Consider the following 112,663-nt stretch of genomic DNA (forward strand, 5'->3'; position numbering starts at 1 on the left):
CGATATTCAGCAGATGGCGGATAATACGGCTGAACTGCTCCGTCGCGGCTTCAGCGGCTACCTGCCGGCGGCTGACCTGCTCACGCAGCGCCGGGAGCTGCGCCAGATCGCCTACCGCCCGGGCGATGCGCCAGCACAGCGCGCTGCCGGCGACCGCGCGCGCCCGTTCGAGGGCGGCATAGAACAAGGCCAGCCGCTCATCAACCAGCGCCCCACCCGCCCGACACTCCGCCGCGTACAGCTGGCCGCCCGAGCAAAGAAAAATATTCGACGCCCCGCGCTCGCACTGCAGCATATGCACCAGCGCGCTGAGCTGACTTGCCAGCTCGCCTAGCCGGGCTAGTTGCTGAAGCTGTTGTTTTTGCAGGCGGCGCGCCAGCTGCAGCCAGGCCGTCGCCTCGTCCGCGTGACCAGTCGTATTATTCATACCCCTCCTCCGGGTTAACGCTTTATACTGCGGTAAAGCAATAACCGTGCCTTTAAGAAGGAGTTTGTATGCAACGTATTGTGATTATCGCCAACGGCGCCGCCTACGGCAGTGAATCCCTGTTCAACAGCCTGCGCCTGGCCATTGCCCTGCGCGAACAGCAGTCCGACCTCGATCTCAAGCTGTTTCTGATGTCCGACGCGGTCACCGCCGGGCTGCGCGGGCAGAAGCCGGCCGAAGGGTATAATGTGCAGCAGATGCTGGAGATCCTCACCGCCCAGCAGGTTCCCGTGAAGCTGTGCAAAACCTGCGCGGACGGCCGCGGGGTCAGCGCACTGCCGTTGGTTGACGGGGTGGAGGTTGGCACTCTCGTTGAGCTGGCCCAGTGGACCCTGGCGGCAGATAAAGTGCTGACCTTCTGAATCTGGGGTGCCGAACGGCAGGAAATATCAGGTTTCGCCACCTGAAGAGGCGAAAAAAACGTTAGCTGAATGCTTTCAGGAACAACGTCATTTTTGTTTAATCTTTATCCCTTTTTTTGATCAAAATCAGCATCCCGACCCGCGCCGTTTGGTGTGATGCACAGAGCAAAGTGTGAACAATATCACGCGAGGACTGGGTGGGCAGGATGCTGTAGCAGGACAGAAACGGGGTACAAAAATGGCGATGGTAAAAGCAAGTTTGACGTTGTTTGGCGGTGACACGCTGGTGGTGCGGTGCTCAGAGCGCTGCCATATTCATCTGATGAGCGCGAAGGTCCCTGGCGACAGCCATGCGGATATTCTGAGCGTGCAGGATCGGGACAGCGCCTATCTGACGGTGCCCTACAGCGGCACCTGGAACGTGCTTATCGACAGTCACAGCCAGTCACTGGAGCACTCCATCAGCTACGTGCCAGCCTGACCGTCACTGACAGAACACCCGCCCGGCCATGCCGGGCGTTTTTCTTTTCCGCGCGCTCAGGCCAGGCCTGGCGTCGGGCTCTCGCCCAACAGCGCGCGGACGCTGGCCACCAGATCATCAAGACTGGCGTCGTGCATCCCGAGCTTACTTAACGCCTGTTCCAGCGAAAACAGGTACTGGGCGTTGGTCCCGAGCGGCCCGCTGGCCCGGGCGATCAGCGGAGCGATGACCTGGGCGCTGGTATCCGGCTCAAACAGCGGATGACGCGGATCCATAATAAACACCAAAGCATTTACCGTTCGCCCGTCGTCCAGCTCCAGCTTGCACCAGGTGGGCAGATAGCAGCCGGTGATCATCTCTCGTTTCCACAGCAGAGTCAGCTCTTCTTCCAGCGTGTCGTCCGGCAGACGATAAGCGACGCCGGTAGTCCGGCCGCCCTCTTTCAGAGCCAGCATGCGTCCCGGCTGGCAGGCGCTTCCGCGCCCGGCGGTCAACCGCAGGCAAAACGCGCGGTGCCAGCCCGGCAGCGTGCCGGTGCAGGACTCGCGATAATTGAGCGCCGGGTTCCAGATAAGCGAACCGTAGCCAAAGATCCATACTGAGCCATCATCCGGGCGGCAGGCCAGCGTCGCCGCCAGCGAGGCTGCGCGTTGTTCTGCCGACCAGAGTAGCGATTCCTCAATAGCGCCAAACGCTGTCTTACAATCCGCATTCATCAAGAAATCACGAGTTAACACTGTTTACTACCTCCGCCACTGCCCGCTTCCCGGCGTTCGTCTCATGCATCCGTCAATATTGCTGAAATATTATCCAGCTTTATCTTTCAATAAGCAATCAGCGGGGCGCTGGCAAGCGTAAAAGCGGCGTCAGCAATTATTTTTTCTTATGCCACTTATCGTCATCGCCTTTCTCGTAGCTGTTCTTCACCGCCGCCCAGGCGACTTTGTGTGCCGTCTCTTCGCGGCTGGCGTCATCGCGCCGGTCGTCTTTATCCTTATATTGATCCCAGGCGCTGTTAAACGCTTCTTTATAAATTTCCTGCGCATGGGCAGGCAGAACATGCTTAACGCTGTCGGGTAGCTCTTGTTTACTGTGATAGGGCATTATGGCCTCCTGTTTGAGCATAAAGTTTAAGTCTGGAACGCAGGCGGCAGGCTATCAAGCCGATGATGAGTTAAAAATGAATTTTAGTAATTATCTGAATATTAATAATAAAAATAGAGTAATCGCAAATTATAATAAACTAATCAAGATATCTCTCGACACCCGTAAATTTAAGTAAAAATCCAGCGGCAATTTAGCAAAATCTGTTACTTTATCGCCCTGCGTTTTTATAATTATAACACCTGCATAAATGGAGATGGTTCATGACCCATGCACATGAGGCGGTAAAAACCCGCCATAAGGAGTCCTCCCTCGTCTTTCCGGTGCTAGCGCTGGCGGTGCTGTTTTTCTGGGGCAGCAGCCAGTCACTGCCAGTGGTTATCGCGATTAATATCCTCGCGCTGGTCGGTATTTTAAGCAGCGCCTTCAGCGTGGTCCGCCACGCCGACGTCCTCGCCCACCGCCTGGGCGAACCCTATGGCTCCCTGATCCTGAGCCTGTCGGTGGTTATCCTTGAGGTCAGTCTGATCTCGGCGTTAATGGCCACCGGCGACGCCGCGCCGACCCTGATGCGTGACACGCTCTACTCCATCATTATGATCGTCACCGGCGGTCTGGTCGGTTTTTCCCTGCTGCTGGGCGGGCGTAAATTCGCCACCCAATATATGAATCTGTTCGGCATTAAGCAGTATCTTATCGCCCTGTTTCCGCTGGCGATTATCGTGCTGGTGTTTCCCATGGCGCTGCCGGGCGCGAACTTTAGCACCGGGCAATCGCTGCTGGTGGCGGTGATTTCGGCGGCCATGTACGGTGTTTTCCTGCTTATTCAGACCAAAACCCATCAGAGTCTGTTTGTTTATGAGCATGAAGACGACGGCGACGATGACGACCCGCACCACGGTAAACCCTCCGCCCACAGCAGCGGGTGGCATACCGCCTGGCTGCTGGTGCACCTGGTGGCGGTTATCGCCGTCACGAAAATGAACGCCAACCCGCTGGAAACGCTGTTGACCAGCATGAACGCCCCGGTGGCCTTTACCGGCTTCCTGGTAGCCCTGCTGATCCTGTCGCCGGAAGGCCTTGGCGCGCTCAAAGCGGTGCTCAACAATCAGGTACAGCGGGCGATGAACCTGTTCTTCGGCTCCGTGCTGGCCACCATCTCACTGACGGTCCCGGTAGTCACCCTCATCGCCTTCCTGACCGGCAATGAGCTGCGCTTTGGCCTTGGCGCGCCGGAGATGGTGGTGATGGTCGCCTCGCTGGTGCTGTGCCATATCTCCTTCTCCACCGGACGCACCAATGTGCTGAACGGCGCGGCCCATCTGGCGCTTTTCGCCGCCTACCTGATGACCATTTTCGCCTGACCTCGCTTCCCCGCCCGGCGGAGTCCGGGCGAAAAAAAAGCCTGCCGGTTTTGACGCCGGCAGGCTTTTTAACTGATGAGGTCAGGCTTACTTGCTGGTATCCAGCTCGTCGAAGCTTTTCACCAGATCGTCAATCGCTTTCATCTGCTTGAGGAACGGCTCCAGTTTATCCAGCGGCAGCGCGGACGGACCGTCGCATTTCGCGTGGTCCGGATCCGGATGCGCTTCGATAAACAGACCGGCGATACCTACCGCCATACCGGCGCGGGCCAGCTCGCTCACCTGCGCACGGCGACCGCCGGAGGCAGCGCCAAACGGGTCGCGGCACTGCAGCGCGTGGGTGACGTCGAAGATAACCGGTGAGTTGTTGGAGGCTTTCTTCATCACGCCGAAGCCAAGCATATCCACAACCAGGTTGTCGTAACCGAAGTTTGCGCCGCGGTCGCAGAGGATCACTTTGTCGTTACCACCCTCGATGAACTTATCGACGATGTTGCCCATCTGGCCCGGGCTGACGAACTGCGGTTTCTTGACGTTGATCACCGCCCCGGTTTTGGCCATCGCTTCCACCAGGTCCGTCTGGCGCGCGAGGAAGGCGGGAAGCTGGATCACGTCCACGACGTCAGCCACCGGCTGCGCCTGGCTGGCTTCATGAACGTCGGTGATGATTTTCACGCCAAAGGTCTGCTTTAGCTCCTGGAAAATCTTCATCCCTTCTTCCAGACCCGGCCCACGATAGGAGTGGATGGAGGAACGGTTGGCTTTATCAAAGGAGGCTTTGAAGACGTAGGGGATGCCGAGCTTCTGCGTAACGGTGACGTAATGTTCGCAGATACGCATCGCCAGGTCGCGTGACTCCAGCACGTTCATCCCGCCGAACAGCACGAACGGCAGGTCGTTCGCTACGTTGATATCACCAATGCTAACCACTTTTTGTTTCATAAGTTCGCCTTATCAGGGTGTAACCGGAATGGTTCCAGACTAATGCAATGTAATTTGTTTGTGCGAAATCGTGTTGATTTGTGCGCGGATCATCTCGCTAATCGGATCCTCCGGACATTGCTCGACAAAATAGCTCAGGTCCAGCAGCGCCACGTGATCGCAATCCAGCTGGGCATATATCAGCCCGCGGTCGCGGATCTCATACGGGTCTTCCGGGTTAAACTGCAGCAGCGCTTCGCTGGCGCGCAGGGCCAGCTCCATCTGCCGCTCTTCCATCAGCGCCGACTTCAGGGTGTCCAGCAGCTTGCGGATCACCTCGGCGTTATCCGCTTCGTCGAGATCTTCATTAAACAGTTCCGCCACCGGCCCGATGTTGCCCTTCAGCCATACATCCAGAGTATGTTCGTCGAGGGTTTCGCCATTGAACGGATTAATCAGCCACATCTCTTCGCTGGTTTCCGGGTCCGCGCGCAGCAGCATCTGGGTCGGGAAGATCACCGGTACCACCGGCAGCCCCAGACGCTGGGCGATCCACAGCAGGATCGCGCCTAACGACACCGCGCTCCCCTGACGGTTGACCAGCACTTTATCCAGCCAAAGCGCGTCGGAAAGACGATAAACGCCCTGCGAGGCGCCAAAGCCCCACTCCTCGTAAAACAGCGCCAGCAGGCGTTCTATCTGGCGTTCCTGGTCCCACGAAGGCGCAATCTCCTCCTGCGCGAGGCGCAGCAGCCGCTGCAGCTCTTCCTCGACAAAACGCGTCGGAAAATCGTCGCGAACCTGTTCAGAAATGAGGACCATGCCATCACACAATGGCGCTTTGTTAAATTCGAAATCCGCTAATGACCCCATGACCTACCCCAGTATCGGTATTCTTGTGATGGCGAGTTGAATGATGATAAACAACACCACCAGCGCCAGCAGGAACGCGATAAAGCGGCTCTGCTGGCTGCGCGGACGACGACGGCCCAGCGCGATAAAACCTAATGCGATATAAATGATAACGCCAAACAGCTTTTCAGTCAGCCATGCGCCGTCTTCTGTGAACGGCAGGTAGTGCGTTATCGCCATTAATCCCGCACCGCTGAGAAACAGCAGCGTATCGCTGCAGTGCGGCGCAATTCGCACCCACCGCTGGTTCAGCAGCGGGCTCTGGTGATACATCCACCAGTAACGTAAAACGAACAATCCTACCGACACCACCACGCTGGCGATGTGCAGATAGAGGACAGCCGTGAATAAGTTCATCAGCCAACGTTCTCCATGTCGGGTAAACGTCCGAGGGTCAGACGCTCATTGTCGCCATAGTCGCGACAGGTCGCGACGTCCAGATAGCCCGCTTCGCGGAACAGCGCGCGCACCGCTTCGCCCTGGGTCCAGCCATGCTCCAGCAGCATCCAGCCGCCGGGCTGCAGATACTGCCGCCCCTCGCGGATAATCTGCGCCAGATCGGCCAGCCCCTCATCGCCCGCCACCAGCGCCGTTAGCGGCTCAAAGCGCACATCGCCCTCGGCGAGATGCGGGTCTGCAGCGTCGATATAGGGGGGATTGCTGACGATCATGGCGAAACGCTGCCCGGCCAGCGCGGCAAACCAGTCGCTTTGCCGTATCGTCACGTTAGCGATGCCCAGATGGGCGGCATTACGCAACGCCAGCGCCACGGCGTCCGGCATGACGTCCACCGCGGTGATCTCACAGTCCGGACGCTCGCTGGCCAGCGCCAGGGCAATGGCGCCGGTCCCGGTGCCGAGGTCGAGAATACGGCACGGCGCGACGGGCAGACGCGCCAGCGCCTGCTCTACCAGACATTCGGTATCCGGGCGGGGGATCAGCGTCGCCGGGGAGACAAACAGCGGCAGCGACCAGAACTCCCGCTGCCCGACCAGATGGGCGATGGGCTCTCCGCGCTGGCGTCGCTGCAGGAGCGCCTCCAGCGTCGTCGCCTCGTCAGCGGAGAGCGTCGTTTCGCCGAAGGCCAGGATCCAGGTGCGCGCCCGGCCGGTGACGTGTCCCAGCAGGATCTCGGCGTCGCGTCGCGGACTGTCGCTCTCCGCCAGGCGGGCGATTGCCTGCTGCAGCCAGGCCTGAAAGGTCATCATTCCTGCTCGGACAGCGCCGCCAGCTGATCGGCCTGGTGTTCCTGGACAATCGGCTCAATCAGCATGTCGAGTTTGCCCTCCATCGCCTCATCCAGACGGTAAAGGGTCAGGTTGATGCGGTGGTCGGTCACGCGGCCCTGCGGGAAGTTGTAGGTACGGTTGCGATCGCTGCGGTCGCCGCTGCCCAGCAGGTTGCGGCGCGTGGAGGCTTCCGCCTGCTGACGCTTGGCTACTTCGGCGGCGCGGATCCGCGCCCCGAGCACCGACAGCGCCTTGGCTTTGTTTTTATGCTGAGAACGTTCGTCCTGACACTCCACCACGATGCCGGTGGGCAGGTGGGTAATACGGATCGCCGAGTCGGTGGTGTTAACGTGCTGCCCGCCCGCGCCGGAGGAGCGGAAGGTATCGATGCGCAGATCCGCCGGGTTGATATCCGGCATTTCCGCCTCCGGCAGCTCCGGCATCACCGCCACCGTACAGGCGGAGGTGTGGATACGCCCCTGCGACTCGGTGGCCGGCACGCGCTGCACGCGATGACCGCCGGATTCAAATTTGAGCCGGCCGTAGACGCCGTCGCCGCTGATCTTGGCGATCACCTCTTTAAAGCCGCCGTGTTCACCTTCGTTGGCGCTGAGGATCTCCACCTGCCAGCGGCGCGATTCCGCGTAACGGGTGTACATGCGGAACAGATCGCCGGCAAACAGCGCCGCTTCGTCGCCGCCGGTCCCGGCGCGTACTTCCACGAAGGCGTTACGCTCGTCATCGGGATCTTTCGGCAGGAGCAGGACCTGCAGCTGTTGCTCCAGCTGTTCGCCTTTATCTTTGGCGTCCCGCAGCTCTTCCTGCGCCATTTCGCGCATTTCCGGATCGTCGAGCATCATCTGTGCGGTTTCAATATCCTCCTGCACCTGACGCCAGTCGGTATAGCAGCGCGCCACATCGCTCAGTTGAGCATACTCCCGCGACAGCGCGCGGAATTTATCCTGATCGGCAATCGTCGCGGCATCGCCGAGCAGCGCCTGCACTTCTTCGTGGCGCTCGTACAACGCTTCCAGTTTGGCAACAATAGAAGACTTCATAGGCGTGAATTCACCCTGTCCTGAAAATAAGAGAAAGGTGCGCTATTCCAGCCCGAGGCTGTTGCGCAGAATATGCAGGCGTTCGTCGTCCCCGTCACGGGCGGCCTGCTGAAGAGATTTGGTTGGCGCATGGATCAGGCGGTTGGTGAGCTTACGCGCCAGATCCTGCATAATTTCCTGGGCATCGCCGCCCTGCTCCAGCGCGGCCAGCGCCTTCGCCGTCAGCTCCTCACGGACCTGCTCAGACTGCGAACGGTACTCACGAATGGTCTCGCTGGCGCTCTGCGCGCGCAGCCAGGCCATAAATTCGCTGGTCTCCTGCTCGACGATCGATTCCGCCTGCACCGCCGCGGCCTTACGCTGCGCCAGGTTATGCTGAATGATGTTTTGCAGATCGTCGACGCTGTAGAGGTAGGCGTTAGCCAGTTTACCGACCTCCGGTTCGACGTCGCGCGGGACGGCGATATCCACCAGCAGCATCGGCTGGTTACGCCGCGCCTTGAGCGCGCGCTCCACCATGCCTTTGCCGATGATCGGCAGCGGACTAGCGGTGGAGCTGATAATGATGTCGGCCTCTTTCAGCCGTTCGTCGATATCGCTAAGGGCAATCACCTCGGCGCCCACTTCTTCCGCTAGCGTCTGGGCGCGTTCACGAGTGCGGTTGGCGATCACCATTTTGCGCACGTGATGTTCGCGAAGATGACGCGCCACCAGTTCGATGGTTTCACCGGCGCCGACCAGCAGCACCGTCACGCTCGACAAGGATTCAAAGATTTGCCGCGCCAGGGTACAGGCGGCGAAGGCGACGGAAACGGCGCTGGCGCCGATATCGGTTTCGGTACGCACGCGCTTGGCCACCGAGAACGATTTCTGGAACATCCGCTCCAGTTCGCTCACGTTGAGGTGGCCGCGGCTGGAATCGGCGAAGGCTTTTTTCACCTGACCGAGGATCTGCGGTTCGCCCAGCACCAGCGAATCAAGGCCGCTGGCGACGCGCATCAGATGGCTGACGGCGTCGTTATCCTGGTGCCAGTAGAGGCTTTTACGCAGGTCTTCTTCATTGAGGCCGTGGTAATTGCACAGCCAGCGGATCAGCGCTTCCTGCAGGTTATCCTGCTCTTCGACGCTGAGATAGAGTTCCGTGCGGTTGCAGGTCGACAGCACCACTCCACCCTGCACCATCGGCTGAGCCAGCAAGCTCTCCAGCGCCTTATCGAGCGTTTCCGGCGAAAACGTGACGCGTTCTCGCAGGGCGACCGGAGCTGTTTTGTGATTGATGCCAAGAGCTAAAAGGGTCATTGTGAGGGAGTAGTACCAGCGTTGCTAAGGTTAGTCTGAGTGCATCATACAGGATGCGCGTAATCAATAAAAGAGAGGCTCCCCTTTTGGAGTAATAGCCAAAGCAAGACCGCCATTAAGGTTAATTTTTTGATTTCAGACAACTTGAACGTAGACGCTATCGCCCGGCGACGCTAGCATTAAGGGTTATAAATGTAACCTGCTACACAAATCGGCCCGCTGTTCCCCTGCCGCCGGATTTCACTGTAGACATCAAGGATTTGTCATCATTATGAATCGACTGTTCCGCCTGCTGCCGCTGGCCAGCCTCGTCCTGACCGCTTGTTCTGTTCATACCCCCCAGGGGCCTGGCAAAAGCCCGGATTCGCCGCAGTGGCGCCAGCACCAGCAGGCTGTTCGCAGCCTCAACCAGTTCCAGACCCGCGGGGCGTTTGCCTATCTCTCCGACGAGCAAAAAGTCTATGCCCGCTTCTTCTGGCAGCAAACCGGTCAGGACCGCTATCGCCTGCTGTTAACTAACCCGCTGGGCAGCACCGAGCTGTCGCTGACCGCCCAGCCGGGCAGCGTGCAGCTGATCGACAACAAAGGCCAGACCTATACCGCCACCGATGCCGAAGAGATGATTGGCCGCCTGACCGGGATGCCGATCCCGCTGAACAGCCTGCGCCAGTGGATCATCGGCCTGCCGGGTGACGCCACCGACTATTCGCTGGACGATCGGTACCGTCTGCGCGAACTGAACTACACGCAAAACGGCAAAACCTGGCACGTCACCTACGGCGGCTACACCACCGATACCCAGCCAGCCCTGCCGTCTAATGTCGAGCTAAACAATGGCGCCCAGCGCATCAAGCTGAAGATGGATAACTGGATCGTGAAATGATGAGCCGCTGGCCCTCACCTGCAAAACTGAATCTGTTCTTATATATCACCGGCCAGCGGGCCGATGGTTACCACACCCTGCAGACGCTGTTTCAGTTCCTCGACTATGGCGATACGCTGACCATCGAACCGCGCGCTGACGGCGAACTGCGTCTGCTGACGCCGGTGGCCGGTGTACCGGATGAAGAAAATCTGATTATTCGCGCCGCGCGTCTGTTGATGCGCGCAGCCGGTGAAAGCGGCCGCCTGCCGGCGGGCAGCGGCGCCGATATCAGTATCGATAAGCGCCTGCCGATGGGCGGCGGCCTGGGGGGCGGCTCGTCCAATGCCGCCACCGTGCTGGTGGCGCTTAACCATCTCTGGGGTTGCGGGCTTTCGGAAGATGAGCTGGCGACCCTTGGTCTGCAGCTGGGGGCCGATGTGCCGGTCTTCGTGCGCGGCCATGCCGCCTTTGCCGAGGGAGTAGGTGAAATTCTCACGCCGGTGGAGCCCGAGGAAAAATGGTACCTGGTGGCTCATCCAGGCGTCAGTATTCCGACGCCGATCATTTTTCGCGACCCGGAGCTACCACGAAATACCCCGCGCCGGTCAATTAATACGTTATTAAATTGTGAATTCAGCAACGATTGCGAGCTTATCGCAAGAAAACGTTTTCGCGAGGTTGATGCCGCGCTTTCCTGGCTGTTAGAATATGCGCCGTCACGCCTGACCGGCACAGGGGCCTGTGTGTTTGCTGAATTTAACACCGAATCCGCTGCCCGTCAGGTGCTGGACACTGCCCCGGCATGGCTAAATGGCTTTGTGGCGCGCGGAGTCAATCTTTCGCCGCTCAAGCAGGCCCTGCTCTGATTCCTGCGCTGTGATGGCGCAACGATCATGAGTCAGCCGGGGAAATTGAGTTACGGTGACAACGTCACCCTGTTCCAGACGTTGCATCGTGCTCTTTAAATACACCGACTGGATCGAATGGCGCCAGCCCGCACATTATTGGCCCATTCATCCACCACTGGACGCATGCCTGAGGTTCTTCTCGTGCCTGATATGAAGCTTTTTGCTGGTAACGCCACCCCGGAACTAGCACAACGTATTGCCAACCGCCTGTACACTTCTCTTGGCGACGCCGCTGTAGGTCGTTTTAGCGACGGCGAAGTCAGCGTACAAATCAATGAAAACGTACGCGGTGGTGATATTTTCATCATCCAGTCCACTTGTGCTCCCACCAATGACAACCTGATGGAACTGGTTGTTATGGTTGATGCTCTGCGTCGTGCTTCGGCAGGTCGTATCACCGCCGTTATCCCTTACTTCGGTTATGCTCGTCAGGACCGTCGTGTTCGTTCTGCTCGTGTGCCAATCACCGCGAAAGTGGTGGCGGATTTCCTGTCCAGCGTCGGCGTTGACCGCGTGCTGACCGTTGACCTGCACGCAGAACAGATCCAGGGCTTCTTCGATGTGCCAGTTGATAACGTGTTCGGCAGCCCAATCCTGCTGGAAGATATGCTGCAGCTGAACCTGGACAACCCGATCGTGGTTTCTCCAGACATCGGCGGCGTAGTTCGTGCTCGCGCTATCGCTAAACTGCTGAACGATACCGATATGGCCATCATCGACAAGCGTCGTCCGCGCGCCAACGTCTCCCAGGTGATGCATATCATCGGCGACGTCGCTGGTCGTGACTGCGTGATGGTCGACGATATGATCGACACCGGCGGCACCCTGTGTAAAGCGGCAGAAGCGCTGAAAGAGCGCGGCGCGAAACGCGTATTCGCTTACGCGACGCACCCAATCTTCTCCGGCAACGCAATCCAGAACATCAAAAACTCTGTGATCGATGAATTTGTCGTCTGCGATACCATTCCGCTGGCACCAGAAATTAAAGCGCTGGATAAAGTGCGTACTCTGACGCTCTCCGGTATGCTGGCTGAAGCTATTCGCCGTATCAGCAATGAAGAATCAATCTCTGCTATGTTCGAACATTAATCGAGCCGAGCACAAAAACCCGCTGCGGCGGGTTTTTTTGTCTCTGCATTTTTAATTCTTCCACAACATCATTCGGCATGCGTCAAGGCGGCAAGTGAATGAATCCCCGGGAGCGTACAGGCAGTACGTGACTGGGGTAAATGAACGCAGCCAACACAGAGGCATCCCGAAAGATGACGTGGAAATGATCAATGCCTCCTTCACCTGCCATTTAGTTGACAGATGATGCGCTCATGGATGAAACATTATTGTGAACAGATTATTTTCCTCACATGTGATGCCTTTCCGCGCCCTCATCGACGCTTGTTGGAAAGAACAGTACACCACGGCCCGCTTCACGCGTGACCTGATCGCCGGGATCACCGTCGGGATCATTGCGATTCCGCTGGCGATGGCGCTGGCGATTGGCAGCGGTGTGCCGCCGCAGTACGGCCTCTATACCTCAGCGGTGGCAGGGATTGTGATCGCCTTAACCGGCGGGTCGCGCTTTAGCGTTTCCGGCCCGACCGCCGCCTTTGTGGTGATCCTCTATCCGGTTTCCCAGCAGTTCGGCCTGGCGGGGCTGCTGGTGGCGACGCTGATGTCGGGGATCTTTTTAATTCTTTTCGGCCTGGCGCGCTTTGGCCGCCTGATCGAATATATCCCGCTGTCGGTCACCCTCGGCTTCACCTCCGGGATCGGTATCACTATCGGTACCATGCAGATTAAGGATTTTCTCGGCCTGCAGATGCCCCATGTGCCGGAGCATTATCTGCAGAAAGTGGCCGCGCTGGCGATGGCCCTGCCGACCATTAACGTCGGGGACGCCGCCATCGGCGTCGTCACCCTCGGCACCCTGATCTTCTGGCCGCGGCTGGGTATCCGTCTGCCGGGCCACCTCCCCGCGCTGCTGGCCGGCTGCGCGGTGATGCTGGTAGTCAACTTGCTCGGCGGCGATGTGGCGACGATCGGCTCGCAGTTTCACTATCAGCTGGCGGACGGCACTCAGGGCAACGGCATTCCGCAGCTGCTGCCGCAGCTGGTGCTGCCCTGGGATATGCCGGGCTCCAGCTTTACCCTGAGCTGGGCTTCGCTGCAGGCGCTGCTGCCTGCCGCCTTCTCCATGGCGATGCTCGGCGCGATTGAATCTCTGCTGTGCGCGGTGGTGCTCGACGGTATGACCGGTACCAAGCATAAAGCCAACAGCGAGCTGATTGGCCAGGGGCTAGGCAACATCGTTGCGCCGTTCTTCGGCGGAATCACCGCCACCGCGGCGATTGCCCGCTCGGCGGCGAACGTGCGCGCCGGCGCCACATCGCCGGTTGCCGCCGTGATCCACGCCCTGCTGGTGATCATGGCGCTGCTGATCCTCGCCCCGCTGCTCTCCTGGCTGCCGCTGTCGGCGATGGCCGCCCTGCTGCTGATGGTGGCATGGAACATGAGTGAGGCGCATAAAGTCATCAATCTGCTGCGCCACGCGCCGAAGGACGACATCGTGGTGATGCTGATGTGCATGTCGCTGACGGTGCTGTTTGATATGGTGATCGCCATCAGCGTCGGGATCGTGCTGGCTTCGCTGTTGTTTATGCGCCGTATCGCGCGCATGACGCATCTGGCGCCGGTCAACGTCGAAGTGCCAGACTATGTGCTGGTGCTGAGGGTGATCGGTCCGCTATTCTTTGCCGCCGCCGAAGGTTTATTCAACGATCTGGAGACCCGGATCGCCGGCAAGCGCATCGTGGTGCTGAAGTGGGACGCCGTGCCGGTTCTCGACGCCGGCGGTCTGGATGCCTTCCAGCGCTTTGTGAACAAGCTGCCGGAAGGCTGTGAATTGCGCGTATCTAACCTCGAGTTTCAGCCGCTACGCACGTTAGCGCGCGCCGGCGTCAAGCCGCTGCCAGGCCGCCTGAGCTTCTACCCCGATCGTCAGGCCGCGCTGGCTGACCTGTGATCACCCGGCGGCAGGCCCCTGCGCCTGCCGCATCAACGCCCCCGTCGCCTGTTGTAGCCAGCTCAGCACCGCCGGCGTCATCCAGGTGCCCTTCATCAAATGCGGCTCCTGCTCCATTGCCCGACGAAACTTCTGCAACGTCTGCGGCCGGGTACCGGCGTAGGACTGAAACAGCTCAAGCCACGCCCGGGCCAGCGCCTGACCCGACGCTGAATCCGGCGCTATACCCTCCCGACATGCCTGATGCAGCTTCGCCACCAGCGCTGGCCACTCCTGTAGCCGGTCGAAATAGTGCTGGCGGGTGAACGCCATCTCTTCATCGTCGAGATACCGCGCCCAGATGGCCAGTTTGCTTTCGGCAAAGGCTTCGGTGATAAAGGCGATGATGGCCGGCGTGACGCCGGTCTGTTCAACCATTTGCGGCTCGGCGGCATGCATCGCGTTCAGGCGGGTCAGAAACTCCGGGCGCCCTGCTGTATCCTGCTCCAGGCGCTCCATCCAGCGCGTCGCCAGACTCATCGCCTGCGGACTGTCCGTCGGGCAGCCGCTCGCCATCAGCGTCTGCACCTCCTCCGTTAGCTCGCGCCACGCTTGGGCGCGCTGTTCATCCTGTGCCGCAAACGGCAGCGCGGCTAACTCCTGTTGACTAAACCAACGATCGTACATTTTCATTAACTCCAGCGTCTGTAGCCAGGACTCCAGATCGGGTTCATTGCCGCTCGCCAGCGCCTCGCGCAGCGCCAACAGCCGGTCGCGCAGCCTGGCGACATCACGCAGTTGGTCATTCAGCGTCTCTATCTGCTGCGTCAGCAGCTCAGGCAGCGACAGCGTTTGCCGATCGAGATAGTCCTTGATGGTGGCGAGCGTCAGCCCGGTCTGCGCCAGCGCCTTTATCATATGCAGGCGCTGAACCGCTGACAGGTTATAGAGCCGATAGCCCGCCTCGCTTCTGGCCGAAGGCGTTAACAGCCCCGTCTGTTCATAATGATGCAGCGTACGCACCGTCAGTCCGGCGCGCTTCGCCAGCTCTCCCACCTGAATTAACATGACTGCTCCTCTCTGTGGCCAGGTCCGCTACTCTGCTGCCTGACGTAACGTCAGGGTCAAGCATAAAACGCGCTTAATATTCACTTTTGGCGGCAACCATAGCATCACGAAGCTCAGGTCGGAATGGGGGTCGTCATATGGCGGGAAAAAGAAGAAGCGATAACGAGAGTCAGAGAAAAACGCATCGGCCGCGGAAGGCCGATGCGGGAAATGCGGTTGCGGTTAGCTGTGACGATGCTGGTTACGACGGCAGCGTTTATCGTAGTGGCGCACCCACCAGTAGCGGTCGCTGACCTGCTCGTGGCCGCCAATACGGGCTCCGGCCAGCCAGAGCACAGCACCGACGAAGATGCTTAAGATAGCGCCATGCGCAAAGAATTGTGGCAGGTTAAGCTGCGGAAGCTGGTTCAGAATGGAGTAACCCACCCCCACAACCATCACCACCAACCCTAACCCCATGAGTACGTTACCGAGTAACGAAGCGTTTTTGCGTTTCATGTGTCACCTCCGGACTTTGGGTTGCCAGGGAATGTCCCCAAATCTTATAGGTGTAGTATAGACAAGGTCTCTTCTGCGGAGTGCGCCCACGATCACATTAGTGAACAGCGAATAGACAAAAATTTACAAATAAGTCTATGAACCATATCAAATTCTAATGATTTAGTGAGTAAATCATCAATGCCGGTATTGTCTTATAGCCAGAATTTTGTCAAGCGCGCCCGCAGACAGTACACTACGCGGCAGAGAATGCCCCATGCAGGATAGAAAACGTGACCATTAAACTGATTGTCGGCCTGGCCAACCCCGGTGCGGAATATGCCGCCACCCGGCACAACGCTGGCGCCTGGTATGTGGATTTACTGGCGGATCGCCATCGCGCGCCGCTGCGCGAAGAGAGCAAATTCTTCGGCTACACCTCGCGCATCAACCTGGCGGGCGAGGATGTTCGCCTGCTGGTGCCCACCACCTTTATGAACCTTAGCGGTAAAGCCGTGGCCGCGATGGCAACCTTTTATCGCATCAACCCGGACGAAATTCTGGTTGCCCATGATGAGCTGGATTTGCCGCCGGGCGTGGCGAAATTTAAGCTTGGCGGCGGCCATGGCGGCCACAACGGCCTGAAGGACATCATCAGCAAGCTCGGCAATAACCCGAACTTTCACCGCTTACGCGTCGGGATCGGCCATCCGGGCGATAAAAACAAGGTTGTCGGCTTTGTGCTCGGCAAACCGCCGGCCAGCGAGCAGAAACTGATTGATGATGCCGTCGACGAAGCGGCGCGCTGTACGGAAATCTGGTTAAAGGATGGTCTCACCAAAGCGACCAACCGTTTACACGCCTTTAAGGCGCAATAAGCCGTTGTCGTGCGGCATTTTTGCCGCGCACCGTGTATAATAGGCAAAGCTATTCAATTTTCTGCAATCTGTTCCTTGTAACAGATTGATTATCCAAAGATTAAGGTGATTTAAATCATGGGATTCAAATGCGGTATCGTCGGTTTGCCCAACGTCGGCAAATCCACCCTGTTCAATGCGCTCACCAAAGCGGGTATTGAAGCGGCCAACTTCCCCTTCTGTACCATTGAGCCGAACACCGGTGTCGTACCGATGCCCGATCCGCGTCTGGACAAGCTGGCTGAAATCGTCAAACCGCAGCGTATCCTGCCGACCACCATGGAGTTCGTTGATATCGCGGGCCTGGTTAAAGGCGCGTCCAAAGGCGAAGGTCTCGGCAACCAGTTTCTGACCAACATCCGCGAAACCGAAGCTATCGGTCACGTGGTTCGCTGCTTCGAAAACGACAATATCATTCACGTCGCGGGGAAAGTGAACCCGGCGGAAGATATCGACGTTATCAACACCGAACTGGCGCTGTCTGACCTTGATACCTGCGAACGCGCGATTCACCGCGTCTCCAAAAAAGCCAAAGGCGGCGATAAAGACGCGAAAGTTGAGCTGGCCGCGCTGGAGAAATGCCTGCCGCAGCTGGAAAACGCCGGTATGCTGCGCGCGCTGGATCTGACCAAAGAAGAGAAAGACGCCATCCGCTATCTGAGCTTCCTGACCCTGAAGCCGACCATGTACATCGCGAACGTCAATGAAGACGGTTTCGAGAACAACCCGTACCTCGATCAGGTTCGCGCCATCGCCGAGCAGGAAGGGTCTGTGGTGGTGCCGGTGTGCGCCGCGGTTGAAGCGGACATCGCCGAGCTGGACGATGAAGAACGTGACGAGTTTATGGCTGAGCTGGGCCTCGAAGAGCCGGGTCTGAACCGCGTGATCCGCGCTGGTTACGCCCTGCTGAACCTGCAGACCTACTTCACCGCTGGGGTGAAAGAAGTGCGCGCATGGACCATCCCGGTAGGGGCGACTGCGCCGCAGGCAGCCGGTAAGATCCACACCGACTTCGAGAAAGGCTTTATCCGCGCGCAGACCATCGCTTATGAAGACTTTATCGCCTACAAAGGCGAACAGGGCGCGAAAGAAGCCGGTAAAATGCGCGCTGAAGGTAAAGATTACATCGTCAAAGATGGCGATGTGATGAACTTCCTGTTCAACGTCTGATCCCGCTGGCTGGCATTTCTGCCGCCATCGAGTAATAAAAAATCCACGCTCCGGCGTGGATTTTTTTTCGTGCGCCAGACGGCGCGCTACTCCACGATATGGGTCTCTTCTGCCGCTTCGTAGCCATCAACGATCTGCACAATCTTTTTTAACTCGTCCTCAATAAAAGCCGGGGTGGCGCTTTCCCCTGAGGCCGGGTGATGAAGCTCCACCGAGATGCCGCTGGCAGCATTGGTCAGCGACAGGCTAATCTCCTGCGGATCCGCCGCAGACGAGGGTCGCCCGATATGCTGCGCGATGGTCGCCGCCGCCGCGCGCGTATCGACTTCCGCGAGATGCCCCCACCTCATTTCAACATGCCCCTGCTGCCCTGCCTTTATCACCTGCAGCGTATAACCGCTTTTTGCCATTGCCATGTCTTATCCTCCGGTTTCATTGCCCGGGCGACACATTCTCAGCCCGGTTTTATCAGCAAAGTTCGAACACTTCCGCCTTGCCGTTAATGACTCTTTTCCACATAGGTCTGCATATTTTCTTTGGTCACTAACTCAAACGGGATCCAGACATGGGACTCGACTTTTTCTCCTTTAATCAGCTTCAGCGCCACCGCTAAGGCCGTTTTGCCCTGACCAACGGCATCCTGGAAGACTGTTACCTGGATCTTATCGCTGGCCAACGCTTTTAGCCCATCCGGCGTGGCGTCGATCCCGCCGATCAGCAACTTCTTCTGGCTCTTCTCCAGCGCCATCGCCGCGCCAATCGCCATCTCATCGTTGTTCGCCGCCACAATATCAATCTCTTCCCCGTTACCTGCCCAGTTCTGCATCAGATCCATTCCCTCGCTGCGGGAATAGTTGGCCGGCTGTTTCTGCACCACTTTCATCGCCGGGTATTTGGCCACCACCTGCTCTACGTCTTTGGTGCGCTGCAGCGCGCCGGCATCGGTGAGATTGCCGATCATGATGGCGACGTTGCCTTTGTAGTTTGCCAGCTTCGCCAGCGCTTCCATCTGTAATGTACCGGACTCCCGCTCGTCCGATCCGACAAACACCACGCCAGGCGGTAACGTTTTATCCCCCGGCGTCCGGTTCACATACACCAGCGGCATTCTGGCCTGCTGCGCCATCTTCGTCAGCTGCGGGGTGCTGGCGGAGTCCACGGGGTCCACGATGATGGCGTCCACGCCGGAGGCGATGAAGCTCTGCACCTGATCGGCCTGGCGTCCGGTGTCGCCGCGGGCGTCTTCGAACTGCACATCGACGTGACGGGCTTGAGCTTCTTTCTCAATGGACTGACGGATAATGGTGAGAAAGTTTTGATCGAAGTAAGCCATCGAGACGCCGATCTTCTCCGCTAACGCCGAAGCGGAACTGGCCAGAAGGCCTACTAACAGGATGATTTTACAGTGCTTCATAGCATGCCCTCAGAGGTTGAAATAAAATTTTCAATATAAACACAAACGGTATATTTAAATCATTTTCAGACTACGAAGGGCGTTCGGTTCTTGCAATCATGATGTAAAGAAAATGTTGCCATGCGCACATTTTATTTCACCGCCTCACTCACCGAGGGCTCACCGGTTTCGGGGAGCGCAGCGGGCGGCGACGCCGGCTGATTTCGCTTCAGCAGGGCATACTCCACGATCAGCTGTTGCAGATGCAGTTCGGCGAGGCTGCCGCGGGCGGCAGGCCAGGGTTGACCCGCGGGGAGCGCGGCCAGCTCGCGCAATTGCTCCTCCAGCGGAACGGCACGGTTAAGCGACTGCATGATGGCAAACACCGCCGTTTTCAGTTCGCTCACCGTCAGGTACTTCCCCTTCTGCTCGTCGAGGGCATTGAGCTGGCCGGCGAGCCGTTGCAGCTGCCGCATGCCCTCCGCCCAGCCGGTGAGGTGTTCCGCGGGCAGTGCCGCAGCGCTTAGCTGCCGTTGCCACTGCTGCGCCAGCGGTTTTGCCTGTTCCGGCCAGCGGTTCAGTGCCAGCCGGACCAGCCGGTCGCCGTAGCTTATCGCCCAGTCCGGGTCCAGGCGGGCGAGAACGTCAAGCTGGCGCTGCGCCTGGCGCAGATCGACCGGCGCCAGGGGGGTTGCCCCCGGGAGGTCCGCTAGCGGCCCGGCCTGTTGCGTCATCGCAGTCGACGGCAAATCGGTCTGACGCAGCGCTAGCCATCCGCCGATGGCGATGCCCGACACCGCCAGCATGGTGACCATCCCGGCGATAAATGGCTTCCAGCGCGGCGCAGGTACCGGAGTCGATGCCTTCACCGGCACGGGCCGATTTGCCGGCGAAGGCGGCGCCAGCGGCTCAGCCTTTGGTCTACGTTTTAGTTCTGGCACTGGTTCAACCTTCGCCACATCCTCTTCGCTGACCAGAGGGCCGGAAAGTTGTACTGCAGACACCACCACCGGCGGCGCAGCGGGAAGCGCTGGCGCAGGGTCGAGGCTCTCGAAGCGAGTTGCCGTGCTGTGCAGCAGCGCCCGCAGGTCGCTCAGCTGGTTTTCAGGAGCGATCTCAAGGCGCTGGAGCACCGCGTCGAAGCTTTGCAGCGAACGTTCAGCCTGCTCAAGCGACTCAACATCCTCCGGGGTGAGATTCAGGGTACGGATCACCTGCCGCAGCCGCTTGCTCAGGGTGCGGAAGATCTCTGTGCGGACCGGGAGCGCCTGCGGCCACAAGTTTTTCCCCTGATGAACCAGCAGCGTTTCCATCAGCGTCAGCCCCTCGTTGATCCCTGCCAGCCCGCCCAGCCGGGCGCGGGCCAGCGTATACCAGGCGACAGTCTGCAGATCCGCGCCATGATGCTCCAGCAGCGAGCGGGCAAGCTGCTCGGCATACGGCCAGTTAATGTCCGGCCGCGCCGGGTGGCTGAGTTTGTTCATTTCCGCACGCAGGGCAATAAAATCGGCCAGCGTGCGCGGGTCGCCACCGGTTTGATAGCGGTGGTCTTTATGTGTTGTCATCATGATGTCTTTCAGCGCGAGGATTAGAGGGCGGAGCGGGGGTCAAGGTACTGCTGGCGTTTGAGGTGGCGGATTAACACCCGGCCTTCAGGCATAAACTCTGTGCCGTACCGCACCAGGCCGATATCTTTCAGCTCAGCATCAATGGCATAGCGCAGTTCGCCGGGCGCATCCTGGTCGAGCATCACCACCGCGATCCGCTGCAGGCGCGGTTCGTATTTCAGCAACACCGCCGACAGCGTGCTCATCAGCTGATGCGCCGACGCCGGCATGCCCTGGAGGATAGCGGTCATATCCGGCAGGCCGTAGTCCGGCAGATGCGCCAGCGCTCCGGCCCGACAGTTGAGGATACGCTGCATGTTATCGAGCACCGACAGGATGACCTGATCCGTTTCGCTGACGTTGTTCAGGTCCAGCCCGCCGGCGAAATTGCCGTACAGGATGTCATACAGGGAGGGACGAGGCATTTTCACTTCTCCTTAAGCGGGTGCAGCGTCAGTTGAGGTTGACTGGCTTCGATAATGCTCCGCCTCGCCGGGATAAGATCCTTCGGGGTCAGTAGCAGCCGCCAGCGGTTGTGCGTCAGATGAAAGCTTCAAGTTATTTTTTAATGGATGCTTATCATAAAGGGAAAAATTAGCGCCAGGTGCTGCCAGGGGGTAAATAATATCTGAATTCAAGGCTCGCTATCTTTCATCACCCAGGTGACGGCGACGAAAACGACAGGCATTGCATTCTCCTCTTTTAATTTGCCGTTAAAGGTTAATTAGTGAATTAATCCCTCTATCAGACTTATTTATATTCATCTTAAATATTATTAATAATAAAAATTTCACTTTAGTCGATATATCCTCGCTAGCGCCGAGGCCTGAGTCCCCCCGGTAGCAGAGAGATGCCTGGCCCCCACCCGGCCATTGCCAGGCGCTACATTACCCCGTATTTTGGGTTTCCGCTGTGGGCGGATGAAGTCACGATCGCGAGAGGAACAATGAAACCGTTATTTGTCTATGGGACGCTCTGTCCCGGTCGCAGCAATGCGCATATTCTGGAGACGATCGGGGGCGAGTGGCGTCCGGGCTACGTCACTGGCACCTTTTACGCGCGCGGCTGGGGCGCTGCCGCTGATTTTCCGGGGATCGTCCTCGACGCCAACGGCCCGCGGGTCAACGGCTATCTGTTCCTGTCCGACCGGCTGGCGGCGCACTGGCCCATGCTGGACGAGTTTGAGGAGGGGTACGATCGGGTGTCGGTTGAGGTGACCACCGACGATGGACAGCAGGTCAGCGCCTGGATTTATCAGCTCCAGCCCCGGGAGTAATCCCCCGCCAGTATCGCGCTACTGGCCACAGCGGCCCAGCACGTCCGCGGGTCTGGCGTCGTTTCCGCCAATGCAGGTATACTGGCCAGATGTTTCCTAAGCTTCAGATACGCAAATGACAAAACTTACCTTACAAGAGCAGATGCTCAAAGCCGGCCTGGTCAGCAGCAAAAAAATGGCCAAAGTCCAGAGAACGGCGAAAAAATCCCGCGTGCAGGCCCGTGAGGCCCGGGAAGCGGTGGAAGAGAATAAAAAAGCCCAGCTGGAGCGCGATAAACTGCTCAGCGAGCAGCAAAAGCAGGCGATGCTGGCGAAAGAGTATAAAGCCCAGGTCAAGCATCTGATTGAGATGAACCGCATTACGGTCGCCCGGGGCGATATCGGCTTTAACTTTACCGATAATAATCTGATCAAAAAAATCATGGTCGACAAGACCACCCAAACCCAGCTGATTAACGGCCGTCTGGCGATTGCCCGCCTGGCGGTGGATAACAAACCTGAAGGGGAGTATGCGATTATTCCGGCGGTCGTGGCAGAGAAAATTGCCCAGCGCGATGCCAGCAGCATCGTGTTGCACAGCGCCCTGAGTCAGGATGAACAGGATGAAGACGATCCGTACGCCGACTTTAAGGTGCCCGACGACCTGATGTGGTGATCGCGGGCTTCCGGCGGCAGGCGATCAGAACGAGCTTGCCTGCTGGATATGCATCGGCTCGCGGCTGACGGGATGGACAAAGCGCAGCTCGCTGGCGTGCAGCATCAGCCGCGGAGCCTGTTCCGTGCCCGGCAATTCCCGGCCGCCATACAGATCGCAGCCAAGGATCGGATAGCCCAGCAGCTGACAGTGGATCCGCAGCTGATGGGTGCGCCCGGTCTCCGGGGTAAGCGCCACCCTCGTCAGCGCCAGCGCCCTCTCCCCTTCCCGCGTCTGGTACAGGCGGTCAATGACCCGGTAGCGCGAACGCGCCGGTTTGCCGTGCCGGACACTGATCGACATGCGCGGGAAACGGGCCGGGTCTTTGGCGATCGCCGCCTCCACGACCCCCTCGTCTTCCGGCAGATGGCCGCACAGCAGCGCCGTATAGACCTTACCCACCGTGCGCTGGCTGAACTGTTGGCACAGCGCAGCGTTAATCCCCTTGTTGCGGGCGACCACCATCAGACCGGAAGTGCCGAAGTCAAGGCGGTGTACCAGGGTACAGCCCGGAAAGCGCTGGACCAGTCGATGATGGACAGAGTCGAGGTTGCGCGGATCTTTGCCTGACAGGCTCAGCAGCCCGGCCGGTTTATTGATTAGCAGCAGGTGTTCATCCTGATACAAGAGGGTGATCTGGTCGCGGCACGGCGGCGCGACAAAGGTATCGATAATGGTGGACATCAGGCGGCCCGAAGAAGGAGTGGCCGGCGATAGTACCCCATTTTGTCCGCCGGTACGACGCTGGCGCACGATCCGCCCTCGCGGCGGTGTCATTTATCACCCACACTTATCGTAAAGGCATGGTCTGCGCAGGCAATGTGCTTTACACTGCGCGCTGCAAAATTTGAGTTAACCAACGAGTAAGAACGGTAATGGCGATGAACGGAACAATCACAACGTGGTTTAAAGATAAAGGTTTTGGATTTATCAAAGATGAAAACGGCGAAAACCGGTATTTTCATGTGATTAAGGTCGCCAATCCCGATCTCATCAAGAAAGACGCGGCGGTGACTTTCGAACCAACCACCAACAATAAAGGGCTGTCGGCCTACGCGGTCAAGGTCATTCCGGAGAGCAAATATATCTATATCGCCGGCGAGCGGCTGAAGCTGACCTCCATCAAGTCCTATGTGGTTTACCGGGAAGAAGAGCCGGTCGAGACCCGCGTGGATAAAGAAAACGCGGTGCTGTCGGTCGGGCTGCTGATGAACAGCATCCGGCCAAAATCCACGGTGCAGCCGGGAGAGATGCGCTCGGTGAAAAAGCTGGCGATCACCACCTTTCAGGGGACAACCCTGATCTTCTCGGAAGACGAAATCGATATCGATGCCACGGTAAAACTGCTCAAGGTTTGACGACCCGGCGTGCGGTCAGCCGCGCGCCCAGTCACCTGCCGAGCCGATTTTCGTCGCCATCGCCCCTCACCGGACGGGGCGAGGCGTCAGACCGCCGATAAGGATGCCGCCGCCATGCCCGTAAATTTTGACTTCAACGATCTCTATGCCTTTCGCGCCCTGATGGAGTATGGCAGCTTTCGGCTGGCCGCAGAATCCATTTGCCTGTCGCAGTCGGCCCTCAGCCGGCGCATCGAAAAGCTGGAGACCGCCTTGGGCAACCGGCTGTTCGAGCGCACCACCCGCCGCGTGACCCTTACGCTGTATGGACAGAATTTTGCCGAACGTTCAGAGCAGCTGCTGGCCCACGTCGAGACGGTGCTGGCGGATATCAGCCAGGTCAGCAAGGCGCGCACCGGGCTGGTGACGGTGGCGACGGTACCCTCTGCCGCCTACTACTTTATGCCGGACATCATCCGCAGCTTTCAGGCGCGTTATCCCCAGGTGCGTATCCGGCTGATTGACAGCAGCGTCGGGAATGTGATCGAGGCGGTCAGCAGCGGACAGGCTGACTTTGGGCTCTGCTTTGCCAAAAACCTGCCGGCCAGCATCGAATTCACCCCGCTGGCCGACGACCGCTATGTCGCCGCCTGTCGGCATGACCATCCGCTGGCAGGCAGGACGCACCTCAGCTGGCAGGCATATTTTGAACAGGATTATATTGGCCTCGATCGGGTCTCCGGCAACCGGACGCTGCTCGACCGGGAGCTGGCGCATCTGACGCCGGCGCGGCCAAGCATTTGCGAAACCCGCCACGTCACCACGATGCTGGGGATGGTGGAAGCGGGCATCGGCATTGCCGCCGTGCCCGCGATGTCAATGCCCGCTGGGGAGCATTCCGTTCTCCGCGCCGTGCCGCTCACTGACCCGGTGGTCACCCGCACGGTAGGCCTGATCCGCCTCAGCGGCCGTATTCAGTCCTACGTAGCGGCAGAGCTGGAGAAGCTGATTATTGAACAGTATCCTTCTGGCTGACCGGCGCAGCGGCGGCCACGCTTCGCATACCGGTGGCGTGGATGGTCTCCTGCGCCGCCGGTGAGGCCAGATAGGTCAGCAGCGCCTTTCCTTCCTGCGGGTGGTCGGCGCTGACGGTCACCGCCCCGGCAAAGCGGGTGATGTACTGCAGGTTATCCGGCAGTTCGCCGACGAAGGTTACGCCGGGCACCGGCAGCAGTTCGCTCACCTGCTGAAAACCGATCGCATAACGTCCCTTCGCCACTTCCGAGGCCACCGGAATACGCTCCACCATCTGCGCTTTGCTCTGCATCGCCTCATCAATGCCCAGGCGGTGGAACAGCGTCGAGCTGACATAGCGTCCGCTGGCGCTGTCGGAGTACGCGACCGACGGGGCAGCCAGCAGCGCCGCCCGCAGCTGGTCTGCGCTGCGGATGGCCGGCAGCGGCGCTCCCGCTTTCACCACCACGCCGATGGGCGAGTCGGCCAGCTCCCGGCGCGAATCCGGCTGCGTTCGGCCCGCTTTCTCGAGGCTGGTCAGCGCGTCGCCGACCATAATCACCACGTCCGCGTGTTCGCCCCGCGCCAGGCGGTTAGGGATCGCCTGCGGCGTTTTCCCCATTGACGGGCCGGGGATCACCACGAGATGGTTGCCAGTTTGTTTTTCCCACGCCGGGGCCAGCTTTTCCAGCGCCGCTTTGAAGCCGCCGGAGATCATCACGGTGACCTCAGCGGACAGCGCGCTGCCGCCGGTGGCAGCCAGCAGCAGCGTGGCCAGCAGGGTTCCTGTCGTTTTACGCATCATCCTCTCCCTGATTAACGTGCCGTCTGCAGCGCGACGGCGCTGCGGCGATAGAGGTAGCAGGTGGCCAGCAGACCGCAGACGGCGGCAAAGCTCATCCAGTAGCCAGGGGAGGCTTTATCACCGGTATATTCGATCAGCGCCGTGGAGATCACCGGCGTGAAGCCGCCAAACACCGCGGTCGCCAGGCTATAGGCCAGCGAGAAGCCTGCCACGCGCACTTCGGCGGGCATAATTTCGGTCAGCGCCGGGATCATCGCCCCGTTGTACATGCCGTAGATAAACGACAGCCACAGCAGCACGCTCAGCATCATCAAAAAGCTCGGCGCGTTCGCCAGCATGGTCAGCGCAGGCCAGGCAGTAGCCAGCGCCAGCAGCGTCATGGCAATCAGCACCGGTCGGCGGCCAAAGCGGTCGGACAGCGCCCCACCCACCGGCAGCCAGAAGAAGTTGGAAATCGCCACCAGCAGCGTGACCAGCAGGCTGTCAGAGGCGCTGAGCATCAGCACTTTTTTGCCAAAGGTCGGCGCATAGACGGTGATCAGGTAGAACGCGGTGGTGGTCATCGCCACCATCATCATCCCCGCGATGACCACCTGCCAGTTCGCCAGCAGGGTGGCGAACACCTGGCGCATCGCCAGGTGATGGCGGCGGGCAGTAAACTCCTGGGTCTCCTCCAGCTTACGGCGCAGCACAAAAATGAACGGCACGATCAGGCAGCCAAAAAGGAACGGAATACGCCATCCCCAGTCGCTGATGGCGCTCTGCTCCAGTACGGCGTTGAGGGCAAAGCCCATCGCGGCCGCCACCATGATGGCGACCTGCTGGCTGCCCGACTGCCAGCTGGTGTAAAACCCTTTGCGGCCCGGGGTGGCGATCTCGGCCAGATAGACGGATACCCCGCCCAGTTCAGCGCCGGCGGAGAAGCCCTGCAGCAGACGGCCGATCAGCACCAGCAACGGCGCCCACAGGCCAATGGTCTGGTAAGAGGGGATCAGCACGATCAGGAAGGTGCCGGTGGCCATGATCGACAGGGTCACAATCAGCCCTTTGCGCCGCCCAACCTTGTCGATATAGGCGCCAAGCACGATGGCGCCGATGGGCCGCATCAGAAAGCCGGCGCCAAAGACCGCAAAGGTCATCATCAGCGAGGCGAATTCACTGCTGGCCGGAAAAAAGGTATGTGCGATGTAGGTGGCATAAAACCCGAACAGGAAAAAGTCGAACTGTTCGAGAAAGTTACCGGACGTGACGCGCAGAATGGCGCCGAGCCGATCACGGGTACTCATCAGTGAGGTTGTCGAATGCATGCAGGTCTCCAGTTTGTTATCCACGCGTTGTCGCGCGCCTGTTGCTGAAGACTGAAACAGAACCCGGTATGAAATAAGCGTAATAAACGCATCCATTGATGCAATTTACGCATAAATAACATTTAGCTAATTAACATTACTTTTATATACAATCATTTAACACTTTCTGTACCCTCAGCATCGGTGGTGGAGATGAAAATGTGAGTTTTCCGTTTTGTGACCGAGGCCAGGGTACGCGGTTGCGCCCCCGACGGTATAAGACATGCCTGGTCCGGGATGGTTAACGCGATGCGCAGCGGCGATAGGTTAATAACCCGGATGTGGCCTCAGGGCGCCGGCGCCGTGGCGACGTTCCCCAGCGTCTGCAGCAAGGAGATCAGCCAGCGGGTGGCCTCGCGTTTCCCACTGCGTTTATGGGCGTAAATCTTGACGTCAAACGGGGGAACCGGAAACGGCAGCGGGAAAATGGTCAGCCGGGCGGCGCGGGCCATCGTCTCCGCCGCCCGCCGGGGCAGCGCCATCAGCAGATCGCTCTGCTCAATAATAAAGGGGGCGCTCAGCATCGAGGGCGTTTTCACCGCCACCTGCCGCGAATAGCCCTGCCGCTCCAGCTCGCAGTCCAGCACCCCCTGCCGCTCATTCCACGGGGTTACCACCAGATGACGGGCCGCAAGATAGGCGTCCAGGGTCAGCGCCGTGCGGTCAGCCTGACTGATGACCACATATTCGTCCCGCAGCCAGTTGATCTCCTCAAGATCGGGATGGGCTGGCTCGTCAGGGGTGTTGAACCCGAGAGCCAGGTCGACCTCGCCCGCCAGCAGCTCGGTCAGCGCCGGGCTATGGGGCAGATAACGAAGCTCAAACCGCAGCCCGGGCGCCTCCCGCTGCAGGCGGTGCATCAGCGTCGGAAAGACGCAGAATGCGGTGAAATCGGTGATCGCAATCTGCATGCAGTCGGTGCTGGCGCTCGGCACAAACGCCGCCGGCGGCGTCAGCTCCTGATTGAGAAATTTCAGCGCCGAAGCGATAGAGGGCGCCAGCTGGCTGGCATAGACGCTGGGACACATCCGGTGGCCTTCGCGATAGAACAGCGGGTCGTTGAGGGCGCTGCGCAGCCGGGAGAGCGCATGGCTCAGCGCCGAGGTGCTCATCGCCAGCTCTTCCGCTGCCAGGCGCACCGAGCGGGAGCGATAGACCGCGTCAAACACCGGCAGCAGGTTGAGGTCAATCCGGCGCAGGACTGGATGCATAATATTCATCATTTGCTGATTTCATTGCACTTAATTCTTTTCACAATACCGCTTATGCTCTGGGTCAGCAATGTTGCTTTCCTTGATACCATTCAGACAGGACGACCCATGAGCATCACAATCCGCCAGGCCACCCCGGACGACGCCACCGCTATCTACGACATGATTTATGAACTCGCGGTCTACGAGAAAGCCCCCGAAGAGGTAGTGACGACGCCAGAGGAGATCAGAGAGACGCTGTTTGCCAGCGGCAGCAAAACCGAAGCGCTGATCTGCGAGGTGGCGGGCAAAGCGGTGGGCTACGCGGTGTTCTTCACCAGCTACTCCACCTGGCTTGGACGCAATGGTATCTATATGGAGGATCTGTACGTCACCCCCGACTATCGCGGGATCGGCGCCGGAAAAGCGCTGCTGAAAACCATCGCGCAATATGCTGTACAGCGTCAGTGCGGGCGTCTGGAGTGGAGCGTGCTCGACTGGAACCAGCCGGCGATTGATTTCTATCTGAGCATTGGCGCGCAGCCGCAGGATGAGTGGGTGCGTTATCGCCTCACTGGCGATGCGCTGCGGGCCTTTGCGGAGTAAAGCGGCTCGCCAGCAGGTCGGCGCCAGGCGTCGACCTGCTGGCCGCGGATCAGGCTTCGACCGCGCTCTTCTGCAGCTGCGGACCGGCCAGCGCCAGACGCGCACCCGCTTCGGTATCGCTGTACTGCTTGAAGTTATCCATAAACAGCTGAGCCAGGCTCTCGGCCTTCTCCTGCCATTTATCCGCTGAACTCCAGCCATTACGCGGATCCAGCACCGCGCTGTCTACCCCTGGAATGCTCTGCGGGATCGCAAGACCGAACACCGGGATGGTCTCCTCGCGCAGCGGGCCGGTAGTGCCGTTGAGGATCGCGCTAATGATGCTGCGGGTATCGCGCAGCGACAGGCGTTTACCCTCGCCGTTCCAGCCGGTGTTGACCAGCCAGGCTTCGGCGCCGGATTCCGCCATCTTCGCCGCCAGGACGCTGGCGTACTGGGTCGGGTGAAGCAGCAGGAACGCCGCGCCATAGCAGGCGGAGAAGGTCGGCGTCGGCTGGGTAATGCCGCGCTCGGTGCCCGCCAGCTTCGAGGTGAAACCCGACAGGAAATGGTACTGCATCTGCTCGGTGGTCAGACGGGAGACCGGCGGCAGAACGCCAAACGCATCGGCGGCAAGGAAAATCACCTTCGACGGATGGCCCGCGCGGGACACCGGCTTGACGATATTGTCGATATGCGACAGCGGATAGGAGACGCGGGTGTTTTCGGTTTTGCTGCCGTCGGCATAATCCACGCTGCCGTCAGCGCGCACCACCACGTTTTCCAGCAGCGCATTGCGGCGGATGGCGCCATAAATCTCCGGCTCCGCCTGCGGGTCGAGATTGATGGTCTTGGCGTAGCAGCCGCCTTCGAAGTTAAACACCCCGTCATCGTCCCAGCCGTGCTCATCATCGCCAATCAGCTGACGATGCGGATCGGTGGACAGCGTGGTTTTGCCGGTACCGGAGAGGCCGAAGAACAGCGCGACGTCCCCTGCTTCGCCACGGTTGGCCGAGCAGTGCATCGACGCGATGCCTTTCTGCGGCAGCAGGTAGTTCATGACCGAGAACAGCCCTTTTTTCATTTCGCCGCCGTACCAGGTGCCGCCGATGAGCTGAATACGCTCGCTCAGGTTAAAGGCGACGAAGTTCTCGGAGTTCATGCCCTGCGCCTGCCAGTTGGCATTGGTGCAGCCGGCGCCGTTGAGCACCACGAAGTCCGGGGTAAAGCTGGCCAGCTCGTCGGCGCTCGGCACGATAAACATGTTTTTGACAAAGTGGGCCTGCCATGCCACCTCGGTGACGAAGCGTACGCCAAGGCGGGTGTCCGGGCTGGCGCCGCACCAGGCATCGATGATGTACAGTTTTTTGCCGCTCAGCTGGCCTGCGACCAGGCTTTTCAGGCTGCGCCACACGTCTGGCGATAACGGCTTATTGTCATTGCGGCCAAGGCCGGAGTCAGCCCACCATACGGTGTCGCGCGTCTGCTCGTCTCTGACGATATATTTATCGCGCGGCGAGCGGCCGGTGAAGATACCGGTATCCACTGCCACAGCGCCAGAGTCGGTCATCACGCCGCGGGCCGCGCCGGTCAGCTCAGGGGAGGTTTCATGTGCAATAAGCAAATCGTAATCAGGGTTGTAAAACAATTCGCCGCTTGCATTAATCCCCAGCTCCTGCAGAGCCATTTTTACTGATTCAATTTGTTGTGACATGGAACTCCTGACAAACTATTTAAGGTAAGAGGCCTGGGTTATTCATTGCTTTCGTCTTCGTCGCCCGCTATTGAATAAGATAATTCCGGGGCAATGAAATAAAGCAATAAATAACCGTGAGTCGCGATTTCATATCGTGCTCATGTAGGGTTGCCGATACGCATTCATAAATCTCAACTTTCCAAAAAATGTTAACACCTGTCGATAATTATGTTAATTGCATAGTTTCTATGCGCTATGCTAAAATTGCATAGCCTTTATTGCGTTTTTGAGGACTGGATCGGTGTTGGCAAATCTGGAAGTTAAATGGCTGTATGATGTGATTGCTCTCGAGGAGTCACGCAGCTTTACCCTGGCGGCCAAAGCCCGCAATATCTCCCAGTCCTCGTTCAGCCGACGCATCCAGTCGCTCGAGGCTTCCCTCGGATTCAGCATCTTCGATCGCAGCGCCAACCCCCTGCAGTTGACCAATCGCGGGAAGATTTTTGTCGGCTATGCGCGAAATATGCTCGACGATATGGATTTTCAGATCAGCCGAATTAAAGGCTTAAATAACACCACGCAAAAAATAAGAATCGACGCCGCGCCTTCGCTGTCGGTGTTATTGCTGCCGGAAATTATCGCCGGTTACACCGACCGTAAAAATAAGACTTTTCATGTTGAATCGATTAACGTCAACGACGCCGTATTTAACCTGAAAGAGGGTAAAAGCGATTTTATCCTCTCCTTCTATAATGAAGAATTAATGAACTATCCGTTTATTAATCATAAAATTTTTGATTCCTACCTGCACCTGGTCTCCCCCTGCGACGAACATGGCCGGCCGCTGTTTCATTTACATCGCGGCGTGCTGCCGCTGATGAAATACGCCAACGACAGCTATATGGGGCGCCAGGTGAACCAGGTCATCGACCGCACGCCGGAGATCACCTTCTCCCTCACCTTTGTCTCTTCCATGAGCGAGCTGCTCAAGCGCATGATCCTCAATGGCGACGGCGTGGGCTGGCTGCCGCAGTACTCTATTCAGCGCGAGCTGGACGAAGGCCGTCTGACGATCCTCGATGAGAGCCTGTCGCTGCCGATCGGCGCCTGGCTCTACCGCTCCGGCTCGCGGCTTAACCAGGCCGCCGAACGTTTCTGGCAGCACATTAAAACCCGTAACGAAGCGCAGGATTAACTCTCTCAGCCGCTGATCCCCAGATACGCCTTACGCACCTCCGGGTCGTTGAGCAGCGCCTGGCCGCTACCGCTCAGGCGGATTTGACCGTTCACCATCACATAGGCGCGGTCCGACAGGTTGAGGGCATGGCGGGCGTTCTGCTCCACCAGAAACAGCGTCATTCCCTGGGCCGTCAGCTCGCGCAGGATCTGAAATATCTGCTTCACCACCAGCGGCGCCAGCCCCAGGCTCGGCTCATCCAGCAGCAGCAGGCGCGGCCGGCTCATCAGCGCCCTGGCGATGGCCAGCATCTGCTGCTCGCCGCCGGAGAGGGTCATCGCCCGCTGTCCCCGCCGCTCTTCCAGCCGGGGGAACAGCTGGTACATCCGGGCCTTGTCCTCGGCCTGATAGCGGTTGCCGATGGCAATGGTCCCCATCAGCAGATTCTCCTCGACGGTCATATCGGGAAAAATGCGCCGCCCTTCCGGGGCTTGGGCGATGCCGTTGCTGGCGATAAAGTGGGTCGATTTCCGGCTGATCGCCTCCCCGCGATAGAAAATCTCCCCGCCGGCAATGCGCGGCTGGCCGAAGACCGACATCAGCAGCGTTGATTTACCGGCGCCGTTGGCGCCGATCAGCGCCACCGTCTCCCCCTCGTTGACGGTGAGGGAGACCTGCTTCAGGGCGTGGATCGGCCCGTAGAAGACATCCACCTCATCAAAGGCAAGCAGTGGCTGGCTCATCGGCGGGTCTCCTCTTCCTCAGCGCCAAGATAGGCGGCAATCACGCTGGCGTTGGCCTGGATCGCCTGCGGCGCGCCGCGGGCGATGACGTCCCCGTGGTCGAGCACGATGATATGATCCGAAATCTCCATCACCATCCCCATATCATGTTCGATCAGTAGCACCGTGATGCCGTGCTGCTGACGCAGAAAGCGGATAATCCGGCTCAGCGCCTGGGTTTCCACCGGGTTGAGTCCGGCCGCCGGCTCGTCCAGACAGATCATCTCCGGGCGGGTGCACATGGCGCGGGCGATCTCCAGCCGCCGCTGCTGTCCGTAGGAAAGCGTTCCCGCCAGACGGTTGGCGCAGTCCACCATCTCCACCACCTCCAGCCAGTAAAAAGCGCGATCCAGCGCCTGACTCTCCGCCTGCCGATAGCCGCGGGTATTGAGGATCCCGGCCAGCAGATGGCGGTTAACCTGGGTATGCTGGGCCACCAGCAGGTTCTCAATCACCGACATCTCGCGGAACAGGCGAATATTCTGGAAGGTACGCGCCAGGCCGGCGCGGTTCACCAGATGGGTGCCGCCGAACATCTTGTAATAGATCCGCCGCCCCAGCTGCGCCGGGTGGAGAAAATCGTCCGGGTGAAGCTTTTGCCCCAGCACCTGAATGACATCGGTGACCTTTTCCCGCGCCCGCAGCACGATGCTCCCCCCCGTCGCCCGATAAAAGCCGGTCAGGCAGTTAAATACCGTGGTTTTGCCCGCGCCGTTGGGGCCGATCAGGGCGGTGATCGACCCCCGCTCCACCTCCAGATTGACGTCATTCAGCGCTTTGATGCCGCCGAAATGCATCATCAGATGCTCAACGCGTAAGATGCTGTCGGTCATGGCGCGACTCCTTTTCGCCACGCTACCCCGCTGCGGCTGGTGCGCACCAGGCCGCGCGGCCGCCAGATCATCATCATCACCATCAGTACGCCAAACAGCAGCACGCGATATTCGTCAAACCCGCGCAGCAGCTCCGGGGTGACCGTCAGGACAAACGCCGCCAGCACCACCCCCAGGGTGGAGCCCATTCCCCCCAGCACCACAATCGCCAGGATCAGCGCCGACTCAAAAAAGGTGAACGACGTCGGGTTAACAAATCCCTGATAGCTGGCGAAGAACACCCCGGCGATGCCGGCGGTCGACGCGCCGAGCATAAACGCCGAAAGCTTGACCAGCACGTGGTTGAGCCCCATCGCCCGACAGGCGATCTCATCCTCGCGCAGCGCCTCCCAGGCGCGGCCGATAGGCATCCGCGTCAGGCGATGCTTCACCAGCAGCACCAGCATCACCACCAGGCACAGCACGGCGTAGAGAAAGATGAATTTCAGGTTGGGGTTGTAGTTGACGTGGAAAAACTCATGGACGGGGATGCCGCCATCCTTAGCCCGGCGGGTAAATTCGAGGCCAAACAGCGTAGGGGACGGCACCGGTACGCCGTTGGGACCGCCGGTGAAGCTCACCCAGTTGTTGAGCACCAGGCGGATAATTTCGCCAAAGCCGAGGGTGACGATAGCCAGGTAGTCGCCATGCATACGCAACACCGGAAAACCGAGCAATGCCCCGGCGAGGGCCGCCATCACCGCCCCCAGCGGCAGCATCGCCCAGAAGCCGAGCCCGAGGTACTGGTAGCCCAGCGCCAGGCCGTAGGCGCCGATGGCATAGAACGCCACATAGCCCAGATCGAGCAGCCCCGCGAGCCCCACGACGATATTCAGCCCCAGGCCGAGCAGGACGTAGATCAGCCCAAGGATGGCCACGGTCAGCAGATATTTTGTGGCGAGAAACGGAAAGACAATGGCCAGGCCCACCAGCATCGGCATTATCCAGCGCAGCCGCGAACGGTAGCCCGGCGGCCGGACGTACACCCCGTCATCCGCCCCCTCAAAGCGGGCAATAAAGGCTTTTCCCCGGTGGCTCTGCAGCAGCAGGCTGAGCGCCAGCCTGCCGGCCATCACCACCGCCACCAGAATCGCCACCCGCGCGGGCGCGAGGGTAAAGCCATACCCTTTGAGCACCACGCCGACGATCGGGCCAAAGACAATTAATGCGCAAAGACCGGCCAGCACGCTGTCGATCAGCGCGCTTTTGATTTCCCGCGCAGGCTGGCGCGTCAGTTCACCCATAGAGCCCCCTCAGACCTTGGCCACCAGCGGACGACCCAGCAGCCCCTGCGGGCGAAAAATCAGGATCGCCACCAGCAGCGCAAAGGAAAAAACGTCTTTGTAATCTGAATTCACCATTCCGGCGAACTGGGCTTCGGCCACCCCAAGCAGCAGTCCGCCCAGCATCGCGCCCGGCAGCGAGCCAATCCCGCCCAACACCGCGGCGGTGAAGGCTTTGATGCCGATAATAAATCCGATGTAGAAGTCGAAGGTGCCGTAGTTCATGGTCACCAGCACCCCGGCCAGGCCGGCCATCGCCGCGCCGATGACAAACACCAGGGAGATCACCCGGTCGGTATTGATGCCAAGGATCGCCGCCATGCGCCGGTCCTGCTGGGTGGCACGGCAGATGCGCCCCAGCCGGGTGTACTGAATAATCCAGGTCAGGATCAGCATCCCCGCCAGCGCCGCGACGAGAATAAACACCTTGGTCCAGGTGATCTGCACCACCCCATCGCCCACCGTCATCCGCAGCGCGCCGCTGAGCAGCGTCGGGATCCCCTGCTGGTTCGGCCCCTGGCTCAGCTGGACATAGTTCTGCAGGATCAGCGACATCCCGATAGCCGAGATCAGCGGCGCCAGGCGCGTCGAGTTGCGCAGCGGCCGGTAGGCGATGCGCTCGATCGCCCAGCCGTACACGCCGGTGACCACGATGGTGAACACCAGGGTGGCGAAAATCAGCAGCGGAAAGGAGTGGATCCCGAAGAAAGAGAGCAGCGCCAGGCCGATGGCGCACAGGTAGGCGGAGACCATATACACCTCGCCGTGGGCGAAGTTGATCATGCCGATGATCCCATACACCATGGTGTAGCCGATGGCGATTAAGCCGTACACCGCCCCCAGCGTCAACCCATTGATCAGTTGTTGTAGAAAAAACGCCGTCATAGCCCCTCCAGCCGCCAGGCCGACGGCCGCCGGGATGGGTACCCGGTCGACCGCCGTCATGTGACGATTCGCAAGTCAAAAGGACAGAACGTCCTCAGGTCGTGGCCGATCAGAGCTGGTGATATTTGCCCTTGTCATCCCACTGATAGACCACGTAGTCGGACACCTTGAGGTCGCCTTTGCCATCCCAGGCTTTCTTGCCCATCACCGTCTCGACGTCGTGGTTCTTCAGCCAGTCGCTGGCTTTGGCGTTATCGGTGCCGACGGCGTTCCAGGCCGCGGCAATAGCCTGAATGGAGGCGTAGGCGTAGAGGGTATAGCCTTCTGGCTCAAAGCCGCTGGCGCGGAACTTCTCGATCACCGCTTTGCCTTCCGGGAGGGTGCGCGGGTCCTGACCAAAGGTCATCAGCACGCCGTTGGTGAACTGCGGCCCGCCGGCGGCCGTCACCAGCTCCTCGGTGACGATACAGTCGCCGGAGAAGAATTTAGCCTGCACTCCCTGCTCGCGCATCTGGCGCACCAGCGGGCCGGCCTCAGGGTGGCAGCCGCCAAAGTAGACCACGTCCGGCTTGAGGGCGCCGATCTTGGTCACCAGGGCGTTAAAGTCTTTTTCACCGCGGGAGAGGCCTTCGTACAACACTTCTTTGGTGCCCCGCTTCGCCAGCGCTGCGCGGGTGGCATCGGCCAGCCCCTGGCCATAGGTGTCTTTATCATGGATGACGGCAATTTTCTTCGCCTTCAGCACGTCCAGCATATAGTTGGCGGCAATCGCCCCCTGCTGATCGTCGCGACCACACATGCGGAAGAGATCCTTCATGCCGCGCTCGGTGATCTGTGGGTTGGTGGAGCCGGGGGTAATGGTCAGGATCCCGGCTTCGTCATACACCTCGGAGGCTGGCATCGTTGAGGAAGAGCAAAAGTGCCCCACCACGGCGGAGACTTTCGCTTCGTCCACCAGCCGGTTAGCCACCGCTACCGCCTGTTTCGGTTCGCACGCGTCATCCCCCTGCACCAGCACAATTTTTTCGCCTTTGATGCCGCCGGCGGCATTGATATCAGCCACCGCCTGCGAGGCCCCTTTCCAGTACTGGGCGCCGTAGGTAGCGTTGGGGCCGGTGAAGGGCCCGGCGACGCCGATCTTCACGTCAGCCTGGGCGTAAAAGGCCATGCTCATACAACCTGCTATCACAACATGAAGCGTCATTGTTTTCAGTTTCAAAGACATTCGGATATTCCTCAGCGATTTAGAGCCTGGCGTCATGGAATGACGCAGAAAATATCACTTACCGTGTGGTGCCGACGCAGGCGCAGCGCCAGGACGGCCAGGGTGGAAGAAGCAAAAATCCCGCCAGGTAGAGAGGGCGCGCCGGAGAGCGGACGCCCCGGTCGGTGCGCACGCGACGGCAACCCGTGCCGCATCCGGCAAGGGCGCATTCCCTTTCAGGTCAGGAGATTGGTTGCCATCACGTGGCGAGCCGGACAACGCGGTATCCGTACCGGCCCGTGAGCTAAACATAGATGCAGTTAGCGCTCGCTGCGCGCCAGCGTGGTGCAAAAATGCGAATATGATCAACAGTGGTGATTATTTTGTTGCGGTAATGTGAAGATGATAACAGGAGAGCCCGTTAAGGGCTCCCCTGTGGCCCGGCGGCCGCTCAGAGTTGGCTGGTGAACGTTCGGGAGATCACATCCTGCTGCTGCTCGCGGGTCAGCGCGTTAAAGCGGACCGCATAGCCAGAGACCCTGATCGTCAGATTCGGATACTGCTCCGGATGTTCTATCGCATCGAGCAGCTTTTCCCGGTTCAGCACATTGACGTTGAGATGCTGTCCCCCCTCCACCGTCTCCTCGTGATGGAAGTAGCCGTCCAGCAGCCCCACCAGGTTATTTTCCTGCGCCGACGGCGCTTTGCCGAGGGCCGCCGGCACGATGGAGAAGGTGTACGAGATGCCATCTTTGGCGTAGGTAAACGGCAGTTTCGCCACCGAGGTCAGCGACGCCACCGCCCCTTTGCGATCGCGGCCATGCATCGGATTGGCCCCCGGGGCGAACGGCGTCCCCGCCCGACGTCCGTCCGGCGTGTTGCCGGTTTTCTGCCCGTACACCACGTTGGAGGTGATGGTCAGGATCGACTGGGTCGGCACCGCCTGGCGCCAGGTGGGCAGCGCCTGAATTTTGCGCATAAAGCGCTCCACCAGGTCGCAGGCGATGGCATCGACGCGATCGTCGTTGTTGCCATACTGCGGATAATCCCCCTCAATGACAAAGTCCACCGCCAGCCCGTGATGGTCGCGTACCGGCTTCACCCGGGCGTACTTTATTGCCGACAGCGAATCCGCCGCCACCGACAGGCCGGCGATGCCACAGGCCATCGTGCGGTAAACGTCGCGGTCGTGGAGGGCCATCAGCGCCGCCTCGTAGCTGTATTTATCATGCATGCAGTGGATGATGTTCAGCGCGCTGATGTACTGCACCGCCAGCCAGTCCATAAAGTGGTCGAGGCTGGCCATCACGGTGTCGTAGTCCAGCACCTCATCGCGCAGCGGCGCGGTTTTCGGCCCCACCTGGATCTTCAGTTTCTCATCCATCCCGCCGTTAATTGCGTAGAGCAACGTTTTGGCCAAATTGGCGCGGGCGCCGAAGAACTGCATCTGCTTGCCGATGACCATCGGGCTGACGCAGCAGGCGATGGCGTAGTCGTCGCTGTGGAAATCGCTGCGCATCAGATCGTCGTTCTCATACTGCAGCGACGAGGTGGCGATAGAGACCCGGGCGGCGTATTTTTTAAACGCCACCGGCAGCGCCTGCGACCAGAGCACGGTCAGGTTGGGCTCCGGCGCCGGGCCCATGGTGTGCAGGGTATGCAGATAGCGGAAGGTGGTTTTGCTGACCAGGGTGCGACCATCCAGCCCCATGCCGCCCAGCACTTCCGTCGCCCAGATGGGATCCCCGGAGAACAGCGAATCAAATTCCGGGGTGCGCAGGAAACGCACCATGCGGATCTTCATGATGAAGTGGTCAATCAGCTCCTGGGCCTGCTCCTCATTCAGTAAGCCGGCGCGCAGATCGCGTTCAATATAGATGTCGAGGAAGGTGGCCGTGCGCCCCAGCGACATGGCGCCGCCGTTCTGCGACTTCACTGCCGCCAGGTAGGCGAAGTAGAGCCACTGTACCGCCTCACGGGCAGTGCGCGCCGGGTGGGAAATATCGCAGCCGTAGCGGGCCGCCATCTCCTCCATCTGCAGCAGCGCGCGCCGCTGTTCGGCCAGCTCTTCGCGCAGGCGCAGGGTGGCCCCCAGCGCCTCGCCGCGCTCCAGGGCTGGCTGCAGGTCGGCAAACTGCAGCTCACGTTCGCGGACCAGAAAGCGAATGCCGTACAGCGCCACGCGGCGGTAATCGCCGATGATCCGTCCGCGACCGTAGCCGTCCGGCAGCCCGGTCAGCACCCCGGATTTACGGCAGCGCAGCATATCCGGGGAATAGACGTCAAAAACGCCCTGATTGTGGGTCTTGCGCAGCGCCGTAAACTGATACTCAAAGTCAGGATCCATTTCGCGACCATAGGCCTCGAAGGCGCTTTTGATCATATTGATGCCGCCAAAGGGATGCAGAGCGCGCTTCAGCGGCTGGTCCGTTTGCAGGCCGACGATCTTTTCCAGCGGCTGGTTGATATAGCCCGCCGCGTGGGCGGTGATGGAGGTAGCGACATTGGTGTCGAAATCCACCGGCGCATGGGTGGCGTTCTCGACGCGGATCCCGGCCATCACCTGCTCCCAGAGGGCGGTGGTGGCCGGCGTCGCGTCGGCGAGGAAAGACTCATCGCCCTCGTAAGGGGTGTAGTTATGCTGAATAAAGTCGCGAACGTTAATCTGCGTTTGCCACGCCGTACCGCGAAAGCCCTGCCAGGCGTCGGCGTATTGTGCGTCGTGGGTGTCGATATCTACTTTCATGAACATCGTCTCTCTACAGAATAAAAAAATCAGGCCAGCGCCGCCGCGGTGTGGATCCGGCCTAAGCGGATCGCATCGAGGGCAATCATGCGCTCTTCATTGGTGGGGATAACCGCACAGCGCACCCGGCTGCCGTCGGCGGAGATCAGACGCTCACCGTCCGAATTGGGCTGCTGGTTGCGGGCGGCGTCCATCTCAAGGCCAAAGACCGCCAGCCGCTCGCTTACCAGCCGGCGGATTAGCACCGAGTTTTCGCCAATCCCGCCGGTAAAAATAATGCCGTCGAGACGCTGCAGCGCGGCGGCGTGGCCGGCGATATGGCGGGCGATGCGATGGACGAAGGTTTTGATCGCCAGGCGGGCGCGGGCATGGCCCTCATGCCAGGCCTGCTCCAGCACCCGCAGGTCGGAGGAAAGGCCGGAGATCCCCAGCAGGCCGGAGGCGGTGTTGGCCACCCGCTCTAGGTCACTGAGGGTCTGCCGGGTTTCCGCGGCAATCCACGCCATGGCGCCGAAGTCGACATCGCCGCTGCGGGTGCCCATCATCAGCCCCTCCAGCGGCGTCATCCCCATCGAGGTGTCTACGCTGCGGCCGTTGCGCACTGCGCAGACCGAGGCGCCATTGCCCAGGTGGGCGATCACCAGACCACTCTCCTGCTCCGGCAACCCGAGCAGCGCCAGGGCGCGCCGGGAGACATAGCGGTGCGAGGTGCCGTGGAAGCCATAGCGGCGCACCCCGAGGTTCTGGTAATACTCCCACGGCAGACCATAGAGAAAGGCTTCCGGGGCCAGGGTCTGGTGAAAGCTGGTATCAAAGACCGCCACCTGCATCACCTCCGGGAACAGCCGCTGCGCCGAGGCGATGCCGCTGAGGCTGGCGTAGTTATGCAGGGGGGCCAGGGACGACACCTGGCGAATATTGTCGATAACCTCCTCGCTGATAATGACCGACTCGGTGAAGAGGTCGCCGCCGTGGGCGACGCGGTGGCCAATCAGGGCCACGCTGCCGATGAGGTCGCGTTGGGCTAATGCCCCGGCAATCGCCTGCAGGGCGCCTTCGTAGCCGCGCGGCGCCAGCGCCACCGGTTTGCCGCCGTTAAGCGAGAGAGACGCCTGGTCTGCGTTGATGCCCTCGGCCACGCCGTTGAGCAGGCAGTCGCAGCTGGCGGCGTCCAGCACGGAAAATTTGATCGACGACGAGCCGCAGTTGATCACCAGAACTACCGGAAATTCAGTCATGTTGTACTCCGCGTGGCCTGAGCCGGATTAGAACAGTTTGTAAACGATGTTGAGGATGGTCAGCAGACCAATAGCGGTCACAAAGAGGTTGTCGAGACGGCCACGGTATTTGGCCAGCGAAGGCGCTTTACGAATGGCGTACATCGGCAGCAGACACAGCAACGAGGCGATAATCGGCGCGCCCATGGCCTCAATCAGGTCGAGGATATTGGGGTTGGCATACGCCACCACCCAGGTCGAGCCCATGATGAACACCATGCTCAGGGTATTGAGCTTGCCGCTGGAGACGCGGGTTTTATCCCCTTTATAGCCGAAGCGCAGGATCAGCCCGTTCAGCCCCTCGAGGGTGCCGAGATAGTGGCCGAAGAACGATTTGAAGATGGCCACCAGGGCGATAATCGACGCGCCATATTCCAGCAGGGTGGCAAAGGTGGATTTAGTGCCCGACATCGAGGCAAAGTGATTCGCCAGATAGGAGAGCACCGGGATATTCTGCGCCTTGGCGTCCGCCATGTTCTGCGGCGAGAGGGTAAACAGGCAGCTGAAGGCGAAGAACATCACCACCGCCACCATCAGCATGCTGGCCCGGGAGATAATCTGCGAACATTTTTGTTCGGTGTACTCCCGGCCAAAGTGCGCTTCATACTCTTCGCGTTTGGAGACCACAAACGAGGAGACGATCGGCGAGAAGTTGAAGGAGAACACCATAATGGAGATGCCCAGCCATACTGTCACCAGAATGCCGTCATGACCGGTTAAGGCGATATCGCTGAGGTTCACCTGGTCAATCACCGCGCTATTCCAGTAAGGGATCAGAGACAGGGAGATCACCACCAGGCTGGCGATAAACGGCCACACCAGATAGCTCATCACCTTGACCATCAGGTCTTTACCAAACCAGATGACAAACGCCATCAGCAGCAGCAGGAGCAGCGCCACCACCCCGCGGTTGAGGGCCGGCATCTGTAGCTGGTTCTCCCAGAAGGTCATGAAGGTATTGGTGATCGTGACGCCATAAATCCACAGCAGCGGGCAGATGGCGAAGAAGTACAGAAAGGTGATCACCACCCCGCCGGTTTTGCCAAAATGCTCTTCCACCGTTTCGGTGATATTGCCGGAGGGGTTAGCCCCCGACAGGCACAGCCGCGCCAGCGCCCGATGGCAATAGAAGGCAATGGGATAGGCCAGCACCAGCATCACCAGGATCGGGATCAGCCCGCCGAAGCCGGCGCGGATGGGGAAAAACAGTACCCCGGCGCCGATAGCGGTGCCAAACAGGCCCAGGGTCCAGGTGGTGTCAGATTTACGCCAGGACGAAAGGCTTGTCTGGCTGGATGCAATGCTCTCAGTCGTACTCATATCCTGTCCTCACTTCTGTATTGAATTAAGCGTCAACAAAACCCGTAATTTGCGAGACCCGCGAGAGATCGATATTGCCGCCGGAAATCAGGCTGACCGTTTTGCGGTTCTGGATATAGCTGTCTAATTTGCCGCTTAATAACGCGGCGCAGGCCAAGGCCCCGGCCCCTTCGGTGATCACTTTATTGCGCTGAATTAAGGCGACCATGCTCTGGCGAATGTCGTCCTCACTGACGAGGACGATGTCATCCACCAGCTGGCGGGCGATTTCATAGGTCAGTTTCCCCGGGCGGGCGACATCGCAGCCATCGGCTAAAGTGCCGGCGTGGCGATGGCTGGTGATCTCTCCGGCGTACCAGGAGGCGGCCATACCGTGAACATTCTCCGACTGCACGCCGATAATACGGATCGTCGGGTTAATGGATTTAATCGCAATCGCGATGCCGGCAATTAAGCCACCGCCGCCAATCGGCACGATGACATTATCCACGTCATACAGATCTTCTAATATTTCGAGACCGATGGTGCCCTGCCCGGCAATAACCTGCGGGTCGTCATAGGGGGGAATAAAAATACGGCCTTCAAGTTCAACAATATCGCTGGCTTTGGCGAGGGTATCGTTAAAATTATCGCCATGCAGCACCACCTCCGCCGAATAATCGCAGGTGGCGGCGACTTTCGATTTCGGCGCCCCTTTCGGCATCACCACTTTCCCGTCAATGCCGAGCATGGCGCAGGAGAGCGAGACGCCCTGGGCGTGGTTGCCCGCTGAGCAGGCCACCACCCCTTTGCGTTTTTCCGCCGCGGTTAACCCGCTGAGCTTATTAAAGGCGCCGCGAATTTTAAATGAGCCCGTGCGCTGCATATTTTCGAATTTAAGAAATATTTCCCCCTTGCAGCGTTCGCTAAAATAATTCGAGCGCGGCATACCCGTTTTATATATCTTTCCTGCCAGGCGTTGTTTCGCTTCGAGAATATCGTTAATCGATACCGGAAGATCGTAGGTAATATGCATGATGGCCTCTGTTTCTTAAGATAAAGTCAATAACCGGGCGTCATCCTGCTGATAACAGCGAGGATGGGTGTTGGGTTATTTAATAACTATCAGTCAGGCAATTTCTATTGGCTGCCAGTGGCGGTTGCCCTGCCCCGATGAATACTGTTTCGCCATCTCCACCAGCGACGCCGCCGCGGTTTTCAGCCGGTAATTTTTCGACCACACCGCCGCATAGCGCGCCACCGGCAAGGCCTCTTTAATGGGGATGGTGACAAACTGGCTCGAGCCGAACGGCGTGGTCATGTCGCAGGGAATGACCGTCAGAAAATCGGCATTGAGCACCAGGTTATAGATCGTCACCACCGAATCGGTATTGACGATATTTTCGCGGCGGATGCCGCTGCGCTGCAGGGTGGTCAGCAGTTCGCTGTAGTAACCCATATTGGTCTCCGGCAGCACCCACTGCTCGTGCTGGAGCGAGGCCAGGCGGACGGTGCCGTTGCCGATCCGCGCCCGGTTCGCCACCAACACAAACTCAGACTCAAACAGCGGCTCGACGTGCAGGTCCTGCAGCTTCATCTCATCGCTCAGCGTCCCGATGGCGAAGTCGAGGCGGCCGTCGCGGATTGCCGGCAAAAAGGCGGAGAGCTGCGCCTCATACATTGAGACCCGCGCCTTGGGGAAGGTCATTTTGAACTGATGCACCATCTCCGACATAAAGGTAAACCCCACCAGCGAGGGGAAACCAAAGGAGACATCCACTACCGTGCTGTTGGTCAGGGCATTCATTTCATTGACCATATTTTTCATTTCACGGGTGATTGTCTCTGACCAGTTAAGAAATACCTGCCCGGCCTCGGTGAGCGAGACGCCGGTATTTCGCCGAACGATTAACTCGCTGCCAAAATAGCTTTCCATGTCGCCAATGATTTTACTGACCGCCGGCTGAGTGAGTCCTAACGCTTTTGCTCCAGCCCCGATTGACCCGCTGCGGATCACTTCCTGGAAAACCACCAGATGCTGAGTTTTAGGCAGAGAAAAAGTATTCATCACGTCTCGCTTTCATTCCTTTGTTGACGGCGGAAAGTGTAACAAATCGCGATCACCGTGTTATGTGAGAGCTCTCACAAAGGCTCCGCCGCGGCGGATGAGCAAGAGTCACAAGTCAGAATAAATAAATTAAAATCAATACATTAAAAGCATCATGAACGCTATTTGCACGCCTTTTGTCGTGACCGAATGCGGGGATAAAAATAATTGATGGCAATAACATCGACGGCAGAATGGCGATAAAAAATACGCCTTTTGCACGCTATTTAACCAACGCTGTCAGGGTGAGAAGAGAGCCGAAAATTAAATTAATGCTGTAAAGAATAAAAAGCAGACGTAATCAACGCCCTTATTTAACGACAAGTCGGTTTGGCATCACATTTTATCTGCGGCGGGCGGGAAAAGGGCACAGGCATTATTTACATCAAAGAAACATTATATTCACAATTTAGTTTTTCTTGTGCGGCGGACGGTACGGCTTTTTCCGCCCTATCGCAGGCGGTCATACTTTGATTAAAATCAACCCTGGTAATTTATTTTTTACGGTGGCCGCTTGAGAGTCATTTGTGTTGCCGATCACAAATCCATAAAACAACCTTCCGGCTTTTCTTCCACCGCAACTGATTAACCAGCTTTTCACTATGCAAATGCAAATAACGTATTTGCCCTCCCCGCAGGCGCTCTGTAGTTTGAGCCAGGATCCCGGCGCTACTTTATCCGGGTCAGGACTTTATTATTCAGAGTGTTGAATTCCACCATGATTAAATTAACGCATCTTTGCAAAACCTACCCAGGCAGCGCCCAGCCGGCCATTCGCAACCTCAGTCTGGATATTGATCATGGCGAATTCTGCACCTTCGTCGGCCCGAGCGGCTGCGGAAAAACGACTATCCTGCGCATGATTAACCAGCTGGATATTCCCGACAGCGGCGACGTCTATATTCAGGGCGTCCGCCTCGCTGACGCTGATATTATCCAGGTCCGCCGCCAGATCGGCTTCGTGATGCAAAGCGCCGCGCTCTTTCCCCATCGTACCGTGGCGCAAAATATCGCCACCGTACCGCGGCTGGCGGGCTGGAGCAAAGCGCGGATCCGCGCGCGCATTGACGAACTGGTGGCGCTGATGTCGCTCGACAGCCATCTGCTGCACCGCTATCCGCATCAGCTCTCCGGCGGCCAGCAGGGACGCGTAGCCATCGCCCGCGCCATCGCCGCCGATCCGCCGATTTTACTGATGGATGAGCCCTTCGCCGCCATCGACCCGGTGGTCCGTGAACGCCTCCAGGACGAGCTGTTGCTGTTGCAGCAGCGGCTGCAGAAAACCATTGTACTGGTGACCCACGACATCAATGAAGCGATCCGTCTCGGCGATAAAATCGCCATTTTCCAGGAAGGCGGCGTGCTGGCGCAGTTTGATACCCCCGACCGTATTCTGGCCCACCCGGCAAGCGAGTTCGTGCGCCGCTTTATTGGTCCGGAACCCAATCTGAAGCGGCTGGGCATGATACAGGTCGGCCAGCTGCCGCGTCACGATGTCCCCCTGCTCGACGAAGCGCTAACGCCGATCGCCAGCGCCCATCCACCGCTGGCCAGCCCGCTGCGCCTGGTGCTTGACCGCCAGCGACGCCCGCTGCACTGGTTTGATCCGCTGCGAGGTCTCACCCTGCCGGTGGAGCGCCCGCTCGCCAGCAGCCACAGCCTGCGTTTTGCCTATAGCGCGCTGCTCGACGTGGCGACCGGCGTGCTGGTGCATGTGGATGGCGAAGGACAATACCAGGGGGCGGTGTCTCACGCCCTGCTGCAGCAAGTGCTCGACGGCGCGGTGGGAGTGAGACCTCATGATTGACTGGGGCTGGGTTATCGATAACCGCGCGATGATCGGCGATCTCCTCTGGCAGCATGCGCGGATGGTCCTGCTGGCGCTACTTTTCGGCTCCCTGCTCACCGGCGGCCTGTTAGCCATTACCTTGCGCTGGCCCGCGACGGCGCAGCCGCTCATCACCCTTTGCGGCGTGCTGTTTACCATTCCCTCGCTGGCGCTCTTTATTTTATTACTGCCGTTTACCGGGCTGTCGCTGACTACCTCGCTGATTGGCCTGACGCTGTACTCGTTGCTGATCCTGTTGCGCAACATGCTGGCCGGCATAGAAAAGCTGCCACAGGCGGCGCTGGAGTCGGCGCGGGCGCTCGGCTACACCCGGGGATTCCGCTTCTTCGATATCGAGCTGTGGCTGCTGCTGCCCTCCTTGTTTGCCGGGCTGCGCATTGCCTCGGTAACGCTGGTCGGCCTGGTCACCGTCACCGCGCTGATCGGCCAGGGCGGGCTGGGACAGCTGCTGCTGGCGGGTTTTAATCAGGACTTTCTGACGCCGATTATCGTCAGCCTGGTCCTGAGCCTGCTGCTGTCGCTGGTCTTTGACGGGCTGATCGCCCGTCTCGGCGACTGGCTAACGCCGTGGACGAAATGATGACACTGCTTCTCGCCACCTTTCACTGGTTGACCCAGCCGGAGCACTGGCTGGGCGACGAGGGCATCCTGCTGCGCCTGGGCCAACACCTTTATTACGTGCTGGTCAGCATGGCCGTGGCCTGCGCCATTGCCCTGCCGCTTGGTATCGCCCTGGGCTACTGGCGCAAAGGCGCCTTCGTGGTGATCAACCTGTTTAATCTTGGCCGCGCCATCCCTTCGTTAGGGCTGATTTTATTATGCATCATCGTTTTTGGCTTTAACGATATCCCGGTGCTGGCGGCGCTTATCGCGCTTTCTATTCCGCCGATTCTCACTAACACCTGGGTGGGGATTTATCACGCCGACCGCCCGCTGTGCGATGCGGCCATCGCGCTGGGCATGACCCCCTGGCAAAGCCTGTGGCAGGTGCGGATCCCGCTGGCGGCGCCGCTGATCCTCGCCGGAGTGCGCACCGCGCTGGTTCAGCTTATCGCCACGGCGGTGGTCGCAGCCTATGCCGGTCTGGGCGGGTTGGGACGATTTCTGATCGACGGACTCGGGCAACGGGATATCCCGCAGGTGATCGGCGGCTCGCTGGTGGTTTCCCTGCTGGCGATAGGCGGCGAACTGCTTTTCGCCCGCTGCGCCGGCCGCCTGGTTCATCGCCGTATTGCCGCGCCTTATTAGCGTGACACTGACATGACCCCAGCGCCTGGCGCTGATTAACCTGAAAATAAAAGAGGTATTATGAAGCAATTATTTGGCAAGGCCGTCACCGCCCGTCGATTTCGTCTCTCGTTGCTGGCCGCCGGGCTGTTCAGCCTGAGCGTTTACACCTATGCCGCCAGCGTCACGGTGGGCGGGGCCAACTTTACCGAAAGTTCCATTCTCGCCAACATCTACGCCAGCGCGCTAAAGAAAAATCATATCGAGGCCAACACCCGTCTCAACCTCGGCAACCGGGAAATTATTATTCCGGCGCTGCAGAGCGGTGAGATCGATATCGTTCCGGAATATCTTGGCGCCCTGCTCAATTTCTATAACGGCAAAACCGAGGCCACCAGCCAGCAGGACGTCAGCGCTGAGTTGGCTCAGGTCCTGCCTGCCGATTTCACTCTGTTGAACCCGGCCCCGGCCACCTCGATCACCGCCTGGGCGGTACGTGCCGAGACCGCGGAGAAATACCATCTGCGCACCCTCTCCGACCTGAAGCCCGTCGCCCCGCAGCTGGTGATCGGCGGACCGCCGGAGCTGGCGGTACGCGCCCTGGGCCTGCCGGGGCTGAAACGCGTCTATGGTCTTGAGTTCAAAGCGGTGAAATCGCTGGACATGGGCGGGCCGCTGACCCGGCTGGCGCTCAATTCGGGCAAAATCGATGTCGCGACGGTCGTCTCCACCCAGGGCAATCTGGCGAAGGAGAAATGGGTGGTTCTGGAAGATGATAAACATGAGCAACCGAGTCAGAACGTGGTGCCGCTGGTGCGCAAAGCCAGTCTGACGCCGGAGATCGGCGCCGTGCTCAATGAGGTCTCCGGCAAACTGGACAATGCCACGCTGATTGCCCTCAACCAGCAGGTAGATCTTCAGCATAAAGATCCAGCGGCCGTCGCCGACCAGTGGGTTAATGCCAACCTATCCCAACACTGACCTTCACTCCGCCACGGATGGCGTTCAGCCGCGAGTCCACGCTATGTCTACCCGACACATGATCCTGAACCTGTTCTTTTATAACCCACAGGGGGATTACCGTTTCTCCTGGCGTCACCCTGACGCGCCTGAAGCGGACATATTTACCCTCAACTATTACGCCAGTCTGGCGCGCAAGGCCGAAGCGGCGACCCTCGACGCTATCTTTGTCGCCGACCATATCGCGGTGTGGGATACGGTGCCCAGCGGCCTGACCCACTACGCCAACGCCCGGCTTGAACCCCTGACGCTGCTCTCAGCCCTCGCCGCGGTGACGGAGCATATCGGCCTGATGGCCACCGCGTCCACCTCCTATAACGAACCCTATAACCTGGCTCGCTACTTTGCCTCGCTGGATTTCCTCAGCAATGGCCGGGCAAGCTGGAATGTGGTCACGTCGTGGCTGGAAGAAGAAGCAGCAAACTTCGGTCTGGAGCAGCTTCCCCGCCACGGCACGCGCTACCAGCGGGCCAATGAATTCATCGACGTGGTCACTCGCCTGTGGGATTCCTGGGAAGATGGCGCGGCGATCTTCGATAAAGCGCGCGGATTATTTGCCGATGCCGACAAGGTGCATCATCTCGAGTATCAGGGCGAGTACTTTCGCGTGCGCGGCCCGCTCAACGTCCCTCGCCCGCCGCAGGGCCATCCACTGCTGGTGCAGGCCGGCTCTTCGGAAGCAGGGAAAGCGCTGGCCGCCGCCTGGTCCGATATGCACTTCGTGTTTATTCACTCGATCGCCGAGGGGCTGGCCTATCGCGAAGAGATGAATCAACGGCTGCGCCAGCACGGGCGCGATCCGGCCCATTTCAAAATCATCGCCGGGGTCCTGCCGGTGGTGGTGAACTCCGACGAGGAGAAGGCGGCCCGCCAGCAGCTTAACGAACAGCTGATGAGCGACCAGATGGCTATCGATCTGCTCTCCTCTTATCTTCGAATGGATCTCAGCGCCCTGCCGAGGGACCAGCCCCTGCCGCCGCTCCCTGATGAAGAGAGCTTTGACGGCATCCGTACCGCGCTGAAGCTTATCCGCCAGTACGATCCGCGGCTCACTCTGCTGGAGTTGGGGAAGTTGTTATTACAGAGTTCTGATAGCTGGCTGCTGCTGGGCAGCGCCGAGGAGATTGCCGCCACCTTAACGGAGACCTGGCAGGCGGGCGCCGCCGATGGGTTCAACCTGATGTTCCCGCTGCTGCCGGGAGACTTTGACCGCTTTGTTGACCGGGTGGTGCCGCTTCTGCAGCGTAACGGCGTCATGCGTGACCGCTATCCGCCCGGCACCCTGCGTGAAAAGCTCGGTCTGCCGGCGGTGGCAAACCGCTTCACCGCCCCTTCCCGCCCCGCGTTACCGCCGACGCCGTAGTCTGCCATGACCCGCCCCGGCGCAGATCGCTGGCCGGGGCATTTTACCTATAGCTGGCTGACTCCCTGCGCCGCGGCCTCATCCCGCCACGCCAGCAGCGGAGCATAGGCCTCCCGCGACATATCGCTATAGCCGCAGATCAGCAAGGCGTCGCACAGGGAACGATAGCGCGCATCGCTCACTAACTGCTGGAGCGCCTCGCGCAGGCTGTTCAGCGTCGAAGCCGGGGTGGCGCTGGCAGTGATCAGCGGCAGCCCTGGCGCATCCGGGCTCCAGCCGATCGCCACCAGTCCTGCCAGGGCCTGCGGCTGATGTCGCTGCAGCAGAGCGTAGGTCACACAGTCGATGGCGGCGATATCGGCGTTTTCCTGCTGCAGCTCGCGCAGCGATTGCCGATGGCTGCCGCTAAACACCACAGCCGAAAAAAATCGCCCCTCCCGCGAGAGCGGCGCGACCATTTTGCGCAGCACGTTGTAGCCGGACTGCGAGTGCTCGGCATTGCACACGGCCCGGCGGCCAAAAAAGTCCGCCAGCATCCGGTGACTATCCGCTTCGCAGACCACCAGCAGGCTGCGGTAGCGGCGCCCTTCGCAACCGGGCGCGGCGTAGTGGAAGCAGCCCACCGTCTGCACCTCCGGCAGCTGGGTCACCAGCGGATAGCCACAGGTCTGACTCAGCAACAGCCTCGGCTGACGCCAGTGGGCCAGCAGATCCTCGGGGTCATCCGCCGGCGGGTCCCCCGCCACCATCACGCCGCGTTCGGCCAGCAGCGACTGTACCGCCTGCCACAGAGCCTGGGTCTGTTGACGGTGGATGGCATACATCGGAAAGGTCATGCGTTCAGCCATGTTCTCCTCCCGCCTGCGCCTGCTCGCCAAAGCCCGGATGGGCGTTCACCGCCACCGCCCGGCGGCTAAAATGGCGTCGCCACTCACCGTACCCACGCACCAGGAACCCCTGATTACGCTGCAGATAGGCCGTCTGGCGATGCAGATACAGCTGACGTAAAGCGTACCAGGGAACCCCTGGCAGGTCATGATGCACCGCATGGTAGTTGAGATTGAGGAACAGCACTCGCCAGGGGAGCCCGGCCTCGTTGATCACCGAGCGGGCCAGCGGGTCATCCGCGGCCCGGTGTTCGAGAAAAGAGCGCACTTTGGTCAGGGCCAGCGCCGGGTAGCTCACCGCCAGCACAAACCACAGCGGGGAAAAACCCTGCGCCGCCATCCAGGCCAGCAGGCCCGTCAGCAGCAACAGATGCAGGCTCCACATGGCGATGGCGCGGTGGTCGCCCTCGCGGAAAGCCCGCAGCGCGCTGCGCAGGGTGTGAACGATATCCATCAGCGGCGCCAGCAGCAGACGCCCCCAGAAGGTATTGCGCAGGTGGATAAGGCGGCGTTGCCAGGCTGAGAAGCGCTGCCAGCTTTCCGCGGTCACGTAGTACGATTCGGGATCATCCTCGGGGTGCGTCAGCAGATGGTTGCGATGGTGCGCCAGATGGCTGTCGCGATAGACGCCATAGGGATACCAGACCGCCAGCGGCAGCGTCCCCAGCAGCTGGTTAAACCATGCCAGCCGGGTGGGATGCCCATGGATCAGCTCATGCTGTAAGGACATATACCAGGCGGTAAACCAGATCAGCAGCAGCGTGGCCGGAAACAGGCCCAGCGTCCGCCAGCCCGCCACGCAGGCAAACCAGCCGCCGTAAACCGTCACCAACAGCAGCCAGGTCGGCAGCTCGCTGCGCCACAGCCAGCTGCGCGCCAGCTGGCGGATCAGGATGCGCTGTTGGTCATCCACATAGACAGCCGTCTTCTTTTCCGTCACTTCCGATACCTTGCCGTGTTGCCTCATTCCCTCCGAAGATGTGAGATAACACGTTAAATAACAAAGTATTTAATTTACTTAGCTTTGCCAAAAAGCGCGTTTGTATTGAGCACGGCAAAAAATACCGTCCATGGCGCAACAGGCTGGCGGCGTTTAAACAGATCCATTGCCCGGCGGCGCTGCGCTTGCCGGGCCTACGGGATGATCCCCACCCCCGCTCCATCCAGGCCGGTGCAGGCGCAGCCCCGCCGGACAAAAACAGTAGAGTCGCTTTTGTGCCGGGCGGCGACGGCACCTTGCCCGGCCTACGATCCGTGCGACCTGTCGTTAATTAATTCACCATTCTTGTTGAAACTCGCTGTTGGCAGCCTCGACACCGCTGTAACTTTACCGCCAGGTCGAGGACACTTAAGGGCTCCATAGCCTTATCCATCTTCGCGTCGAGGTTAGTTGTAGCGCATCAAAGAAACTACTCCCCTTCCCGCTCTGCTGGCGTCCAGGCCGGCAGAGTCTGGAAGGTGTGCAACAGCCCCTCGGACCACGCCTTGCGGATGCGGTTGAAGTAGGGATCGCTGTCGGTGATGCGATGCTGCCCGGCGCTGCTCAGGCTGCCGCTGCGGTAGAGCAGCGTATCCAGCGGCAGGCCAACGGACAGATTACTGCGCAGCGTCGAGTCAATGGAGATCAAGGCGCAGCACATCGCCTGCTCCAGCGGCGTATCGATGGTCAGCACCCGATCGATGATCGGCTTGCCGTACTTGCTTTCGCCAATCTGGAAATAAGGCGTGTCGCGGGTGGCTTCAATAAAGTTGCCCTCCGGATAAATATGGAACAGACGATGGGTTTCGCCGGCGATCTGGCCGCCAAGCAACAGGTTGCAGTTGAAGTTAGTATTACTGCAGTTTTGCTGGTTGCTGCTGTCGCGCTGGATCACCTCCAGCAGCGTTTTACCGATCAGCATGGCGGCGTCGTAGAGGGAAGTCACCTGCATCAGGTTCGGCTCCTGCTGGGTACGGATCCGCGCGCTGAGCAGGCTTATCACGCTCTGGGTGGTGGCCAGGTTGCCGGCGGATTGCAGCACCAGCACCCGTTCCCCTTCCTGATGGAAAACGTGCAGCTTTTTAAAAGTGGCAATATGGTCGACGCCCGCGTTGGTGCGGGAGTCGGAAGCAAACACCAGTCCATCCGCCAGGCACATGGCCACACAGTAGGTCATTGCGGTTATTCCCGTATTATTGCTGCTGCGCCTGCTGGCTGTGTTCGCGCACTTCAGCGTTGGTTAACATAATCTCCCCGCCGCCGCCCAGCCGGGTGCCCCGTACCGGGCAGGCGTCGAGATAATCCAGCCCAGTCGCCAGCCGCAGATGCTGATTCAGGCGACGGGTATTATTGGTGATATCAAACGACAGCCAACGGCCGTCGAGCCACACTTCCGCCCAGGCATGCATCGCGACATGCTGGGCGTTATCGCTGTAGACATAGCCGCTGACGTAGCGCGCCGGGATCTCCAGCGCCCGGCAGCAGGCGAGAAAAACATGGGTATGATCCTGGCACACGCCCTTCGCCCGGGCGAAGGCGTCGGCAGCGGAGTCCTGGACCTGGGTCGCGCCGGGGGAGTATGGCATTCTTAACAGCAGATCCGCCATCAGTTGATTCAAACTCTCTTCCGCCGCATCGGGACGATAGAGGCGCTGGGCGAACTCACGGATCGCCGTATCGGCGCGGGTCAGCGGCGTACTGCGCAGAAAAACCAGCGGCGACAGCAGCTCGGCCTCTTCATCACACGTCTCTTCCCCCTCGTCGGCGATATCGACAATCCCGCTGGCGCGGATGGTGATCTCTTTATGCGGGTTATCCAGCGTCAGCACATGCAGCACATTACCCCAGCCGTCGGTCGTGGTCACCGCCGCGCCGTCCGGCAGGGTCAGCGTCCAGGCGGTGATCGTCTGCCGTCCGGTGCTGCGCGGGGTCAGGCGCAGATACTGGGTGGAAAACTTCACTTCTTCATCGTAGCCATAGCGGGTGAGATGATCGATGACCAGTTTCATAAGGCCTCCAGATAGGTTTGTCTGATGCTGTCGGACAGGGCGTTAATTCTCGCCAGCAGTCCGTTAAGCGTGGTCTGCAGGTCCGCCTGCGCCAGGTCGTCACGGGTGCTGAAGCGCAGGTCAACGTTGAGCTGATGGGCGAGGCGCAGCGGCTGATAAGAGCGATCGTTGGCGATCTTCTCCAGTTCGCCCACCAGGTCGGCAATGCTGGCGCGCAGCGAACGTGGAATATCGTTACGCAGGATCAGCAGCTCCATCACCGTTTCGCGACTGACCGGCTGGCGGTAGAGGCTGTTGTAAGCTTCGCGGGCGCTGACCGCATTGAGCAGGGTATCCAGCCGGTAGTATTCGCGCACCGGGTCCGGATCGTTGGTCAGCTGTTGATCCTTAATCAGCAGCAGCTGGGTGGTGGCGAACGCGCGCTCGATCAGCGTGCCGATACCGATAAAACTCAGGGCGTCGTTGCGCAGCAGCGTGCCTATCACCGCTCCGCGAAACAGATGCACCCGCTCTTTCACCCACTCGAAAAAACCGTCGCTCCCCAGTTCGCCCAGCCCCTGCTGGCGGAGGGTCCGCAGTTCGATGCGGGTGGCATTGATGCTCTCCCACACTTCGGCCGACAGACTGCCGCGCACCGCGTGCGCGTTGTTCCACGCCATCTCCACGCAGCTGTAAATACTGCAGGGGTTGTTGCCATCGAGGGCAAAAAAGTTGAGCAGATTGCTCATGGTAAAGCGGGCATGGCGCGCCTGAAACAGCTCGTGGGTCATCGACAAATTCAGCGGTAGCGCCAGATCCCGCGACTGCTGGCTGTGGCGGGGGATCATTGATAATTTCCAGGTCACGTCCAGCACCCGGGCGTAGCTCTCCGCCCGCTCAAGGTAGCGGGCCATCCAGAACAGTTCACTCGCCGTACGACTTAGCATGATGTGTCATCCTCCATCACCCAGGTATCCTTGGTTCCGCCGCCCTGCGACGAGTTGACCACCAGCGACCCTTCGGTCAGCGCCACGCGGGTCAGGCCGCCGGGCACCAGGCGCATCTCCTGTCCGGAAAGCACATAGGGGCGTAAATCGATATGCCGTGGCGACAGCCCTTCATCAACGAAGGTTGGGCAGGTCGACAGCGCAAGGGTGTCCTGGGCAATATAGTTGGCCGGATTGGCAAGCAGGCGCTGGCGGAAGGCCTCCCGCTCCTCTTTGGTGGAACGCGGGCCGACCAACATGCCGTAGCCCCCGGCGCCATGGACCTCCTTGACCACCATCAGCTCCAGATTGCTCAGCACGTAGCGCAGGTCCTCCGCTTTCCGACACTGCCAGGTGGGGATATTGCTGAGGATCGGCTGTTCGCCGAGGTAAAAGCGGATCATCTCCGGGACGTACGGATAGATCGATTTGTCGTCAGCCACCCCGGTGCCGATGGCGTTGGCCAGCACTACGCCGCCGGCGCGATAGACGGACAGTAGCCCCGGGACGCCGAGCATCGAATCGGCGCGGAAGGCCAGCGGGTCGAGCCAGGCGTCGTCGATGCGGCGATAAATCACATCCACCCGCCGCGGCCCCTCGGTGGTGCGCATATACACCGCGCCGTTTTTAATAAACAGATCGGCGCTTTCCACCAGCTCGACCCCCATCTGCTGCGCCAGGAAGCTGTGCTCGAAGTAGGCGCTGTTGAAGCGACCCGGGGTCATCACCACGACGCAGGGATCATCCACCAGCGAACTTTCGCGCAGGGTCTGCAGGAGGTAGCTCGGGTAGCGCTCCACCGGCGCAATGTGATGCTGCTCGAACATCTCCGGATAGAGGCGCATCATCATCTTACGGTTTTCGAGCATGTAGGAGACGCCGGACGGCGTGCGCAGATTATCCTCCAGCACGTAATACTGACCGTCGTTATTGCGCACCATATCGACGCCGGTGATATGGGCATAGGTGTTGTTTGGCAGGTTGATGCCCTGCATGCACGGCTGATACTGCTCGTTGGCCAGCACCTGTTCGGCCGGGATCAGCCCCGCACGCAGGATATTCTGCTCATGATAGATGTCATAGAGAAAAGCGTTCAGCGCTTTCACCCGCTGGCGTATACCGCGGTCAATGCGCTGCCACTCCCCGGCGGGTATGATCCGCGGCACGCTATCAAACGGGATCAGCCGCTCGGTTCCCTCATCCTCGCCGTACACGTTAAAGGTGATGCCGATACGGTGAAAAAGCAGTTCCGCTTGCGCTTTTTTCTGCCGGATAGAGAATTGATCGGTGTTGCGAAACCATTGCCACCAGGCATTATAGTGCGGCCGCTGCTCACCCTGGGCGGTCAGCATCTCGTCATAATAATGCCCGTCAGGAAGCGTTATTTTTATCATGGCCGTCTCCTCCGGTTGTACTCACTTTGTGGTAATCCCGATAAGAGATAAGCATTAATTATGCCAGGTCATCCGCCGCCGCGGCGTTGTGCAAATCGGTTCTGACCCGCCGTCTGATTGTGCAAAAAATCGCCACAATGGCCGCCTGCGCCCGGCTGCGGTTGCACCGTCGTGAGGCAGGGCGACGATTTTTGCGCCATGGTGGACGCCAGCGCCGTCAGCCAGTGTGCCGCAGGCCGGGCCTCACAGCCCTTCTCGATCCGCTGGTATTCGCCTCCAGCGCGCCGTGGCCAGTAGCCCGGGCGCCTTGGCTTGCCGGTAAGCCTAATCGCGTTGCCGGCGGTTGTAGCAGAAAACCAGGCAGGTAAATCCTCTGTTTTCGCGCAAAATGTTACCCCTGACACGCGTAGCGGCAGATATTCGTCTAAGGTTTTTGGATGGCCAAACGTCGTGGCCCGCAGTCGATAATGATAAGGAGAACTCCCCATGACGAGTACTGATGCACATCGTCCCGCTGCTTTGCCCTGTTCCCTGCGCCTGGCGATCGGCGGCGCCCTGCTCGCCCTGATGAGCCTGAATGTCCAGGCGGAAGACGGCAAAACCGCGCCGCCACCCTCGCCGGATATTCTGCTGGGCCCGTTGTTTAATGATGTCCAGAGCGCAAAGCTCTTTGCCGATCAAAAAACCTTCGCCGACGCGATCCCTAACAGCGATCCGCTGATGATCCTTGCCGATTACCGGATGCAAAAAAACCAGGCCAGCTTCGACCTGCGTCACTTCGTTGAGCTGAACTTCACGCTGCCGAAAGAGAACGACGCCTATGTGCCGCCCAAAGGGCAAACCCTGCGTCAGCATATCGACGGCCTGTGGCCGGTCCTGACCCGCAGCACCGTCGAGGTGGAAAAGTGGGACTCGCTTCTGCCGCTGCCTAAGCCCTACGTGGTCCCCGGAGGACGCTTTCGCGAAGTCTATTACTGGGACAGCTATTTCACCATGCTGGGTCTTGCCGAAAGCGGTCACTGGGATAAAGTCGAAGATATGGTCGCCAACTTCGCTGCGGAAATTGACACCTGGGGCCATATCCCCAACGGTAACCGCACCTATTACCTCAGCCGTTCGCAGCCCCCCTTCTTCTCCTTTATGGTAAGCCTGCTGGCGACGCACGATGGCGACCAGGTGCTGAAAACCTACCAGCCGCAGCTGGAGAAAGAGTATCGCTACTGGATGGCCGGGGCGGACGCGCTGGCACCCGGCAGCGCCGACAAACGGGCAGTGCGGATGGCGGATGGCGCGCTGCTCAACCGCTACTGGGACGATAACGACACCCCACGTCCCGAGTCCTGGCTTGACGACGTCAAAACCGCCAAAAGCAACCCGAATCGTCCGGCCACCGAGATCTATCGCGACCTGCGCTCCGCCGCCGCTTCCGGCTGGGATTTCAGCTCCCGCTGGATGGACAATCCGCAGCAGCTCGCCACCATTCGCACCACCTCGATTATCCCGGTCGATCTCAATGCCCTGATGTTCCATCTGGAGAAAACCCTCGCCCGCGCCAGTAAAGCAGCGGGGGACAGCGCCGGCGCTACCCGGTACGACGCGCTGGCTAACGCCCGCCAGCAGGCTATCGAGAAATACCTGTGGAATGAAAAAGAGGGGTGGTACGCCGATTACGATCTGAAAACCCACAAGGTGCGCAATCAGCTGACCGCCGCGGCGCTGTTCCCGCTGTACGTCAATGCCGCGTCGCGCGAGCGAGCGACGAAAGTGGCGGCCGCCGCCGAGTCGCGGCTGCTCAAACCCGGCGGGCTGACCACCACCACCGTCAACAGCGGCCAGCAGTGGGACGCCCCCAACGGCTGGGCGCCGCTGCAGTGGGTGGCCGTCGAGGGGCTGCAAAACTATGGCCAGCAGAAGATCGCCATGGAGGTCACCTGGCGCTTCCTGACCAATGTGCAGCATACCTATGACAGCAAACAAAAGCTGGTGGAGAAGTATGATGTGAGTTCGACCGGCACCGGTGGCGGCGGTGGGGAATATCCACTGCAGGACGGCTTTGGCTGGACCAACGGCGTCACCCTTAAGATGCTGGATCTGATCTGCCCGCAGGAGAAACCCTGCGATGCGCTGCCTGCTAACCGTCCGGCGACAACGCCTTCACCGCAGGACAAACCTGTTGCGGCGCCCGCGGCTAACGACCCCGCCCCTGCGGAACCGCAAAAGACCGGCTCCTGACGCTTTGCCGCCCCCTACCAAAATCGGTAGGGGGAAGCGGTCTCCCTGCTCACTACCGTCCCGCGCAGGCCCATTCTGCGGCTCGCGGGAAACCCTTCTCCATCCCCTCGCGCTGAACAGATCACCTTTTCGCTTGATTGCATAAATACAAACAATAATAATTCGCATTACTTTTTAACGAATAATGATAGATTCGTTTTTCCCGCGGCGGCGTACAGGAGTACCAGACCGCGCAGGTTCAGGATGATCTTATGAACGTGGCTATTTCTCGCAAACGCCCGGGGCTGCTGTACGCCCTCGCGGTCGCACTTCCCTTCACCGCGCAGGCCGAAGAGACGGTGGTGGTGACGGCCAGCCCGCCGGCATCCGCCAGCGCGCCGACTGAAGGCTATAGCGCCAGCACCTCGCTCGGGGCGACAAAAACCGACCAGCCGTTAATCACCACCGCCCAGTCGGTGTCGGTTGTCACCCACCAGCAGATGGCGGATCAGGGCGCGAATACCATCAGCCAGGCGCTGGAATATACCCCGGGGGTCTACTCCAGCTTCGGCGGCGGCGCCACCCGGTTTGACGCCATCTCCCTGCGCGGCTACCACGGCGGCGACGTCGATAACCTGTTCCTCGACGGCATGCGTCTGATGAGCGACGGCGGCAGCCATAACGTGGTGCAGATCGACCCGTGGTTTATCGAACGCGTCGATGTAATCCGCGGCCCCTCCTCCGCGCTCTACGGGCAGAGCGTGCCGGGCGGCGTGGTCAACCTGACCTCCAAGCGCCCGCAGTTCAGTCAGCAGGGCCACGTCCGCCTGACTGGCGGGACGCAAAATACCAAAGGCGCGGCCTTCGATTACACCGACGCCATCAATGAGCAGTGGGCATGGCGGCTGATCGGTATGACCCGCAGCAGCGACACGCAGTATGACCATACCCGCGAAGAGCGCTACGCCATTTCACCTTCCCTGCTGTGGCAGCCGGACAGCGATACCTCGCTGCTGCTACGCGCCTATCTGCAAAAAGATCCTTCCGGTGGCTATCATGGCTCTTTGCCGCTGGACGGCACCCGCTACGCGCACAATGGCCGTAAGCTCTCCACCAGCACCAACGAGGGCGATCCGGGAGATGGCTATCAGCGCCGCCAGCAGATCTACAGCTATGAGTTTGACCACCAGTTCACCGATGTCTGGTCGGTCTATTCCGCGGGAAGCTACACCCACACCAACGTCTCCCTCGATCAGGTCTACCAGGTCGGCTGGATAGATGACAGCGACATGCTGGCTCGCGGCTACAGCGGCTCGCGCGGTTCGCTGGACGGCTGGTCAACCGATAACCGCCTGCGCGCCGATTTCAATACTGGCGATCTGGCGCATACCCTGATCCTCGGCGCTGAATACCATCGCTTTCGCAACGATCTGTGGACCGGCGCCGGCGGCGCGGCGCCCCTTAACCCGTTTACCGGCTATACCGCCCAGACCGGGCATACCGTGACCTACAGCGATGATAATAATCGCCGTTATTACCAGACCGGGCTGTATCTGCAGGATGAGATGGTCTGGGACCGCTGGCATGTGGATGTTTCCGCCCGCTATGACCGCATCGTTTCCCAGCAGGTCAGCGATACCCTGGGCACCTCAAACCGCCGTTCAGACGACCATATCAGCGGCCGCGCCTCGCTGTTGTACGCCCTGGACAACGGTCTTTCGCCCTACCTGAGCTACAGCCAGGCGATTACCCCGGCGATGCTGCCCGGCGCTGACGGCAAACCGTTGAAACCGACCACCGCCGAACAGGTCGAAGCCGGCCTGAAGTTCCAGCCGCCGGGCAGCAGCGACCTCTATAGCATCGCGATTTACGATCTGATGCAAAAGGATGTCGCCACCCGCGACCCCAACATCGCCACCGCCACCTATATTCCGGCGGGTAAGGTCCATTCCCAGGGGGTTGAGCTGGAAGCGCACCACCAGATCACCCCGCAGCTGAGCACCCTCGCCTCGTATACCTGGAATCGTCTGCGCTTCCAGGACACTAAGGACGGTACCGACAACAACACGCCGCAGCTGACCCCGGATCAGATGGCCTCCTTCTGGGCGCGCTATCAGTTTCCGGCGGGGATCTCGCTGGGCGCCGGCGTCCGCTACATTGGTAAACAGTGGGCGGATGATGCCAACACCGCGCGGCTGCCGTCGGTCACGCTGATGGACGCCATGATGCGGGCTGACCTCGGCGTCTGGTCGCCGGGGCTGAAAGGCGCTTATGTGCAGGTCAACGCCAACAATATCGGCAATCGTGAATACGTTTCCGGCTGCTACGGCACCGGCAACTGCTACTGGGGAGCAGAGCGCAGCGTCATGGCCACCGTGGGCTACGACTTTTAACTGACAGCGTAAAGATAAGCCTCCGCCCGTGACGGCGGAGGCTTTCGTTAACAGGTGACGTCACGCTTTGATGGCTAATATTAACTTAAAGATGCCAGGCCATTATTTCACTTGCCCCCCTGTGATGAGAGGACTTAATATGCTGGCGAAAACAGGTTAGGACGCTCACAAGGAATAAAAGTGAACCCTGTCATTAGCTATCTCACCAATTTACATCCGTTATCATTTATGGGTTACCATATATTATCCACCACAGTGATATATATTCTGGTAAATATAATTATTGCGAAGACCCGCCCTACTGAAAATACCACAGCCGTTCCGGCGCCCTATTCTATCTCACCCTCTTTTTTAGCCTGGCTACGTAATAGCGCCACCAGCGTCATTCAGCTGGCCATGTTCAGGCTGTTAAGAAAAAACTATGTCACTCTCATCCATTCTGCGGACAATATTCAACTCTGCGCCAATCAGCAGTACGCAGAATGCAAAATGACCTGTGTGGAAAAAATACTGTTTGACCATTTCGCTACGCCAAAATCCAGTGACCAGGATCTGCCGCTTTCTCTGCACGTCGCCGAAAAGAACCACTGGGCGACCGATCCTCACTGCCAAGGGCTGCGGCTCAGCCCGACGCACCAAACGTGGAATATGATATTGATTGCCGCGCCCTCCCTGCTATTGATCGCCGCGCTCGCCTGGAAAACGCTTTTTGATAATCAGGCGATAATTCACTCCAGCGTGTTCAGCTGGCTGACAATGGGGATGGTTTCCGGCCTGTGGTGGCTGTGGCTGTTATGCATCACCTTAAATGCCACCCGGCTGGACCGGGAAGGGATCGCCGTTAATATCTTTCATCACTATATTGATACCCTGAAGGAGACGCTTATTGCTGACTCAGATACCCTGACCGATGAAAACGCCGATTATTGCGTGGCGATCGGTAAAACCGCCCTGCTTCCCGAAAGATTTGCTGAATATGTAAAAATCATCAACCTTATTAAGTATCCCTTTTGTCTGCAGAGGCTGGATTAACGAGGGGATGGTATGTGGAATTTTATAATGCATCTGCATCCACTGCTGTTTCTCGGCGGTTTTATACTTATCGTCCCGGGTATCTATATTGCTATTGGTATAATGATTATCCTGTCGCGGCCAGCGGCTCAGCCCCAGCCGCACGCGATGGAGGTTAGCCCCTGGCTGCTGGCGTGGCTGACCGGAGAAGGGACCCGGGTGATTCAGCTGGCAATGTTCAGCTTACTCAGTAATAAGCATCTGTGGGTCCCGGAGCCCGGGCAGGTTTTGGCTAACGGACGCTATGCAAACCACGAAATGAACGTCATTGAAAGCATACTATTTGACCATTTTGCGGTGCGAAAGCCGTGTCATGAAGATCTGCCCTGCAGCCTGAGTATCGCCGGACGTAACCTCTGGCAGGAACAGATAGCAAGTGCGGGTTTAGCCTTAAGTCCGCTGCGCCGCGGATGGAATATGCTGGCCATCAGCATCCCTTCGGTCGCCCTCGGCGTTATCGTTGCCAGTAAGACCTTTATCTGGCTCGACCTCACCGCTTACAGCATCTTCAGTTGCCTGCTCATGCCCTCGGGTTGCGTTCTGTGGGGCGGATTATGGATAGAGGCCATTAGCAAAACCATTCGTCTCGATATCAACGGCATTTCGCATCATGACGCCCATGCCTGCATCAATGCGTTACGAGAAACGTTAGCGTATAAAGGCGCGCAGGAGGATGACGCGACGGCCATGCTCTGCGTGGCGGTAAACGGCGTGGAATCGCTTCCCGAGCGCTACCGGGAATATAAAGCGTTAATAGCGCCGATTAGCGTTATCACGTCGCTGCGCACAGAGGATTAGGACCCCGCCAGGCCGGCGGGGCGAAGGTAAGGTTACATGGCGTCCAGCGCTTTCTGCAGCTTCCAGATATAGCGCGGCGCCTGCGGAGCCGGGTGTTTTTTCGCCACATGCTCGAAGAACTCATCGGCGTCGAGGTCGTTAATCTCCTCGATGGCGTCCTGCCGGTTTGACGAGAAGGTGCGCAGCAGCGCGCCAGCGCCGTTGGCATAGGAGACCACCACCGCATAGCGCATCACCTGCGGGTCTTTGATCCCCGCCAGCGGACCATTCTCCAGAATGCTCAGATAGGCGGCCCCCATCGAGATATTCCGTTCCGGGTTTTTCAGCTCACTGACCGACGGCTCGCCGCGCCAGCCCATCCGCCGGTAAACATCGCGTCCGGAGGTCGACGGCTTAAGCTGCATCAGCCCGACGGCGCCGGATTTACTCACTACCGCAGGATTACCGCCCGACTCGATGGCAATGATCGCCGTGATCAGCTGCGGATCCACGCCCCAGGCGGCGCCGGCTTTTTCACTGATCGGCATCCACTGCATCGCCCGCTTCACCGGGACCTCGGGGTTCCACGGTGGATTGGTGTAATCATGTTTCGAACTACAACCGGCCAGAAAAACGACTAAAATAAGCAACCATCTCAATTTCACACATCTATCCTTATCTACCCAAACGCCATCATGCTGCAGAACGACGGCAGCGGTACGTCCCCCGCCCGCCGACAGCCTGATGGATGACGGGTGCGGATTGAAGTTAGCCACCTGGAGATGACAATCGCCATTCCAGGCGGCATCATAACCCTTTCATTCATAGCAAGGAATTATCATGTCTCAGTTTTATCTGGTCGCGCCATCCGGTTATTGCATCAACCAGCAGGCGGCGGCCCGCGGCGTCGAGCGTCTGCAGCAGGCCGGGCACGAGGTGGCCCACCAGCAGGTCATTCCCCGTCGGCAGCAGCGTTTCGCCGGAACTGAACATGAACGGCTGGCCGATATTAACCAGCTTGCCCAGTTGCCGGGCCGCAACCGGATCGTTCTCGCGGTGCGCGGCGGCTACGGCGCCAGCCGCCTGCTGCCGCATATCGACTGGCAGGGGCTGATTGCCCGCCAGCAGCGTGACCCGTTGCTGATTTGCGGCCACAGCGATTTCACCGTCATCCAGTCGGGCCTGCTGGCCATGGGCAACGTCGTCACCTTCAGCGGGCCGATGCTCGCAGGGAACTTCGGCGCGGAGACCCTCGATCCGTTTACCGAACAGCATTTCTGGCAGGCGCTGCGCCAGCCTGAATTCACCCTCGAATGGCCGGGCGAAGGGCCGAACTGCCGGGTGGAAGGCACCCTGTGGGGCGGGAATCTGGCGATGCTGACTTCGCTTATCGGTACCCCGTGGCTGCCGGCGATCCGCGACGGCATCCTGGTGGTGGAGGATATCAATGAGCACCCGTTCCGCGTCGAACGCATGCTGCTTCAGCTGTTGCACAGCGGCGTACTGGCGGCGCAGAAGGCGGTGATCTTCGGCAGCTTCACCGGCGGCGCGCCGAACGACTATGACGTGGGATATGACCTGCCGCAGGTGTTTGATTATCTGCGCCAGCAGCTCTCTGTACCGCTGATAAGCGGACTGGAGTTTGGCCACGAGCAGCGCACGGTGACCCTGCCGCTGGGCGCGCGCGCGCGGCTGGTCAACCAGCCATCAGCCACCACCCTGACAATCAGCGGCCACCCGGTGCTGGCAGAATAAATTTCCCAGACGCATAGGCGGATTCCCTGCGAATTGTTAAAATAGTGTCACTTTTAGCCATTTTTTCACGCCAGTCAGGGAGTACGTGAACATTGGACGCCGCTGCGGTCATTAGTCTGTTTATTCTGGGTTCTGTTTTAGTAACCTGCAGTATCTTATTGAGCTCCTTTTCTTCGCGCCTTGGCATCCCGATTCTGGTCATCTTTCTGGCCATCGGGATGCTGGCAGGCATTGACGGCATCGGCGGCATCCCCTTCGACAACTACCCCTTCGCCTACATGGTGAGTAACCTGGCGCTGGCGGTGATCCTGCTGGACGGCGGGATGCGCACCCAGGCCAGCTCCTTTCGCGTCGCGCTGTGGCCAGCGCTGTCGCTGGCGACGGTCGGGGTGCTGATCACCTCGGCGCTGACCGGGATGATGGCGGCCTGGCTGTTCAAACTGGATATGATCGAAGGCCTGCTGATCGGCGCCATTGTCGGCTCCACCGACGCCGCGGCGGTCTTCTCGCTGCTCGGCGGCAAGGGGCTCAACGAGCGCGTCGGCTCGACGCTGGAGATTGAGTCAGGCAGTAACGACCCGATGGCGGTCTTCCTGACCATCACCCTGATCGAAATGATCCAGCAGCACCAGACCGGCCTCAGCTGGATGTTCGCCGTGCATATCATTCAACAGTTCGGTCTCGGGATCGCCATCGGCCTCGGCGGCGGCTACCTGCTGCTGCAGATGATCAACCGCATCGTGCTGCCCGCCGGGCTCTATCCGCTGCTGGCGCTGAGCGGCGGGATCATGATTTTCGCCGTCACCACTACCCTCGACGGCAGCGGTATCCTCGCCGTCTATCTCTGCGGCTTTCTGCTGGGCAACCGGCCTATCCGCAACCGGCACGGTATCCTGCAGAACTTCGACGGTCTGGCGTGGCTGGCGCAAATCGCCATGTTCCTGGTGCTGGGCCTGCTGGTGACGCCCTCCGACCTGCTGCCGATCGCTATCCCGGCGCTGTTGCTGTCGATGTGGATGATTTTCATTGCCCGTCCGCTGTCGGTATTTGCCGGTCTGCTGCCGTTCCGCGGGTTCAACCTCCGCGAACGGGTATTTATCAGCTGGGTCGGCCTGCGCGGCGCGGTGCCGATTATTCTCGCGGTGTTCCCGATGATGGCCGGCCTGGACAACGCCCGCCTGTTCTTCAATGTCGCCTTCTTCGTGGTGCTGGTGTCGCTTCTGCTCCAGGGCACATCGCTATCGTGGGCGGCGAAAAAAGCCAAAGTGGTGGTGCCGCCCGTCAGCTGGCCCATCTCCCGCGTCGGGCTGGATATTCACCCGGAAAACCCGTGGGAGCAGTTTGTCTACCAGCTGGGCGCCGATAAATGGTGCATCGGCGCGGCGCTGCGCGACCTGCATATGCCGCCGGAGACGCGGATTGCCGCCCTGTTTCGCAACAATGCCCTGCTGCACCCCACCGGCAGCACCCGCCTGCGGGAAGGCGATATCCTGTGCGTCATTGGCCGCGAGCACGACCTGCCGGCGCTGGGCAAAATGTTCAGCCAGTCGCCGCCGGTGGCGCTCGATCAGCGTTTTTTCGGCGACTTTATACTTGATGCCGAGGCCCGCTTCGCCGATGTGGCGCAAATCTACGGCCTCGACGGCGGAGAGGAGTTCCGCGAACATCAGCAGTCGCTGGGGGAAGTGGTGCAGCAGCTGCTGGGCGCCGCGCCGGTGGTGGGCGACCAGGTGGAGTTCGCCGGGATGGTATGGACAGTCGCGGAAAAAGAGAACGATCACGTGCTGAAGGTAGGGGTACGGGTCGCGGAAGACGAGGCGGAGTGATCCGCCCCGGAACAGGTTACAGGGTCACAACCGGCACCCGCGGCGCCAGGGCGCACATCAGCTCATAGCCGACGGTGCCGCAGCTGGCCGCCACGTCGTCGATTTTAATCTCTTTGCCCCACAGTTCGACCGGCGCGCCGATCCCGGCCTGCGGACAGGGCGTTAAATCGACCGCCAACATATCCATCGACACGCGCCCGACGGTGGTGGTGCGTACGCCGTCCACCAGCACCGGCGTGCCGCTCGGCGCTACCCGTGGGTAGCCGTCGGCATAGCCGCAGGCGACGATGCCGATCCGCTGCTCCTGGGTGGTGCGATACAGGCCGCCATAGCCAATCGCTTCGCCGGGGCGCAGGTTCTGCACGGCGATGATTTCGCTGCGCAGGGTCATCACCGGCTTCAGGCCGGTGTTCGCGATATCCTGCCACTGCCCGGAGGGCGATGCGCCATACAGCACGATGCCGGGACGAACCCAGTCAAAATGCGCTTCCGGATGCCAGAGCGTCGCCGCCGAGTTGGCCAGCGAGCGTGGGCAATCCAGCCCCTCCGCCGCCTGTTCGATCCGGCGCATCGGCTCAACAATCCCCTGCGGGTTCTCCGCCTCCGCGAAGTGCGACATCAGCGTCATCTCGCCGACGTTGCTTATCGCCCGCAGCTGCTGCCAGACGGTATGCACCCGCTCCGGCATAAAGCCCAGCCGGTTCATACCGCTGTTCACCTTGAGATAGATATCCAGCGGCGCGCGCAGCTTCGCCTGCTGCAGCGCCTTAATCTGCCAGTTGCTGTGGACGCTGGTGGTTAAGCGATATTGATCCAGCACCGCCAGCTCATCGGCATGGAAGAAGCCCTCCAGCAACAGGATCGGCCCTTTCCAGCCCTGCTCGCGCAGCAGGATCGCCTCTTCCAGGTTGAGCAAGGCGAAACCATCCGCCGCGCTTAACGCACTCCATACCCGCGCCACGCCATGGCCATAAGCATTTGCTTTGACCACCGCCCACAGGCGCGACCCGGGGGCCGCGCGACGCACTATCTGTAAATTCTGCCGCAAGGCCAGCAAGTCGATACTGGCCACTACCGGACGGGTCATGCAAGCTCCTTAGTTGTGTGCGCCATGCAGATGCTGCGGACGCGCCGGGGTAAACCCGGGGCTATAGCGGGCGACAGCCAGATCGTCGTAAGGGATCGCCGGCGTGCGGCCGGAGATCAGATCGCTGATAAGCTGCCCGGAGCCGCAGGCCATGGTCCAGCCAAGCGTGCCGTGGCCGGTGTTGAGCCACAGGTTTTTAAACGCCGTGCGCCCGACCACCGGCGTGCCGTCCGGCGTCATCGGCCGCAGGCCGGTCCAGAAGGTGGCCTGCTCAACGTGGCCGCCGCGCGGGAACAGATCGCGCACCACCATCTCCAGGGTTTCGCGACGCGGCTGCAGCAGCGCTTTATTAAAACCGACGATCTCGGCCATACCGCCGACGCGAATGCGCTGATCGAAACGGGTGATGGCGATTTTATACGTCTCATCAAGGATAGTGGAAACCGGCGCGCCGTCTTCCTGGGCAATCGGGATGGTTAACGAATAGCCTTTCAGCGGGTAGACCGGAATATCCACCAGCCCCTTGAGCATCGCCGTCGAGTAAGAGCCAAAGGCCATGACATAGGCGTCGCCCTTGATAATCTCATCGCCGCATTTCACCCCGGCAATGCGATCGCCCTCCTGCAGCAGGGCGTCCACCGCGGTGTTAAAGCGGAAGGTGACCCCGGCCTGTTCCGCCATCGCCGCCAGACGGGTGGTAAACAGCTGGCAGTCGCCGGTTTCATCGTTTGGCAGACGCAGACCGCCGGTCAGTTTGTGGCTAACCTCCGCCAGCGCGGGCTCCACTTCCGCCAGCCGCTTCGCCTCCAGCAACTGATAGGGCACGCCGGCGTCCTCCAGTACCGCGATGTCGCGGGTGGCGTTTTCATACTGTTTGGCGGTACGGAACAGCTGCAGCGTCCCGCCCTGACGCCCTTCATACTGAATGCCGGTGGTGTCGCGCAGCGCCTTCAGGCAGTCGCGGCTGTACTCCGCCAGGCGCACCATCCGGCCTTTGTTCTCCATATAGTGGCGGGTGTCGCAGTTGCGCAGCATCTGCCACATCCACTTCAGCTGGAACGATGTGCCGTCAAGGCCGATCGCCAGCGGCGCATGGCGCTGGAACATCCATTTGATCGCCTTCAGCGGCACTCCCGGCGCCGCCCACGGCGCCGCATAGCCGGGAGATATCTGCCCGGCGTTGGCCGCGCTGGTCTCCTCTGCCGGACCGGGCTGACGGTCGATGACCGTCACCTCATGACCCGCCTGACTCAAATACCACGCGCTGGCTACCCCAACCACCCCACTTCCCAGTATGACGACACGCATAGCAACTCCGTAACAGTTAAAGAACAATCATCTAATTACAAATTGATAACTCAGTTGAAAATATTATTCAACATACGCTTTATTTATGGTGACTTAACTCACAGCAAACCGCACCAGTCCTGAGCTGTAAGATTTACGATCTCATGCTGCGCTTTATTTTTACCCAGCATTTAATTCTGCAAATAAGCGCAAAAAACGGCTTTGAGATGGGGAAATCGCGAAGAAAAGCGATTGGCTGACAACACAGTTTGCTGTGCGGTGTTCTATGCTTGTTTAGAGGTTTTCCGTTCAGAGAAAACCAACAACAACGAGGGCGCGCTAATGGCTACGATTGACTCCATGAACAGGGACACCACCCGTTTAAGCGATGGACCCGACTGGACGTTCGAGTTACTGGAGACCTACCTGGCCGAAGTGGACCGGGTCGCTAAGCTCTATCGTCTTGACACCTACCCGCACCAGATCGAAGTCATTACTTCCGAACAGATGATGGACGCCTACTCCAGCGTCGGCATGCCCATCAACTATCCGCACTGGTCGTTCGGCAAAAAATTCATTGAGACCGAGCAGGCCTATAAGCACGGCCAGCAGGGCCTGGCGTATGAGATCGTCATCAATTCTAATCCCTGCATCGCTTATCTGATGGAAGAAAATACCATCACCATGCAGGCGCTGGTGATGGCGCACGCCTGCTACGGGCATAACTCGTTCTTCAAAAACAATTACCTGTTTCGCAGCTGGACCGACGCCAGCTCAATCATCGACTACCTGATTTTCGCCCGCAAATACATTACCGAGTGCGAAGAGCGCTATGGCGTCGACGAAGTGGAGAAACTGCTCGACTCCTGCCACGCGCTGATGAACTACGGCGTCGACCGCTATAAACGTCCGCAAAAAATCTCTCTGCAGGAGGAGAAGGCGCGGCAGAAAAGCCGGGAAGAGTATCTGCAGAGCCAGGTGAATATGCTGTGGCGTACCCTGCCGAAGCGCGAAGAGGAGAAGGCGATTGAGTCCGCCCGCCGCTACCCTTCCGAACCGCAGGAGAACCTGCTGTACTTTATGGAGAAGAACGCCCCGCTGCTGGAATCGTGGCAGCGCGAGATCCTGCGCATCGTGCGCAAAGTCAGCCAGTATTTCTACCCGCAGAAACAGACCCAGGTGATGAACGAGGGGTGGGCCACTTTCTGGCACTACACCATCCTCAACCATCTCTATGATGAAGGGAAAGTGACCGAACGCTTTATGCTGGAGTTTCTCCACAGCCACACGAACGTGGTGTTCCAGCCGCCGTACAACAGTCCGTGGTACAGCGGGATTAACCCCTACGCGCTGGGGTTCGCCATGTTCCAGGACATCAAGCGCATCTGCCAGTCGCCTACCGAAGAGGACAAGTACTGGTTCCCGGATATCGCTGGTTCCGACTGGCTGGAAACGCTGCATTTCGCCATGCGCGACTTCAAGGATGAGAGCTTTATCAGCCAGTTCCTGTCGCCGAAGATCATGCGCGATTTCCGCTTCTTTACCGTGCTCGACGACGATCACAACAATTATCTCGAGATCTCGGCGATCCACAACGAAGAGGGCTATCGCGAAATCCGCAACAAGCTCTCGGCGCAATATAACCTCAGCAATCTCGAGCCGAATATCCAGGTGTGGAACGTTGACCTGCGCGGCGACCGCTCGCTGACGTTGCGCTATGTGCCGCACAACCGCGTCCCGCTGGACAAAGGGCGGCGCGAAGTACTGAAACATGTGCATCGTCTGTGGGGGTTCGATGTGCTGCTGGAGCAGCAGAACGCCGACGGCAGCATTGAGCTGCTGGACCGCTGCCCGGCACGGCCAAACGCGCTATAGCATTGCGGGACGTTAAAACGACGAAGGGGGCCATCGGCCCCCTTATTTTATTTATCGATCGCGAATAGCCGGCTTAACGCACATTCATGGCTAAATCGCCGGGCAGCGATTTCTGCATCCGGTGCCAGATCTCGCCGCTGTCATGGCCGTAGCGACGAACCAGCTCATACACCTGATCGTGCAGGCCGCCTTCGCACACCTTCGCCAGCTGATGATAAAAGCCCAGCGCCAGGCTGCGCGCTTCCGGGCTGGAGAAGTAGTGGCGGCCGATGCGGGTATATAGCCCCTTCATGCCGTTGAGGATCAGGCCATAAATCGGGTTGCCGGAGGCGAAAGCCAGACCGCGGAAAATGTTGTAATCGAGATCGGCGAAGGCGTCGGCGTGATCTTCCACTTCCCGGGCGCTGTCCAGCACCGCCAGCGCTTTATCCGGATGCTGACGGAACGCGGTGCGAATAAAAATCGTGGAAATATTGGTGCGCACGGAGAGCAGGTTATCAATCAACTGGGGGACGCTGTCGTGATCGAGACGCGCCAGTGTTTCAAGGATATTCAGCCCGGAGGTCTCCCAGAAGTTGTTCACTTTGGTGGGTTTGCCGTGCTGAATGGTCAACCAGCCGTCACGCGCCAGACGCTGCAACACTTCGCGCAGCGTGGTGCGGGTGACACCGATCAGCTCAGAAAGCTCGCGTTCAGCGGGGAGAATCGATCCAGGTGGGAAGCGGTTATTCCAGATGCTCTCAATGATATACTCTTCCGCGAAACCCGCAGGGCTCTGCGCCTTAATGACCATAATAATATTTCCATTACACATTGTTGCAATTGCACTCATCATACCAGAGCCGCTATAGCGCAGATAGCATCGCAAGTGAATTAAAAAGGGATCGCCGTTTCATTTTCCGTTTTTACTTTACGCTTTTCCTTATCTCCCGTAACCGCCGCCGCGCTGCGAAGAAAGTTGCTTCTCATTTTGCTCAACTGGTACTCTTGCCAATAGTTACGCACAAAATCATGCACTAATTGACGGGGAAGGATTCTGTCGTGGAAATTTCTTATGGCCGCGCGCTGTGGCGCAATTTTCTTGGCCAGTCGCCTGACTGGTACAAGCTGGCATTAATCATTTTCTTAATCATCAATCCGCTGGTGTTCGCCGTGGCGCCATTTGTCGCCGGCTGGCTGCTGGTGGTTGAGTTTATCTTTACCCTCGCCATGGCGCTGAAGTGCTATCCGCTGCTGCCGGGTGGCCTGCTGGCTATCGAGGCGCTGCTGATCGGCATGACCAGCCCAGCGCACGTGCGGGAAGAGATCGCCAGCAACCTGGAAGTGCTGCTTCTGCTGATGTTTATGGTGGCGGGCATCTACTTTATGAAGCAGCTGCTGCTGTTTGTCTTTACGCGCCTGCTGTTAGGGATCCGCAGCAAGATGCTGCTGTCGCTGGCCTTCTGCCTGGCCGCTGCCTTCCTCTCCGCCTTTCTCGATGCGCTGACGGTGGTGGCGGTGGTGATAAGCGTCGCCGTCGGGTTCTACGGCATCTATCACCGCGTCGCCTCGGCGCGCCCGGACGATAGCGACCTGCTCGACGACAGCCATATCGAGCAACACTACCGCGAGGTGCTGGAGCAGTTCCGCGGCTTTCTACGCAGCCTGATGATGCACGCCGGCGTCGGGACCGCGCTCGGCGGCGTCATGACCATGGTAGGCGAACCGCAAAACCTGATTATCGCCAAAGCGGCGGGCTGGCATTTTGGCGAGTTCTTTCTCCGCATGGCGCCCGTCACCCTGCCGGTGATGGTCTGCGGTCTGTTAACCTGTCTGCTGGTGGAAAAGTATCGCCTGTTTGGCTACGGCGAACCGCTGCCGCCGACGGTGCGCAAGGTGCTGCAGGAGTTTGACGATCGCAGCCGCGCCCAGCGCAGTCGTCAGGAGCGGCTACGGCTGATTGCCCAGGCGCTCATTGGCGTTTGGCTGATCGTCGCCCTCGCTTTTCACCTGGCTGAGGTCGGCCTGATTGGCCTGTCGGTGATCATCCTCGCCACCACCTTTACCGGGGTGACCGATGAGCACGCGATTGGCAAAGCGTTCACCGAGGCGTTGCCCTTCACCGCGCTGCTCACGGTGTTCTTTGCCGTAGTGGCGGTGATCATCGACCAGCAGCTGTTCACGCCGGTCATCGAGTTTGTTCTGCAGGCCTCTCCGCACGCGCAGCTGTCGCTGTTTTATCTGTTTAACGGCCTGCTGTCGTCCATCTCGGATAACGTTTTTGTCGGCACGGTCTACATCAACGAAGCGAAAACCGCCCTCGAGCATGGCGCCATCAGCCTGAAGCAGTTTGAGATGCTGGCGGTGGCAATCAACACCGGCACCAACCTGCCGTCAGTGGCCACCCCGAACGGCCAGGCGGCATTCCTGTTCCTGCTGACTTCCGCGCTGGCGCCGCTTATCCGACTCTCCTATGGCCGCATGGTGTGGATGGCCCTGCCCTACACCCTCGTACTGACGCTGGTCGGCCTGCTGTGCGTCGAGTTCACCCTGATGCCGGTCACCGAATGGTTGCTGGCTCACGGCTGGCTGGTTACCCCCACCCTGCCGTGATCCACGCGTCGCCCGGGTTCGCCCGGGCGATTCAATAACCAGTTACGTAATATTTTCCGCCGGGCCGCTGGCGTCGGTACGGTTTTCGTTTACACTGCCATGATTTAGCATCTTCCAGGGAAATGATTATGTTGCAATATTTAAACCAGTGCTCGCGGGGACGCGGCGCCTGGCTGCTGATGGCCTTGACCGCGTTCATTCTCGAACTCGTCGCGCTGTGGTTCCAGCACGTGATGCTGCTGCAGCCGTGCGTGATGTGCATTTATGAACGCTGCGCCCTGTTTGGCATCATGGGCGCGGGGCTGGTGGGCGCTATCGCCCCTAAAACGCCGCTGCGCTATGTCGCCATGCTGATTTGGCTGTACAGCGCGGTACGTGGGCTACAGCTGGCGTGGGAACATACGATGATTCAGCTGCACCCATCGCCGTTCCAGACCTGCGATTTCGCCGCCCGTTTCCCGAGCTGGCTGCCGCTGGATAAATGGTTGCCGCAGGTGTTTGTCGCGTCCGGCGACTGTTCGGTACGCCAGTGGCAGTTCCTGTCGCTGGAGATGCCGCAATGGCTGGTGGGGATTTTCGCGGCTTATCTGGTGGTCGCTATCCTGGTGATCGTTGCTCAGCCTTTTAAAGCCAAAAAGCGCGATCTGTTTGGCCGCTAAGCCGCAGCGAGTACCGCACACTGAAACGCCCTACGGGGCGTTTTTTTGTGCCTGCCGTTCATCACTGAATCGTTTCCTGTCCGTGGTTGACCACAGACACCAAAAGGTGCATATTAAATACATCTTTTATAACCCCACAGGAGCTCACATGTCATCTTTACTGATCCCCGCAGACTGGAAAGTTAAACGCTCCACCCCGTTCTTTACCAAAGAGAACGTCCCCGCCGCCCTGCTGAGCCACCACAACACCGCGGCCGGTGTCTTCGGTCAGTTGTGCGTCATGGAAGGTACGGTCACCTATTACGGTTTTGCCAATGAACAGGCGACGGAGCCGGAGAAAAAAGTCGTGATTCATGCCGGGCAGTTTGCCACCAGTCCGCCGCAGTACTGGCACCGCGTCGAACTCAGCGACGATGCCCGCTTCAATATTCACTTCTGGGTGGCGGAAGAAACCGACGGTGAAAACGGGCTGTTTCACGCGAAGAAAGCGTGACGGGCTTACCGCGCCCTGTCAGGCAGATTGAGGATATGGTCCTGCCAGTCGACAACGGTGGACTCGGGCACCGCTATATGGCGGACGGAGATGCGTTCGCCGTGCATCGCCGCTTTTGAGCCGGTCAGCAGCGGGTGCCAGGCCGGCAGAGGTTTGCCTTCCGCCAGCAGGCGATAGGCGCAGGTCGGCGGCAGCCATTCGAAGGTCGGCAGATTTTCACGAGTGAGCTTGATGCAGTCCGGCTCATATTCGAAGCGACGCTCGTAGTTACGGCACTGGCAGGTTTTGATATTGAGCTGACGGCAGGCGACGTTGGTGAAGTAGATCTCATCGGTATCTTCATCCATCAGCTTATGCAGGCAGCACTGGCCGCAGCCGTCGCACAGCGATTCCCACTCCGCGTCGGTCATGTCATCCAGGGTTTTTTGTTGCCAGAAAGGTTGTTCGCTCATCGGAATGTCCGTCGTTGCCAGTTAAGGGTGCACCTTATAACCAGTCTGGCACGACGATGCAAGTTTTGCCGCCCCAAAAGGCGGCAAACCGCGCTTACAGTACGCGGGTGGTGAGCGACAGGCCGTTGAAACCGACCTGCAGCTCGTCGCCGCTGTGCAGCGGTCCCACCCCTTCCGGGGTGCCGGTGAGGATCACGTCGCCGGCTTTGAGGGTAAAGAAGCGCGACATATAGGCGATCAGCGGCACAATCTTATGGATCATGTCGGCGGTAGTGCCCTGCTGGCGCACTTCGCCGTTAATCTTCAGACTTAACGGCGTATTCTGCGGGTCGCCGTGGAACTCGGCCGCCGGAATAAAGCCGGAAATCGGACAGGCGTTATCGAAGCCTTTGGCCTTCTCCCACGGCTGCCCGGCCTTTTTCATTTTAGCTTGCAGGTCGCGCAGGGTGAGATCCAGCGCGACGCCATAGCCGGCAATCCCTTTCAGCACATGCTCTTCCGTCGCCTGACGCAGCGTACCGCCGATCAGCACCGCCAGCTCCACTTCATGATGCACCGAACCCAGCCCCTCAGGAAGCACCAACGGCTGACGGAGATCGCACAGCGCGCTCTCAGGTTTAATAAACAGCACCGGCTCTTCCGGCGTCGCACTGCCCATTTCCTTGATGTGCTTTGCATAATTGCTGCCGACGCAAACCACTTTGCTCACCGGATAATCCAGGAGCGCTCCCTGCCAGTTATGATGTTGGTACATTATTTTCCCTCGTGGGTTAATCGGATTGTTTCCCCTGTTCCGCCAGGTGTTTCTTTAGTAGATTTTCAGATGGCGGAGGAAGTTGCAGGTAATAGCCCTGTTCGCTTAGCGCCTGTTTCACTTTTTCAAGGTCGGCGTTAACCAGTTTTTTGCGCCCATCCAGCGGCAGCAGCATCGCCATTTGCGGCGTGCCGAAACCGCGCATGAGCTCGTCAGGAACGCGTGAGAAATCGTCCTTTTTTTCGACGTATAAATAGGTTTGTTCACGTTTAGTACTTCGATAGATCACACAAAACATAGTTTTACTCGGAATTAGACCCGTGGTCACTTGCCTCAATATATCAGTGACTATAACATGCCTTTTAGTCTTCGGAATATCACCGCACTTCGGCGGTCGATAAACAGCAAATTGAGTAAGGCCAGGATGTCAAATACGCCAATCGAACTTAAAGGCAGTAGCTTCACGTTATCTGTCGTTCATTTGCACGATGCAAATCCCGAGGTTATTCGTCAGGCGTTAGAAGACAAAATCGCCCAGGCTCCCGCCTTTTTACGCCATGCTCCGGTGGTGGTGAATATCGCCAGCGTCGAGGAGAGTGTCGAATGGCGCGCCGTCAACGAGGCTATCGCCGCGACCGGTTTACGCATTATGGGCGTCAGCGGATGCAAAATCCCGCGCCTGAAAACCGAAATCGACCGCGCCGGGATCCCGTTATTAACCGAAGGGAAAGAAAAAGCCCCTCGTCCGGCACCGTCCGAACCCGCCCCGCCGCCGCCAGTTGCTAGTCAGATCACAAAAACGCGTTTGATTGATCAGCCGGTACGTTCCGGTCAGCGCATTTATGCGCCACACTGTGATCTTATTGTTACAAATCATGTGAGTGCCGGTGCGGAACTTATCGCTGACGGCAATATCCATGTATATGGCATGATGCGAGGACGCGCATTGGCAGGCGCCGGTGGCGACAGAGACGCCCAGATATTTTGTACCCACCTTGCGGCGGAGCTGGTCTCCATCGCCGGGGAATATTGGCTGAGCGATAACATCCCGGCCGAATTTTATGGCAAAGCGGCACGCCTGCGTTTAGGCGAAAGCGCTTTGACAATTCAACCGTTAAATTAATCCCTTTTTAACAAGGAATTTCTATGGCACGCATTATTGTTGTGACTTCGGGTAAAGGGGGCGTTGGCAAGACCACCTCCAGCGCGGCCATCGCTACAGGTTTGGCCCAGAAGGGAAAGAAAACCGTCGTTATCGACTTCGACATCGGCCTGCGTAACCTCGACCTGATTATGGGCTGCGAACGTCGCGTCGTTTATGATTTCGTCAACGTCATCCAGGGCGATGCCACATTGAACCAGGCGCTGATCAAAGATAAGCGCACGGAAAACCTCTACATTCTTCCGGCGTCCCAGACCCGGGATAAAGACGCCCTGACCCGCGAAGGCGTCGACAAAGTTCTCGAAGAACTGAAGAAGATGGAGTTCGATTTCATCGTCTGTGACTCCCCGGCAGGCATTGAGACCGGTGCGCTGATGGCGCTCTATTTCGCTGACGAAGCCATTATCACTACCAACCCGGAAGTCTCCTCCGTTCGCGACTCCGACCGTATCCTTGGCATTCTCGCCTCCAAATCCCGTCGTGCGGAAAATGGCGAAGAGCCGATCAAAGAGCACCTGCTACTGACCCGCTACAATCCAGGCCGCGTCAATAAAGGCGATATGCTGAGCATGGAAGACGTGCTGGAGATTCTGCGCATCAACCTGGTGGGCGTGATCCCGGAAGACCAGTCAGTCCTGCGCGCATCCAACCAGGGTGAGCCTGTGATCCTCGATGCCGCGTCGGACGCAGGCAAAGCCTATGCCGATACCGTTGAACGTCTGCTCGGAGAAGAACGCCCTTTCCGCTTCATTGAAGAAGAGAAGAAAGGATTCCTCAAACGCCTGTTCGGAGGATAAATTATGGCTTTACTCGACTTTTTTCTCTCGCGAAAAAAGAACACGGCTAATATTGCGAAAGAACGCCTGCAAATCATCGTCGCCGAGCGCCGCCGCGGGGACGCGGAGCCGCATTACCTGCCGCAGTTGCGCAAAGATATCCTGGAAGTGATCTGTAAATACGTGCAGATCGACCCGGAGATGGTCAGCGTGCAACTGGAGCAGCGGGACGGTGATATTTCCATTCTTGAGCTGAACGTGACCCTACCCGAAACGGAAGAGTCGAAACCCTGACCTGCTGTTCCATCCCGAAAAAAAACCGGCTACGCCACGCGCCGCCGGTTTTTTTATGGCCTGAACCAGACCGTCCGCTAGCGCGGATAGTCGCTTAACAGCCTCTTCAGCCGTTCGGCCATCAGCTCACCACGCCAACCGGAAATCAGCTCAGGCTCAGCGGCCTGCGTTTTCAGCTGCCAGTGCCAGTTCAACAGCTGGTTGATCTGCCGACGCGACGCCAGCAGCTCCGCGCTTACGCCCTTCTCAGCGCTCACTTCCTGCACCAGCGCTTTAATATCTTTAAAGGCTTTGCGGTAGCCCGGCATGTCGATCAGATTCTGCAGCGGCGCCGGCAGGGCCGACTCCGGCAGCGCCTGTGCTTTCTCGACCAGGCTAATCAGCGTTTTGCCATGAAAGCGAATTTCGCTACCGGACAACCCGAGGCTGTCGAGCTCGCCGAGGCTGGTGGGCATATAGCGCGCCACGCTCCACAGATGCTCTTCCCGCACCACAAAGTTCACCGCCAGGTCGCGCTCCCGCGCTTTGCGCAGGCGCCACTCCGCCAGCAGCTGCAGGCAGCCCAGCTGGCGGGTACGCAACTGCCAGGCGTTGCCGATATCGCGCCAGGCCTCGGCCGGGTCGACCACCTCCTGGCGACGCTGCTGCATCAGGCGGCATTCGTCCAGTGCCGCCGATAGCCAGCCCGCGCGATCGGTCTCCGCCATTAATTGGCTGGCGATCGGCAACAGGTACCAGACGTCGGCCGCGGCATATTCACACTGACGCTCGGTTAGCGGACGCGCCAGCCAGTCGGTGCGGGATTCGCTTTTGTCCAGCGCAACCCCGGAATACTCTTCCACCATCGAGGCGAAGCCCCAGGACATCGGCCGACCGCAGAAGGCTGCCAGGATCTGGGTGTCGATCAGCGGCTGCGGCATCAGGTTGAACGCGTTGAGAAAGACTTCTAAATCTTCGCTGCCGGCATGCAGGTATTTGGTCACATCCGGGTTGAGCAGCAGGTCGCGCATCGGCGCCCAGTCGGTAATCGTTAAGGGATCGATCAGAGAGACCTGGCGGCCGTCGAACAGCTGCAGCAGGCCCAGCTGCGGGTAATAGGTACGGGTACGGACAAATTCCGTATCCAGAGCGACGGCGGAGGCGGCGCTTGCCGCTTCGCAGACAGCGCGCAGGCCATCGTCGGTGGTGATCATCTGATAGTTCAAAGCATACTCTCTTAACTTGCGCCCATAAAAAACGCCGGCGTAGCCGGCGTCTGGCGACTCATTCGTTACTTAGCCTTTATTGTCCACTTTAGCGCGCGCTTCGTCACGCAGTTCTCGCCGCAAAATTTTCCCGACGTTGGATTTCGGCAGTTCGTCACGGAATTCCACCAGCTTCGGTACCTTGTAACCGGTCAAATGGCGACGGCAGAACGTAATCAGCGCTTCTTCGGTTAACGCGGCATCTTTCTTCACCACGAAGATCTTCACCGCTTCGCCGCTGCTGCCGGACGGCACGCCGATGGCCGCCACCTCAAGCACGCCGCTGTGCTGCATGACCACATCTTCGATTTCATTCGGATAGACGTTAAAACCCGACACCAGGATCATATCTTTTTTCCGGTCAACGATGCGCAGGAATCCCTCTTCATCCATCACCGCGATGTCCCCGGTGTGCAACCAGCCGTCTTTAATAATCTCATCCGTCGCGTCAGGACGCTGCCAGTAGCCCAGCATCACCTGCGGCCCCTTGATACAGAGCTCGCCCGGCTGACCCGGCGCCACTTCGTTATCGTCGTCGTCCACCAGTTTGGCTTCAGTGGAGGGCACCGGCAGGCCAATGCTGCCGCTGTGGTAGTCGATGTCGTGCGGGTTGACGCTGACCAGCGGCGAACACTCGGTCAGGCCGTAGCCCTCCAGCAGATATTGTCCGGTCAGTTTCACCCAGCGCTCAGCCACCGCCTGCTGCACCGGCATACCGCCGCCGGCGGAGAGGTGCAGCGAGGAGAAATCAAGCTGCTGGAACTCTTTGTTGTTCAGCAAGGCGTTGAACAGGGTGTTGACCCCGGTCATGGCGGTAAACGGATATTTCGCCAGCTCCTTCACCAGCCCGGGGATATCGCGCGGGTTGGTGATCAGCAGATTCTGCCCGCCCAGCTCGATAAACAGCAGGCAGTTCATGGTGAGGGCGAAAATGTGATACAGCGGCAGCGCGGTGACCACAAACTCTTTGCCGCGATGCAGCAGCGGGCCGTAGGTGGCATTGACCTGCTCAAGGTTGGCCAGCATGTTGCGGTGGGTCAGCATCGCCCCTTTAGCCACCCCGGTGGTGCCCCCGGTGTACTGTAGAAACGCCAGATCTTCCGCAACGATCTCCGGCTTCACGTACTGCATGCGATAGCCGTGCTGCAGCGCGCTGCGAAACGAGATGGCATCCGGTAGATGGTACTTCGGCACCAGCCGCTTGATGTACTTAACCACAAAGTTCACCAGCGTGCCTTTGGCGGTGGAGAGCTGGTCGCCCATGCGCGTCAGGATCACGTGTTTCACCTGGGTCTTCGCCACCACTTTTTCCAGGGTATGGGCAAAGTTGGAGACGATGACGATCGCCGCCGCGCCGCTGTCGTTGAGCTGATGCTCCAGTTCACGCGGGGTATATAAGGGGTTGACGTTAACCACGATCATCCCGGCGCGCAGGATGCCAAACAGGGCCACCGGATACTGCAGCAGGTTAGGCATCATCAGGGCCACCCGGTCGCCCTTCTGTAGTCCTAAGCCCTCCTGAAGGTAAGCGGCGAAGGCGCGACTGCGCTCTTCCAGCTTACGATAGGTCATCACTTCACCCATATTGATAAACGCCGGTTGGTCGGCGTAGCGGGTGGTGGCATGTTCAAACAGTTCAACCAGGGATTGATAGCGGTCAGGATTTATCTCCGCCGGAACATCTGCGGGATAACGGTTTAGCCAAACCTTTTTCACTGCATCACCTCTGAAATAGTTATTCGTCGTCATCACAGCCCCTGGAAAATACATTTTGTTAACATTATATTAACTCAGCGTACCAGTTTATTAATTAGGCAATGAGCAGGTTGCGAAGCGCGTCACTATTTTTTTTCTTATTCGACTGAAAACAAAGAAACAGCGGACCGGCCGCTGTTTCTTTGAACTAACAAAAACAACAAAATCATTCGGTTACAACGTTTCTGACCTCTGCTGGGCCGGGGTTGTACCAACCCCATCCGCCATAGCCGTAACCCCAGGGGCGCGGACCCAGCATCCACGGGTCGATCGGCTGCGGGGGCATCACCACCTGCTGCACCACGTTCCAGCGTTTGTAGCCGGTGGCGTTCATCAGCATAAATTTGTAGGGCGTGCTGCCTACTTTGCCTTCGACCACCCCGGCAATCGGCCCGACCACGGTCACCAGCTGACCGCGGAAGTCCACCGGATCGAGGAAGCCGTTAACATCGGCATAGATCCGCCCGCGCGAGGGTTCGCCCAGTTCCGGTCGCGCACCGCTGTCCAGCGGCACGGTAGCGATTTCTAAGCGGGTTTTCCCCTGCTGGTTCTGCACGTTGACCACCTTGCCGCCAAAGCGCGCTTCCTGACCGACGTACAGCTGCGGGGCATTCATCACCCGCACTAAATCCTGCTGCGGCGTGGGGCTGGTGCCTTTGATGGCATCCGGCACCGATACGCAGCCGCTCAGCGCAACGGCAACCGCCGCGGCCAGCAGCCAGCGAACGCCCTGTTTTTGACCCGCCATGATGCGACTCCTTTTCTCAGTCTTCTTGTTACTGAGATTCACTCGCGGCCCGGAAGTTTCTTCCACGCCACCTCGTTACGCAAATAAACCGGCTCCGCTTTCTCCACGGCCACGGTTTTCCCTGCCGCCAGCAGATAACAGGCTAACGGCAGCATATCCTCTGCCGCCGGCAGTTCAATTTCGCCGCTGCTTAAGGTCAGTCCGCTCTCTTTCGCCAGATCCGGCCACGCCTGCCAGCCGGTGCCGACGGTGGCCCATTCGCCGGAAAGCTGCGCCAGCCGTTCGGCCACCGCGTCCGGTTTGAGCACCGCTTCCGTCTCTTCGCCGTGCCAGACGCCCTGCTCGTCGCGCTGATACTCGGCCCAGTAGACTTCCCCCATCCGGGCGTCAATCGCCGCCAGCACGCGGGTGGCGCCGGTTTTGCGCCACGCGCCCTGCGCCATGGTGGCCAGTGTGGAAACACCGATCATCGGCAGCTCCGCGCCCAGCGCCAGCCCCTGAGCGATACCGATGCCAATGCGTACGCCGGTAAAGCTGCCAGGACCGCGGCCAAAGGCCAGCGCGTCCAGCTCGGTCAGGGTGGTGCCGCTCTCGGCGAGGACCTCCTGCACCAGCGGCAGGATACGTTGGGTATGTTCGCGGGGACAAATTTCGAAATGAGCACTAAGGGTGCCATCATTCCACAGCGCTGCGGAGCAGGCTTCTGTGGCGGTATCGATAGCCAAAATTCGCATGGGTGGTCACGCTCTCGTTACATAGTTCAGGCCTTCAGGCAGCCTGTTTTCCGGCAGACGGACAACCCGTCGCCACACCGCCCGAAGTCTAGTGGGAACCGCTAATTAACAAAATGGCGCGCAGCTTAACACATTTCAGGGCGGATTACCTTGCCGGCGGCACGGCGAGAAAGCGCACCGCCCGGCGGATATCGCGGGTTCGCGGCGCCGGCGGCAGACTGGCCAGAAAGACCGCGCCGTAGGGGCGCATCACCAGCCGGTTGTCGCAGATCACCAGCACCCCGCGATCGTCGATATCGCGGATCAGGCGGCCCACCCCCTGCTTAAGGGTGATCACCGCGTCCGGGAGCTGCACTTCATCGAACGGATCGCCGCCGCGCAGCCGGCAATCTTCCATCCGCGCTTTCAGCAACGGATCGTCCGGCGAGGTAAACGGCAGCTTATCAATGATCACCAGCGACAGCGCGTCGCCGCGCACGTCGACCCCTTCCCAGAAGCTGCTGGTGGCCACCAGCAGGGCATTGCCGGCGCTGACGAACTGCTGCAGAAGCTGGCCTTTACTGGTCTCGCCCTGCAGCAGCACCGGCAGAGTCATGGTGGCGCGGAACTGCTCCGCCAGATCGCGCATCATGGCGTGCGAAGTGCACAGCATAAAGCAGCGACCGTCGTTAGCCTCGATCAGCGGCTTGAGCATCGCCGCCAGATGGCGCGCCGCGCCGGGCTGGTTCGGCAGCGGTAGGTTACGCGGCACGCAGAGCAGCGCCTGATGCTGATAGTCAAAGGGGCTCGGCAGCAACAGTGTCTGCGCCTCGTCGATCCCCAGCCGGGCGGTGAAATGGTGCAGATCGTCGTTTACCGACAGTGTCGCCGAGGTAAAGATCCAGCTCCCCGACTTCTGCGCCATCACCTCTTTAAACTTCTCGGCCACGGTCAACGGCGTCAGCGCAAGGGTAAAGTGGCGCGAGGTGCACTCATACCAGTAACTGTAGCCCGGCTGATTGATCTCTTTCAGCCGCTTCAGGCGCCCGCGATAAAGGGTGGCGCGCTCAAAGGCGGCATCGAGCAGCGCCGAGCGCCCCAGCGAGAGTTTGGCGACGTCGTAACACAGTTCAAGCGCATCATCGAGCAGCAGCAGCGCCCGCTGAATGTGGCTGTCCGCCAGCAGTTCGCGCAGGTTTCCGCGGTAGCCAGGGTCCCCCAGCTGCAGGCGGAAATCCTGGGCGCTTTGCGCCAGGCGGTCGGCGCATTTTTGCAGCTGTTGAGTGTCTTTCAGTTCGGTGCGATAGGCAATAGTGATGTCTTTCGCCAGATCCAGCAGCTGGCGGCTGGAGAGCGACTGGCCAAAGTACTGGCTGGCGATATCCGACAGCTGATGGGCTTCGTCGAAGATCATCACCTCCGCCTCGGGGATCAGTTCGGCAAAGCCGCTCTCTTTGACCACCATATCGGCAAGGAACAGGTGATGGTTGACGACCACTATGTCGGCGTCCATCGCTTTTTTACGCGCCTTCACCACGAAGCAATCTTTATACAGCGGGCAGTCGCTGCCGAGGCAGTTATCGTTGGTACTGGTGACCAGCGGCCAGGCCTGGGAATCTTCCGCCACGCTGGCGCAGGTGCTGATATCGCCATCCTGAGTTTGGTTCGACCAGGAGCGCAGGAGGATCACGTCGCTGAGGGTTTGCACCGGCAGATCGCCGCCCGCCAGCGCCTGCTGTTCCAGGCGTTCGAGGCACAGGTAGTTGGAGCGCCCTTTGAGCAGCGCCAGTTTGCCGGTGAATTTGAGCGCTTTGGCGACGGTGGGCAGATCGCGGCTGTAGAGCTGATCCTGCAGCGCTTTCGACCCTGTGGAGATAATCACCTTTTTTTTCGCCCGCAGCGCTGGCGCCAGGTAAGCGTAGGTTTTACCGGTTCCGGTCCCCGCTTCCACCACCAGCGGCCGGGAGGCCTCAATCGCTTCGCTGACCGCCACCGCCATCTGGCGCTGCGGCTCGCGCGGTTTAAATCCCGGTATGGCTTTGGCTAGCTGGCCGTCTGCTGCAAAATCGTCGATCACATTGCCCCCTGGTTATTTGGACAGTGATTATGTCAGGGAGGGCGGCGTTTCGCCAGTCCGGGTAGTGACGCGAGCGGAACATTATGGCAGTCTTGCCGCAGCTAAATGGAATGCTCAGAGAGGAATGAGAAATGACAATTACGCGTATTGATGCCGAAGCCCGCTGGTCAGATGTAGTGATCCACAATCAGACCCTTTACTACACCGGCGTGCCGGCGAATCTTGATGCCGATGCCTTCGAGCAGACCGCCAACACCCTGGCGCAGATTGACGCGGTGCTGGAAAAACAGGGCAGCGACAAGTCGCGCATTCTTGACGCCACCATTTTCCTCGCCGACAAAAGCGACTTTGCGGCGATGAATAAAGCGTGGGACGCCTGGGTGGTAGCCGGTCACGCCCCGGTGCGCTGCACGGTGGAAGCAACGCTGATGAACCCGCAGTATAAGGTTGAAATCAAAATTATCGCCGCGGTGTAATTACTCGTCTTCGTCTTCATCTTCAAAGCGCGCGACAATCCGTTCGCCGGTATGCGTCGCGCGTAGCTCTTCCGCCACCAGGGCAATCGCCTGGCCACTGCTCATCCCCTGGGCCATCAGCTCCTGGATACGTTCGACCGCTTTTTGCTGTTGCTCGTGGCTCAGCGAAGGTAAACCTGCAAACATCTTGTACTCCTGCTACATTGTGGGGCGTAATTATTTCACGCCGTCCCCGCCTACGCCAGAGGGACGGTAACGTTCAGGATCGAGAAAGATGTTGTCCCCCGCGATTATTACCCTGCCCTGGCGCCCGGATGCCGCCGAATACTATTTTACGCCGTTAAGCGCCCTGCCCTGGGCGATGCTGCTACATTCCGGCTTTGCCGACCACCCGCATAACCGTTTTGATATCCTGGTGGCGGCCCCGCGCGCCACGCTGCTGACGCGCGGTGAACAGACCTGGGTCGATGACGGCGAGACCACTTTTGTCTCGGCGGACGATCCGCTGCAACTACTCCAGCAGCAGCTGGATCGTCAGCCGTTCACGCCGCAGCCCCATGAGGATTTGCCGTTTCTTGGCGGCGCGCTGGGGCTGTTCGGTTACGATCTGGGCCGCCGTTTTGAGCGACTTCCCACTGTGGCGCAGGCCGATATCGCGCTGCCGGATATGGCGGTGGGGATTTATGACTGGGCGCTAATCGTCGACCATCAGCGCCAGCAGGTGTCGCTGCTCAGCTATGACGACCCGCAGCAGCGTCTGCAGTGGCTGGAGGCGCAAACGTCGGCGCCAGGTGAAACCTTCGCCCTGACCTCTGCCTGGCAGTCAAATATGAGCCGCCAGCAATACGGCGAGAAATTTCGTCAGGTGCAGGCCTATCTGCGCAGCGGTGACTGCTATCAGGTCAATCTCGCCCAGCGTTTTCAGGCCCGCTACGTCGGGAATGAATGGCAGGCTTTCCGCCAGTTGAACGCCGCCAACCGCGCCCCCTTTAGCGCCTTCATCCGCCTTGCGGAAGGGGCGATTTTAAGCCTGTCGCCGGAGCGATTTATTCAGCTCCGCCAGGGGGAAATCCAGACGCGCCCGATTAAGGGCACCCTGCCGCGGCTCGATTCGCCGCTGGCGGATGCGCAGCAGGCGGAGAAGCTGGCGAACTCGCCGAAAGATCGCGCCGAGAATTTAATGATTGTCGACCTGATGCGCAACGACATCGGCCGCGTCGCCGTCCCGGGCAGCGTGCGGGTCCCTGAGCTGTTCGTGGTGGAGCCCTTCCCGGCGGTCCATCATCTGGTCAGCACCATCACCGCCCGCCTGCCGGTAACGCTGCACGCCAGCGATCTGCTGCGCGCCGCCTTCCCGGGAGGGTCGATCACCGGCGCGCCGAAGGTCCGGGCGATGGAGATTATTGATGAACTGGAACCCCAGCGACGTAACGCCTGGTGCGGGAGCATCGGCTATCTGAGCTATTGCGGCAATATGGATACCAGCATCACCATTCGCACCCTAACGGCCTGGCAGGGGCAACTGTACTGTTCCGCCGGCGGCGGGATTGTGGCGGATAGTGAGGAAGCCGCAGAATATCAGGAAACTTTTGATAAAGTTAATCGTATCCTGCACCAACTGGAGAACTAGACCATGGCGGACCGCGCCCTCAATCTGGATGACTTTCTGTCCCGCTTTCAGCTGCTGCGTCCACAGCCTTCGCCACAGGCGCTAAACCAGCGGCAGGCGGCGGTGCTGGTACCGATCGTACGCCGGCCGCAGCCTGGCCTGCTGTTGACCCAGCGTTCGCCGTTGCTGCGCAAGCACGCCGGCCAGGTCGCCTTTCCCGGTGGGGCGGTAGATAATACCGATGCGACGCTTATCGCCGCCGCTCTGCGCGAAGCCCAGGAAGAGGTGGCGATCCCGCCAGAGAAGGTTGAGGTGATTGGCGTTCTGCCGCCGGTGGACAGTGTCACCGGCTTCCAGGTGACGCCGGTGGTGGGCATTATTCCACCGGATCTGCACTATCACGCCAGCCAGGACGAGGTCTCCGCGGTATTTGAAATGCCGCTCGCCGAAGCCCTGCGCCTCGGGCGCTACCATCCGCTCGATATCCACCGCCGGGGCAACGACCACCGCGTCTGGCTCTCCTGGTACCAGCATTATTTTGTCTGGGGAATGACTGCCGGGATCATTCGCGAGCTGGCGCTGCAGATAGGCGCGCGCCCTTAGCTATACTGATTATGAGAGGGCGCTCTCACTATTAGTAAAATCGCGGTTATCCATTAGTTTAATTCATGTGAATAGTTGAACTGACAGGGCGCTTCCCTCTTACACTATGCGCAGTTATTACATCGTTACCGCACCCGCGGTAACCCTGTCAGGAGTATTATCGTGATTAGTCTATTCGACATGTTCAAGGTGGGGATTGGTCCCTCATCTTCCCACACTGTTGGCCCGATGAAGGCCGGTAAACAGTTCGTCGATGACCTGGTCGAAAAAGGATTGCTTAATGCAGTGACCCGCGTGGCGGTTGACGTCTACGGTTCGCTGTCATTAACCGGCAAAGGCCACCATACGGACATCGCCATTATCATGGGACTGGCGGGCAATCAGCCCGATACGGTCGATATAGACGCGATACCGGCATTTATCCGTGACGTCGAGACACGCGGCCGTCTGCTGCTGGCCAACGGTCAGCACGAAGTCGACTTCCCGGCGGATGACGGCATGCGTTTTCGCAGCGACAATCTGCCGCTGCACGAAAACGGCATGACCATTCATGCCTGGGCCGGCGAGAAAGAGATCTACTGCAAGACCTATTACTCGATTGGCGGCGGCTTTATCGTCGATGAAGAGCACTTCGGCAAAGAGAACGCCAACGAACTGCAGGTGCCCTACCCGTTTAAATCGGCGCAGGAAATGCTGGCCTACTGCAAAGAGACCGGCTTGTCGCTCTCCGGGATGGTGATGCAGAACGAGCTGGCGCTGCACAGCAAAAAAGAGATCGAGGACTATTTCGCTAATGTCTGGCAAACCATGCGCGCCTGTATCGACCGCGGCATGAACACCGAAGGCGTGCTGCCTGGCCCGCTGCGCGTACCGCGTCGCGCGTCGGCGCTGCGTCGTCTGCTGGTGGCCAGCGATAAGCTCTCCAGCGATCCGATGAACGTCGTTGACTGGGTCAACATGTTCGCGCTGGCGGTCAATGAAGAGAACGCCGCCGGCGGTCGCGTGGTGACCGCGCCGACCAACGGCGCCTGCGGCATCGTTCCGGCGGTACTCGCTTATTACGATCACTTTATCGAATCCGTCAGCCCGGAGATCTATATCCGCTACTTTATGGCCTGCGGTGCGATCGGCGCGCTGTACAAGATGAATGCCTCCATTTCCGGCGCCGAAGTCGGCTGTCAGGGCGAAGTAGGCGTCGCCTGCTCGATGGCGGCGGCGGGTCTGGCCGAACTGCTCGGCGCCAGCCCGGAACAGGTCTGCGTGGCGGCGGAGATCGGCATGGAACATAACCTCGGACTGACCTGCGACCCGGTCGCCGGCCAGGTACAGGTGCCGTGCATTGAACGTAACGCCATCGCCTCCGTGAAAGCGATCAACGCCGCGCGGATGGCAATGCGCCGCACCAGCGAACCGCGCGTCTCGCTCGATAAAGTGATCGAGACCATGTACGAAACCGGCAAAGACATGAACGCCAAGTACCGCGAAACTTCGCGCGGCGGACTGGCGATTAAAGTTCAGTGTGACTAAAGTGTTGGCTTACGCCTGCCCCCTCCCGGTGCGCAGGCGTGAAGCGAGGGGAACTGAAAGCCCCCTGCCTTCCTGATGCGCCCTCTGTGGCGCATTTCTTTTTTCTATACCTGACGATATTCTGCCACTACAATTGCTCTATTAAATAAGCCACGCTTAACCACTCGTCCTGTCGACAGGGTGTCGCACATGCAGACTGCACAAAAAGTCATTACGGCCTATCGTCGCAAACGCATTATTGTCTGCCTGCTGGTAGCCCTGGTGACCCTGGGCGCCACCTTAGCTATCCGATTTATTTCGCAGCGTAGCGAAAATGAAGGCTATATTCGCATGGCCGCCAGCCAACGGGTGGCGGCGCTGGATAACATCCTGCGTCCGCTGAGCGCGCAGCGACCCACCCTGCTTCCTCTGGTGGGTCACCCCTGCCCGGATATCCATTTGTCGCTGCGTAAAATCGCGGCCTCGTTGCAGACCGTTCGTTCCGTCGCGCTCGTGACGTCAGGTATCGTTTACTGTTCGAGTATTTTTGGGCCGCGACAGGCGGATTTACATCGCCTGCAGCCTGCGCTTCCTGCACCCCGTCCTCTGCTGCTCTTTTCGAACGACAGCTCCTTGCTCAAAGGCTCACCGGTGCTGATACAGTGGTATCCAGCCTCGGAGAGAGGCGTGGACGGCGTGATGCTGATTGTCAATATCGAGCTGCTGGGGACCTTAATTCTCAACGAAAAATCATCCCTGATAAGCGACGTCAGCCTGCAGGTTGGCGATCGTTATTTTAGCAGCAGCCATGGGCTTCTCGAGAAAGCGCATACCCCGCCGGGAACGGTGATTTATCGCCAGCGCTCTACCGAGTTTCCGTTTATCGTCAATATCAATGGCCCTGGCGCCTCGGCGATTGCGCTTGAGGAGCTGCCCGGCGAGCTGCCGCTGGCGCTGATCTTCAGCCTGTTGATGACCGGCATCGCCTGGCTGGCCACCGCCGGCAGAATGAGCTTCTCGCGGGAGATAAGCCTCGGTATTTCCGCCCGGGAGTTTGCTCTCTGGTGCCAGCCGCTGCAGGATGCGCGCAGCGGCCGCTGCTGCGGGGTGGAGATCCTGCTGCGCTGGAACAACCCCCGCCGCGGTGCGATTTCGCCGGAGGTGTTTATTCCCATCGCCGAAGGGGACAATCTGATCATCCCCCTCACCCGCTATGTGATTGCCGAAACCGCCCGCCGTCTGGATGCTTTTCCCCGCGACCGCCAGTTTCATATCGCGATTAACGTCGCTGCCCGCCACTTTGCCAACGGCTTACTGCTGCATGACCTGCATAATTACTGGTTCAGCATGAACCCGGTACAGCAGCTGGTGGTCGAGTTGACCGAACGCGATGTCCTGCAGGATGGCGACCAGCACATGGCCGAAGATCTGCACCAGAAAGGCGTCCAGCTGGCGATCGATGACTTTGGCACCGGCAACAGCTCCCTGTCGTGGCTGGAAACACTGCGCCCGGACGTGCTGAAGATTGACCGTTCGTTTACCAGCTCGGTGGGGATAGACAGCGTCAATGCCACGGTGACCGATATCATTATCGCCCTCGCCAACCGGCTGAATATTATTACCGTTGCCGAAGGGGTGGAGACGCAGGAACAGGAAAGCTACCTCAGAGACCACGGTGTCGATGTGCTACAGGGGTTTTATTATGCCCGGCCGATGCCGGTGGAGGCATTCCCGGCGTGGCTGGCCAGTCGAGAGGCAACAGAATAACTCGCCGGCCCCCACGGGGACCGGCGCGCAGGACGATTACTCTTCTTCGTCGCTCGGCGGACGGGTGACCACCGCGCGAACCAGATCGACCCGGTAGTCATTCGCTTCCACCACGGTGAAATGCAGCGGCGGCAGCGACACCACGTCGCCAATGCGCGGGATATGGCCATTGGCGGAGATCACCAGACCGGCAACGGTGGCAATATCCTCATCGTCATTGATCAGCGGATCCAGCCCCAGCGCCTGCTGCAGCGCATGCAGGTCGGTCGACCCCTTAATAAGCCAGCCGTCGCCATCGATAACGATCTCCGGCGTCTCATCGGCGTCCGGGAATTCACCGGCGATCGCTTCCAGGACGTCCAGTGGCGTCACCAGCCCCTGCACCACGCCAAATTCATTGGTCACGATGACGAAACTGCCGCGCGCGCGACGCAGGACGCCGAGCAGATTGATCGGGTCCAGCGTTTCAGGCACCACAATCGCCGGAGAGGCGGAGGCTAGCGCCGCGACGTTTTCGCCCGACTCCAGGGCCACCAGCATCTCTTTCGCCCGCACGATGCCAATGATTTCGTCCAGTTCTCCGCGGCAGACCGGGAACAGACTGTGCGGCGACGAAAGCAGCTGACGGCGAATTTCATCTTCACTCTGCTCAGCGTCCACCCAGCTGATTTCCCCGCGCGGGGTCATGATGCTGCGCAGAGAGCGCTGAGCCAGCGTCAGCACGCCGTTAATCATGTAGCGCTCTTCTTCCGCAAAGGCGCCCTCCGGTACCGGCACCGACGCCGGGCTGTCAGCGTCGTGGTTGACGGAGGCCTGTTTATTACGGCCGCCCATCAGACGCAAGATCGCATCCGCGGTACGGGCGCGCAGCGGCAACGTCGACTGGTGACGTACAAAGTTGCGGCGCGCCACCTGGTTAAAGAACTCAATGATGATCGAGAAACCGATCGCCGCGTAAAGGTACCCTTTCGGAATATGGAAGCCAAACCCTTCCGCCACCAGACTCAGGCCGATCATCAACAGGAAGCTCAGACAGAGCACCACCACCGTCGGGTGCTGGTTGACAAAGCGCGTCAACGGCTTGGAGGCCAGCAGCATCATGATCATCGCGATCACGACCGCTGCCATCATCACCGGCAGATGGTTCACCATCCCGACCGCGGTGATCACCGCGTCCAGTGAGAAGACGGCATCCAGCACTACGATCTGCAGTACCACCACCCAGAAACTGGCATAGCCTTTCCCGTGACCGGCATCGTGCTGGCGGTTTTCCAGCCGTTCATGCAGCTCAGTTGTCGCCTTGAACAGCAAGAAGATCCCGCCAAGCAGCATGATGAGGTCACGCCCGGAAAAGGAGAAATCGGCGATAGTAATCAGCGGCTTCGTCAGCGTCACCATCCAGGAGATCACCGACAGCAGCCCCAGGCGCATCACCAGCGCCAGCGACAGGCCGATCAGTCGCGCTTTATCACGCTGCTTCGGCGGCAGTTTGTCCGCCAGGATGGCAATAAACACCAGGTTATCAATACCGAGCACAATTTCCAGAACGATAAGCGTCAACAGGCCGGCCCAGACTGAGGGATCCATTAACAATTCCATGTGCGACTCCGGTTAGCGGCAAGGTCAGTCATCGCCATGTCATGCACGGACGCGACAATAGATGCTGAAAGATAAGCGTGATGCGTGGAGGTGGCAACCAGGTGCCAGAAAGTGAAAAGACGTCGATGACGGTCCATACTGCGGGCTATGCCCTATACTCCTGAGTAATTAAACGGAAGTTAAACATAGCAAAATATAGAGCGAAATTGGAAAAGATTTACCTGAATTTGCAATAACTAAGGCTATTTTTTGCGCTGCAAAATTATTAGCAGGCGATGCCTGATTAACGGATCTTCATCACATTAATTATTTTTTCACTGTCTAAAATAATTCGCGGTAGTAACTATTTTCTATCTTACACCCTAACTGAATCGATTTTGTCCTCAAGAGTGATTCAGGATGTATCAAAGCAGATGATGCATTCACGATAATAAAGGAGGTAGCAAGTGACGATTGCTATTGTAATAGGCACACATGGTTGGGCTGCAGAACAGCTGCTGAAAACAGCAGAGATGCTGTTGGGCGAGCAGGAAAACGTTGGCTGGATCGATTTCGTTCCGGGTGAAAACGCCGAAACGCTGATCGAGAAATACAATGCCCAGTTGGCAAAACTGGATACCAGTAAAGGCGTGCTGTTTCTCGTCGATACATGGGGAGGCAGCCCGTTCAACGCTGCGAGCCGCATTGTCGTCGATAAAGAGCACTACGAAGTTATCGCCGGCGTCAACATCCCGATGCTGGTGGAAACCTTCATGGCCCGCGATGACGATCCTTCCTTTGATGAGCTGGTCGCCTTAGCGGTAGAGACCGGCAGCGAAGGCGTGAAAGCGCTGAAGGCCAAACCGGTGGAAAAAGCGGCCCCTGCGCCCGCTCCAGCCGCGGCGCCTAAAGCCGCAGCACCGGCCAAACCGATGGGTCCGAATGACTACATGGTGATTGGCCTCGCGCGTATCGACGATCGCCTGATCCATGGTCAGGTCGCCACCCGTTGGACCAAAGAGACCAACGTCACCCGCATCATCGTCGTCAGCGACGAAGTCGCCGCAGATACCGTGCGCAAAACCCTGTTGACCCAGGTTGCGCCGCCGGGCGTCACCGCCCACGTGGTGGACGTCGCCAAAATGATCCGCGTCTACAACAACCCGATGTACGCCGGACAGCGCGTCATGCTGCTGTTTACTAACCCGACCGACGTTGAGCGCGTCGTCGAGGGCGGCGTGAAAATCACCAGCGTCAACATCGGCGGTATGGCGTTCCGCCAGGGCAAAACCCAGGTTAACAACGCGATTTCGGTCGATGCCAAAGATATTGAGGCGTTTAACAAGCTGAACGCACGCGGTATCGAGCTGGAGGCACGTAAAGTGTCCACCGACCCGAAACTGAAAATGATGGATCTGATCGCCAAGGTCGATAAATAACCCGGACGATCGCGCCCCAGTTTTCACTTTAAGACTTAATCAACAGGAGAAGTACAATGGAGATTACCCTTCTTCAGATTGTGCTGGTGTTCATCGTCGCGTGTATTGCGGGTATGGAGTCGGTGCTTGATGAATTTCAGTTCCACCGTCCTCTGGTCGCCTGTACGCTGATCGGCGCCGTTCTCGGCGATATGAAAACCGGTATTATTATCGGCGGTACGCTGGAAATGATCGCCCTGGGCTGGATGAACATCGGTGCGGCGGTTGCCCCTGATGCCGCGCTGGCGTCCATTATTTCCACCGTTCTGGTTATTGCCGGCCATCAGAGCATCGGCGCCGGCATCGCGCTGGCTATCCCGCTGGCGGCTGCAGGCCAGGTGCTGACCATCATCGTGCGTACTATCACCGTAGCCTTCCAGCACGCGGCGGATAAAGCGGCGGAGAATGGCAACCTGACCGCCCTATCGTGGCTGCACGTCTCGTCCCTGTTCCTGCAAGCGATGCGTATCGCTATCCCGGCCGTCATCGTGGCCATTTCCGTCGGTACCAGCGAAGTCCAGGGTCTGCTGAACGCAATCCCTGAAGTGGTCACCAGCGGCCTGAACATTGCCGGCGGCATGATCGTGGTGGTTGGTTACGCGATGGTCATCAATATGATGCGCGCGGGCTACCTGATGCCGTTCTTCTACCTCGGCTTCGTCACCGCCGCCTTCACCAACTTCAACCTGGTGGCCCTGGGCGTGATTGGCGCGGTCATGGCAATCCTCTACATCCAGCTGAGCCCGAAATATAACCGCGTCGCCGGTGCCCCGGCTCAGGCGGCTGGTAACAACGATCTCGATAACGAACTGGACTAACAGGTGAGCGAAATGGTTGATATGACTAAAAATACCACCGAGAAAAAACTCACTCAGAGTGATATTCGTGGCGTGTTCATTCGTTCTAACCTGTTCCAGGGTTCATGGAACTTCGAACGTATGCAGGCGCTGGGCTTCTGCTTCTCTATGGTTCCGGCGATTCGTCGTCTGTACCCGGAGAATAACGATGCGCGTAAGCAGGCGATTAAGCGTCACCTTGAGTTCTTCAATACCCATCCTTACGTTGCCGCTCCGGTACTGGGCGTAACGCTGGCGATGGAAGAGCAGCGCGCCAATGGCGCAGAGATTGACGATGGCGCTATCAACGGCATCAAAGTCGGTCTGATGGGGCCGCTGGCCGGTGTCGGCGACCCAATCTTCTGGGGCACTGTGCGTCCGGTGTTCGCGGCCTTAGGCGCCGGGATCGCGATGAGCGGAAGCCTGCTCGGCCCTCTGCTGTTCTTTATCCTGTTCAACGCGGTGCGACTGCTGACCCGCTACTATGGCGTCGCCTACGGCTACCGCAAAGGCGTGGACATCGTGAAAGATATGGGCGGCGGCTTCCTGCAGAAACTGACTGAAGGGGCGTCAATCCTCGGCCTGTTTGTCATGGGGGCGCTGGTTAACAAGTGGACGCACGTGAACATTCCGATGGTGGTGTCAAAAATCACCGGCTCTGACGGACAGGTTCATGTCACCACGGTGCAGACGATCCTCGACCAGCTGATGCCGGGCCTGGTACCGCTGCTGCTGACCTTCGCCTGTATGTGGCTGCTGCGTAAGAAAGTTAACCCGCTGTGGATCATCGTTGGCTTCTTCGTCATCGGTATCGCAGGCTACGCTGTCGGCCTGCTGGGTCTGTAATTTCCAGGTTGTACGCCGGGGGCTAGCCCCCGGCTTTTTTTTATCAGGAGGAACGCAAAGCAATGACATTCACGGACCTGGTGATCATCCTGTTCATCCTTGCGCTACTGGCCTACGCGGTGTATGACCAGTTTATTATGCCGAGGCGCAACGGCCCGGTGCTGCTGGCCATTCCCCTGCTTCGCCGCAGCCGCGTTGACGGCCTGATCTTTGTCGGCCTCATCGCCATTCTAATCTATAACAACATCACCCAGCACGGCACCCCGATCACCACCTGGCTATTGTCTGCGCTGGCGCTGATGGGACTCTATTTATTCTGGATCCGTACGCCGAAAATCATTTTCAAACCGCGCGGCTTTTTCTTCGCCAACGTGTGGATAGAATATCAGCGAATTAAAGAGATGAATTTATCCGAAGACGGCGTGCTGGTGATGCAATTAGAGCAACGGCGGCTGCTGATTCGCGTACGAAATATCGACGATCTGGAGAAGATATACAAACTTCTTGTTTCAACTCAATGAGTTATAAATATAGCCAGCGCTATGTTTTTTCCGATTTCGTCTGGGGGATTATATAGCCATGGCTATATTTCCCCACCTGCTCTTCTGTTTTTCATTAACTATTTATTTACTTATAAATTCAAATGAAAATCGTTATCATTTGGTTATTAAAATAGCCCTCTTCTGTTATTGTTTTATATTCTAAAAATATGTTAAGGTTGCGCCCGTCGTTGGGGAGTAGCCGATTTCCTGCCCGCCAGGAAATGTACGTGTCAACATACTCGTTGCAAAACGTGGCACGTACGGGTTGAAGTGATTCAATCAGGCGAGACCATAGATACATCACTGCTGTACGTATTGCTCAGCCATTGAGCGGCTCCGCGTATATTTACTGGGGGCAGCGATGTGTCATATGGATTATCCCCGGTCAGGACAGGCACATGAATTTATCCGCAACCCTTCTTCTCGCTTTCGGCATGTCTATGGACGCCTTCGCGGCCTCTATTGGCAAAGGCGCCACCCTGCATAAACCCAAATTCTCAGAAGCTGTACGCACCGGGCTGATTTTTGGCGCCATTGAAACCCTGACGCCGCTGGTCGGCTGGGGACTGGGCATGCTGGCCAGCCAGTTTGTTCTCGAATGGAACCACTGGATTGCCTTTATTCTGCTGGTGTTTCTCGGCGGGCGGATGATCATCGAGGGGTTTCGCGGCGACAGCGACGAGGCGTGCGAGGCGCCTCGCCGGCATGGCTTCTGGCTGCTGGTCACCACCGCCTTCGCCACCAGCCTTGACGCCATGGCGGTCGGCGTCGGTCTGGCCTTCCTGCAGGTCAGCATTGTCACCACCGCGCTGGCGATCGGCTGCGCCACCTTTATCATGTCGACGCTGGGGATCATGGTAGGTCGCTTTATCGGCCCGCTGCTGGGCAAACGGGCCGAAATTCTCGGCGGTATCGTGCTGATTGGCATCGGCAGCGAAATCCTCTGGAGCCATTTCGCCGGTTAAGCTTTACTCCTCGCGCTGCCAGCAATGGATCATAAAATCGGTCTGGCAGCCAAAGGTTGCCTGCTGACGCAGCGCGTCATGCACGTCGGCGTTGGCCCGCCACGCGAACGGCGTCATCTGCAGCAGGGCCTGCGCTTCACTGCCCGTCAGGGTCATCGGATAAGCCAGCTGCTGCTGCGCATCCAGGCGGAACCCCGGCATCGCTTCCGTCTTCAGCTCATGCAGGCGGATCTCATCGTAAATCAGCCCTTTCAGTTCCAGCAAATGGCGGGGTCCCGGCGTGGCGGTGATCACCCACCCGCCAGGCCGCACCACTCGCGCCAGCTCACCGGCGTTGCAGGGGGCGTAAATGCGCACTACCGCATCGAAGCTGTTATCGGAGAACGGCAGACGCTGGCTGGAGGCGACGCAAAAATTCACCTGCGGATAGCGTTTTGCCGCCGCGCGGATTGCCGGCTTCGACACGTCCAGCCCCCAGCTGCGGCTGGCGATGGCGGCAAACGCGTGGGTGTAATATCCTTCGCCACAGCCGATATCCAGTAACGCCTGAGGGGCAGCGTGCCGCAATCGCTCAGCGATAGCGTCCCGCAGCGGCTGATAATGCCCGGCGTCGAGGAACGCCCGACGGGCCTGCATCATCTCAGCGCTGTCGCCGGGATCGCGCGACCGTTTGAACTGCACCGGTAGCAGATTGACGTACCCCTCTTTCGCCAGATCGAACTGGTGCCGCTGCGGGCAGGAATAGTGGTTGTCGCTACGGCTGAGCGGCGCGTGGCAAAGGGGGCAACTGTATGACATGACGGCTCCGGTGTCGCTGAAAGGGCGAAAGTGTAGCGCTATTCGCCCTTGCAGACCACTGTTACAGCGCCGGCGCCAGCGGGTGGCTGTCGTGCATGACGATCAGATTCTCCGCGCCTTGCGGCATACCGTCCGGCATGACGTTCTCCAGCCGCAGGACGTCGCCCATAATCTGGCTGAATACCGGAGCGGAAACGGCCCCGCCGTAATACGAGCCATTGCTGGGATCGTTCATCACTACCACCAGCGCGAACTGCGGACGGCTGGCGGGCGCCACGCCGGCGGTATAGGCCACATATTTATCAATATATTTGCCGTCCGGACCGATCTTCTTCGCCGTCCCCGTTTTTACCGCCACCCGGTAGTCGCGCACCGCCGCCTTGGTGCCGCCTCCGCCCGGGAGCGCCACGCTCTCCATCATATGCTCCACGCTGTGGACAATATTCTCCGGCATTACGCGCGTGCCAATCACTGGCGGGTCGATGCGGGTGATCGACAACGGTCGTTCAATGCCGAAGCCGCCGATGGTGGCATAAACGTGCGCCAGCTGGAGCGGGGTCACCATCAAACCATAGCCGAAAGCGAAGGTGGCGCGATCCAGTTGCCCCCAGTAGCGACGATGCGGCATCAGCCCGGCGCTTTCCCCGGTCAACCCCAGCCCCGTCGGCTCGCCGAAACCGAAAGCCGTATAGGTGTCAATCAGATGCTGCACCGGCATGGCCAGCGAGAGATGCGACACGCCGGTATCGCTGGATTTCTGCAGGATCCCGGTCAGGCTCAGCTCCGGATAATAGCCGACATCGCGGATACGGTGGCCGTCAAGGACAAACGGATGGGTGTCCACAACGCTGTCCGGCTGGACAATCCCCTGCTGCAGCGCGGTCATGATCACCAGCGGTTTGACGGTCGACCCCGGCTCGAAGGTATCGCTGATGGCCCGATTGCGAAAATCATCCAGCGTTGCGGCATCGCGATTGTTTGGATTGAAGTCGGGATAGCTGGCCATCGCCAGGATCTCGCCGGTATCGATTTTGATCAGCACCGCTGCCCCTGACTCGGCTTTATTCCAGCGAACAGCGTTGTCGAGGGCATCTTCCGTTACCGTCTGCAGGCGCTCATCGATACTCAACTGCAGATTATGCGCCGGCACCGGCGGTACTTCGGTAATATTCTCAATCACATTGCCATGTTTATCTTTACGCACCAGACGTCGCCCGGGTTTACCGGTCAACTGGGCGTTGAAGCTTTTCTCCACCCCTTCGATGCCCTGATTATCGACATTGGTAAAGCCCAGCAGATTGGCAGCCACGTGGCCTGCCGGATAGAAACGCCGCGATTCATCACGCAGGTAGACGCCAGGCAGATGCAGTTTATCAATCCACTCCGCCTGCTCGGGATTGATCTGCCGCGCCAGATAGAGAAAGCGGGCGTGAGGATGGCTCTGTACCCGCTGGGCCAGTTCCCCGAGGTTGAGATGCAGCGCTTCGGCCATCGCCTGCCATCGAGGCCCGTAGCCGACGCCGCCTTTCTCCATGGTGGTCTGCGGATCGATCCAGATCGCGCTAACCGGAACGCTCACCGCCAGCGGTCGTCCTTCCCGGTCGGTGATCATCCCCCGCTCAACCGCAACGGGCTCTTCGCGCAGAGAACGCATATCCTCTTGTTTTACCAGATTATCGGGGGAAACAATCTGCAGCCAGCCCACGCGGGCCAATAGCAGTCCCAGACAACCGAGTATGGCCACACAGAGTAACCCGAAGCGAATCGGGGTAAAGCTGGCGGCGGACTTCATTTTTTTGTTTAGCACCATAGCTCCGGCATTGTTTTGCAACCAACTGATTTAACAGAAAATTAGCAAAACAGACTGCTACACAATGCTAATAAAGTTGAGTATTTGCAACAAGACGCGACGAGAGGGGGAAAAATGACATGCTTTGCAATAAAAACGCAAAAGCCCCGCACAGGCGAGGCTTTTATACAAGAAGAGTGGTCTTGTATCAGATAGCAGTTACGTTAACTGCAGCCGGACCTTTCTGGCCGTCCTGAATTTCGAACTCAACGTTCTGGCCTTCAGCCAGAGTTTTGAAGCCGTTACCCTGGATAGCGGAGAAGTGTACGAACACGTCTTTGCTGCCATCAGCCGGAGTAATGAAACCAAAACCTTTAGACTCGTTGAACCACTTAACTTGACCTTTAATCTTTGCCATTTGCAAAATTCCTTAGACTGTTTTCTTCGCCTGCTGGCGTTTACATAGATAAAACTGACACATAACTGCATGAGGCACTAATTTAAGGTTCGGCAGAGAAGCGGTATTCAACGACAACGTGTTTACTCAGGACTTCTTTACTGAAAATGCCACACATAAACAGAACTGTACCTCGTTTAACCCGAAAGGTGTTATCACACACTACGTAAATAATGGCAAGCCATTTTTAAACGTGTCTCGATCGTTCGCACAAATTATAAGGTAATCCTTTGATCGCCTGCACATTTATGCGTCTTTGCCGCCCCTGGCAAGGCGCTATGGCGTTTATCAATAACGCCGGAGCGCTGCCTTGTAACTGCAACTTTTTTACCATAGCTCAACAACTTCGCTTCGTCCAGGTATGTCCGTATACGAACTGCCAGTATACGGGCGACTGACGAGCCATGATGAATATTGATGCGCAAAATTCGTTATAACCCCAGACGAAAAATCGCTAAAGCCAGGCCAGTGTAGTGATAATAAATCCTTTCAGTCGTCTCGCTAAAAATAGTGCTAATTCTGCACCTTAATAATGAAAAAAAGATGACAGCGTCACGTTATCCGACAATAAACGCGGCGGGGATCACTTTATTTACAGCGTGTATAAAAGAGGATAGTGCATTGAGAAAGGAATAATGGAATAAGAATAAGATATTACCGACCGCTATCATGCAGGTGCGCATCATATGATGCACACCTGTCGAGGTACTTAGCGCTCTGCCACCAGGCGGATAAACTCATCCTCCCCTTTCGCCTTACCGGCGACGGTCGGCTCGACCACGTCCTCTTTTTCCGGCGCACTGGCTTCGCACAGGCGACGTAGCAGCGCATTCTGCCGCTTTTGCTGATCCAGCAGAGCCTGCAGCAGTTCTATCTGCTCATTCGCCCGCGAGCTGGCGCGGTTGACGAAGAACCATAACAACAGACCGACAAGCAGCAGCGCCACAGACACGGCCAGCGATGCCAGATTTAAGATCCCAGGATTTAGTAACTCACTCATTTCACCACCTCAAAGAGAAGGCGTTCATTCTACCACCCGCGGCGCAGAAGGAAATCAGTCGTCAGAAAAATGTCTTACCACGGGATAAATTTATTGATAGTGCAAATGCCGCTGAAAAACTGAACATCCTGGTCGCACATTACGTTAAGCATCTGAGTCCACAGCAACAGGCAGCCTGCTATGATGACTATCAGTAAAACCCACCGTAATTTTTTCACTCCACTCTCCGCATCAGTACTTTATGTCGCCAGGATAACACGGCCTTCTTAAACCGCGGCTAACTGTAATACGAAAGGCAAGTTTAGGAATCATCGACTTGTTTCAAAACGTGTTCGTGTCAAAATCACGGCAAGGATCATACAAATAATGAGGCATCAATGCGATTAATCATTCGTACTATTGTGGTCGTGGCTATCTTATGGATTGGCGTATTATTAAGCGGCTACGGGGTATTATTCCACAGTGAAGAAAACGTCGGCGGCCTGGGCCTGAAGTGTCAATATCTCACCGCCCGTGGGGTCAGTACCGCACTTTATGTGCATTCCGATAGCGGCGTGATCGGCGTCAGCAGCTGCCCGCTGCTGCGTAAAAGCGCAACCGTCGTGGATAACGGCTAATATCGAATCGGCGACCGCGACGATAGCGCCGCGGTCGCCGAATGCTTCAGCGCGGTCAGAAGGGGTAGTCGTTGTAGCCCATCTGCTCAGAAATCTTGCGCGCCGCCTGGTGCAGCATCGCCACATATTCATGCAAACGTTCTTCAGAGAACCGTAAGGTCGGGAAAGAGATACTCAACCCGGCGATGACTACGCCGAAACGGTCGAATACCGGTACCCCAATGCAGCGTAGCCCCTCTTCCTGCTCTTCGTTATCTTCGCCGTACCCCTGCTCGCGAACGCCATCCAGCACCTTCAGCAACTCAGCGGTACTGGTGATGGTCCGCTCGGTGCTGCGTTTATACTCCACGCCGTCAAGGATCTGCTCCACTTCGCTGCGGTCGCGCCACGCCAGCAGTACCTTGCCAATCGCGGTGCTGTACAGCGGATTGCGACGGCCGATACGAGAGTACATCCGCAGGTTATACATCGAATCAATCTTGTGAATATAAACAATACTGTCTTCATCCAGCGCGCCGAGATGGATCGTCTCTTTCGTCAGTCGGGAGAGTTCCCGCATCTGAATATCGGCGCTGCGCACCAGGTCGACGTTCTGCAGCGCGCGCGCCCCCAGCTCGAACAGTTTGAGCGTGAGGGAGTATTTCTCAGACTCTCCCTCCTGCGCCACATAGCCCAGTGATTTCATGGTCTGTAAAAAGCGATAAACGGTGCTTTTCGACATCATGACGCGCTGGGACAGTTCGGTAATGCCAATTTCACGCTCTTCACCCAGCGCCTGCAGGATGCCGAAAACCTTCAATACCGAAGAGACAGAATCTGGCTGTTTATCCAAATCTGCACCTGCCATTTATCACCTCGTCGTAACTGTTTTATAAAATTTAGAACCGGTTTTTATTATAAATTCGCCGCCTCTGCGCCGCAATCATTCTTCTGCCACTTCGTTACAAATCTGCGACATACGGCGGAATAATCAATGCTAAACTCATCATTCAAAAAACCGTTTCATTTAAGACTCATTTTCACCATGGATAAAAACTCTTCCGATGGCGTGCCGCTGCCGCAGCGCTATGGCGCCATTCTGACCATTGTGCTTGGGCTGACCATGGCCGTGCTCGACGGGGCCATCGCCAACGTCGCGCTGCCGACCATCGCCAGCGATCTTAACGCCTCCCCGGCGGCTTCAATCTGGATTGTTAACGCCTACCAAATCGCCATTGTGATCGCCCTGCTACCGCTCTCTTTCCTCGGCGACATGGTCGGCTATCGCCGTATCTATAAGATAGGCCTGGTGGTGTTTATCTTTACCTCACTAGCCTGCGCCCTCTCGCGCAGCCTCGAAATGCTGACTTTCGCTCGCGTCGCCCAGGGGCTGGGCGGCGCCGCGCTGATGAGCGTTAACACCGCCTTGATCCGCCTGATTTATCCGCAACGCTTTCTCGGTCGCGGCATGGGTATCAACTCCTTTGTCGTCGCCGTATCTTCGGCGGCAGGCCCGACGATCGCCGCTGCGATCCTCTCCCTCGCCTCATGGCAATGGCTGTTTTTAATTAACCTGCCTCTCGGCATCGTCGCCTTACTTCTGGCGATGCGCTTTCTGCCGCCCAACAGCGCGCGCAGCAAAATCGTCCGCTTCGATTTGCCGAGCGCCATCATGAACGCGCTGACCTTCGGGCTGTTGATCACCGCCCTGAGCGGTTTCGCCCAGGGCCAGTCCACTCAGCTGGTGCTGGCGGAGGTCGCCGCTATGCTGGTGGTGGGCTTTTTCTTCGTTCGCCGTCAGCTCACGATGCCCGTCCCGCTGCTGCCGGTCGATCTGCTTCGCATCCCGCTCTTCTCCCTCTCTATTTGCACCTCCATCTGCTCTTTCTGTGCGCAAATGCTGGCGATGGTCTCTCTGCCCTTCTTCCTGCAAACAATGATCGGGCGCAGCGAAGTGGAGACCGGCCTGCTGCTGACGCCGTGGCCGCTGGCAACGATGGTGATGGCGCCGCTGGCCGGTTATTTAATTGAAAAATGCCATGCGGGGTTGCTGGGGGCCATTGGGCTGCTGGTTATGGCCTGCGGCCTGTTCGGCCTGGCGCTGCTTCCGGCGTCGCCCAGCGATCTGGATATTATCTGGCGTATGGCGCTGTGCGGCGCCGGCTTCGGGCTGTTCCAGTCGCCAAACAACCACACCATTGTCGCCTCGGCCCCGAGCCATCGCAGCGGCGGCGCCAGCGGCATGCTGGGTACCGCTCGCCTGCTCGGCCAGAGCACCGGCGCCGCGCTGGTGGCCCTTTTATTCAACCTGCTCGGCAACAGCGGCACCCACACCGCCCTGCTGCTGGCCGGCATCCTGGCGACCGTCGCTGCGCTGATTAGCGGTCTGCGCGTCACTCAGCCGCGCGCAGCCTGACGATTAAGGACAAAAAAAATCCGCAGCCTTCGGGCTGCGGATTTTTATTTTCAGCGTCAGATTGACGGACTATTTCAGATATTCTCCGCTACGCAGCGCTTCAATACGCTTGTCCAGCGGCGGGTGGGTCATAAACAGCTCGCTCATGGACTTCGCTTTACCGTTGATGCAGAACGCCATCATGCTGCTGGCTTCCTGCGGCTCATAGCTGGTTTTCAGGCGCTGCAGGGCGGCAATCATCTTCTCGCGGCCCACCAGACGCGCCGAGCCGGCATCAGCATGGAATTCGCGATAACGAGAGAACCACATGGTGATAATGCTGGCCAGAATACCGAACACCAGCTCCAGCACCGTGGCGACGGCGAAGTAGATCAGCGGGTTGCCATTGCTGCTCTCGCCTTCATCTTCCCGGTTGCCGCCGAGGAAGCCGGCCGCAATCTGCGCGATAACGCGGGAGATAAAGATAACGAAGGTGTTCACCACCCCCTGAATCAGAGTCATGGTGACCATATCGCCATTGGCGATGTGGCTGATTTCATGGGCGATGACCGCTTCCGCTTCATCACGGCTCATGTTTTGCAACAGCCCGGTACTGACAGCGACCAGCGAGGCGTCGCGACGCGCACCGGTAGCGAAGGCGTTGATGTCAGGGGCGTGATAGATAGCCACCTGCGGCATGGCAATGCCCGCCTGCTGCGCCTGCTGCGCAACGGTGTTCATCAGCCAGCGTTCCGTTTCGTTGCGCGGCTGCTCGATCACTTCCCCACCCACAGACTTCAGCGCCATCCATTTCGACATCATCAGCGAAACGATAGAACCACCGAAGCCGAACAGCAGGGCCATAATCAACAGACCGGTCATGCTGCTGGATTGGATCCCCGTGAGGCTTAACACCAGCCCGAACACGACCATCACTGCCAGGTTCGTCAGCAGGAAAAGCGCGATTCGCATCATAATTTTCTTTTTACCTCAATTTAACAAAACGCACTATGCGATTACCCACATCGTATGGGTCAGGCTGCAATTTTCAACCATCAGCCCCCGCTAAGTCACGATAAAAACACAACTTTACATTTTGTAGCATCTTGCTGACAGCGGCAGAGCAGGTTGACATTTTGTTAGATGAGCTGAATGGCGATGACAAAGGGCATAAAAAAAACGGGCACCTCTCAGGGTGCCCGTTGGCGACTTATTGGCTGGCCGGCGGTTCCACCGCCGGGCGCGCTTTTTCGAGATGGGCGAGGTCTACCGCGATATGGACCGTCTCATCAAGATACGGATCCGGCTCCTGGTAATCCTTCGGCAAATCGTCCAGTTTTTTCAGCGGCGGTTTGCCTTCGCGTTTCAGGCGATCGTTAATCCGCGCCAGACGAATCGCATCATCCTCTTCGTTCTCTTTTTCACGCTGAGCGTAGTTCAGAGAGACGATGTTACGTTTGTCCTTCATCGCATTATAACGGGCAATATCCTTCATGATGTACTGGAACTCAGGATCCTGGGCAATACGCTCGTCGTGGCGCTTGAGCAGTTCCGGTCCAAATGGGGTCAGATCCCCGGACTTCACGTAGGTGGCCGCGTTGATGCTATCCCACGGCAGCGCGTTGTCTTCATACTGCTCGCCGGTTTCGCGATCTTCATTGCCGGTTGGCATCATGATATCCGGCGTAACGCCTTTGCGCTGAGTACTGCCGCCGTTAATGCGGTAGAACTTCTGGATGGTGTACTGCACGGAACCTAACGCCGGCCAGTCCGGACGCAGCATCTGATCGTAGATACGATTCAACGAGCGATACTGCTGTACGGTACCTTTACCGAAGGTCGGCTCGCCAACGATCAGCGCGCGGCCATAATCCTGCATTGCGGCGGCAAAGATCTCAGACGCCGAGGCGCTAAAGCGGTCAACCAGCACCACCAGCGGCCCTTTGTAATAGACTACGCCATCGTTATCGCTGTCTTCGCGCACCTTGCCATTGTTATCCCGCACCTGCACCACCGGGCCGGACGGAATAAACAGCCCCGACAGCGATACCGCTTCGGTCAGCGCCCCGCCGCCGTTGCTGCGCAGATCGATAACGATGCTACTGACGTTCTGTTTTTCCAGCTTCTGCAGCTGCACCTTCACGTCATCGGTCAGGCCAACGTAAAAGCCCGGGATATCCAGCACGCCGACTTTTTCTTTACCAACGGTTTTCACCGACATCTTCACCGCGCGATCTTCCAAACGGATGCGCTCGCGGGTCAGGGTGACGATACGCGTCTTGGCCCCTTTGCCGGCCGGCAGGATCTCAAGGCGAACCTTGCTGCCCTTCGGCCCTTTAATTAGCGCCACGACGTCATCCAGACGCCAGCCAATGACATCGACCATCGACTTCCCGGTCTGGCCGACGCCGACGATGCGGTCGCCGACGCTGATCGCTTTGCTCTTCGCAGCCGGACCACCGGCCACCAGCGAATTAATCACCGTGTAGTCATCATCCATCTGCAGCACAGCGCCGATCCCTTCGAGTGAGAGACTCATCTCGGTGTTGAACTGCTCGGTATTGCGCGGCGACAGATAGTTGGTGTGCGGGTCGATTTCGCGGGCGAAGGCGGTCATCGCCAGCGAGAAGACATCCTCGCTGTTGGTTTGCGCCAGACGACGGATAGCGAACTTGTAGCGACGGGTTAAGGTGTCGCGGATCTCTTTATCGTCTTTTCCCGCCAGCTTCAGGCTTAACTGGTCAAATTTAACCTTGGCGTCCCACAGCTTGTTCAGCTCGGCCTCGTCTTTCGGCCACGGCGCTTTGGAGCGGTCAAGGTTGAAATTGTCGTTGCCGGTAAAGTCCATTGGACGTTCCAGCACCTTCAAAGCATACTGATAGCGCTCGAAGCGGCGCTGCTGCGCCAGGTTGTAGAGGTCGTAGAAGACATCCAGTTTCCCGGTGCGCAGTTCGTCGCCGATTTGGTCTTTTTTCGCCGCGAACTTCGCCACATCGCTGGCCAGCAGCACATTATGGCTGTAGTCCAGCAGGTTCAGATAACGGTCAAAAATTTTTGCCGAGAAGGCGTTGTCGAGATCGAACTGACGGTAGTGAGAGCGGGTAAAGCGCGACGTCACGCGCTCGCTCACCGTCGCGTGCTGCGGCTCTTCTTTCAGCACGGGGATTTGATCTGCACGGGTTATTTCATCAACAGCGAAAGCATGGCCTGCTATTGCCAGCAGGCCCGCAAGCGCGGTGATTTTAAAAAATGTGTTCATGCCTGGCCCGGCCTCCGTTTCAGAACACCAGGTGTTCTGCGCGTACAATCATTGACATACCAGAAGTCAGCTGTACACGAACGCCATCTTTGGTGATTTCCAGAACGGTGGCGTCCATTGCGTTATTGCCTGCTTTTACCTTCAGCGCCTGGCCGACGGTCAGAACGGAAACATCCGATACCGGAGTAAGACGCTCTTCACGCGGAGCTTTGGCCGCAACAGGACGCGGTTTACGCTGTTCAGCGCCCTCTTTACGACGCGGCTGCTGAGGACGCGGTTTACGCTCGCGGCGAACGCCTTCATCCGGCTGGCCTGCAGCGGCAGCGGCCTCGCGTTTTTTCGCCTGCTGGGCAGCGCGCTGCGCCTGAACGCGAGCTTTCGCTTCTTCCAGCTGCTGACGCGCATGGGCAATGTGCTGCTCTTCCAGTTCGCCGCACGGGTTGCCGTCCAGGTCAACGCGGATAGCGCCGGCTTTTACGCCGTAGAGATAGCGCCAGCTCGAGGTATAGAGACGTAATGCAGCGCGAAGCTGGGTTTTGCTGAGATTCATCTCACCACCCACTCGCTCAACGAGATCCTGAAAAATTCCGATTTTCAGGGGGCGCGCTTCGCCTTCAGCGCTGAAGCACTGAGGGAAACGTTCGGCCAGAAAGGCGATAACTTCTTTACTGCTATTCAACTTAGGTTGATTTTCCATGAAATTTCCTGATTACAACGGACGTAGCCAACAAGCCGCAGGCATGAACAGGCGACATTATAATGACGTCCTCGCTAAATGCTACGTTATCCGTTGATTATCCCACGACACGGGTAAAGATTTTTTGATAATCAGTGGCCGCGATAAGTTTTTCCAGATGCTCGACCAGTGTGCGCAACCCCTGCTCATCTTCAGCAGTGAAGCGGCCGTAAGCCGGACTGTCGATATCCAGCACGCCGATAATCTGGTCGTTCACGCGCAGGGGGAAGACAATTTCCGAATTACTGGCGGCATCGCAGGCAATGTGGCCGTCAAAGGCGTGGACGTCCTCGACGCGCTGCACCTGGGCTTGCGCCACCGCCGCGCCGCATACGCCGCGCCCAACCGGGATCCGTACGCAGGCCAGTTTGCCCTGGAACGGCCCCAGCACCAGGGTATCGCCTTCCAGAAGATAGAAACCGGCCCAGTTGACCTCGCCCAGTCGTTCAAACAGCAGCGCGCTGGTATTAGCGATCATCGCCAGAAAACTGGTTTCACCTGCCATTAATGCCTGGAAATCGCGGTTCAAATCCGCGTAAAATTCTGTTTTGCTCATTATATCTTCACTTGGTTGTCTTACTGCCTGATACGTACAGCCTACTAAAATAAGCATTAAATGCGCTTGGGCTCAAGATGAATTCATTCATAGGTTAAGATAGTGAGATACATTCATTCCTGTACGTAATAAATGCCGATAAAAACACCCACCCTTAAGCCTGCGAATAAGATGGTCGTGCATGCCGTCAGCACGCCGCTTCCCTATGCGCATTATCAGCGCTGTACGCAGTGTGACATGCTGTTCCGCTTACCGGTGCTCAAACGCAACCAAAGCGCCTGGTGTCCACGCTGTAACGCGAAGGTGCGCGATGGCCGCGACTGGTCGCTGACCCGTCTGGGCAGCATGGCCCTGGCCATGCTGCTGTTAATGCCCTTTGCCTGGTCCGAACCCCTACTGCGCCTTCACCTGCTGGGGGTTCGCATTGACGCCAACGTCCTGCAGGGGATTTGGCAGATGACCGCGCAGGGCGACCCGCTTACCGCCGCGATGGTGCTGTTTTGCGCGGTGGTCGCCCCGGTACTGCTGGTGGTCTCGATTAGCTATCTGTGGCTGGGCAACGTGCTGGGGATGAACCTGCGCCCGGTGCTGCTGATGCTCGATAAGCTCAAGGAGTGGGTGATGCTGGATATCTATCTGGTGGGCATCGGCGTCGCCTCCATCAAGGTGCAGGATTACGCCTTTCTGCAGCCCGGCATCGGCCTGGTGGCGTTTATCTCCCTGACGCTGCTGAGCATCCTGACGCTTATCCATATGAACGTCGAAGAGCTATGGGAGCGCTTCTATCCCGAACGGCCGGCGACCCGCGCCGATAACAATCTGCAGGTGTGCACCGGCTGCCACTACACCGGCTACCGCGACGCCCGCGGCCGTTGCCGACGCTGCCACACGCCGCTGCACCATCGCCGGCCGCAGAGCCTGCAGCGCAGCTGGGCGGCGCTGATTGCCTCGCTGATTTTCCTCCTACCGGCCAACCTGCTGCCGATCTCTATCATCTACGTCAACGGCGCGCGCCAGGAAGACACCATCCTCTCCGGGATCATCTCCCTCGCCAGCAGCAATATCGCCATCGCCGGCGTGGTGTTTATCGCCAGTATTTTGGTGCCATTCACCAAAGTTATAGTGTTATTTACCCTGCTGCTCAGCATACAATTCAAGTGCGAGCAGGGGCTGCGCACCCGCATCCTGCTGCTGCGGCTGATAACCTGGATTGGCCGCTGGTCGATGCTGGATCTGTTTGTTATCTCACTCACCATGTCGCTCATTAATCGCGATCAGCTCCTCGCCTTTACGATGGGGCCGGCCGCGGTTTACTTTGGCGGCGCGGTAATTTTAACTATTCTTGCAGTTGAATGGCTGGACAGCCGCTTACTTTGGGACGCACATGAGTCAGGAAACGCCCGCTTCGCAGACTGAAGCCAGAATAAAAACCAAACGTCGTATCTCGCCATTCTGGCTGTTGCCGGTCATCGCGCTGCTGATTGCCGCCTGGCTCATCTGGACCAGCTTTGACGACCGCGGATCGACGATTACTATCGATTTCCAGTCTGCTAACGGCATCGTGCCGGGGCGGACGCCTATCCGCTATCAGGGGGTGGAAGTCGGTACCGTCCAGGATATTAGTCTCAGTAAAGACCTGAGCAAGATTGAAGTTTCCGCCAGCATCAAGCGCGATATGAAAGAGGCGCTGCGCAAAGATACGCAGTTCTGGCTGGTCACGCCGAAAGCCTCTCTGGCCGGCGTGTCGGGCCTTGATGCGCTGGTGGGCGGGAACTATATCGGCATGATGCCGGGCAAGGGCGAACCCGAAGATCACTTCGTCGCCCTCGACACTCAGCCAAAATACCGTATCAACAACGGCGAGCTGATGATCCACCTGCAGGCGCCCGACCTTGGCTCTCTGAGCAGCGGCTCGCTGGTCTACTTCCGTAAGATCCCGGTCGGGCGGGTGTATGACTTCACGCTGAATGATAATAATCAGGGGGTCACCATTGATGTGCTGATCGAGCGCCGGTTCACCAACCTGGTGAAAAAAGGCAGCCGTTTCTGGAACGTCTCGGGGATCAAAGCCGATGTCGGCCTGAGCGGGGCCAAAGTGCAGCTGGAGAACCTTTCCGCGCTGGTGAACGGTGCCATCGCCTTTGACTCCCCTGCCGATTCGCAGGTCGCGTCGCAAAACGATGACTATCATCTGTATGAAGACCTGGCGCACAGCCAGCGCGGGGTGGTGGTGACCCTTGACCTGCCTGACGGCGACGGCCTGAAAGCGGGCTCGACGCCGCTGATGTATCAGGGGCTGGAAGTGGGCCAGTTAAGCAAACTGAATCTTAACCCCGGCGGCAAAGTCACTGGCGAGATGACCGTCGATCCAAGCGTGGTGACCCTGCTGCGGGAGAAAACGTTGATTCAGATGAAGAAGCCGAAGATCTCCCTCGATAACCCCAGCGTCAGCGCCCTGCTCACCGGCAATACCTTTGAGCTGGTGCCCGGCGAAGGCGAGCCGCGTAATCACTTCTCCGTCATGCCAGCGGATAAAGCGCTGCTGGAGGAGCCCAATGTCGCCACCGTCACCCTTTCGGCGCCGGAGAGCTACGGGATCGACGGCGGCCAGCCGCTGGTGCTTCACGGAGTGAAAGTCGGCCAGGTGCTGGAGCGCAAGCTGACGGCCAAAGGGGTAACCTTCCAGGTGGCGATTGCCCCGGAATACCGCGATCTGATTCGCGGCGACAGCAAGTTTGTGGTGAACAGTCGTCTGGACGTCAAAGTGGGACTTGATGGCGTGCAGGTGCTGGGCGCCAGCGCCAGCGAATGGGTGAACGGCGGGATCCGGGTGATCCCGGGTGAAAAAGGCGAAATGCAGAGCAGCTATCCGCTGTACGCCAACCTCGAAAAGGCGCAGGAAAACAGCCTGAGCGAAGTGCCGACCACCACCCTGAGCCTCTCCGCTGAGACGCTACCTGACGTTCAGGCTGGCTCGGTGGTGCTGTATCGTAAATTCGCCGTCGGCGAGATCATCGCCGTCAAACCGCGCAAAGACGCTTTCGATATCGATCTGCATATCAAGCCCGAGTACCGCTACCTGCTGACCAACAACAGCGTCTTCTGGGCGGAAGGGGGTGCGAAGGTTAAACTTGACGGCAACGGACTCACCGTTCAGGCCTCGCCGCTGGCCCGCGCCATAAAAGGGGCGATCAGTTTCGACAACCTCAACGGCAGCAGCGCCAATGCGCGGCTGAATAACAAACGCATCCTTTACGCTTCTGAAACGGCGGCGCGCGCCGTGGGCGGCCAGATCACCCTGCATGCGTTCGACGCCGGGAAGATGGCGGCCGGGATGCCGATTCGCTATCTCGGCATCGATATCGGTCAGATCCAGTCGCTGGAGCTGATCACCGCCAAAAACGAGGTGCAGGCGAAAGCCGTGCTTTATCCGGAATACGTCGGCACGTTTGCCCGCGCCGGGACCCGCTTCTCGGTGATCACCCCGCAGATCTCCGCCGCGGGCGTGGAGCATCTCGACACCTTGTTCCAGTCCTATATTAACGTTGAGCCCGGACGCGGCCCGGCGCGCCGCGACTTTGAGATCCAGGATACGACGATCAGCGACTCGCGCTATATCGACGGCCTGAATATCGTGGTGGAAGCGCCGGAGGCCGGATCGCTCGGCATCGGCACGCCGGTGCTGTTCCGCGGCCTGGAAGTCGGGACGGTGACCGGTCTGTCGCTGGGATCGATGTCTGACCGGGTCATGGTTAAGATGCGCATCAGCAAGCGCTACCAGTACCTGGTGCGCAATAACTCGGTGTTCTGGCTGGCCTCGGGTTACAGCCTCGACTTCGGCCTGGTTGGCGGCGTGGTGAAAACCGGGACCTTCAATCAGTTTATCCGCGGCGGGATCGCCTTTGCCACGCCGCCGGGTACGCCGCTGGCGCCGAAGGCCCAGGACGGCAAGCACTTCCTGCTGCTGGAGAGCGAGCCGAAAGAGTGGCGGGAGTGGGGCACCGCCCTGCCGCAGTAATCCTCGCCTCCCCTTCTCCCGCCCCGGCAAACGCCGGGCGCGGGCAGACACAAACCTCACGCCCCGGTGTCCTGCACCGGGGCGTTTGTGCTAAACTGCGCACCCTTTTTTTCTGTGGTGCGCTGCCTGTGGCCGAAAATACTGTCTATTTCCCTGAAGCGTTTCTCGCTCAAATGCGCGCGGCGATGCCGGCGCACCTCTCTTTCGACGAATTTATCGCCGCCTGTCAGCGCCCGCTACGCCGAAGTATTCGCGTCAATACGCTGAAAATCAGCGTCGATGATTTTCTCTCTCTGGTCGCCCCCTATGGTTGGCAGCTGACGCCGGTCCCCTGGTGCGAGGAGGGATTCTGGATCGAGCGGGACGACGACGACGCGCTGCCGCTGGGCAGCACCGCCGAACATCTCAGCGGTCTGTTCTATATACAGGAAGCAAGCTCAATGCTGCCGGTCGCCGCCCTGTTCGCCAATAACCCGCAGCCTGAACGAGTCATGGACGTTGCTGCCGCTCCGGGGTCGAAAACCACCCAGATCGCCGCACGGATGGGCAATGCGGGCGGCATCCTGGCGAATGAGTTCTCCGCCAGCCGGGTGAAAGTGCTGCATGCCAACATCAGCCGCTGCGGCATCAGCAACGTCGCCCTGACCCATTTCGACGGCCGGGTGTTCGGCGCGGCATTGCCCGAAGCCTTCGACGCCGTTCTGCTTGATGCCCCCTGCTCCGGCGAAGGGGTGGTACGCAAAGATGCGGACGCGCTGAAAAACTGGTCGCCGGAGAGCAACCTCGACATCGCCGCCACCCAGCGCGAGCTTATCGACAGCGCTTTCCATGCCCTGCGCCCCGGCGGGACGCTGGTCTATTCGACCTGCACCCTTAACCGCGAAGAAAATCAGTCCGTCATTCACTGGCTGCTGTCCCGCTACCCGCAGGCGGTGGCGATCCAGCCGCTGGGAGAGCTGTTTCC

Annotated in this window: 109 protein-coding genes and 4 pseudogenes (2 of these 113 cut by a window edge); 50 read left to right on the forward strand and 63 right to left on the reverse strand. The window is 58.9% G+C overall.

Annotation, left to right across the window (positions count from 1 at the left end; translation table 11 throughout):
* Positions 1–427, reverse strand: partial view of a nitrate regulatory protein NasR gene (gene nasR / locus ACQUTI_RS04140; RefSeq protein ID WP_032456276.1) — the 5' portion only. Its footprint begins 755 nt before the window's first position; only the first 427 of its 1,182 coding nucleotides appear in the window; its start codon is at positions 425–427; the stop codon falls past the left edge of the window.
* Between the two features lie 68 nt (positions 428–495).
* Here nasR and ACQUTI_RS04145 point away from each other — a divergent pair, with 68 nt between their 5' ends.
* Positions 496–849, forward strand: a complete 354-nt coding sequence (locus ACQUTI_RS04145; RefSeq protein WP_002910380.1) for a DsrE/DsrF/TusD sulfur relay family protein — start codon at positions 496–498, stop codon at positions 847–849.
* 238 nt (positions 850–1,087) lie between these two features.
* The gene (locus ACQUTI_RS04150; protein ID WP_002910387.1) at positions 1,088–1,330 is read left to right on the forward strand and encodes a DUF1883 domain-containing protein; all 243 of its coding nucleotides are present in this window, start codon (positions 1,088–1,090) and stop codon (positions 1,328–1,330) included.
* Positions 1,331–1,386: 56 nt separating this feature from the next.
* Here the strand turns inward: ACQUTI_RS04150 and ACQUTI_RS04155 are convergent, their stop codons facing one another.
* Together ACQUTI_RS04155 and chaB are read right to left on the reverse strand one after the other, a co-directional pair.
* A complete protein-coding gene (locus tag ACQUTI_RS04155; RefSeq protein ID WP_004203203.1) occupies positions 1,387–2,067 on the reverse strand; it encodes a gamma-glutamylcyclotransferase in 681 nt (226 codons plus the stop codon).
* 136 nt (positions 2,068–2,203) lie between these two features.
* Complete coding sequence (gene chaB, locus ACQUTI_RS04160) at positions 2,204–2,434, reverse strand: putative cation transport regulator ChaB (RefSeq protein WP_004203206.1); 231 nt, start codon at positions 2,432–2,434, stop codon at positions 2,204–2,206.
* A gap of 263 nt (positions 2,435–2,697) precedes the next feature.
* Here chaB and chaA point away from each other — a divergent pair, with 263 nt between their 5' ends.
* On the forward strand, positions 2,698–3,798 hold the full coding sequence (gene chaA, locus ACQUTI_RS04165) for a sodium-potassium/proton antiporter ChaA (protein WP_004203207.1): 1,101 nt from the start codon (positions 2,698–2,700) through the stop codon (positions 3,796–3,798).
* Between the two features lie 87 nt (positions 3,799–3,885).
* On the opposite strand, the gene kdsA is transcribed toward chaA, so the two are convergent.
* Genes kdsA through hemA form a run of 6 tightly spaced genes read right to left on the reverse strand, consistent with a single transcriptional unit; the run spans position 3,886 to position 9,217 of the window.
* Positions 3,886–4,740 carry a 3-deoxy-8-phosphooctulonate synthase gene (kdsA, locus tag ACQUTI_RS04170; RefSeq protein WP_002910393.1) on the reverse strand — a complete coding sequence of 285 codons (855 nt, stop codon included), beginning with the start codon at positions 4,738–4,740 and terminating at the stop codon, positions 3,886–3,888.
* 39 nt (positions 4,741–4,779) lie between these two features.
* Positions 4,780–5,592: an invasion regulator SirB1 gene (sirB1, locus tag ACQUTI_RS04175; protein WP_114508259.1), complete on the reverse strand. Its 813-nt coding sequence runs from the start codon at positions 5,590–5,592 to the stop codon at positions 4,780–4,782.
* A 3-nt stretch (positions 5,593–5,595) separates the two neighbouring features.
* Complete coding sequence (gene sirB2 / locus ACQUTI_RS04180; RefSeq protein WP_008804389.1) at positions 5,596–5,988, reverse strand: invasion regulator SirB2; 393 nt, start codon at positions 5,986–5,988, stop codon at positions 5,596–5,598.
* Positions 5,988–6,836, reverse strand: coding sequence for a peptide chain release factor N(5)-glutamine methyltransferase (prmC, locus tag ACQUTI_RS04185; protein WP_017899848.1), 849 nt, complete (start codon positions 6,834–6,836; stop codon positions 5,988–5,990). Before prmC ends, sirB2 begins: the two co-directional genes overlap by 1 nt.
* Entirely contained in the window at positions 6,836–7,918 is a 1,083-nt protein-coding gene (prfA, locus tag ACQUTI_RS04190) for a peptide chain release factor 1 (RefSeq protein ID WP_004203214.1), read from the reverse strand. Before prfA ends, prmC begins: the two co-directional genes overlap by 1 nt.
* 42 nt (positions 7,919–7,960) lie before the next feature.
* Positions 7,961–9,217: a glutamyl-tRNA reductase gene (hemA, locus tag ACQUTI_RS04195; RefSeq protein ID WP_396380703.1), complete on the reverse strand. Its 1,257-nt coding sequence runs from the start codon at positions 9,215–9,217 to the stop codon at positions 7,961–7,963.
* Positions 9,218–9,488: 271 nt separating this feature from the next.
* Here hemA and lolB point away from each other — a divergent pair, with 271 nt between their 5' ends.
* The 4 genes from lolB (at position 9,489) to dauA (ending at position 14,009) form a co-directional block, all read left to right on the forward strand.
* Positions 9,489–10,100 carry a lipoprotein insertase outer membrane protein LolB gene (lolB, locus tag ACQUTI_RS04200; protein ID WP_004203216.1) on the forward strand — a complete coding sequence of 204 codons (612 nt, stop codon included), beginning with the start codon at positions 9,489–9,491 and terminating at the stop codon, positions 10,098–10,100.
* Entirely contained in the window at positions 10,100–10,948 is an 849-nt protein-coding gene (ispE, locus tag ACQUTI_RS04205) for a 4-(cytidine 5'-diphospho)-2-C-methyl-D-erythritol kinase (protein WP_072140567.1), read from the forward strand. The genes lolB and ispE overlap by 1 nt, the downstream gene beginning before the upstream one ends.
* 183 nt (positions 10,949–11,131) lie before the next feature.
* Positions 11,132–12,079 carry a ribose-phosphate diphosphokinase gene (gene prs, locus ACQUTI_RS04210; RefSeq protein ID WP_002910407.1) on the forward strand — a complete coding sequence of 316 codons (948 nt, stop codon included), beginning with the start codon at positions 11,132–11,134 and terminating at the stop codon, positions 12,077–12,079.
* A 250-nt stretch (positions 12,080–12,329) separates the two neighbouring features.
* The gene (dauA, locus tag ACQUTI_RS04215) at positions 12,330–14,009 is read left to right on the forward strand and encodes a C4-dicarboxylic acid transporter DauA (RefSeq protein ID WP_122543173.1); all 1,680 of its coding nucleotides are present in this window, start codon (positions 12,330–12,332) and stop codon (positions 14,007–14,009) included.
* Here dauA and ACQUTI_RS04220 read toward each other — a convergent pair whose 3' ends face one another.
* Positions 14,010–15,056: a MerR family transcriptional regulator gene (locus ACQUTI_RS04220; protein ID WP_023318571.1), complete on the reverse strand. Its 1,047-nt coding sequence runs from the start codon at positions 15,054–15,056 to the stop codon at positions 14,010–14,012.
* A gap of 222 nt (positions 15,057–15,278) precedes the next feature.
* Positions 15,279–15,554 carry a stress-induced protein YchH gene (gene ychH / locus ACQUTI_RS04225; RefSeq protein ID WP_002910437.1) on the reverse strand — a complete coding sequence of 92 codons (276 nt, stop codon included), beginning with the start codon at positions 15,552–15,554 and terminating at the stop codon, positions 15,279–15,281.
* A 272-nt stretch (positions 15,555–15,826) separates the two neighbouring features.
* Between ychH and pth the strand changes: the two genes are divergently transcribed.
* Together pth and ychF are read left to right on the forward strand one after the other, a co-directional pair.
* The gene (gene pth / locus ACQUTI_RS04230) at positions 15,827–16,411 is read left to right on the forward strand and encodes an aminoacyl-tRNA hydrolase (RefSeq protein WP_004180389.1); all 585 of its coding nucleotides are present in this window, start codon (positions 15,827–15,829) and stop codon (positions 16,409–16,411) included.
* 117 nt (positions 16,412–16,528) lie between these two features.
* Positions 16,529–17,620, forward strand: coding sequence for a redox-regulated ATPase YchF (gene ychF, locus ACQUTI_RS04235; RefSeq protein WP_004203224.1), 1,092 nt, complete (start codon positions 16,529–16,531; stop codon positions 17,618–17,620).
* 86 nt (positions 17,621–17,706) lie between these two features.
* On the opposite strand, the gene ACQUTI_RS04240 is transcribed toward ychF, so the two are convergent.
* The 5 genes and pseudogenes from ACQUTI_RS04240 to ACQUTI_RS04260 all read right to left on the reverse strand — a co-directional run.
* Positions 17,707–18,036: a DUF1869 domain-containing protein gene (locus ACQUTI_RS04240; protein WP_004203225.1), complete on the reverse strand. Its 330-nt coding sequence runs from the start codon at positions 18,034–18,036 to the stop codon at positions 17,707–17,709.
* An 83-nt stretch (positions 18,037–18,119) separates the two neighbouring features.
* On the reverse strand, positions 18,120–19,034 hold the full coding sequence (locus ACQUTI_RS04245) for a sugar ABC transporter substrate-binding protein (protein WP_017899852.1): 915 nt from the start codon (positions 19,032–19,034) through the stop codon (positions 18,120–18,122).
* 131 nt (positions 19,035–19,165) lie between these two features.
* Entirely contained in the window at positions 19,166–20,581 is a 1,416-nt protein-coding gene (locus ACQUTI_RS04250; protein ID WP_053810215.1) for a VasL domain-containing protein, read from the reverse strand.
* 20 nt (positions 20,582–20,601) lie between these two features.
* Complete coding sequence (gene tssE, locus ACQUTI_RS04255; protein ID WP_049092088.1) at positions 20,602–21,045, reverse strand: type VI secretion system baseplate subunit TssE; 444 nt, start codon at positions 21,043–21,045, stop codon at positions 20,602–20,604.
* 2 nt (positions 21,046–21,047) lie between these two features.
* Positions 21,048–21,164: pseudogene (locus ACQUTI_RS04260) on the reverse strand (type VI secretion system lipoprotein TssJ); the annotation flags it as partial.
* A 402-nt stretch (positions 21,165–21,566) separates the two neighbouring features.
* On the opposite strand from ACQUTI_RS04260, the gene ACQUTI_RS04265 reads away from it, so the two are divergent.
* Together ACQUTI_RS04265 and ACQUTI_RS04270 are read left to right on the forward strand one after the other, a co-directional pair.
* A complete protein-coding gene (locus ACQUTI_RS04265) occupies positions 21,567–21,896 on the forward strand; it encodes a gamma-glutamylcyclotransferase family protein (RefSeq protein ID WP_004203231.1) in 330 nt (109 codons plus the stop codon).
* A gap of 115 nt (positions 21,897–22,011) precedes the next feature.
* Positions 22,012–22,551 carry a DUF2058 domain-containing protein gene (locus ACQUTI_RS04270; protein ID WP_254465443.1) on the forward strand — a complete coding sequence of 180 codons (540 nt, stop codon included), beginning with the start codon at positions 22,012–22,014 and terminating at the stop codon, positions 22,549–22,551.
* A 24-nt stretch (positions 22,552–22,575) separates the two neighbouring features.
* On the opposite strand, the gene ACQUTI_RS04275 is transcribed toward ACQUTI_RS04270, so the two are convergent.
* Positions 22,576–23,274 (reverse strand): RluA family pseudouridine synthase, encoded by a 699-nt coding sequence (locus ACQUTI_RS04275; protein WP_032456279.1) that lies wholly within the window; start codon positions 23,272–23,274, stop codon positions 22,576–22,578.
* Positions 23,275–23,465: 191 nt separating this feature from the next.
* Between ACQUTI_RS04275 and ACQUTI_RS04280 the strand changes: the two genes are divergently transcribed.
* A complete protein-coding gene (locus ACQUTI_RS04280; RefSeq protein WP_004203243.1) occupies positions 23,466–23,948 on the forward strand; it encodes a cold-shock protein in 483 nt (160 codons plus the stop codon).
* Positions 23,949–24,062: 114 nt separating this feature from the next.
* Positions 24,063–24,962 (forward strand): LysR family transcriptional regulator, encoded by a 900-nt coding sequence (locus ACQUTI_RS04285; RefSeq protein ID WP_017899856.1) that lies wholly within the window; start codon positions 24,063–24,065, stop codon positions 24,960–24,962.
* Here ACQUTI_RS04285 and ACQUTI_RS04290 read toward each other — a convergent pair.
* From ACQUTI_RS04290 to ACQUTI_RS04300, 3 genes are all read right to left on the reverse strand, one after another.
* Positions 24,937–25,746, reverse strand: coding sequence for a substrate-binding domain-containing protein (locus tag ACQUTI_RS04290; RefSeq protein WP_025999205.1), 810 nt, complete (start codon positions 25,744–25,746; stop codon positions 24,937–24,939). The two genes, ACQUTI_RS04285 and ACQUTI_RS04290, sit on opposite strands and share 26 nt — an antisense overlap.
* Before the next feature lie 11 nt (positions 25,747–25,757).
* Positions 25,758–27,053 carry an MFS transporter gene (locus tag ACQUTI_RS04295; protein ID WP_023318579.1) on the reverse strand — a complete coding sequence of 432 codons (1,296 nt, stop codon included), beginning with the start codon at positions 27,051–27,053 and terminating at the stop codon, positions 25,758–25,760.
* 326 nt (positions 27,054–27,379) lie between these two features.
* Positions 27,380–28,312 carry a LysR family transcriptional regulator gene (locus ACQUTI_RS04300; RefSeq protein WP_032425943.1) on the reverse strand — a complete coding sequence of 311 codons (933 nt, stop codon included), beginning with the start codon at positions 28,310–28,312 and terminating at the stop codon, positions 27,380–27,382.
* A 99-nt stretch (positions 28,313–28,411) separates the two neighbouring features.
* On the opposite strand from ACQUTI_RS04300, the gene ACQUTI_RS04305 reads away from it, so the two are divergent.
* A complete protein-coding gene (locus tag ACQUTI_RS04305; RefSeq protein ID WP_002910717.1) occupies positions 28,412–28,888 on the forward strand; it encodes a GNAT family N-acetyltransferase in 477 nt (158 codons plus the stop codon).
* A gap of 49 nt (positions 28,889–28,937) precedes the next feature.
* On the opposite strand, the gene pckA is transcribed toward ACQUTI_RS04305, so the two are convergent.
* Positions 28,938–30,581, reverse strand: coding sequence for a phosphoenolpyruvate carboxykinase (ATP) (gene pckA / locus ACQUTI_RS04310; RefSeq protein WP_109938782.1), 1,644 nt, complete (start codon positions 30,579–30,581; stop codon positions 28,938–28,940).
* Between the two features lie 283 nt (positions 30,582–30,864).
* On the opposite strand from pckA, the gene ACQUTI_RS04315 reads away from it, so the two are divergent.
* Positions 30,865–31,758, forward strand: coding sequence for a LysR substrate-binding domain-containing protein (locus ACQUTI_RS04315; protein WP_004203253.1), 894 nt, complete (start codon positions 30,865–30,867; stop codon positions 31,756–31,758).
* 5 nt (positions 31,759–31,763) lie between these two features.
* Here ACQUTI_RS04315 and ACQUTI_RS04320 read toward each other — a convergent pair whose 3' ends face one another.
* The 5 genes from ACQUTI_RS04320 to ACQUTI_RS04340 form a co-directional block, all read right to left on the reverse strand.
* Positions 31,764–32,483, reverse strand: coding sequence for an ABC transporter ATP-binding protein (locus ACQUTI_RS04320; protein ID WP_032456283.1), 720 nt, complete (start codon positions 32,481–32,483; stop codon positions 31,764–31,766).
* On the reverse strand, positions 32,480–33,355 hold the full coding sequence (locus ACQUTI_RS04325) for an ABC transporter ATP-binding protein (protein ID WP_004148803.1): 876 nt from the start codon (positions 33,353–33,355) through the stop codon (positions 32,480–32,482). Before ACQUTI_RS04325 ends, ACQUTI_RS04320 begins: the two co-directional genes overlap by 4 nt.
* Complete coding sequence (gene livM, locus ACQUTI_RS04330; RefSeq protein WP_122543215.1) at positions 33,352–34,638, reverse strand: high-affinity branched-chain amino acid ABC transporter permease LivM; 1,287 nt, start codon at positions 34,636–34,638, stop codon at positions 33,352–33,354. Before livM ends, ACQUTI_RS04325 begins: the two co-directional genes overlap by 4 nt.
* A 9-nt stretch (positions 34,639–34,647) precedes the next feature.
* Positions 34,648–35,562, reverse strand: coding sequence for an ABC transporter permease subunit (locus ACQUTI_RS04335; protein WP_023318583.1), 915 nt, complete (start codon positions 35,560–35,562; stop codon positions 34,648–34,650).
* A 109-nt stretch (positions 35,563–35,671) separates the two neighbouring features.
* On the reverse strand, positions 35,672–36,730 hold the full coding sequence (locus tag ACQUTI_RS04340) for a branched-chain amino acid ABC transporter substrate-binding protein (RefSeq protein ID WP_025999207.1): 1,059 nt from the start codon (positions 36,728–36,730) through the stop codon (positions 35,672–35,674).
* A gap of 289 nt (positions 36,731–37,019) precedes the next feature.
* On the opposite strand from ACQUTI_RS04340, the gene ACQUTI_RS04345 reads away from it, so the two are divergent.
* Positions 37,020–37,166 (forward strand): hypothetical protein, encoded by a 147-nt coding sequence (locus ACQUTI_RS04345; protein ID WP_032425919.1) that lies wholly within the window; start codon positions 37,020–37,022, stop codon positions 37,164–37,166.
* 51 nt (positions 37,167–37,217) lie between these two features.
* Here the strand turns inward: ACQUTI_RS04345 and pflB are convergent, their stop codons facing one another.
* The 5 genes from pflB to tdcA all read right to left on the reverse strand — a co-directional run bounded on the left by pflB (position 37,218) and on the right by tdcA (position 44,156).
* The gene (gene pflB, locus ACQUTI_RS04350; protein WP_109938465.1) at positions 37,218–39,512 is read right to left on the reverse strand and encodes a formate C-acetyltransferase; all 2,295 of its coding nucleotides are present in this window, start codon (positions 39,510–39,512) and stop codon (positions 37,218–37,220) included.
* 29 nt (positions 39,513–39,541) lie between these two features.
* The gene (tdcD, locus tag ACQUTI_RS04355) at positions 39,542–40,750 is read right to left on the reverse strand and encodes a propionate kinase (protein WP_017899865.1); all 1,209 of its coding nucleotides are present in this window, start codon (positions 40,748–40,750) and stop codon (positions 39,542–39,544) included.
* 27 nt (positions 40,751–40,777) lie between these two features.
* Entirely contained in the window at positions 40,778–42,109 is a 1,332-nt protein-coding gene (gene tdcC / locus ACQUTI_RS04360) for a threonine/serine transporter TdcC (RefSeq protein WP_094311896.1), read from the reverse strand.
* A gap of 25 nt (positions 42,110–42,134) precedes the next feature.
* A complete protein-coding gene (gene tdcB, locus ACQUTI_RS04365; protein WP_004203265.1) occupies positions 42,135–43,124 on the reverse strand; it encodes a bifunctional threonine ammonia-lyase/L-serine ammonia-lyase TdcB in 990 nt (329 codons plus the stop codon).
* A gap of 93 nt (positions 43,125–43,217) precedes the next feature.
* The gene (gene tdcA, locus ACQUTI_RS04370) at positions 43,218–44,156 is read right to left on the reverse strand and encodes a transcriptional regulator TdcA (protein ID WP_004203266.1); all 939 of its coding nucleotides are present in this window, start codon (positions 44,154–44,156) and stop codon (positions 43,218–43,220) included.
* Between the two features lie 197 nt (positions 44,157–44,353).
* Between tdcA and ACQUTI_RS04375 the strand changes: the two genes are divergently transcribed.
* From ACQUTI_RS04375 to ACQUTI_RS04400, 6 genes are all read left to right on the forward strand, one after another.
* A complete protein-coding gene (locus tag ACQUTI_RS04375) occupies positions 44,354–44,476 on the forward strand; it encodes a hypothetical protein (RefSeq protein WP_032447029.1) in 123 nt (40 codons plus the stop codon).
* 437 nt (positions 44,477–44,913) lie between these two features.
* Positions 44,914–46,002 (forward strand): ABC transporter ATP-binding protein, encoded by a 1,089-nt coding sequence (locus tag ACQUTI_RS04380; RefSeq protein ID WP_017899866.1) that lies wholly within the window; start codon positions 44,914–44,916, stop codon positions 46,000–46,002.
* Entirely contained in the window at positions 45,995–46,624 is a 630-nt protein-coding gene (locus ACQUTI_RS04385; protein WP_004203268.1) for an ABC transporter permease, read from the forward strand. Before ACQUTI_RS04380 ends, ACQUTI_RS04385 begins: the two co-directional genes overlap by 8 nt.
* Positions 46,624–47,292 carry an ABC transporter permease gene (locus ACQUTI_RS04390; protein WP_004203269.1) on the forward strand — a complete coding sequence of 223 codons (669 nt, stop codon included), beginning with the start codon at positions 46,624–46,626 and terminating at the stop codon, positions 47,290–47,292. The genes ACQUTI_RS04385 and ACQUTI_RS04390 overlap by 1 nt, the downstream gene beginning before the upstream one ends.
* Before the next feature lie 60 nt (positions 47,293–47,352).
* Complete coding sequence (locus ACQUTI_RS04395; protein ID WP_032456285.1) at positions 47,353–48,252, forward strand: ABC transporter substrate-binding protein; 900 nt, start codon at positions 47,353–47,355, stop codon at positions 48,250–48,252.
* Positions 48,253–48,310: 58 nt separating this feature from the next.
* Positions 48,311–49,654 carry an LLM class flavin-dependent oxidoreductase gene (locus ACQUTI_RS04400; RefSeq protein ID WP_227691628.1) on the forward strand — a complete coding sequence of 448 codons (1,344 nt, stop codon included), beginning with the start codon at positions 48,311–48,313 and terminating at the stop codon, positions 49,652–49,654.
* Between the two features lie 47 nt (positions 49,655–49,701).
* On the opposite strand, the gene ACQUTI_RS04405 is transcribed toward ACQUTI_RS04400, so the two are convergent.
* The 6 genes from ACQUTI_RS04405 to ACQUTI_RS04430 form a co-directional block, all read right to left on the reverse strand.
* Positions 49,702–50,502, reverse strand: coding sequence for a phosphate/phosphite/phosphonate ABC transporter substrate-binding protein (locus tag ACQUTI_RS04405; protein ID WP_428923211.1), 801 nt, complete (start codon positions 50,500–50,502; stop codon positions 49,702–49,704).
* Positions 50,495–51,481, reverse strand: a complete 987-nt coding sequence (locus ACQUTI_RS04410) for a fatty acid desaturase (RefSeq protein WP_167878461.1) — start codon at positions 51,479–51,481, stop codon at positions 50,495–50,497. Before ACQUTI_RS04410 ends, ACQUTI_RS04405 begins: the two co-directional genes overlap by 8 nt.
* A gap of 469 nt (positions 51,482–51,950) precedes the next feature.
* Positions 51,951–52,697 carry a proteasome-type protease gene (locus ACQUTI_RS04415; RefSeq protein ID WP_004203290.1) on the reverse strand — a complete coding sequence of 249 codons (747 nt, stop codon included), beginning with the start codon at positions 52,695–52,697 and terminating at the stop codon, positions 51,951–51,953.
* Between the two features lie 16 nt (positions 52,698–52,713).
* Positions 52,714–53,529 (reverse strand): transglutaminase family protein, encoded by an 816-nt coding sequence (locus ACQUTI_RS04420; RefSeq protein WP_017900188.1) that lies wholly within the window; start codon positions 53,527–53,529, stop codon positions 52,714–52,716.
* Positions 53,526–54,455: an alpha-E domain-containing protein gene (locus ACQUTI_RS04425; RefSeq protein ID WP_002910835.1), complete on the reverse strand. Its 930-nt coding sequence runs from the start codon at positions 54,453–54,455 to the stop codon at positions 53,526–53,528. The genes ACQUTI_RS04420 and ACQUTI_RS04425 overlap by 4 nt, the downstream gene beginning before the upstream one ends.
* Positions 54,449–55,888: a circularly permuted type 2 ATP-grasp protein gene (locus tag ACQUTI_RS04430; protein WP_122543211.1), complete on the reverse strand. Its 1,440-nt coding sequence runs from the start codon at positions 55,886–55,888 to the stop codon at positions 54,449–54,451. The genes ACQUTI_RS04425 and ACQUTI_RS04430 overlap by 7 nt, the downstream gene beginning before the upstream one ends.
* 486 nt (positions 55,889–56,374) lie before the next feature.
* Between ACQUTI_RS04430 and ACQUTI_RS04435 the strand changes: the two genes are divergently transcribed.
* The 4 genes from ACQUTI_RS04435 to ACQUTI_RS04450 all read left to right on the forward strand — a co-directional run bounded on the left by ACQUTI_RS04435 (position 56,375) and on the right by ACQUTI_RS04450 (position 62,361).
* Entirely contained in the window at positions 56,375–58,120 is a 1,746-nt protein-coding gene (locus ACQUTI_RS04435) for an alpha,alpha-trehalase (protein WP_122543209.1), read from the forward strand.
* Between the two features lie 251 nt (positions 58,121–58,371).
* Positions 58,372–60,492, forward strand: coding sequence for a TonB-dependent siderophore receptor (locus tag ACQUTI_RS04440; protein ID WP_122543207.1), 2,121 nt, complete (start codon positions 58,372–58,374; stop codon positions 60,490–60,492).
* Positions 60,493–60,981: 489 nt separating this feature from the next.
* Complete coding sequence (locus ACQUTI_RS04445; RefSeq protein ID WP_225983755.1) at positions 60,982–61,524, forward strand: hypothetical protein; 543 nt, start codon at positions 60,982–60,984, stop codon at positions 61,522–61,524.
* Between the two features lie 27 nt (positions 61,525–61,551).
* On the forward strand, positions 61,552–62,361 hold the full coding sequence (locus ACQUTI_RS04450) for a TIGR04222 domain-containing membrane protein (protein ID WP_227506922.1): 810 nt from the start codon (positions 61,552–61,554) through the stop codon (positions 62,359–62,361).
* 32 nt (positions 62,362–62,393) lie between these two features.
* Here the strand turns inward: ACQUTI_RS04450 and emtA are convergent, their stop codons facing one another.
* On the reverse strand, positions 62,394–63,005 hold the full coding sequence (gene emtA, locus ACQUTI_RS04455) for a membrane-bound lytic murein transglycosylase EmtA (protein WP_004203299.1): 612 nt from the start codon (positions 63,003–63,005) through the stop codon (positions 62,394–62,396).
* Between the two features lie 175 nt (positions 63,006–63,180).
* Here emtA and ldcA point away from each other — a divergent pair, with 175 nt between their 5' ends.
* Both ldcA and ACQUTI_RS04465 read left to right on the forward strand, forming a co-directional pair.
* Positions 63,181–64,095 carry a muramoyltetrapeptide carboxypeptidase gene (ldcA, locus tag ACQUTI_RS04460; RefSeq protein ID WP_017900195.1) on the forward strand — a complete coding sequence of 305 codons (915 nt, stop codon included), beginning with the start codon at positions 63,181–63,183 and terminating at the stop codon, positions 64,093–64,095.
* Between the two features lie 92 nt (positions 64,096–64,187).
* Positions 64,188–65,921, forward strand: a complete 1,734-nt coding sequence (locus ACQUTI_RS04465; RefSeq protein ID WP_004203303.1) for a potassium/proton antiporter — start codon at positions 64,188–64,190, stop codon at positions 65,919–65,921.
* A 16-nt stretch (positions 65,922–65,937) separates the two neighbouring features.
* On the opposite strand, the gene dadX is transcribed toward ACQUTI_RS04465, so the two are convergent.
* The 3 genes and pseudogenes from dadX to ACQUTI_RS04480 all read right to left on the reverse strand — a co-directional run bounded on the left by dadX (position 65,938) and on the right by ACQUTI_RS04480 (position 68,561).
* On the reverse strand, positions 65,938–67,008 hold the full coding sequence (gene dadX, locus ACQUTI_RS04470) for a catabolic alanine racemase DadX (RefSeq protein ID WP_004203306.1): 1,071 nt from the start codon (positions 67,006–67,008) through the stop codon (positions 65,938–65,940).
* Between the two features lie 9 nt (positions 67,009–67,017).
* Complete coding sequence (locus tag ACQUTI_RS04475; RefSeq protein ID WP_023318600.1) at positions 67,018–68,316, reverse strand: D-amino acid dehydrogenase; 1,299 nt, start codon at positions 68,314–68,316, stop codon at positions 67,018–67,020.
* A gap of 98 nt (positions 68,317–68,414) precedes the next feature.
* Positions 68,415–68,561, reverse strand: a pseudogene (locus ACQUTI_RS04480) (hypothetical protein).
* A 76-nt stretch (positions 68,562–68,637) separates the two neighbouring features.
* Here ACQUTI_RS04480 and ACQUTI_RS04485 point away from each other — a divergent pair.
* A complete protein-coding gene (locus tag ACQUTI_RS04485) occupies positions 68,638–70,170 on the forward strand; it encodes a SpoVR family protein (RefSeq protein ID WP_004203310.1) in 1,533 nt (510 codons plus the stop codon).
* Positions 70,171–70,243: 73 nt separating this feature from the next.
* On the opposite strand, the gene fadR is transcribed toward ACQUTI_RS04485, so the two are convergent.
* Positions 70,244–70,963: a fatty acid metabolism transcriptional regulator FadR gene (gene fadR, locus ACQUTI_RS04490; RefSeq protein WP_004203311.1), complete on the reverse strand. Its 720-nt coding sequence runs from the start codon at positions 70,961–70,963 to the stop codon at positions 70,244–70,246.
* Positions 70,964–71,211: 248 nt separating this feature from the next.
* Between fadR and nhaB the strand changes: the two genes are divergently transcribed.
* From nhaB to ACQUTI_RS04505, 3 genes are all read left to right on the forward strand, one after another.
* Positions 71,212–72,762, forward strand: a complete 1,551-nt coding sequence (nhaB, locus tag ACQUTI_RS04495; protein WP_004203313.1) for a sodium/proton antiporter NhaB — start codon at positions 71,212–71,214, stop codon at positions 72,760–72,762.
* A 128-nt stretch (positions 72,763–72,890) separates the two neighbouring features.
* Positions 72,891–73,421 carry a disulfide bond formation protein DsbB gene (gene dsbB / locus ACQUTI_RS04500; protein WP_004203315.1) on the forward strand — a complete coding sequence of 177 codons (531 nt, stop codon included), beginning with the start codon at positions 72,891–72,893 and terminating at the stop codon, positions 73,419–73,421.
* A 148-nt stretch (positions 73,422–73,569) separates the two neighbouring features.
* Positions 73,570–73,914 carry a DUF1971 domain-containing protein gene (locus ACQUTI_RS04505; protein WP_002910895.1) on the forward strand — a complete coding sequence of 115 codons (345 nt, stop codon included), beginning with the start codon at positions 73,570–73,572 and terminating at the stop codon, positions 73,912–73,914.
* A 5-nt stretch (positions 73,915–73,919) separates the two neighbouring features.
* Here ACQUTI_RS04505 and ACQUTI_RS04510 read toward each other — a convergent pair whose 3' ends face one another.
* The 3 genes from ACQUTI_RS04510 to ACQUTI_RS04520 all read right to left on the reverse strand — a co-directional run bounded on the left by ACQUTI_RS04510 (position 73,920) and on the right by ACQUTI_RS04520 (position 75,418).
* Positions 73,920–74,366, reverse strand: coding sequence for a YcgN family cysteine cluster protein (locus ACQUTI_RS04510; RefSeq protein WP_017900197.1), 447 nt, complete (start codon positions 74,364–74,366; stop codon positions 73,920–73,922).
* 94 nt (positions 74,367–74,460) lie between these two features.
* Positions 74,461–75,120, reverse strand: coding sequence for a fumarylacetoacetate hydrolase family protein (locus tag ACQUTI_RS04515; RefSeq protein WP_017900198.1), 660 nt, complete (start codon positions 75,118–75,120; stop codon positions 74,461–74,463).
* A 16-nt stretch (positions 75,121–75,136) separates the two neighbouring features.
* Positions 75,137–75,418, reverse strand: coding sequence for a YcgL domain-containing protein (locus ACQUTI_RS04520; protein ID WP_004203320.1), 282 nt, complete (start codon positions 75,416–75,418; stop codon positions 75,137–75,139).
* A 126-nt stretch (positions 75,419–75,544) separates the two neighbouring features.
* Here ACQUTI_RS04520 and minC point away from each other — a divergent pair, with 126 nt between their 5' ends.
* Genes minC through minE form a run of 3 tightly spaced genes read left to right on the forward strand, consistent with a single transcriptional unit; the run spans position 75,545 to position 77,352 of the window.
* Positions 75,545–76,243 carry a septum site-determining protein MinC gene (minC, locus tag ACQUTI_RS04525; protein WP_004203323.1) on the forward strand — a complete coding sequence of 233 codons (699 nt, stop codon included), beginning with the start codon at positions 75,545–75,547 and terminating at the stop codon, positions 76,241–76,243.
* A gap of 23 nt (positions 76,244–76,266) precedes the next feature.
* The gene (minD, locus tag ACQUTI_RS04530) at positions 76,267–77,079 is read left to right on the forward strand and encodes a septum site-determining protein MinD (RefSeq protein ID WP_002910900.1); all 813 of its coding nucleotides are present in this window, start codon (positions 76,267–76,269) and stop codon (positions 77,077–77,079) included.
* A gap of 3 nt (positions 77,080–77,082) precedes the next feature.
* Positions 77,083–77,352: a cell division topological specificity factor MinE gene (minE, locus tag ACQUTI_RS04535; RefSeq protein WP_004103270.1), complete on the forward strand. Its 270-nt coding sequence runs from the start codon at positions 77,083–77,085 to the stop codon at positions 77,350–77,352.
* 77 nt (positions 77,353–77,429) lie between these two features.
* Here minE and rnd read toward each other — a convergent pair whose 3' ends face one another.
* The 5 genes from rnd to ACQUTI_RS04560 all read right to left on the reverse strand — a co-directional run bounded on the left by rnd (position 77,430) and on the right by ACQUTI_RS04560 (position 83,889).
* Entirely contained in the window at positions 77,430–78,545 is a 1,116-nt protein-coding gene (gene rnd / locus ACQUTI_RS04540) for a ribonuclease D (protein ID WP_072140568.1), read from the reverse strand.
* 81 nt (positions 78,546–78,626) lie between these two features.
* A complete protein-coding gene (gene fadD, locus ACQUTI_RS04545) occupies positions 78,627–80,312 on the reverse strand; it encodes a long-chain-fatty-acid--CoA ligase FadD (RefSeq protein WP_025999236.1) in 1,686 nt (561 codons plus the stop codon).
* A gap of 205 nt (positions 80,313–80,517) precedes the next feature.
* Positions 80,518–81,099, reverse strand: a complete 582-nt coding sequence (locus ACQUTI_RS04550; protein WP_032456304.1) for a Slp family lipoprotein — start codon at positions 81,097–81,099, stop codon at positions 80,518–80,520.
* Positions 81,100–81,137: 38 nt separating this feature from the next.
* A complete protein-coding gene (gene tsaB / locus ACQUTI_RS04555; protein WP_017900203.1) occupies positions 81,138–81,833 on the reverse strand; it encodes a tRNA (adenosine(37)-N6)-threonylcarbamoyltransferase complex dimerization subunit type 1 TsaB in 696 nt (231 codons plus the stop codon).
* 145 nt (positions 81,834–81,978) lie between these two features.
* Entirely contained in the window at positions 81,979–83,889 is a 1,911-nt protein-coding gene (locus tag ACQUTI_RS04560; RefSeq protein WP_254465440.1) for an ATP-dependent DNA helicase, read from the reverse strand.
* Positions 83,890–84,020: 131 nt separating this feature from the next.
* Here ACQUTI_RS04560 and ACQUTI_RS04565 point away from each other — a divergent pair, with 131 nt between their 5' ends.
* Positions 84,021–84,365, forward strand: a complete 345-nt coding sequence (locus ACQUTI_RS04565) for a RidA family protein (protein WP_002910910.1) — start codon at positions 84,021–84,023, stop codon at positions 84,363–84,365.
* Here the strand turns inward: ACQUTI_RS04565 and ACQUTI_RS04570 are convergent, their stop codons facing one another.
* On the reverse strand, positions 84,366–84,551 hold the full coding sequence (locus tag ACQUTI_RS04570; RefSeq protein ID WP_004203339.1) for a YoaH family protein: 186 nt from the start codon (positions 84,549–84,551) through the stop codon (positions 84,366–84,368). It abuts the gene before it with no gap.
* A gap of 88 nt (positions 84,552–84,639) precedes the next feature.
* Here ACQUTI_RS04570 and pabB point away from each other — a divergent pair, with 88 nt between their 5' ends.
* The 4 genes from pabB to ACQUTI_RS04590 all read left to right on the forward strand — a co-directional run bounded on the left by pabB (position 84,640) and on the right by ACQUTI_RS04590 (position 89,850).
* Positions 84,640–85,995 carry an aminodeoxychorismate synthase component 1 gene (pabB, locus tag ACQUTI_RS04575; protein WP_122543203.1) on the forward strand — a complete coding sequence of 452 codons (1,356 nt, stop codon included), beginning with the start codon at positions 84,640–84,642 and terminating at the stop codon, positions 85,993–85,995.
* 3 nt (positions 85,996–85,998) lie between these two features.
* A complete protein-coding gene (locus tag ACQUTI_RS04580) occupies positions 85,999–86,577 on the forward strand; it encodes a CoA pyrophosphatase (protein ID WP_004203342.1) in 579 nt (192 codons plus the stop codon).
* Between the two features lie 162 nt (positions 86,578–86,739).
* A complete protein-coding gene (gene sdaA / locus ACQUTI_RS04585; protein ID WP_004203344.1) occupies positions 86,740–88,104 on the forward strand; it encodes an L-serine ammonia-lyase in 1,365 nt (454 codons plus the stop codon).
* A 189-nt stretch (positions 88,105–88,293) separates the two neighbouring features.
* Positions 88,294–89,850: an EAL domain-containing protein gene (locus tag ACQUTI_RS04590; protein WP_064149731.1), complete on the forward strand. Its 1,557-nt coding sequence runs from the start codon at positions 88,294–88,296 to the stop codon at positions 89,848–89,850.
* Between the two features lie 36 nt (positions 89,851–89,886).
* On the opposite strand, the gene yoaE is transcribed toward ACQUTI_RS04590, so the two are convergent.
* Positions 89,887–91,449, reverse strand: a complete 1,563-nt coding sequence (gene yoaE, locus ACQUTI_RS04595) for a CNNM family cation transport protein YoaE (RefSeq protein ID WP_428923212.1) — start codon at positions 91,447–91,449, stop codon at positions 89,887–89,889.
* 446 nt (positions 91,450–91,895) lie between these two features.
* Here yoaE and manX point away from each other — a divergent pair, with 446 nt between their 5' ends.
* The 5 genes from manX to mntP all read left to right on the forward strand — a co-directional run bounded on the left by manX (position 91,896) and on the right by mntP (position 96,095).
* A complete protein-coding gene (gene manX / locus ACQUTI_RS04600; RefSeq protein WP_004203357.1) occupies positions 91,896–92,867 on the forward strand; it encodes a PTS mannose transporter subunit IIAB in 972 nt (323 codons plus the stop codon).
* A 56-nt stretch (positions 92,868–92,923) separates the two neighbouring features.
* Positions 92,924–93,724 (forward strand): PTS mannose/fructose/sorbose transporter subunit IIC, encoded by an 801-nt coding sequence (locus tag ACQUTI_RS04605; RefSeq protein WP_004203359.1) that lies wholly within the window; start codon positions 92,924–92,926, stop codon positions 93,722–93,724.
* A gap of 12 nt (positions 93,725–93,736) precedes the next feature.
* The gene (locus ACQUTI_RS04610; protein ID WP_004145526.1) at positions 93,737–94,588 is read left to right on the forward strand and encodes a PTS mannose transporter subunit IID; all 852 of its coding nucleotides are present in this window, start codon (positions 93,737–93,739) and stop codon (positions 94,586–94,588) included.
* Between the two features lie 62 nt (positions 94,589–94,650).
* Positions 94,651–95,109, forward strand: coding sequence for a DUF986 family protein (locus tag ACQUTI_RS04615; RefSeq protein WP_004203361.1), 459 nt, complete (start codon positions 94,651–94,653; stop codon positions 95,107–95,109).
* 419 nt (positions 95,110–95,528) lie between these two features.
* Complete coding sequence (gene mntP, locus ACQUTI_RS04620) at positions 95,529–96,095, forward strand: manganese efflux pump MntP (protein WP_017900206.1); 567 nt, start codon at positions 95,529–95,531, stop codon at positions 96,093–96,095.
* A 3-nt stretch (positions 96,096–96,098) separates the two neighbouring features.
* On the opposite strand, the gene rlmA is transcribed toward mntP, so the two are convergent.
* From rlmA to mgrB, 6 genes and pseudogenes are all read right to left on the reverse strand, one after another.
* Complete coding sequence (rlmA, locus tag ACQUTI_RS04625; protein ID WP_004203363.1) at positions 96,099–96,893, reverse strand: 23S rRNA (guanine(745)-N(1))-methyltransferase; 795 nt, start codon at positions 96,891–96,893, stop codon at positions 96,099–96,101.
* Positions 96,894–96,954: 61 nt separating this feature from the next.
* On the reverse strand, positions 96,955–98,703 hold the full coding sequence (gene ftsI, locus ACQUTI_RS04630; RefSeq protein ID WP_004203364.1) for a peptidoglycan glycosyltransferase FtsI: 1,749 nt from the start codon (positions 98,701–98,703) through the stop codon (positions 96,955–96,957).
* A 187-nt stretch (positions 98,704–98,890) separates the two neighbouring features.
* On the reverse strand, positions 98,891–99,100 hold the full coding sequence (gene cspE / locus ACQUTI_RS04635; RefSeq protein ID WP_001062678.1) for a transcription antiterminator/RNA stability regulator CspE: 210 nt from the start codon (positions 99,098–99,100) through the stop codon (positions 98,891–98,893).
* Positions 99,101–99,185: 85 nt separating this feature from the next.
* Positions 99,186–99,257 (reverse strand): annotated as a pseudogene (locus ACQUTI_RS04640) (DUF2627 domain-containing protein); the annotation flags it as partial.
* Between the two features lie 591 nt (positions 99,258–99,848).
* On the reverse strand, positions 99,849–100,139 hold the full coding sequence (locus tag ACQUTI_RS04645; protein WP_004203366.1) for a YebO family protein: 291 nt from the start codon (positions 100,137–100,139) through the stop codon (positions 99,849–99,851).
* A 74-nt stretch (positions 100,140–100,213) separates the two neighbouring features.
* Positions 100,214–100,357 carry a PhoP/PhoQ regulator MgrB gene (mgrB, locus tag ACQUTI_RS04650; RefSeq protein WP_002911375.1) on the reverse strand — a complete coding sequence of 48 codons (144 nt, stop codon included), beginning with the start codon at positions 100,355–100,357 and terminating at the stop codon, positions 100,214–100,216.
* A 159-nt stretch (positions 100,358–100,516) separates the two neighbouring features.
* On the opposite strand from mgrB, the gene ACQUTI_RS04655 reads away from it, so the two are divergent.
* On the forward strand, positions 100,517–100,756 hold the full coding sequence (locus ACQUTI_RS04655) for a YobH family protein (protein WP_004203368.1): 240 nt from the start codon (positions 100,517–100,519) through the stop codon (positions 100,754–100,756).
* Positions 100,757–100,811: 55 nt separating this feature from the next.
* Here the strand turns inward: ACQUTI_RS04655 and kdgR are convergent, their stop codons facing one another.
* The gene (gene kdgR, locus ACQUTI_RS04660) at positions 100,812–101,603 is read right to left on the reverse strand and encodes a DNA-binding transcriptional regulator KdgR (RefSeq protein WP_004203369.1); all 792 of its coding nucleotides are present in this window, start codon (positions 101,601–101,603) and stop codon (positions 100,812–100,814) included.
* Positions 101,604–101,780: 177 nt separating this feature from the next.
* On the opposite strand from kdgR, the gene ACQUTI_RS04665 reads away from it, so the two are divergent.
* Positions 101,781–103,151: an MFS transporter gene (locus ACQUTI_RS04665; protein WP_080838157.1), complete on the forward strand. Its 1,371-nt coding sequence runs from the start codon at positions 101,781–101,783 to the stop codon at positions 103,149–103,151.
* A gap of 69 nt (positions 103,152–103,220) precedes the next feature.
* On the opposite strand, the gene htpX is transcribed toward ACQUTI_RS04665, so the two are convergent.
* From htpX to ACQUTI_RS04685, 4 genes and pseudogenes are all read right to left on the reverse strand, one after another.
* Entirely contained in the window at positions 103,221–104,105 is an 885-nt protein-coding gene (htpX, locus tag ACQUTI_RS04670; RefSeq protein ID WP_004203371.1) for a protease HtpX, read from the reverse strand.
* Positions 104,106–104,340: 235 nt separating this feature from the next.
* Complete coding sequence (gene prc, locus ACQUTI_RS04675) at positions 104,341–106,389, reverse strand: carboxy terminal-processing peptidase (protein ID WP_004203373.1); 2,049 nt, start codon at positions 106,387–106,389, stop codon at positions 104,341–104,343.
* Positions 106,390–106,408: 19 nt separating this feature from the next.
* On the reverse strand, positions 106,409–107,086 hold the full coding sequence (gene proQ, locus ACQUTI_RS04680; protein ID WP_004203375.1) for an RNA chaperone ProQ: 678 nt from the start codon (positions 107,084–107,086) through the stop codon (positions 106,409–106,411).
* Between the two features lie 81 nt (positions 107,087–107,167).
* Positions 107,168–107,681: pseudogene (locus tag ACQUTI_RS04685) on the reverse strand (GAF domain-containing protein).
* A 132-nt stretch (positions 107,682–107,813) separates the two neighbouring features.
* Here ACQUTI_RS04685 and yebS point away from each other — a divergent pair.
* From yebS to rsmF, 3 genes are all read left to right on the forward strand, one after another.
* Complete coding sequence (gene yebS, locus ACQUTI_RS04690) at positions 107,814–109,097, forward strand: membrane integrity lipid transport subunit YebS (protein WP_065877429.1); 1,284 nt, start codon at positions 107,814–107,816, stop codon at positions 109,095–109,097.
* Complete coding sequence (locus tag ACQUTI_RS04695) at positions 109,066–111,699, forward strand: PqiB family protein (RefSeq protein ID WP_017900210.1); 2,634 nt, start codon at positions 109,066–109,068, stop codon at positions 111,697–111,699. The genes yebS and ACQUTI_RS04695 overlap by 32 nt, the downstream gene beginning before the upstream one ends.
* A 128-nt stretch (positions 111,700–111,827) precedes the next feature.
* On the forward strand, positions 111,828–112,663 hold the 5' portion of the coding sequence (gene rsmF, locus ACQUTI_RS04700) for a 16S rRNA (cytosine(1407)-C(5))-methyltransferase RsmF (protein ID WP_053810194.1). Its footprint extends 598 nt past the window's final position; the window shows 836 of its 1,434 coding nt (coding positions 1–836); it begins with the start codon at positions 111,828–111,830; the stop codon falls past the right edge of the window.

This window comes from Klebsiella sp. 7-CIP_Kleb. (assembly GCF_050378655.1).
GTDB classification, from domain to species: domain Bacteria; phylum Pseudomonadota; class Gammaproteobacteria; order Enterobacterales; family Enterobacteriaceae; genus Klebsiella; species Klebsiella quasipneumoniae.

What these genes read in the sequence shown, in the direction of transcription:
- ACQUTI_RS04145 (WP_002910380.1), top strand. Translation starts at nt 496, where the DNA reads ATGCAACGTATTGTGATTATCGCCAACGGCGCCGCCTACGGCAGTGAA.
- ACQUTI_RS04150 (WP_002910387.1), top strand. Translation starts at nt 1,088, where the DNA reads ATGGCGATGGTAAAAGCAAGTTTGACGTTGTTTGGCGGTGACACGCTG.
- chaB (WP_004203206.1), bottom strand. Translation starts at nt 2,434, where the DNA reads ATGCCCTATCACAGTAAACAAGAGCTACCCGACAGCGTTAAGCATGTT.
- chaA (WP_004203207.1), top strand. Translation starts at nt 2,698, where the DNA reads ATGACCCATGCACATGAGGCGGTAAAAACCCGCCATAAGGAGTCCTCC.
- kdsA (WP_002910393.1), bottom strand. Translation starts at nt 4,740, where the DNA reads ATGAAACAAAAAGTGGTTAGCATTGGTGATATCAACGTAGCGAACGAC.
- sirB1 (WP_114508259.1), bottom strand. Translation starts at nt 5,592, where the DNA reads ATGGGGTCATTAGCGGATTTCGAATTTAACAAAGCGCCATTGTGTGAT.
- sirB2 (WP_008804389.1), bottom strand. Translation starts at nt 5,988, where the DNA reads ATGAACTTATTCACGGCTGTCCTCTATCTGCACATCGCCAGCGTGGTG.
- prmC (WP_017899848.1), bottom strand. Translation starts at nt 6,836, where the DNA reads ATGACCTTTCAGGCCTGGCTGCAGCAGGCAATCGCCCGCCTGGCGGAG.
- prfA (WP_004203214.1), bottom strand. Translation starts at nt 7,918, where the DNA reads ATGAAGTCTTCTATTGTTGCCAAACTGGAAGCGTTGTACGAGCGCCAC.
- hemA (WP_396380703.1), bottom strand. Translation starts at nt 9,217, where the DNA reads ATGACCCTTTTAGCTCTTGGCATCAATCACAAAACAGCTCCGGTCGCC.
- lolB (WP_004203216.1), top strand. Translation starts at nt 9,489, where the DNA reads ATGAATCGACTGTTCCGCCTGCTGCCGCTGGCCAGCCTCGTCCTGACC.
- ispE (WP_072140567.1), top strand. Translation starts at nt 10,100, where the DNA reads ATGAGCCGCTGGCCCTCACCTGCAAAACTGAATCTGTTCTTATATATC.
- ACQUTI_RS04220 (WP_023318571.1), bottom strand. Translation starts at nt 15,056, where the DNA reads ATGTTAATTCAGGTGGGAGAGCTGGCGAAGCGCGCCGGACTGACGGTG.
- ychH (WP_002910437.1), bottom strand. Translation starts at nt 15,554, where the DNA reads ATGAAACGCAAAAACGCTTCGTTACTCGGTAACGTACTCATGGGGTTA.
- ychF (WP_004203224.1), top strand. Translation starts at nt 16,529, where the DNA reads ATGGGATTCAAATGCGGTATCGTCGGTTTGCCCAACGTCGGCAAATCC.
- ACQUTI_RS04240 (WP_004203225.1), bottom strand. Translation starts at nt 18,036, where the DNA reads ATGGCAATGGCAAAAAGCGGTTATACGCTGCAGGTGATAAAGGCAGGG.
- ACQUTI_RS04245 (WP_017899852.1), bottom strand. Translation starts at nt 19,034, where the DNA reads ATGAAGCACTGTAAAATCATCCTGTTAGTAGGCCTTCTGGCCAGTTCC.
- ACQUTI_RS04250 (WP_053810215.1), bottom strand. Translation starts at nt 20,581, where the DNA reads ATGATGACAACACATAAAGACCACCGCTATCAAACCGGTGGCGACCCG.
- tssE (WP_049092088.1), bottom strand. Translation starts at nt 21,045, where the DNA reads ATGCCTCGTCCCTCCCTGTATGACATCCTGTACGGCAATTTCGCCGGC.
- ACQUTI_RS04265 (WP_004203231.1), top strand. Translation starts at nt 21,567, where the DNA reads ATGAAACCGTTATTTGTCTATGGGACGCTCTGTCCCGGTCGCAGCAAT.
- ACQUTI_RS04270 (WP_254465443.1), top strand. Translation starts at nt 22,012, where the DNA reads ATGACAAAACTTACCTTACAAGAGCAGATGCTCAAAGCCGGCCTGGTC.
- ACQUTI_RS04275 (WP_032456279.1), bottom strand. Translation starts at nt 23,274, where the DNA reads ATGTCCACCATTATCGATACCTTTGTCGCGCCGCCGTGCCGCGACCAG.
- ACQUTI_RS04280 (WP_004203243.1), top strand. Translation starts at nt 23,466, where the DNA reads ATGGCGATGAACGGAACAATCACAACGTGGTTTAAAGATAAAGGTTTT.
- ACQUTI_RS04285 (WP_017899856.1), top strand. Translation starts at nt 24,063, where the DNA reads ATGCCCGTAAATTTTGACTTCAACGATCTCTATGCCTTTCGCGCCCTG.
- ACQUTI_RS04290 (WP_025999205.1), bottom strand. Translation starts at nt 25,746, where the DNA reads ATGATGCGTAAAACGACAGGAACCCTGCTGGCCACGCTGCTGCTGGCT.
- ACQUTI_RS04295 (WP_023318579.1), bottom strand. Translation starts at nt 27,053, where the DNA reads ATGCATTCGACAACCTCACTGATGAGTACCCGTGATCGGCTCGGCGCC.
- ACQUTI_RS04300 (WP_032425943.1), bottom strand. Translation starts at nt 28,312, where the DNA reads ATGAATATTATGCATCCAGTCCTGCGCCGGATTGACCTCAACCTGCTG.
- ACQUTI_RS04305 (WP_002910717.1), top strand. Translation starts at nt 28,412, where the DNA reads ATGAGCATCACAATCCGCCAGGCCACCCCGGACGACGCCACCGCTATC.
- pckA (WP_109938782.1), bottom strand. Translation starts at nt 30,581, where the DNA reads ATGTCACAACAAATTGAATCAGTAAAAATGGCTCTGCAGGAGCTGGGG.
- ACQUTI_RS04320 (WP_032456283.1), bottom strand. Translation starts at nt 32,483, where the DNA reads ATGAGCCAGCCACTGCTTGCCTTTGATGAGGTGGATGTCTTCTACGGG.
- ACQUTI_RS04325 (WP_004148803.1), bottom strand. Translation starts at nt 33,355, where the DNA reads ATGACCGACAGCATCTTACGCGTTGAGCATCTGATGATGCATTTCGGC.
- livM (WP_122543215.1), bottom strand. Translation starts at nt 34,638, where the DNA reads ATGGGTGAACTGACGCGCCAGCCTGCGCGGGAAATCAAAAGCGCGCTG.
- ACQUTI_RS04335 (WP_023318583.1), bottom strand. Translation starts at nt 35,562, where the DNA reads ATGACGGCGTTTTTTCTACAACAACTGATCAATGGGTTGACGCTGGGG.
- ACQUTI_RS04340 (WP_025999207.1), bottom strand. Translation starts at nt 36,730, where the DNA reads ATGGCCTTTTACGCCCAGGCTGACGTGAAGATCGGCGTCGCCGGGCCC.
- pflB (WP_109938465.1), bottom strand. Translation starts at nt 39,512, where the DNA reads ATGAAAGTAGATATCGACACCCACGACGCACAATACGCCGACGCCTGG.
- tdcD (WP_017899865.1), bottom strand. Translation starts at nt 40,750, where the DNA reads ATGACTGAATTTCCGGTAGTTCTGGTGATCAACTGCGGCTCGTCGTCG.
- tdcC (WP_094311896.1), bottom strand. Translation starts at nt 42,109, where the DNA reads ATGAGTACGACTGAGAGCATTGCATCCAGCCAGACAAGCCTTTCGTCC.
- tdcB (WP_004203265.1), bottom strand. Translation starts at nt 43,124, where the DNA reads ATGCATATTACCTACGATCTTCCGGTATCGATTAACGATATTCTCGAA.
- tdcA (WP_004203266.1), bottom strand. Translation starts at nt 44,156, where the DNA reads ATGAATACTTTTTCTCTGCCTAAAACTCAGCATCTGGTGGTTTTCCAG.
- ACQUTI_RS04380 (WP_017899866.1), top strand. Translation starts at nt 44,914, where the DNA reads ATGATTAAATTAACGCATCTTTGCAAAACCTACCCAGGCAGCGCCCAG.
- ACQUTI_RS04385 (WP_004203268.1), top strand. Translation starts at nt 45,995, where the DNA reads ATGATTGACTGGGGCTGGGTTATCGATAACCGCGCGATGATCGGCGAT.
- ACQUTI_RS04390 (WP_004203269.1), top strand. Translation starts at nt 46,624, where the DNA reads ATGACACTGCTTCTCGCCACCTTTCACTGGTTGACCCAGCCGGAGCAC.
- ACQUTI_RS04395 (WP_032456285.1), top strand. Translation starts at nt 47,353, where the DNA reads ATGAAGCAATTATTTGGCAAGGCCGTCACCGCCCGTCGATTTCGTCTC.
- ACQUTI_RS04400 (WP_227691628.1), top strand. Translation starts at nt 48,311, where the DNA reads ATGATCCTGAACCTGTTCTTTTATAACCCACAGGGGGATTACCGTTTC.
- ACQUTI_RS04405 (WP_428923211.1), bottom strand. Translation starts at nt 50,502, where the DNA reads ATGGCTGAACGCATGACCTTTCCGATGTATGCCATCCACCGTCAACAG.
- ACQUTI_RS04415 (WP_004203290.1), bottom strand. Translation starts at nt 52,697, where the DNA reads ATGACCTACTGTGTGGCCATGTGCCTGGCGGATGGACTGGTGTTTGCT.
- ACQUTI_RS04420 (WP_017900188.1), bottom strand. Translation starts at nt 53,529, where the DNA reads ATGAAACTGGTCATCGATCATCTCACCCGCTATGGCTACGATGAAGAA.
- ACQUTI_RS04425 (WP_002910835.1), bottom strand. Translation starts at nt 54,455, where the DNA reads ATGCTAAGTCGTACGGCGAGTGAACTGTTCTGGATGGCCCGCTACCTT.
- ACQUTI_RS04430 (WP_122543211.1), bottom strand. Translation starts at nt 55,888, where the DNA reads ATGATAAAAATAACGCTTCCTGACGGGCATTATTATGACGAGATGCTG.
- ACQUTI_RS04435 (WP_122543209.1), top strand. Translation starts at nt 56,375, where the DNA reads ATGACGAGTACTGATGCACATCGTCCCGCTGCTTTGCCCTGTTCCCTG.
- ACQUTI_RS04440 (WP_122543207.1), top strand. Translation starts at nt 58,372, where the DNA reads ATGAACGTGGCTATTTCTCGCAAACGCCCGGGGCTGCTGTACGCCCTC.
- ACQUTI_RS04445 (WP_225983755.1), top strand. Translation starts at nt 60,982, where the DNA reads ATGACCTGTGTGGAAAAAATACTGTTTGACCATTTCGCTACGCCAAAA.
- ACQUTI_RS04450 (WP_227506922.1), top strand. Translation starts at nt 61,552, where the DNA reads ATGCATCTGCATCCACTGCTGTTTCTCGGCGGTTTTATACTTATCGTC.
- ldcA (WP_017900195.1), top strand. Translation starts at nt 63,181, where the DNA reads ATGTCTCAGTTTTATCTGGTCGCGCCATCCGGTTATTGCATCAACCAG.
- dadX (WP_004203306.1), bottom strand. Translation starts at nt 67,008, where the DNA reads ATGACCCGTCCGGTAGTGGCCAGTATCGACTTGCTGGCCTTGCGGCAG.
- ACQUTI_RS04475 (WP_023318600.1), bottom strand. Translation starts at nt 68,316, where the DNA reads ATGCGTGTCGTCATACTGGGAAGTGGGGTGGTTGGGGTAGCCAGCGCG.
- ACQUTI_RS04485 (WP_004203310.1), top strand. Translation starts at nt 68,638, where the DNA reads ATGGCTACGATTGACTCCATGAACAGGGACACCACCCGTTTAAGCGAT.
- fadR (WP_004203311.1), bottom strand. Translation starts at nt 70,963, where the DNA reads ATGGTCATTAAGGCGCAGAGCCCTGCGGGTTTCGCGGAAGAGTATATC.
- dsbB (WP_004203315.1), top strand. Translation starts at nt 72,891, where the DNA reads ATGTTGCAATATTTAAACCAGTGCTCGCGGGGACGCGGCGCCTGGCTG.
- ACQUTI_RS04505 (WP_002910895.1), top strand. Translation starts at nt 73,570, where the DNA reads ATGTCATCTTTACTGATCCCCGCAGACTGGAAAGTTAAACGCTCCACC.
- ACQUTI_RS04510 (WP_017900197.1), bottom strand. Translation starts at nt 74,366, where the DNA reads ATGAGCGAACAACCTTTCTGGCAACAAAAAACCCTGGATGACATGACC.
- ACQUTI_RS04515 (WP_017900198.1), bottom strand. Translation starts at nt 75,120, where the DNA reads ATGTACCAACATCATAACTGGCAGGGAGCGCTCCTGGATTATCCGGTG.
- ACQUTI_RS04520 (WP_004203320.1), bottom strand. Translation starts at nt 75,418, where the DNA reads ATGTTTTGTGTGATCTATCGAAGTACTAAACGTGAACAAACCTATTTA.
- minC (WP_004203323.1), top strand. Translation starts at nt 75,545, where the DNA reads ATGTCAAATACGCCAATCGAACTTAAAGGCAGTAGCTTCACGTTATCT.
- minD (WP_002910900.1), top strand. Translation starts at nt 76,267, where the DNA reads ATGGCACGCATTATTGTTGTGACTTCGGGTAAAGGGGGCGTTGGCAAG.
- minE (WP_004103270.1), top strand. Translation starts at nt 77,083, where the DNA reads ATGGCTTTACTCGACTTTTTTCTCTCGCGAAAAAAGAACACGGCTAAT.
- rnd (WP_072140568.1), bottom strand. Translation starts at nt 78,545, where the DNA reads ATGATCACCACCGACGATGGCCTGCGCGCTGTCTGCGAAGCGGCAAGC.
- ACQUTI_RS04550 (WP_032456304.1), bottom strand. Translation starts at nt 81,099, where the DNA reads ATGGCGGGTCAAAAACAGGGCGTTCGCTGGCTGCTGGCCGCGGCGGTT.
- tsaB (WP_017900203.1), bottom strand. Translation starts at nt 81,833, where the DNA reads ATGCGAATTTTGGCTATCGATACCGCCACAGAAGCCTGCTCCGCAGCG.
- ACQUTI_RS04565 (WP_002910910.1), top strand. Translation starts at nt 84,021, where the DNA reads ATGACAATTACGCGTATTGATGCCGAAGCCCGCTGGTCAGATGTAGTG.
- ACQUTI_RS04570 (WP_004203339.1), bottom strand. Translation starts at nt 84,551, where the DNA reads ATGTTTGCAGGTTTACCTTCGCTGAGCCACGAGCAACAGCAAAAAGCG.
- pabB (WP_122543203.1), top strand. Translation starts at nt 84,640, where the DNA reads ATGTTGTCCCCCGCGATTATTACCCTGCCCTGGCGCCCGGATGCCGCC.
- ACQUTI_RS04580 (WP_004203342.1), top strand. Translation starts at nt 85,999, where the DNA reads ATGGCGGACCGCGCCCTCAATCTGGATGACTTTCTGTCCCGCTTTCAG.
- ACQUTI_RS04590 (WP_064149731.1), top strand. Translation starts at nt 88,294, where the DNA reads ATGCAGACTGCACAAAAAGTCATTACGGCCTATCGTCGCAAACGCATT.
- yoaE (WP_428923212.1), bottom strand. Translation starts at nt 91,449, where the DNA reads ATGGAATTGTTAATGGATCCCTCAGTCTGGGCCGGCCTGTTGACGCTT.
- ACQUTI_RS04605 (WP_004203359.1), top strand. Translation starts at nt 92,924, where the DNA reads ATGGAGATTACCCTTCTTCAGATTGTGCTGGTGTTCATCGTCGCGTGT.
- ACQUTI_RS04610 (WP_004145526.1), top strand. Translation starts at nt 93,737, where the DNA reads ATGGTTGATATGACTAAAAATACCACCGAGAAAAAACTCACTCAGAGT.
- ACQUTI_RS04615 (WP_004203361.1), top strand. Translation starts at nt 94,651, where the DNA reads ATGACATTCACGGACCTGGTGATCATCCTGTTCATCCTTGCGCTACTG.
- mntP (WP_017900206.1), top strand. Translation starts at nt 95,529, where the DNA reads ATGAATTTATCCGCAACCCTTCTTCTCGCTTTCGGCATGTCTATGGAC.
- rlmA (WP_004203363.1), bottom strand. Translation starts at nt 96,893, where the DNA reads ATGTCATACAGTTGCCCCCTTTGCCACGCGCCGCTCAGCCGTAGCGAC.
- ftsI (WP_004203364.1), bottom strand. Translation starts at nt 98,703, where the DNA reads ATGGTGCTAAACAAAAAAATGAAGTCCGCCGCCAGCTTTACCCCGATT.
- cspE (WP_001062678.1), bottom strand. Translation starts at nt 99,100, where the DNA reads ATGGCAAAGATTAAAGGTCAAGTTAAGTGGTTCAACGAGTCTAAAGGT.
- ACQUTI_RS04645 (WP_004203366.1), bottom strand. Translation starts at nt 100,139, where the DNA reads ATGAGTGAGTTACTAAATCCTGGGATCTTAAATCTGGCATCGCTGGCC.
- ACQUTI_RS04655 (WP_004203368.1), top strand. Translation starts at nt 100,517, where the DNA reads ATGCGATTAATCATTCGTACTATTGTGGTCGTGGCTATCTTATGGATT.
- kdgR (WP_004203369.1), bottom strand. Translation starts at nt 101,603, where the DNA reads ATGGCAGGTGCAGATTTGGATAAACAGCCAGATTCTGTCTCTTCGGTA.
- ACQUTI_RS04665 (WP_080838157.1), top strand. Translation starts at nt 101,781, where the DNA reads ATGGATAAAAACTCTTCCGATGGCGTGCCGCTGCCGCAGCGCTATGGC.
- htpX (WP_004203371.1), bottom strand. Translation starts at nt 104,105, where the DNA reads ATGATGCGAATCGCGCTTTTCCTGCTGACGAACCTGGCAGTGATGGTC.
- prc (WP_004203373.1), bottom strand. Translation starts at nt 106,389, where the DNA reads ATGAACACATTTTTTAAAATCACCGCGCTTGCGGGCCTGCTGGCAATA.
- proQ (WP_004203375.1), bottom strand. Translation starts at nt 107,086, where the DNA reads ATGGAAAATCAACCTAAGTTGAATAGCAGTAAAGAAGTTATCGCCTTT.
- yebS (WP_065877429.1), top strand. Translation starts at nt 107,814, where the DNA reads ATGCCGATAAAAACACCCACCCTTAAGCCTGCGAATAAGATGGTCGTG.
- ACQUTI_RS04695 (WP_017900210.1), top strand. Translation starts at nt 109,066, where the DNA reads ATGAGTCAGGAAACGCCCGCTTCGCAGACTGAAGCCAGAATAAAAACC.